General features: G+C 63.6%; 99 protein-coding genes and 1 tRNA gene. 61 read left to right on the forward strand and 39 right to left on the reverse strand.

All coding sequences use genetic code 11. The annotated features are described in order from the left end of the window. Positions 1-42: 42 nt before the first annotated feature. The 3 genes from VG566_RS04585 to uvrA form a co-directional block, all read right to left on the reverse strand. Positions 43-768, reverse strand: coding sequence for a hypothetical protein (locus VG566_RS04585; RefSeq protein WP_049419389.1), 726 nt, complete (start codon positions 766-768; stop codon positions 43-45). Between the two features lie 97 nt (positions 769-865). Next, on the reverse strand, positions 866-1,273 hold the full coding sequence (locus VG566_RS04590; RefSeq protein WP_197562173.1) for an acyl-CoA thioesterase: 408 nt from the start codon (positions 1,271-1,273) through the stop codon (positions 866-868). Then, complete coding sequence (gene uvrA, locus VG566_RS04595) at positions 1,273-4,266, reverse strand: excinuclease ABC subunit UvrA (RefSeq protein ID WP_241884127.1); 2,994 nt, start codon at positions 4,264-4,266, stop codon at positions 1,273-1,275. Before uvrA ends, VG566_RS04590 begins: the two co-directional genes overlap by 1 nt. Before the next feature lie 317 nt (positions 4,267-4,583). Between uvrA and rplU the strand changes: the two genes are divergently transcribed. The 3 genes from rplU to cgtA all read left to right on the forward strand — a co-directional run bounded on the left by rplU (position 4,584) and on the right by cgtA (position 6,420). Beyond that, positions 4,584-4,892: a 50S ribosomal protein L21 gene (gene rplU / locus VG566_RS04600; protein WP_005408557.1), complete on the forward strand. Its 309-nt coding sequence runs from the start codon at positions 4,584-4,586 to the stop codon at positions 4,890-4,892. An 18-nt stretch (positions 4,893-4,910) separates the two neighbouring features. Next, complete coding sequence (rpmA, locus tag VG566_RS04605) at positions 4,911-5,174, forward strand: 50S ribosomal protein L27 (RefSeq protein WP_005408558.1); 264 nt, start codon at positions 4,911-4,913, stop codon at positions 5,172-5,174. Positions 5,175-5,367: 193 nt separating this feature from the next. Beyond that, complete coding sequence (cgtA, locus tag VG566_RS04610) at positions 5,368-6,420, forward strand: Obg family GTPase CgtA (protein ID WP_014646373.1); 1,053 nt, start codon at positions 5,368-5,370, stop codon at positions 6,418-6,420. Between the two features lie 221 nt (positions 6,421-6,641). On the opposite strand, the gene rpsT is transcribed toward cgtA, so the two are convergent. Further along, positions 6,642-6,911, reverse strand: a complete 270-nt coding sequence (rpsT, locus tag VG566_RS04615) for a 30S ribosomal protein S20 (RefSeq protein ID WP_005408560.1) — start codon at positions 6,909-6,911, stop codon at positions 6,642-6,644. A gap of 117 nt (positions 6,912-7,028) precedes the next feature. Between rpsT and murJ the strand changes: the two genes are divergently transcribed. From murJ to VG566_RS04650, 7 genes are all read left to right on the forward strand, one after another. Beyond that, positions 7,029-8,633: a murein biosynthesis integral membrane protein MurJ gene (gene murJ / locus VG566_RS04620; RefSeq protein ID WP_241884182.1), complete on the forward strand. Its 1,605-nt coding sequence runs from the start codon at positions 7,029-7,031 to the stop codon at positions 8,631-8,633. Positions 8,634-8,708: 75 nt separating this feature from the next. Beyond that, positions 8,709-9,656, forward strand: coding sequence for a bifunctional riboflavin kinase/FAD synthetase (locus VG566_RS04625; protein WP_014646375.1), 948 nt, complete (start codon positions 8,709-8,711; stop codon positions 9,654-9,656). Beyond that, positions 9,653-12,484, forward strand: a complete 2,832-nt coding sequence (gene ileS / locus VG566_RS04630) for an isoleucine--tRNA ligase (protein WP_164109860.1) — start codon at positions 9,653-9,655, stop codon at positions 12,482-12,484. Before VG566_RS04625 ends, ileS begins: the two co-directional genes overlap by 4 nt. Further along, a complete protein-coding gene (gene lspA, locus VG566_RS04635; protein ID WP_032956391.1) occupies positions 12,484-13,008 on the forward strand; it encodes a signal peptidase II in 525 nt (174 codons plus the stop codon). Before ileS ends, lspA begins: the two co-directional genes overlap by 1 nt. Before the next feature lie 27 nt (positions 13,009-13,035). Next, on the forward strand, positions 13,036-13,986 hold the full coding sequence (gene ispH, locus VG566_RS04640) for a 4-hydroxy-3-methylbut-2-enyl diphosphate reductase (protein ID WP_005408565.1): 951 nt from the start codon (positions 13,036-13,038) through the stop codon (positions 13,984-13,986). Between the two features lie 198 nt (positions 13,987-14,184). After that, complete coding sequence (locus VG566_RS04645) at positions 14,185-16,068, forward strand: peptidase M61 (RefSeq protein WP_241884128.1); 1,884 nt, start codon at positions 14,185-14,187, stop codon at positions 16,066-16,068. Beyond that, positions 16,065-16,754: a lysoplasmalogenase gene (locus VG566_RS04650; protein ID WP_241884129.1), complete on the forward strand. Its 690-nt coding sequence runs from the start codon at positions 16,065-16,067 to the stop codon at positions 16,752-16,754. The genes VG566_RS04645 and VG566_RS04650 overlap by 4 nt, the downstream gene beginning before the upstream one ends. Positions 16,755-16,813: 59 nt before the next feature. On the opposite strand, the gene VG566_RS04655 is transcribed toward VG566_RS04650, so the two are convergent. The 5 genes from VG566_RS04655 to VG566_RS04675 are packed head-to-tail and all read right to left on the reverse strand — an operon-like array spanning position 16,814 to position 22,831. Further along, the gene (locus VG566_RS04655) at positions 16,814-17,521 is read right to left on the reverse strand and encodes a hypothetical protein (RefSeq protein WP_049441217.1); all 708 of its coding nucleotides are present in this window, start codon (positions 17,519-17,521) and stop codon (positions 16,814-16,816) included. Further along, on the reverse strand, positions 17,518-18,474 hold the full coding sequence (locus VG566_RS04660; protein WP_046429530.1) for a hypothetical protein: 957 nt from the start codon (positions 18,472-18,474) through the stop codon (positions 17,518-17,520). Before VG566_RS04660 ends, VG566_RS04655 begins: the two co-directional genes overlap by 4 nt. A gap of 45 nt (positions 18,475-18,519) precedes the next feature. Then, positions 18,520-21,318, reverse strand: a complete 2,799-nt coding sequence (locus VG566_RS04665; RefSeq protein ID WP_241884130.1) for a TonB-dependent receptor domain-containing protein — start codon at positions 21,316-21,318, stop codon at positions 18,520-18,522. A gap of 14 nt (positions 21,319-21,332) precedes the next feature. Beyond that, positions 21,333-22,301: a FecR family protein gene (locus VG566_RS04670; protein WP_049441225.1), complete on the reverse strand. Its 969-nt coding sequence runs from the start codon at positions 22,299-22,301 to the stop codon at positions 21,333-21,335. Continuing rightward, positions 22,298-22,831, reverse strand: coding sequence for an RNA polymerase sigma factor (locus VG566_RS04675; protein ID WP_075076110.1), 534 nt, complete (start codon positions 22,829-22,831; stop codon positions 22,298-22,300). The genes VG566_RS04670 and VG566_RS04675 overlap by 4 nt, the downstream gene beginning before the upstream one ends. A gap of 232 nt (positions 22,832-23,063) precedes the next feature. Between VG566_RS04675 and VG566_RS04680 the strand changes: the two genes are divergently transcribed. The 4 genes from VG566_RS04680 (at position 23,064) to VG566_RS04695 (ending at position 27,788) form a co-directional block, all read left to right on the forward strand. Further along, positions 23,064-25,937 carry an autotransporter outer membrane beta-barrel domain-containing protein gene (locus VG566_RS04680; protein ID WP_241884131.1) on the forward strand — a complete coding sequence of 958 codons (2,874 nt, stop codon included), beginning with the start codon at positions 23,064-23,066 and terminating at the stop codon, positions 25,935-25,937. A gap of 97 nt (positions 25,938-26,034) precedes the next feature. Then, positions 26,035-27,039: a 2-hydroxyacid dehydrogenase gene (locus tag VG566_RS04685; protein ID WP_241884132.1), complete on the forward strand. Its 1,005-nt coding sequence runs from the start codon at positions 26,035-26,037 to the stop codon at positions 27,037-27,039. Between the two features lie 50 nt (positions 27,040-27,089). Beyond that, positions 27,090-27,165, forward strand: a tRNA-Thr gene (locus tag VG566_RS04690). A 188-nt stretch (positions 27,166-27,353) separates the two neighbouring features. Next, entirely contained in the window at positions 27,354-27,788 is a 435-nt protein-coding gene (locus VG566_RS04695) for a hypothetical protein (protein WP_032956377.1), read from the forward strand. A gap of 118 nt (positions 27,789-27,906) precedes the next feature. On the opposite strand, the gene VG566_RS04700 is transcribed toward VG566_RS04695, so the two are convergent. Next, positions 27,907-28,242, reverse strand: a complete 336-nt coding sequence (locus VG566_RS04700; protein ID WP_164165408.1) for a hypothetical protein — start codon at positions 28,240-28,242, stop codon at positions 27,907-27,909. Between the two features lie 13 nt (positions 28,243-28,255). Next, positions 28,256-28,891 (reverse strand): GyrI-like domain-containing protein, encoded by a 636-nt coding sequence (locus tag VG566_RS04705; protein WP_241884133.1) that lies wholly within the window; start codon positions 28,889-28,891, stop codon positions 28,256-28,258. 355 nt (positions 28,892-29,246) lie between these two features. Here VG566_RS04705 and cyoA point away from each other — a divergent pair, with 355 nt between their 5' ends. From cyoA to cyoD, 4 genes are read left to right on the forward strand one after another with little or no spacing between them, the layout of a single operon-like run. After that, complete coding sequence (gene cyoA / locus VG566_RS04710; protein WP_241884134.1) at positions 29,247-30,287, forward strand: ubiquinol oxidase subunit II; 1,041 nt, start codon at positions 29,247-29,249, stop codon at positions 30,285-30,287. A 2-nt stretch (positions 30,288-30,289) separates the two neighbouring features. Beyond that, the gene (gene cyoB / locus VG566_RS04715) at positions 30,290-32,287 is read left to right on the forward strand and encodes a cytochrome o ubiquinol oxidase subunit I (protein ID WP_032956371.1); all 1,998 of its coding nucleotides are present in this window, start codon (positions 30,290-30,292) and stop codon (positions 32,285-32,287) included. After that, complete coding sequence (gene cyoC, locus VG566_RS04720; protein ID WP_014646393.1) at positions 32,284-32,922, forward strand: cytochrome o ubiquinol oxidase subunit III; 639 nt, start codon at positions 32,284-32,286, stop codon at positions 32,920-32,922. Before cyoB ends, cyoC begins: the two co-directional genes overlap by 4 nt. Then, the gene (gene cyoD, locus VG566_RS04725; protein WP_005415725.1) at positions 32,922-33,263 is read left to right on the forward strand and encodes a cytochrome o ubiquinol oxidase subunit IV; all 342 of its coding nucleotides are present in this window, start codon (positions 32,922-32,924) and stop codon (positions 33,261-33,263) included. Before cyoC ends, cyoD begins: the two co-directional genes overlap by 1 nt. A 220-nt stretch (positions 33,264-33,483) precedes the next feature. Here cyoD and VG566_RS04730 read toward each other — a convergent pair whose 3' ends face one another. Continuing rightward, entirely contained in the window at positions 33,484-35,541 is a 2,058-nt protein-coding gene (locus VG566_RS04730; RefSeq protein ID WP_241884135.1) for a bifunctional diguanylate cyclase/phosphodiesterase, read from the reverse strand. 149 nt (positions 35,542-35,690) lie between these two features. On the opposite strand from VG566_RS04730, the gene radA reads away from it, so the two are divergent. The 4 genes from radA (at position 35,691) to VG566_RS04750 (ending at position 41,972) form a co-directional block, all read left to right on the forward strand. Continuing rightward, a complete protein-coding gene (gene radA, locus VG566_RS04735; protein ID WP_014646395.1) occupies positions 35,691-37,067 on the forward strand; it encodes a DNA repair protein RadA in 1,377 nt (458 codons plus the stop codon). A gap of 133 nt (positions 37,068-37,200) precedes the next feature. Further along, positions 37,201-39,060, forward strand: coding sequence for an ATP-binding protein (locus VG566_RS04740; protein WP_014646396.1), 1,860 nt, complete (start codon positions 37,201-37,203; stop codon positions 39,058-39,060). Between the two features lie 48 nt (positions 39,061-39,108). Next, a complete protein-coding gene (locus VG566_RS04745; RefSeq protein ID WP_241884136.1) occupies positions 39,109-41,415 on the forward strand; it encodes a tetratricopeptide repeat protein in 2,307 nt (768 codons plus the stop codon). A gap of 92 nt (positions 41,416-41,507) precedes the next feature. Next, positions 41,508-41,972: a hypothetical protein gene (locus VG566_RS04750; protein ID WP_046429584.1), complete on the forward strand. Its 465-nt coding sequence runs from the start codon at positions 41,508-41,510 to the stop codon at positions 41,970-41,972. 99 nt (positions 41,973-42,071) lie between these two features. On the opposite strand, the gene VG566_RS04755 is transcribed toward VG566_RS04750, so the two are convergent. Further along, positions 42,072-42,866 (reverse strand): cytochrome C assembly family protein, encoded by a 795-nt coding sequence (locus tag VG566_RS04755; RefSeq protein ID WP_014646399.1) that lies wholly within the window; start codon positions 42,864-42,866, stop codon positions 42,072-42,074. Positions 42,867-42,988: 122 nt separating this feature from the next. Here VG566_RS04755 and ffh point away from each other — a divergent pair, with 122 nt between their 5' ends. From ffh to VG566_RS04805, 10 genes are all read left to right on the forward strand, one after another. Continuing rightward, the gene (gene ffh / locus VG566_RS04760) at positions 42,989-44,365 is read left to right on the forward strand and encodes a signal recognition particle protein (RefSeq protein WP_014036403.1); all 1,377 of its coding nucleotides are present in this window, start codon (positions 42,989-42,991) and stop codon (positions 44,363-44,365) included. A 148-nt stretch (positions 44,366-44,513) separates the two neighbouring features. Further along, positions 44,514-45,590 (forward strand): NAD(P)H-dependent flavin oxidoreductase, encoded by a 1,077-nt coding sequence (locus VG566_RS04765; protein ID WP_241884137.1) that lies wholly within the window; start codon positions 44,514-44,516, stop codon positions 45,588-45,590. Further along, positions 45,587-46,399, forward strand: coding sequence for an aminotransferase class IV family protein (locus tag VG566_RS04770; RefSeq protein WP_241884138.1), 813 nt, complete (start codon positions 45,587-45,589; stop codon positions 46,397-46,399). Before VG566_RS04765 ends, VG566_RS04770 begins: the two co-directional genes overlap by 4 nt. 98 nt (positions 46,400-46,497) lie before the next feature. Continuing rightward, on the forward strand, positions 46,498-46,758 hold the full coding sequence (gene rpsP, locus VG566_RS04775) for a 30S ribosomal protein S16 (RefSeq protein WP_005415733.1): 261 nt from the start codon (positions 46,498-46,500) through the stop codon (positions 46,756-46,758). A 44-nt stretch (positions 46,759-46,802) separates the two neighbouring features. After that, positions 46,803-47,315 carry a ribosome maturation factor RimM gene (rimM, locus tag VG566_RS04780; RefSeq protein ID WP_005408595.1) on the forward strand — a complete coding sequence of 171 codons (513 nt, stop codon included), beginning with the start codon at positions 46,803-46,805 and terminating at the stop codon, positions 47,313-47,315. A gap of 8 nt (positions 47,316-47,323) precedes the next feature. Beyond that, positions 47,324-48,082, forward strand: coding sequence for a tRNA (guanosine(37)-N1)-methyltransferase TrmD (gene trmD / locus VG566_RS04785; RefSeq protein ID WP_032956355.1), 759 nt, complete (start codon positions 47,324-47,326; stop codon positions 48,080-48,082). A gap of 154 nt (positions 48,083-48,236) precedes the next feature. Beyond that, positions 48,237-48,638, forward strand: a complete 402-nt coding sequence (gene rplS, locus VG566_RS04790) for a 50S ribosomal protein L19 (protein WP_005415736.1) — start codon at positions 48,237-48,239, stop codon at positions 48,636-48,638. Between the two features lie 82 nt (positions 48,639-48,720). Beyond that, positions 48,721-49,101 (forward strand): DUF6404 family protein, encoded by a 381-nt coding sequence (locus VG566_RS04795; protein WP_032956354.1) that lies wholly within the window; start codon positions 48,721-48,723, stop codon positions 49,099-49,101. 79 nt (positions 49,102-49,180) lie between these two features. Continuing rightward, positions 49,181-49,615, forward strand: coding sequence for a DUF1801 domain-containing protein (locus VG566_RS04800; protein ID WP_032956352.1), 435 nt, complete (start codon positions 49,181-49,183; stop codon positions 49,613-49,615). Positions 49,616-49,653: 38 nt separating this feature from the next. Next, positions 49,654-50,061, forward strand: coding sequence for a DUF1801 domain-containing protein (locus VG566_RS04805; RefSeq protein ID WP_241884139.1), 408 nt, complete (start codon positions 49,654-49,656; stop codon positions 50,059-50,061). Between the two features lie 117 nt (positions 50,062-50,178). Here the strand turns inward: VG566_RS04805 and VG566_RS04810 are convergent, their stop codons facing one another. Then, positions 50,179-51,639 (reverse strand): MATE family efflux transporter, encoded by a 1,461-nt coding sequence (locus tag VG566_RS04810; RefSeq protein ID WP_014646406.1) that lies wholly within the window; start codon positions 51,637-51,639, stop codon positions 50,179-50,181. 62 nt (positions 51,640-51,701) lie between these two features. On the opposite strand from VG566_RS04810, the gene VG566_RS04815 reads away from it, so the two are divergent. Next, complete coding sequence (locus tag VG566_RS04815) at positions 51,702-51,941, forward strand: hypothetical protein (protein ID WP_014646407.1); 240 nt, start codon at positions 51,702-51,704, stop codon at positions 51,939-51,941. 9 nt (positions 51,942-51,950) lie between these two features. Beyond that, positions 51,951-52,358 carry an RNA-binding S4 domain-containing protein gene (locus VG566_RS04820; protein ID WP_014646408.1) on the forward strand — a complete coding sequence of 136 codons (408 nt, stop codon included), beginning with the start codon at positions 51,951-51,953 and terminating at the stop codon, positions 52,356-52,358. Between the two features lie 38 nt (positions 52,359-52,396). Here the strand turns inward: VG566_RS04820 and VG566_RS04825 are convergent, their stop codons facing one another. The 3 genes from VG566_RS04825 to mutS form a co-directional block, all read right to left on the reverse strand. Further along, on the reverse strand, positions 52,397-52,999 hold the full coding sequence (locus VG566_RS04825; RefSeq protein ID WP_014646409.1) for a DUF937 domain-containing protein: 603 nt from the start codon (positions 52,997-52,999) through the stop codon (positions 52,397-52,399). A gap of 108 nt (positions 53,000-53,107) precedes the next feature. Further along, positions 53,108-54,619, reverse strand: a complete 1,512-nt coding sequence (locus VG566_RS04830; RefSeq protein WP_185741883.1) for a catalase — start codon at positions 54,617-54,619, stop codon at positions 53,108-53,110. Between the two features lie 321 nt (positions 54,620-54,940). Next, a complete protein-coding gene (gene mutS / locus VG566_RS04835) occupies positions 54,941-57,496 on the reverse strand; it encodes a DNA mismatch repair protein MutS (protein ID WP_049404381.1) in 2,556 nt (851 codons plus the stop codon). A gap of 202 nt (positions 57,497-57,698) precedes the next feature. On the opposite strand from mutS, the gene VG566_RS04840 reads away from it, so the two are divergent. The 4 genes from VG566_RS04840 to VG566_RS04855 all read left to right on the forward strand — a co-directional run bounded on the left by VG566_RS04840 (position 57,699) and on the right by VG566_RS04855 (position 62,403). Continuing rightward, positions 57,699-59,594 carry an integrase gene (locus VG566_RS04840; protein ID WP_049434008.1) on the forward strand — a complete coding sequence of 632 codons (1,896 nt, stop codon included), beginning with the start codon at positions 57,699-57,701 and terminating at the stop codon, positions 59,592-59,594. An 11-nt stretch (positions 59,595-59,605) separates the two neighbouring features. Next, positions 59,606-60,379, forward strand: a complete 774-nt coding sequence (locus VG566_RS04845; RefSeq protein ID WP_053442689.1) for a hypothetical protein — start codon at positions 59,606-59,608, stop codon at positions 60,377-60,379. Further along, entirely contained in the window at positions 60,376-60,984 is a 609-nt protein-coding gene (locus VG566_RS04850; RefSeq protein ID WP_146200789.1) for a hypothetical protein, read from the forward strand. The genes VG566_RS04845 and VG566_RS04850 overlap by 4 nt, the downstream gene beginning before the upstream one ends. 954 nt (positions 60,985-61,938) lie before the next feature. Beyond that, complete coding sequence (locus tag VG566_RS04855; protein ID WP_146200791.1) at positions 61,939-62,403, forward strand: hypothetical protein; 465 nt, start codon at positions 61,939-61,941, stop codon at positions 62,401-62,403. Here the strand turns inward: VG566_RS04855 and VG566_RS04860 are convergent. Both VG566_RS04860 and VG566_RS04865 read right to left on the reverse strand, forming a co-directional pair. Next, the gene (locus VG566_RS04860; protein ID WP_053442691.1) at positions 62,400-63,215 is read right to left on the reverse strand and encodes a hypothetical protein; all 816 of its coding nucleotides are present in this window, start codon (positions 63,213-63,215) and stop codon (positions 62,400-62,402) included. The genes VG566_RS04855 and VG566_RS04860 overlap by 4 nt on opposite strands. A gap of 80 nt (positions 63,216-63,295) precedes the next feature. Beyond that, positions 63,296-63,649: a helix-turn-helix domain-containing protein gene (locus tag VG566_RS04865; RefSeq protein WP_100049909.1), complete on the reverse strand. Its 354-nt coding sequence runs from the start codon at positions 63,647-63,649 to the stop codon at positions 63,296-63,298. Positions 63,650-63,796: 147 nt separating this feature from the next. Here VG566_RS04865 and VG566_RS04870 point away from each other — a divergent pair, with 147 nt between their 5' ends. The 3 genes from VG566_RS04870 to VG566_RS04880 are packed head-to-tail and all read left to right on the forward strand — an operon-like array spanning position 63,797 to position 65,559. Beyond that, the gene (locus VG566_RS04870; protein ID WP_053442692.1) at positions 63,797-64,660 is read left to right on the forward strand and encodes a hypothetical protein; all 864 of its coding nucleotides are present in this window, start codon (positions 63,797-63,799) and stop codon (positions 64,658-64,660) included. Next, positions 64,657-65,019 (forward strand): hypothetical protein, encoded by a 363-nt coding sequence (locus tag VG566_RS04875; protein ID WP_053442693.1) that lies wholly within the window; start codon positions 64,657-64,659, stop codon positions 65,017-65,019. The genes VG566_RS04870 and VG566_RS04875 overlap by 4 nt, the downstream gene beginning before the upstream one ends. A 45-nt stretch (positions 65,020-65,064) precedes the next feature. Beyond that, complete coding sequence (locus tag VG566_RS04880; RefSeq protein WP_234026130.1) at positions 65,065-65,559, forward strand: ABC transporter permease; 495 nt, start codon at positions 65,065-65,067, stop codon at positions 65,557-65,559. 84 nt (positions 65,560-65,643) lie between these two features. Here the strand turns inward: VG566_RS04880 and VG566_RS04885 are convergent, their stop codons facing one another. Next, positions 65,644-65,847: a hypothetical protein gene (locus VG566_RS04885; RefSeq protein ID WP_053442695.1), complete on the reverse strand. Its 204-nt coding sequence runs from the start codon at positions 65,845-65,847 to the stop codon at positions 65,644-65,646. Between the two features lie 173 nt (positions 65,848-66,020). After that, positions 66,021-66,386, reverse strand: coding sequence for a hypothetical protein (locus VG566_RS04890; RefSeq protein ID WP_053442696.1), 366 nt, complete (start codon positions 66,384-66,386; stop codon positions 66,021-66,023). A gap of 218 nt (positions 66,387-66,604) precedes the next feature. Here VG566_RS04890 and VG566_RS04895 point away from each other — a divergent pair, with 218 nt between their 5' ends. Beyond that, on the forward strand, positions 66,605-67,039 hold the full coding sequence (locus VG566_RS04895) for a BLUF domain-containing protein (RefSeq protein WP_005416069.1): 435 nt from the start codon (positions 66,605-66,607) through the stop codon (positions 67,037-67,039). Between the two features lie 439 nt (positions 67,040-67,478). On the opposite strand, the gene VG566_RS04900 is transcribed toward VG566_RS04895, so the two are convergent. Beyond that, a complete protein-coding gene (locus tag VG566_RS04900) occupies positions 67,479-67,778 on the reverse strand; it encodes a hypothetical protein (protein WP_065183090.1) in 300 nt (99 codons plus the stop codon). A 61-nt stretch (positions 67,779-67,839) separates the two neighbouring features. On the opposite strand from VG566_RS04900, the gene VG566_RS04905 reads away from it, so the two are divergent. Next, entirely contained in the window at positions 67,840-68,454 is a 615-nt protein-coding gene (locus tag VG566_RS04905; RefSeq protein WP_065183089.1) for a hypothetical protein, read from the forward strand. A 656-nt stretch (positions 68,455-69,110) separates the two neighbouring features. On the opposite strand, the gene hxsA is transcribed toward VG566_RS04905, so the two are convergent. From hxsA to VG566_RS04930, 5 genes are all read right to left on the reverse strand, one after another. Then, positions 69,111-69,773 carry a His-Xaa-Ser repeat protein HxsA gene (gene hxsA / locus VG566_RS04910; protein ID WP_143568717.1) on the reverse strand — a complete coding sequence of 221 codons (663 nt, stop codon included), beginning with the start codon at positions 69,771-69,773 and terminating at the stop codon, positions 69,111-69,113. 2 nt (positions 69,774-69,775) lie between these two features. After that, positions 69,776-70,945 carry a His-Xaa-Ser system radical SAM maturase HxsC gene (gene hxsC / locus VG566_RS04915; protein ID WP_109337148.1) on the reverse strand — a complete coding sequence of 390 codons (1,170 nt, stop codon included), beginning with the start codon at positions 70,943-70,945 and terminating at the stop codon, positions 69,776-69,778. Continuing rightward, positions 70,932-72,428: a His-Xaa-Ser system radical SAM maturase HxsB gene (gene hxsB / locus VG566_RS04920; RefSeq protein WP_423172607.1), complete on the reverse strand. Its 1,497-nt coding sequence runs from the start codon at positions 72,426-72,428 to the stop codon at positions 70,932-70,934. Before hxsB ends, hxsC begins: the two co-directional genes overlap by 14 nt. Beyond that, the gene (locus VG566_RS04925; protein ID WP_238582453.1) at positions 72,415-72,852 is read right to left on the reverse strand and encodes a hypothetical protein; all 438 of its coding nucleotides are present in this window, start codon (positions 72,850-72,852) and stop codon (positions 72,415-72,417) included. Before VG566_RS04925 ends, hxsB begins: the two co-directional genes overlap by 14 nt. Positions 72,853-73,321: 469 nt before the next feature. Then, entirely contained in the window at positions 73,322-73,768 is a 447-nt protein-coding gene (locus VG566_RS04930; protein WP_080112492.1) for a winged helix-turn-helix transcriptional regulator, read from the reverse strand. Positions 73,769-73,829: 61 nt separating this feature from the next. Here VG566_RS04930 and VG566_RS04935 point away from each other — a divergent pair, with 61 nt between their 5' ends. After that, on the forward strand, positions 73,830-74,777 hold the full coding sequence (locus VG566_RS04935; protein WP_053442702.1) for an aromatic alcohol reductase: 948 nt from the start codon (positions 73,830-73,832) through the stop codon (positions 74,775-74,777). 778 nt (positions 74,778-75,555) lie between these two features. Here the strand turns inward: VG566_RS04935 and VG566_RS04940 are convergent. Beyond that, positions 75,556-75,858, reverse strand: coding sequence for a winged helix-turn-helix transcriptional regulator (locus tag VG566_RS04940; protein ID WP_196769496.1), 303 nt, complete (start codon positions 75,856-75,858; stop codon positions 75,556-75,558). A 228-nt stretch (positions 75,859-76,086) separates the two neighbouring features. On the opposite strand from VG566_RS04940, the gene VG566_RS04945 reads away from it, so the two are divergent. The 4 genes from VG566_RS04945 to VG566_RS04960 all read left to right on the forward strand — a co-directional run bounded on the left by VG566_RS04945 (position 76,087) and on the right by VG566_RS04960 (position 81,859). After that, complete coding sequence (locus VG566_RS04945; protein WP_274600463.1) at positions 76,087-78,225, forward strand: methyl-accepting chemotaxis protein; 2,139 nt, start codon at positions 76,087-76,089, stop codon at positions 78,223-78,225. Positions 78,226-78,280: 55 nt separating this feature from the next. Next, on the forward strand, positions 78,281-79,858 hold the full coding sequence (locus tag VG566_RS04950; protein ID WP_423172606.1) for an EAL domain-containing protein: 1,578 nt from the start codon (positions 78,281-78,283) through the stop codon (positions 79,856-79,858). 80 nt (positions 79,859-79,938) lie between these two features. Beyond that, positions 79,939-80,709, forward strand: coding sequence for a GntR family transcriptional regulator (locus VG566_RS04955; RefSeq protein ID WP_099596490.1), 771 nt, complete (start codon positions 79,939-79,941; stop codon positions 80,707-80,709). 421 nt (positions 80,710-81,130) lie between these two features. Next, the gene (locus VG566_RS04960) at positions 81,131-81,859 is read left to right on the forward strand and encodes a response regulator transcription factor (protein WP_099596491.1); all 729 of its coding nucleotides are present in this window, start codon (positions 81,131-81,133) and stop codon (positions 81,857-81,859) included. A gap of 297 nt (positions 81,860-82,156) precedes the next feature. Here the strand turns inward: VG566_RS04960 and VG566_RS04965 are convergent, their stop codons facing one another. Continuing rightward, positions 82,157-82,525, reverse strand: coding sequence for an H-NS family nucleoid-associated regulatory protein (locus tag VG566_RS04965; RefSeq protein ID WP_019659229.1), 369 nt, complete (start codon positions 82,523-82,525; stop codon positions 82,157-82,159). A gap of 119 nt (positions 82,526-82,644) precedes the next feature. Then, positions 82,645-84,042 (reverse strand): site-specific integrase, encoded by a 1,398-nt coding sequence (locus VG566_RS04970; protein WP_019659228.1) that lies wholly within the window; start codon positions 84,040-84,042, stop codon positions 82,645-82,647. A 357-nt stretch (positions 84,043-84,399) separates the two neighbouring features. On the opposite strand from VG566_RS04970, the gene VG566_RS04975 reads away from it, so the two are divergent. From VG566_RS04975 to VG566_RS05010, 8 genes are all read left to right on the forward strand, one after another. Beyond that, positions 84,400-84,765: a DUF6624 domain-containing protein gene (locus VG566_RS04975; protein WP_019659227.1), complete on the forward strand. Its 366-nt coding sequence runs from the start codon at positions 84,400-84,402 to the stop codon at positions 84,763-84,765. Between the two features lie 420 nt (positions 84,766-85,185). After that, a complete protein-coding gene (locus VG566_RS04980; protein ID WP_143568718.1) occupies positions 85,186-85,506 on the forward strand; it encodes a type II toxin-antitoxin system RelE/ParE family toxin in 321 nt (106 codons plus the stop codon). Positions 85,507-86,062: 556 nt separating this feature from the next. Beyond that, entirely contained in the window at positions 86,063-88,945 is a 2,883-nt protein-coding gene (locus VG566_RS04985; RefSeq protein ID WP_109337153.1) for a M16 family metallopeptidase, read from the forward strand. Between the two features lie 170 nt (positions 88,946-89,115). After that, a complete protein-coding gene (locus VG566_RS04990; protein WP_053442705.1) occupies positions 89,116-90,759 on the forward strand; it encodes a DUF6119 family protein in 1,644 nt (547 codons plus the stop codon). A 65-nt stretch (positions 90,760-90,824) separates the two neighbouring features. Continuing rightward, positions 90,825-91,565, forward strand: a complete 741-nt coding sequence (locus VG566_RS04995; RefSeq protein ID WP_109337154.1) for a uracil-DNA glycosylase family protein — start codon at positions 90,825-90,827, stop codon at positions 91,563-91,565. Between the two features lie 218 nt (positions 91,566-91,783). Continuing rightward, entirely contained in the window at positions 91,784-92,155 is a 372-nt protein-coding gene (locus tag VG566_RS05000) for a TIR domain-containing protein (RefSeq protein WP_109337155.1), read from the forward strand. Between the two features lies 1 nt (position 92,156). Further along, positions 92,157-93,119, forward strand: coding sequence for a caspase family protein (locus VG566_RS05005; protein WP_258286968.1), 963 nt, complete (start codon positions 92,157-92,159; stop codon positions 93,117-93,119). 5 nt (positions 93,120-93,124) lie between these two features. After that, on the forward strand, positions 93,125-93,508 hold the full coding sequence (locus VG566_RS05010; RefSeq protein ID WP_219931140.1) for a hypothetical protein: 384 nt from the start codon (positions 93,125-93,127) through the stop codon (positions 93,506-93,508). 4 nt (positions 93,509-93,512) lie between these two features. Here the strand turns inward: VG566_RS05010 and VG566_RS05015 are convergent, their stop codons facing one another. Both VG566_RS05015 and VG566_RS05020 read right to left on the reverse strand, forming a co-directional pair. Then, positions 93,513-94,145 carry a hypothetical protein gene (locus tag VG566_RS05015; RefSeq protein ID WP_146200799.1) on the reverse strand — a complete coding sequence of 211 codons (633 nt, stop codon included), beginning with the start codon at positions 94,143-94,145 and terminating at the stop codon, positions 93,513-93,515. After that, entirely contained in the window at positions 94,142-94,366 is a 225-nt protein-coding gene (locus VG566_RS05020; protein ID WP_109337158.1) for a DUF2188 domain-containing protein, read from the reverse strand. Before VG566_RS05020 ends, VG566_RS05015 begins: the two co-directional genes overlap by 4 nt. 664 nt (positions 94,367-95,030) lie before the next feature. Between VG566_RS05020 and VG566_RS05025 the strand changes: the two genes are divergently transcribed. After that, complete coding sequence (locus tag VG566_RS05025) at positions 95,031-95,492, forward strand: hypothetical protein (protein WP_109337159.1); 462 nt, start codon at positions 95,031-95,033, stop codon at positions 95,490-95,492. Positions 95,493-95,572: 80 nt separating this feature from the next. Here VG566_RS05025 and VG566_RS05030 read toward each other — a convergent pair whose 3' ends face one another. The 4 genes from VG566_RS05030 to VG566_RS05045 all read right to left on the reverse strand — a co-directional run bounded on the left by VG566_RS05030 (position 95,573) and on the right by VG566_RS05045 (position 102,470). Next, on the reverse strand, positions 95,573-97,753 hold the full coding sequence (locus VG566_RS05030) for a DEAD/DEAH box helicase (RefSeq protein ID WP_109337160.1): 2,181 nt from the start codon (positions 97,751-97,753) through the stop codon (positions 95,573-95,575). Positions 97,754-97,755: 2 nt separating this feature from the next. Then, the gene (locus VG566_RS05035) at positions 97,756-99,054 is read right to left on the reverse strand and encodes an ATP-binding protein (RefSeq protein WP_019659221.1); all 1,299 of its coding nucleotides are present in this window, start codon (positions 99,052-99,054) and stop codon (positions 97,756-97,758) included. Continuing rightward, positions 99,051-102,014, reverse strand: a complete 2,964-nt coding sequence (locus VG566_RS05040; protein ID WP_019659220.1) for a TerB N-terminal domain-containing protein — start codon at positions 102,012-102,014, stop codon at positions 99,051-99,053. Before VG566_RS05040 ends, VG566_RS05035 begins: the two co-directional genes overlap by 4 nt. A gap of 189 nt (positions 102,015-102,203) precedes the next feature. After that, entirely contained in the window at positions 102,204-102,470 is a 267-nt protein-coding gene (locus VG566_RS05045; RefSeq protein WP_019659219.1) for a hypothetical protein, read from the reverse strand. A gap of 259 nt (positions 102,471-102,729) precedes the next feature. Between VG566_RS05045 and VG566_RS05050 the strand changes: the two genes are divergently transcribed. Together VG566_RS05050 and VG566_RS05055 are read left to right on the forward strand one after the other, a co-directional pair. Continuing rightward, complete coding sequence (locus VG566_RS05050; RefSeq protein WP_109337162.1) at positions 102,730-104,253, forward strand: MobA/MobL family protein; 1,524 nt, start codon at positions 102,730-102,732, stop codon at positions 104,251-104,253. 956 nt (positions 104,254-105,209) lie between these two features. After that, a complete protein-coding gene (locus VG566_RS05055) occupies positions 105,210-105,938 on the forward strand; it encodes a lysozyme inhibitor LprI family protein (RefSeq protein ID WP_146200801.1) in 729 nt (242 codons plus the stop codon). 31 nt (positions 105,939-105,969) lie between these two features. Here the strand turns inward: VG566_RS05055 and VG566_RS05060 are convergent, their stop codons facing one another. The 3 genes from VG566_RS05060 to VG566_RS05070 all read right to left on the reverse strand — a co-directional run bounded on the left by VG566_RS05060 (position 105,970) and on the right by VG566_RS05070 (position 108,422). Next, on the reverse strand, positions 105,970-106,452 hold the full coding sequence (locus VG566_RS05060; RefSeq protein ID WP_109337165.1) for a hypothetical protein: 483 nt from the start codon (positions 106,450-106,452) through the stop codon (positions 105,970-105,972). A gap of 20 nt (positions 106,453-106,472) precedes the next feature. Beyond that, complete coding sequence (locus VG566_RS05065; protein WP_109337166.1) at positions 106,473-107,261, reverse strand: NYN domain-containing protein; 789 nt, start codon at positions 107,259-107,261, stop codon at positions 106,473-106,475. A 768-nt stretch (positions 107,262-108,029) separates the two neighbouring features. Then, positions 108,030-108,422, reverse strand: a complete 393-nt coding sequence (locus tag VG566_RS05070) for a barstar family protein (protein WP_032958053.1) — start codon at positions 108,420-108,422, stop codon at positions 108,030-108,032. Positions 108,423-108,817: 395 nt separating this feature from the next. On the opposite strand from VG566_RS05070, the gene VG566_RS05075 reads away from it, so the two are divergent. Together VG566_RS05075 and VG566_RS05080 are read left to right on the forward strand one after the other, a co-directional pair. Further along, positions 108,818-109,027 carry a zf-TFIIB domain-containing protein gene (locus tag VG566_RS05075; RefSeq protein WP_134967408.1) on the forward strand — a complete coding sequence of 70 codons (210 nt, stop codon included), beginning with the start codon at positions 108,818-108,820 and terminating at the stop codon, positions 109,025-109,027. Between the two features lie 562 nt (positions 109,028-109,589). Further along, positions 109,590-111,812 (forward strand): methyl-accepting chemotaxis protein, encoded by a 2,223-nt coding sequence (locus VG566_RS05080; protein ID WP_241884141.1) that lies wholly within the window; start codon positions 109,590-109,592, stop codon positions 111,810-111,812. Positions 111,813-111,949 lie beyond the last annotated feature (137 nt).

A 111,949-nucleotide genomic window follows, 5' to 3' on the forward strand; every position in this document is an offset into this window, starting at 1 on the left:
GCACAGGAAATGCCGGCCAGCGCCCGGCACTACCGCAGGGCCTTACGACCAGTCGTACGAGAACAGCACGGTGCGGCTTTCCGGCTCGTACAGCATCACGATCGCATCGGCGCCTGTGGCGCACCAGTTGTAGCCGGCTACGCCGGCCACGGCGAAGAACTTGTTGCCGTTGCGGGTGATGATCACCGTTTCGGCATCGTCCGCAGCGTTTGGGTCATCGGCAGCGTCGGTGAAGCCCAGTTCGAAGGCCGCGGGAATCTCCGCGGTCTCGGTCCAGTTGCCGAAGCCTATCGGTCCGCCCAGCGTATCCAGGTAGTCGCGTTCGCTGGCCTCACCCTTGCCGTAGCGCGAGTAGCAGGCGAGACGACCGTGCGCGGCATGGTAATCGCGGGCCTTGGCGTAGCTGTCGCGCATCTGCGCGATGTGCTCCTGCGCATCCTTGTCCTGCACCGCCTCGCCGATGAAATAGCCCTCATTGCCGAGGAAGCGCATCTGGTTGCCGGCGGTCAGTTCGAAGGCGATCCAGTTGGTGCCGGTGAAATCGTTGTGGTGTTCTTCGGTGGTCTCGCCGATGCAGCCGTCGTACGGCTCGATCGGGCACAGCATCGTCGCCACCTGGCCGGCCAGTTCCGGCCGCAGCACGCCCAGGTCGATCTTCAGCAGCGGCAGCAGGTGCTGGCCGAGCCAGGCCTGGTCGGCGGGAAAGACGTCGGTGGGGAAGGGGACCATGCCGGGCAGCAGGTCGCGCAGTTCAGTCTGGTGGATCATGTCAGTCCATTGAATGGGATCGGTAGTGCCGGCCGCTGGCCGGCAACCTCATTGCAGCCAAAGCGTGCCGACCAAGGTCGGCACCTACCAGGGCGCGTCAAGTGGAGGCGCTGCGGATCGCCTCCGGCAGCGGCGCGCTCTTGCCGGTCTGCGTATCCATCCACACCACCACCACGTTGCCGTCCGAGTACAGCTTCGACGCGTCGTGCTGGTCGACGATGCGGTGGCCAATGGTCACGCTGCTGTTGCCCAGGCGCTCGACGAACAGCTCGACCAGTATGTCGTTGGGCCACACGATCGGCAGCCGGTAATTGACGTTGGTCGCGGCCACCACCGGTGCGATGCGGTCGGTCATCGATACGCCGTCCACGCCCAGCATCCAGCGCACGCGCGCTTCTTCCAGGTAGGAAATGTACTTGGCGTTGTTGACGTGGCGCATGCTGTCCATGTCACGCCAGCGCACGCTGATCGGGATGCGGGCCAGGATCTTGTGTTCGCTGCTCATCAGGCGTCCTTCTTCTTCGATGTGCTCTTGCTGGCCTTGCCGGTGCTCTTGGCGGCCGCGGCCTTCTTGGCAACCTTGGCCGGCTTCTCAGGCTTCACCTTGCGTGGCGGGCGGGCGTCGGGCTTGTTGGCCACGGCAGCCGGCTGTTCCGGGCGCGCGCTGGTGGACGGCAGCATGCGCGCCAGGAACTGGCCGGTATACGACTGCGGACAGGCCGCCACGTCTTCCGGCGTGCCGGTGACCAGGATGGTGCCACCGCGGTGGCCGCCTTCCGGGCCCAGGTCGACGATCCAGTCGGCGGTCTTGATCACGTCCAGGTTGTGCTCGATCACCACCACCGTGTTGCCTTCGTCGCGCAGCTTGTGCAGCACGCCCAGCAGCGCTTCGATGTCGTGGAAGTGCAGGCCGGTGGTCGGTTCGTCGAGGATGTACAGGGTGCGGCCGGTATCGCGGCGCGACAGTTCCTTGGACAGCTTCACGCGCTGTGCTTCACCACCGGACAGCGTGGTCGCGCTCTGGCCCAGTTTGATGTAGCTCAGGCCGACGTCGACCAGGGTTTCCAGCTTGCGTGCGATCGACGGCACCGGTTCGAACAGCTTCAGTGCATCCTCGACGGTCATTTCCAGCACGTCGTTGATGTTGAAGCCCTTGTACAGGATCTCCAGCGTCTCGCGGTTGTAGCGCTTGCCATGGCAGACGTCGCAGGGCACGTACACGTCCGGCAGGAAGTGCATCTCCACCTTGATCAGGCCGTCGCCCTGGCAGGCTTCGCAGCGGCCACCGCGCACGTTGAAGCTGAAACGGCCCGGCGAATAGCCACGCGCACGCGCTTCGGGCACCTGTGCGAACAGTTCGCGCAGGGGAGTGAACAGGCCGGTGTAGGTGGCCGGGTTCGAACGCGGGGTGCGGCCGATCGGCGACTGGTCGATGTCCACCACCTTGTCGAACAGGTCCAGGCCATCGATCTCCTTGTACGGGGCGATCGGGTGCGAGGAACCGTTGATCTCGTTGGCGGCCAGCGAGAACAGGGTGTCGTTGATCAGGGTGGACTTGCCGGAGCCGGATACACCGGTCACGCAGGTCAGCAGGCCCGACGGAATCGCCAGGTCCACGCCCTTGAGGTTGTTGCCGCTGGCCCCGCGCAGGTGCAGGGTCATCTTCGGGTTCGGCTTGTGCCGGCGCGCGGGGATCTTGATCGCGCGCTTGCCCGACAGGTACTGACCGGTCAGCGAGCGCGGTGCCTCCAGGATGTCCTGCAGGGTGCCCTGGCCGACGATCTCGCCGCCATGCACGCCCGCGCCCGGGCCGATGTCCAGCACGTAGTCGGCCAGGCGGATCGCATCCTCGTCATGCTCGACCACGATCACCGTGTTGCCGAGGTCGCGCAGGCGGGTGAGGGTGCCGAGCAGGCGCTCGTTGTCGCGCTGGTGCAGGCCGATCGACGGCTCGTCGAGCACGTACATCACGCCGACCAGGCCGGCGCCGATCTGGCTGGCCAGGCGGATGCGCTGTGCCTCGCCACCGGACAGGGTGTCGGCCTTGCGTTCCAGGGTCAGGTAATCCAGGCCCACATCGACCAGGAAGCCGAGGCGCTCACCGATTTCCTTGACGATCTTCGCGGCGATCTCGCCACGCCAGCCCGGCAGGCTCAGTTCGCTGAAGAACTTCAGCGCCTCGTCGATCGGCAGCACCACCAGCTCCGGCAGCGGGCGGTCGGCCACGAACACGTTGCGTGCCGCCTTGTTCAGGCGCGCGCCATGGCATTCCGGGCACGGCTGTTCGCTGATGTACTTGGACAGCTCTTCGCGCACCGCCGGCGATTCGGTTTCCTTGTAGCGGCGCTCGAGGTTGGGAATGATGCCCTCGAAGCGGTGCTTGCGCTGGGTGCGGCCACCGGCTTCGGTGAAGTAGGTGAAGGTGATCGCCTCATCGCCGCTGCCGTACAGCACGGCCTGCTGCACCTTGGCCGGCAGCGAGTTCCACGCCGCGTCGACGTCGAACCGGTAGTGCTTGGCCAGCGAGGCGATCAGCTGGAAGTAATAGGCGTTGCGACGGTCCCAGCCGCGCACCGCGCCGGCGGCCAGCGACAGCTCGGGATGCACCACCACGCGCGAAGGATCGAAGAATTCGGCCATGCCCAGGCCGTCGCAGCCGGGGCACGCGCCCATCGGTGCGTTGAACGAGAACAGGCGCGGTTCCAGCTCCGGCAGCGAGTAATCGCAGACCGGACAGGAGTACTTGGAGGAGAACAGCGTCGGCGAAGCGTCGGCACTGTCCAGGCTCTGCACCGAGGCCATGCCGTCGCCCAGCTTCAGCGCGGTCTCGAAGCTCTCGGCCAGGCGCTGCTTGATGTCCTCGCGCGGGCGGAAGCGGTCGATCACCGCCTCGATGGTGTGCTTCTGGCGCAGCGCCAGCGGCGGCACCGCATCGATTTCATGCAGCTCGCCGTCCACGCGCACGCGCACGAAACCCTGCGCGCGCAGTTGGTCGAACACCTGGGCATGCTCGCCCTTGCGGTCGCGGATGACCGGGGCCAGCAGCATGTAGCGCTGTTCCGGGTCCAGGGTCAGCACCTGGTCGACCATCTGGCTGACCGTCTGCGCCTCCAGCGGATAGCCGTGGTCCGGGCAGCGCGGGGTGCCGACGCGGGCGTACAGCAGGCGCAGGTAGTCGTAGATCTCGGTGATCGTGCCGACCGTCGAACGCGGGTTGTGCGAGGTCGACTTCTGCTCGATCGAGATCGCCGGGGACAGGCCCTCGATGTGGTCCAGGTCCGGCTTTTCCATCACGCTCAGGAACTGGCGCGCATAGGCCGACAGCGACTCGACATAGCGGCGCTGGCCTTCTGCATAGATGGTGTCGAACGCCAGCGAGGACTTGCCCGAGCCGGACAGGCCGGTGATCACGATCAGCTTGTCGCGGGGCAGGTCGAGGTCGAGGTTCTTCAGGTTGTGCGTCCGCGCGCCGCGGATGCGGATGAAATCCATCGCCATGGGGGATCCGGTTGTGGGGGCGTTGGCTGGGTGCCGGGCCAGCAGGGAACGGCAATCGGTCAGCCTACCGAGGTGACCAGATGGGGGCAATGGGCGACAATGCCAGCCCGATGTCTCATCTGGTGAGACAGGCCGTCAGGCAGGGGTCAGATCCCTTTTCACGGGGTGAAAAGGGATCTGACCCCGTTCCGGAGCCGTCCCCAGCGGCGTTCGGGGGTTGACTTGACCCGCGCCCGCTGATCTGCGTACAATTCCGCTCCTGTCCGCCCTCGATGGCGGCAGCTCAGACCACAATAACTACAGAGGAAGGCCTGGTCATGTACGCAGTACTGGTCACCGGCGGTAAGCAATACCGCGTGGCGCAGGGCGAAAAGCTCCGCATTGAAAAGCTCGAAGTCGAAGTCGGCAGCGAGATCAAGTTTGACAACATCCTGATGCTGGGTGACAGCGACGGCGTGAAGCTGGGCGATGCGCTGAAGGGCGCTGCCGTCACCGCCAAGGTCCTGTCCCAGGGTCGTGCTGACAAGGTCCGGATCATCAAGTTCCGTCGCCGCAAGCACCACATGAAGCGTCAGGGTCACCGTCAGTACTACACCGAAATCGAGATCACCGGCATCGCCGGCTAAGCATCAGGAGAAGCAGTCATGGCACATAAAAAGGGCGTAGGCTCCTCGCGCAACGGTCGCGACTCCAACCCGAAGTACCTGGGCGTCAAGATCTTCGGCGGCCAGGCCATCGAAGCCGGCAACATCATCGTGCGTCAGCGCGGCACCCAGTTCCACCCGGGCACCGGCGTTGGCCTGGGCCGTGACCACACCCTGTTCGCCCTCGTGGACGGCAAGGTGGAGTTCTCGGTCAAGGGCGCCAAGAAGCGTCGCACCGTCAGCATCGTCTCGGCCGACGCCTGATCCAGGCATCGCCGGCACCCGTGCCGCGGCATGGCCGTGCTGGATGAAGAGCACGCTGCATGGAGAGCCCCGCTTCGGCGGGGCTTTTCGTTAGAGTTGAAGCAAGACCGGCTGGGCCGGGTTGCCGGCCCGCGGCCGGCATGACATTCAAGGTGGCGGCCAACAGGTCGCGCCCATCGCAGGCATCGAAACAATGAAACTGGTAGACGAAGCAGAAATCGAAGTGTTCGCCGGCAACGGCGGCAACGGCTGCATTGGCTTCCGTCGCGAGAAGTTCATTCCGCTCGGCGGCCCGGACGGCGGCGACGGCGGTGCGGGCGGCAGCGTGTACATCCGCGCCGACGAAAACCTGAACACCCTGGTCGACTTCCGCCATGAGCGTATCTTCAAGGCGCAGCGCGGCGAGAACGGCATGGGCCGCCAGGCCTATGGCAAGGGCGGCGAAGATCTGACCATCACCGTGCCGGTCGGCACCGTGGTCATCAACGTTGCCACCGATGAAGTCATCGGCGACCTGACCCAGCACGGCGACCGCCTGCTGGTGGCCAAGGGCGGTCGCGGTGGCCTGGGCAACATGCACTTCAAGAGCTCGACCAACCGCTCGCCGCGCCAGGCGCTGCCGGGCGAGCCGGGCGAAGAGCGCACGCTGAAGCTGGAGCTGAAGCTGCTGGCCGATGTCGGCCTGCTGGGCTTCCCCAACGCCGGCAAGAGCACCCTGATCCGTGCCGTTTCGGCGGCAACGCCGAAGGTGGCCGATTACCCGTTCACCACGCTGTACCCGAACCTGGGTGTGGTGAAGGTGGAGAACCACCGCAGCTTCGTGATCGCCGACATTCCGGGCCTGATCGAAGGTGCTGCGGACGGCGCCGGCCTGGGTGCGCAGTTCCTGCGCCACCTGCAGCGCACCCGCCTGCTGCTGCACCTGGTGGACATCTCGCCGATGGAAGGCGGCGTGGAGGGCATTTCGCCGGTGGAGCAGGTGCGTGCGATTGAACGCGAGCTGGAGAAGCACGATCCGGAGCTGCTGAACAAGCCGCGCTGGCTGGTGCTGAACAAGGCTGACCTGATGTTCGAAGACGAGGCGCAGGCCGCGGCCGAGCAGATCGTCGCCGAGCTGGGCTGGAAGGAGCCGTGGTTCCTGGTTTCCGCGCTGGGCCGCGAAGGTACCTTCCCGATCATGAGCCGGATCATGGCCTTCTTCGATCGCCAGAAGGAAGACGAGCTGGAAGCCCGCAACGCGCAGTGAATGCCGTTGTGGTTCCATGCGGAAAACCCGGCTTCGGCCGGGTTTTTCATTTGGTAGTGCCGGCCGCTGGCCGGCAATCCCGGTGAACCGCAGACCAGCGGCCGGCACTACCGGTCGCGCGGGTCCCGTGGGATCGCCCGGACCGCAGGCAACAAAAAACCCGGCCGGGGCCGGGCTTTTGTCTGCTGCCCAACCCCGAGGGGCAGGGCGGCAACGCCGGATCAGGCGGCCTTGAGGGCCTTGATGCGGTCGTTCAGGCGGCTCTTGTGGCGAGCAGCCTTGTTCTTGTGGATCAGGCCACGCGCGCTGAAGCGATCCAGGATCGGCTGGGCAACGGCGAAGGCGGCTTCGGCGCCGGCGGCATCGTTGGCGTCCAGCGCCTTGATTACTTTCTTGACAGCGGTGCGCAGCATCGAGCGCTGAGCCACGTTGCGCGCGTTGCGCACGACGGTCTGCTTGGCGCGCTTCTTGGCGGACTTGATATTGGCCACGGTGGTGGTTTCCTGAAAAAATCGGTGTTATGGGAACAGCAAGCTAGCTAGTATGATGGCTCGAGAAATGCACGTCAAGTCGATTGTCAAGAGGGACGCTGAGTGAGTTCACCGAAGATGTTGCGGGGCCTGCTGTCGTTCAGCAGCATGACCATGGTCTCGCGGGTTCTCGGACTTGTCCGGGATCAGGTGATCACTACCACGTTCGGCACCAATGCGGTTACCGATGCGTTCTGGGTTGCCTTCAGGATACCCAATTTCCTGCGCCGGTTGTTCGCGGAGGGGTCCTTCTCCACCGCCTTCGTGCCGGTGTTCACCGAGGTGAAGGAGACCCGCAGCCACGCCGAACTGCGTGAGCTGATGTCCCGGACCGCCGGCACCCTGGGCGGGGTGCTGATGCTGGTCACCGCCCTGGCGCTGATCTTCGCGCCGCAGCTGGCGGTGGCATTCTCAAGTGGTGCTGACACCGACCCGGTCAAGCAGACCCTGCTGGTCGACCTGTTCCGCCTGACCTTCCCGTTCCTGCTGTTCGTGTCGCTGACCGCGCTGGCCGGCGGTGCGCTGAACAGCTTCCAGCGCTTCGCGATGCCGGCGCTGACCCCGGTCATCCTCAACCTGTGCATGATCGCCGGTGCGCTGTGGCTGGCGCCGCGGCTGGGCGGCACCCCGGAGAAGCAGATCCTGGCGCTGGGCTGGGCGGTGCTGGCGGCCGGCCTCCTGCAGTTGCTGTTCCAGCTGCCCTCGCTGAAGGGCATCAACCTGCTGACCCTGCCGCGCTGGGGCTGGAACCATCCGGGCGTGCGCAAGGTGCTGACGCTGATGGTGCCGACCCTGTTCGGTTCGTCGGTGGCGCAGATCAACCTGCTGCTGGATACCCTCATCGCGGCCAAGCTGACCGACGGCTCGCAGTCCTGGCTGTCGCTGGCCGATCGCTTCCTGGAGCTGCCGCTGGGTGTGTTCGGCGTGGCGCTGGGCACGGTGATCCTGCCGGCGCTGGCCCGCCACCATGTCAGCACCGACCGCGAGGGCTTCTCGCGCTCGCTGGACTGGGGCCTGCGCATGACCCTGCTGATCTCGGTGCCGGCGATGCTGGGCCTGGTGCTGCTGGCCGAGCCGCTGATCGCCACCCTGTTCCAGTACCGCCAGTTCACCGCGTTCGATACCCGCATGACCGCGCTGTCGGTGTATGGCCTTAGCTTCGGCCTGCCGGCGTTCGCCCTGCTCAAGGTGGTGTTGCCGGCCTTCTACGCCCGCCAGGACACCAAGACCCCGGTGCGCGCCGGTGTTGCCGCGCTGGTGGCCAACATGGTGTTCAACTTCGCCCTGCTGGCCGTGCTGTACCAGGTGATGGTGCCGGACGAGCTGAAGGCACAGGGCGTGATGGCGGCCATCGGCAAGCAGCCGGGCCTGCACCTGGCGCTGGGCATCGCCAGTGCGCTGTCCAGTTACCTGAACCTGGGCCTGCTCTGGTATTGGCTGGGCAAGACCGATGTCTATCAGCGGCGGCCGGGCTGGGGCGGCTATCTGGTGCGGCTGGGGGTGGCCTGCGTGGCCATGGTCGGCGTGCTGCTGGCCCTGCTGCACTGGGTCCCCGACTTCACCGGCATGGACAAATGGCACCGTATCGGTGGCCTGATGCTGCTGGTCGGCGGCGGCGGCGCGACCTACGTGGTGGCCATGCTGGCGATGGGCTTCCGCCCGCGCGACCTGCGCGGGCATTGATCGCGGTCCGTGGCGGCTATACTTCAGGGTTACACCATTGAAGCGGCGGCCCCGGTCGGGCCGGAACGAGAGTTGATGAGCAGGCTGTTCAGAAGCGTCGAGGGCGGGGAGCTGTTCCCCAACGGAAGCGTGGTCTGTATCGGTGCATTCGACGGCCTCCACTTGGGCCATCGTGCGCTGGTCCGCCACGCGGTTGCCCGCGCGCGCGCCTTGGGCGTGGCCGCAGTGGCCGTGGCATTTGAGCCGCTGCCGCGTGAATTCTTCGCCCAGGGCACGCCGCCGCCGCGGCTGACCCTGGCGCGCAGCAAGGTCGAGATCCTGCGCGAGCTCGGCGTCGATGCGATCGGCCTGCTGCGTTTCGACGCGGCGATGGCGGCGATGCCGGCCGAGACCTTCGTGCGCCGGTTGCTGGTGCACCGGCTGGGCGCCCGCGAAGTGTGGATCGGGCCGGAGTTCTGCTTCGGCAACCGCCGCCGCGGTGATCTGGCACTGCTGCAGGAGATGGGCGCCGAACTCGGCTTCACCGCGGGCGAGATCGAAGCGGTGGACCTGCACGGCGAGCGCATCTCCAGCACCCGCATCCGCCAGCTGCTGCAGGAGGGCGATTTCGCCCGCGCCAACGACCTGCTCGGCCGCCCCTACGCGATCAGCGGGCGAGTGGTGCGCGGGCGCCAGCTCGGCCGTACGCTGGGCTTCCCCACCGCCAACCTGCGCTTCCCGAAGACCCCGGCACTGTCGGGCATCTACGCGACCTGGGTGCACGGCGTGTTCGACCAGCCCTGGCCTTCGGTGTCCAGCTTCGGTACGCGGCCGACGGTGGAGGGCGTGGAGCCGCTGCTGGAAGCCCACCTGTTCGATTTCCAGGGCGACCTGTACGGCCGCCACATCGACGTGGAGTTCGTCGCCAAGCTGCGCGACGAAGAGAAATTCAATGATCTGGCGGCGCTGACCGACCAGATGCACCGCGACGCCGAACAGGCGCGCGCCATCCTTTCCGAACATAGATTGCGAGCCACTGCGTGAGCCAGGACTACAAGACCACCCTGAACCTGCCAGCCACCGAATTCCCGATGCGCGGCGACCTGCCCAAGCGCGAGCCGGGCATTCTGGCGCGGTGGGAAGAGCAGGGGCTCTACCAGCAGCTGCGCGACAACGCCGCCGGCCGCCCGCTGTTCGTGCTGCATGACGGCCCGCCATACGCCAACGGCCGCATCCACCTGGGCCACGCGGTCAACAAGATCCTGAAGGACATCATCGTCAAGTCGCGCTACCTGGCCGGCTTCGATGCGCCCTACGTGCCGGGCTGGGACTGCCATGGCCTGCCGATCGAGATCGCGGTCGAGAAGAAGTGGGGCAAGGTCGGCACCAAGCTTGACGCCGTCGAATTCCGCCAGAAGTGCCGCGAGTTCGCCGAAGAGCAGATCAACATCCAGCGCGTGGACTTCAAGCGCCTGGGCGTGACCGGTGACTGGGACAACCCGTACAAGACCCTGAGCTTCGATTTCGAAGCCAACGAGATCCGCGCGCTGGCCAAGGTCGTGGCCAACGGCCACCTGGTCCGCGGCGCCAAGCCGGTGTACTGGTGCTTCGACTGTGGCTCGGCGCTGGCCGAGGCCGAGATCGAGTACCAGGAAAAGGAATCGCCGGCGATCGACGTGGCCTACGCTGCACGCGATGCGCAGGCCATCGGCCAGGCGTTCGGTGTGAGCGTGCCGGCCGACGTCGAAGTGGCCGTACCGATCTGGACCACCACCCCGTGGACGCTGCCGGCCTCGCTGGCGGTGTCGCTGGGCGCGGAGATCAACTACGTGCTGGCCGAAGGCCCGGCCCACAAAGGCAAGCGCCGCTGGCTGGTGCTGGCCGCGGCCCTGGCCGAGCGCGCGCTGCAGCGCTATGGCGTGGACGAAGTGGTGCTGCACGGTGAAACCACCGGCGCTGCGCTGGAAAACCAGCTGCTGGCGCATCCGTTCTACCCGGAGCGCGAGATCCTGGTGCTCAATGGCGACCATGTCTCCGACGAGGACGGTACCGGTGCGGTGCACACCGCCCCCGGCCACGGCCAGGAAGACTTCGTGGTCAGCCAGAAGTACGGCCTGCTGGACAAGTACAACGCTGGCCAGGTCACTCCGATCGACGGCCGCGGCGTGTACCTGGAATCGACCCCGCCGGCCGGTGACGTGGTGCTGGCTGGCCAGCACCTGTGGAAGGCACAGGAGGCCATCGTCGGCGTGCTGCGCGACAACGGTTCGCTGCTGGCGTTCCATCCGATCCGCCACAGCTACCCGCACTGCTGGCGCCACAAGACGCCGGTGGTGTTCCGCGCCACCCCGCAGTGGTTCATCTCGATGGACAAGGCCAACCTGCGCAACGATGCGCTGGCCGCCATCGACACCGTCGGCTGGTTCCCGACCTGGGGCAAGGCGCGCATCCAGAGCATGGTCGACGGTCGTCCGGACTGGACCATCTCGCGCCAGCGCACCTGGGGCGTGCCGATCGCACTGTTCACCCACCGCCAGACCGGCGAGATCCATCCGCGTTCGGTGGAGCTGATGCAGCAGGTCGCCGACCGCGTCGAAGCCGAGGGCATCGACGTGTGGTATTCGCTGGACGCCGCCGAACTGCTCGGTGCCGACGCGGCCGACTACGAGAAGGTCACCGACATCCTCGACGTCTGGTTCGATTCGGGCGTGACCCATGAAGGCGTTCTCGCCGCGCGTGGCTTCGGCAAGCCGGCCGACCTGTACCTGGAAGGGTCCGACCAGCACCGCGGCTGGTTCCAGTCCTCGCTGCTGACCGGCGTGGCGATCGACAAGCGCGCCCCGTACAAGCAGTGCCTGACCCACGGCTTCACCGTGGACGAGCACGGCCGCAAGATGTCCAAGTCGCTGGGCAATGGTATCGAGCCGCAGGACATCATGAACAAGCTGGGCGCGGACATCCTGCGCCTGTGGATCGCCTCGGCCGACTACAGCAACGAGATGTCGCTGTCGCAGGAGATCCTCAAGCGCAACGCCGACGCCTACCGCCGCCTGCGCAACACCGCGCGCTTCCTGCTCGGCAACCTGGACGGTTTCGACCCGGCGCTGCACCTGCAGCCGCTCGAGCAGATGGTCGCGCTGGACCGCTGGATCGTGCATCGCGCGTGGGAGCTGCAGGAGAAGATCAAGGCAGCCTACGACGGCTACAACATGGCCGAGATCGTGCAGCTGCTGCTGAACTTCTGCAGCGTGGACCTGGGCTCGCTGTACCTGGACGTGACCAAGGACCGCCTGTACACGATGCCGACCGATTCGCACGGTCGCCGTTCGGCCCAGAGCGCGATGTACCACATCGCCGAAGCGTTCACCCGCTGGGTGGCGCCGATCCTGACCTTCACCGCCGACGAGCTGTGGGGCTACCTGCCGGGCGAACGCGCCGGCCACGTGCTGTTCACCACCTGGTATGACGGCCTGGCGCCGTTGCCGGCCGATGCCCAGCTCAATGCCGCCGACTTCGACCAGCTGCTGGCCGTGCGCGAGCAGGTGGCCAAGGTGCTCGAGCCGATGCGCGCCAACGGTGCGATCGGTGCGGCGCTGGAAGCGGAGATCACCATCGCCGCCAGCGAAGAACAGGCCGCGCGCTGGCAGCCGCTGGCCGATGAACTGCGTTTCCTGTTCATCAGTGGCGACGTGCAGGTGCGCCCGGCGACCACCGACGAGGTGTTCGTCAGCGCCCAGCCGACCACCAAGGCCAAGTGCGTGCGCTGCTGGCACCACCGCGCCGACGTCGGCAGCAACGCCGACCATCCCGAGCTGTGCGGCCGTTGCGTGAGCAACGTGACCGGCGCCGGCGAAGTGCGGAGCTGGTTCTGATGGCCGCGCCCCGTCCGCATCCGAACGCCCTGGTCTGGCTGCTGCTGTCGGTGGCCATCATCGGCCTGGACCAGTGGTCCAAGGCCTGGGTGCTGTCCAGCCTGCCGGAGTTCCAGCCGGTGGTGGTCATCGACGGCTTCTGGAACTGGTACCGCACCTACAACACCGGCGCGGCATTCAGTTTCCTGAGCGACGCCGGTGGCTGGCAGAAGTACTTCTTCACCGCGCTGGCGATCGCCATCAGCGGGCTGATGGCGTGGTGGCTGCGCGGCACCGCCCGCGGCAACTGGAAGGCCGCGGTGCCGTATGCGCTGATCATCGGTGGCGCCATCGGCAACGTGATCGACCGCCAGGTGCACGGCCACGTGGTCGACTTCATCCAGTGGTATGTGGGCAGCTACACTTGGCCCTCGTTCAACATCGCCGACTCGGCCATCGTGGTGGGTGCCGTCGGCATCGCGCTGTTTGGCCTGTTCGACGGCAAGTCCGCCAAAAAGGCGGATAATGCCAACCCGAAACCGTAAGCCGGCTGCCGCCGGGAGACTGAACTGATGGATGTGCTGCTCGCCAACCCGCGTGGTTTCTGTGCCGGTGTCGATCGTGCGATCGAGATCGTCAAGCGCGCGATCGAAACGCTGGGCGCGCCCATCTATGTCCGCCATGAAGTGGTGCACAACCGCTTCGTGGTCGACGACCTGAAGCAGCGCGGCGCGATCTTCGTCGAGGAACTCGACGAGGTTCCGGACAACAACACCGTGATCTTCAGCGCGCATGGCGTGTCCCAGGCCGTGCGTCAGGAAGCCGAGCGCCGTGGCCTGAAGGTGTTCGACGCCACCTGCCCGCTGGTGACCAAGGTCCACTTCGAGGTCGCGCGCCACTGCCGTGCCGGCCGTGACGTGGTGCTGATCGGCCACGCCGGTCACCCGGAAGTGGAGGGCACCATGGGCCAGTGGAACCGCGAAGCCGGGACCGGGCAGATCTACCTGGTCGAGGATGTCGAGCAGGTCGCGACGCTGCAGATCAACCAGCCGGAAAACTTCGCCTACACCACCCAGACCACGCTGTCGGTGGATGACACGCGCGGCATCATCGATGCGCTGCGCGAGCGTTTTCCGGCGATGCAGGGCCCGAAGAACGACGACATCTGCTACGCCACGCAGAACCGCCAGGATGCTGTGCGCGACCTGGCCAAGCGCTGCGACCTGGTGCTGGTGGTCGGTTCGCCGAACAGCTCCAACTCCAACCGTCTGAGCGAGCTGGCCCGCCGCGAAGGCGTGGAGTCGTACCTGATCGATGGTGCGCACGAGATCGACCCGGCATGGGTGGCAGGCAAGCAGCACATCGGCGTGACCGCCGGCGCCTCGGCGCCGCAGGTGCTGGTCGATGGCGTGCTGGCGCGCCTGGCCGAGCTGGGCGCCACCGGCGTGGGCGAGCTGGACGGCGAACCGGAATCGATGGTGTTCGCGCTGCCGAAGGAACTGCGCCTGCGCCTGGTCGACTGACCGCGGAAGGACGTTTGCAGGGTACGGCCCGCCACTACCCGGTGTGGGTGCGAACCGAAACTGATCTGGTGGGTGCGAACCTTGGTTCGCACGCCTTTGGCATGGCCGGGCGGGCGCACCGCCCATGACCTTTGGCCATGGGGCCGGCCATCGCACAGGCCTAGCATCGGAGGATTCCCCGTTGTTGGAAACTGCCTGATGAAGACCCGAGCCCTGGCGATGTCGTTGCTGTTTGCGCTGGTGGCCACGCCCGCGCTCGCACAGATTTCGCCGCCGGCCAACGCCGCAGCTCCCGGCCTGCTGCGCATCGATGTAGACGCGCGCGATCTGGCCCGGCGCATCTTCAAGGTGACCGCCACCGTGCCGGCCAAGCCCGGCCCGATGACCCTGCTGTACCCGCAGTGGATTCCCGGCAACCATTCGCCCACCGGCCCGATTGACAAGCTGGCCGGCCTGCGCGTGACCGCCAACGGCAAGCCCCTGGCCTGGCAGCGCGATCAGTACAACGTCTATGCGTTCAAGGTGAACGTGCCCGAGGGCGCCAGCGAGATCGTCGCCCACTTCGATTTCCTGTCCTCGCAGGGTGGCAGCCAGGGCCGGGTGGTGATGACCCCGGAAATGCTCAACCTGCAGTGGAACGCCAACTCGCTGTATCCGGCCGGCATCGACGCGCGCCAGCTGCAGGCGCAGGCCAGCGTGACCCTGCCCAAGGGCTGGTCGTTCGCCACTGCATTGGAGACCGCGCGCCGCGACGGTGACACCGTGGTGTTCAAGCCGATCTCGTATGACCATCTGGTCGATTCGCCCTTGTTCGCCGGCGAGCACTATCAGCGCATCGATCTCGATCCGGGCGCGAAGGTACCGGTGCACCTCAACGTGTTCGCCGACGACGCCAAATCGCTGAAGCCGAGCGAGGCGCAGATCACCCTGCATCGTGCGCTGGTGCAGCAGGCCGACAAGCTTTACGGCGCGCGGCACTACAACCACTATGAGTTCCTGCTGGCATTGACCGACCGCCTCGGTGGCATCGGCCTGGAGCATCACCGTTCCAGCGAGAACAGTGCCGACCCGGGCTACTTCACCGAGTGGGACAACAACGCGTGGATGCGCGATCTGCTGCCGCACGAGTACACCCATTCCTGGAATGGCAAGTACCGTCGCGGCGCCGATCTGGCCACCGCCAACTTCAACACGCCGATGGGCGATAGTCTGCTGTGGGTCTACGAAGGCCAGACCCAGTTCTGGGGCCAGGTGCTGGCGGCGCGTTCAGGGCTGTGGTCGACCGCGCAGGCGCGCGACATGCTGGCCAACGTGGCCGCGACCTATGACCGTGGTCGCCCGGGCCTGGCCTGGCGGCCGCTGCAGGACACCACCAATGACCCGACCATCGCGCAGCGCCGCACGCTGCCTTACCGCAACTATCAGATGAGCGAGGACTACTACTCCGGCGGCCAGATGCTGTGGCTGGAAGTGGAGGGCAAGCTGCGCGAACTGAGCGGCAACCGGCGCAGCCTGGATGACTTCGCGCGCGCCTTCTTCGGGGTTGGCAACGGTGACTGGGACGTCAACCCGTACACCTTCGATGACGTGGTTGCGACCTTGAACGGCATCGCGCCGTACGACTGGGCGACGTTCCTGCGCGGACGCCTGGACGGCCACGGTTCGTTGACCGGCGGCCTGGAACTGGCGGGCTGGAAGCTGGTCTACCGCGATACGCCGAACGATGCCTACAAGGCGCAGGAGAAGCGCGCCAAGGCCGCATTGCTGGCGTACTCGCTGGGTGCGACGGTGCTCGACAACGGTACGGTCGGCGACGTGATCTGGGACAGCCCGGCCTTCAACGCCGGCCTGGCGCCTGGCATGAAGGTGATTGCCGTTGGCGGACGCGAGTACAGCAGCCAGCGCTTGAAGGATGCGGTAGCTGCGGCGGGGAAGGACAAGGCGCCGATCGTGCTGCTGGTGAAGCAGTTCGACCGCATCGAAACGATGAACATCGCCTACCACGGTGGCCTGCAGTACCCGGTGCTGGAGCGTATCGCCGGCAAGCCTGACCGCCTTGCGGACCTGTGGAAGGCACGATGAAACCGCGCGCCCGCGATGGCGTGATCCTGTTGATGGCGATCCTCGCCATCCTCGGTGCGTTCCTGCACGGTGACGGGCGCTGGCTGCATTGGTTGGCCAAGCCGACCACCACGCTGCTGATCGCTGCCATCGCCTGGCGGGTGCGCGATCCCGCGCAGCCGTTCTACCGCCGCGCGGTGCTGGCCGGCATGCTGCTGTCGTGCGTGGGGGATATCGCGCTGATGTTGCCGATGGATGCGTTCGTGCCGGGGCTGGTCGCGTTCCTGCTGGCGCACCTCTGCTACATCGTCGCCTTCCGCGATGGCCTGCGTGCCGGGCGTGGCCTGCTCGCCGCCAGCGTCCTGCTCGGTGCGTTCGCTGTACTCAATGTACTTGGCCTGTGGCCGCACCTGCCCGCACCGATGCGCATTCCGGTGCTGGCATACGTGCTGGTGCTGGCCTCGATGGCGGTCCTGGCGCTCGCACGCCAGTGGCGGCGACCGCACACCGATGCAATGGAAGCCAGCAGCTCCCGCTGGGCGGCCGCCGGTGCGCTGCTGTTCGTCGCCAGCGACTCGCTGCTGGCCTGGGACCGCTTCGCCGGCGGCCTGCCACTGGCCAGCCTGCTGGTGCTGTCCACCTACTACGGCGCGCAGTACGCCATCGCCCGCTCCGTGAAACAGCAAAAAGGGGACGGAGGGGATTAAGTCGCAGACGGCACCAAGGCACAAACGACTTAATCCCCTCCGTCCCCTTTTCGCGTTGACTATCGGAGGGTCGCGTTGCCGGAACGGCCCTGTGCGTCGAAAGAGAGTCGTGCGGACTGGCGATCACCGGCGACCTCGTCCGGCAGCCAGACCAGAGTGCCGCCCTTGCGCACGATCACATAGACGTGGCCGACTTCACCGGGAGTGCCCATCAATGCGTTGCGCTGTGCCTGCAGTGCCTGGGCCACGCGCGGCACCGCCTCGAAATCGATGTTGGCCAGCGCCGTGCTGCTGCGGCGCAGGGTGATGGTGGGCGCGAAGCGCTGCGGATTGACCGGGTCGCCCTTGCGCCACTGGCCGCGTTCGAAGTGGTAGCTGTCCACGCGCGACGGCTGCTGCGGATCCACCAGGTCCAGATTGATCCGGCCATCGTCGTAGAAGTGGATGCTGTGGAATACCGTCAGCCGGTGCCCGGCCAGCGCAGGCATCTGTTCCAGTGCCTGGCGGGCGGCCAGCAGGTAGTCCGCATCGAACAACCGGTTGTTGCGTTCGGGCACCGGCGGCAACCGCGGCTCGGTCATCGGCGCGAGCGAAGCTGGCCTCTCGCGCGCTGGCGGCATGGCGATCGGCGCGCTTGCGCTGTTGGCCTGCACCGAATGGCCCAGTGTTTCGCCCAGCGTCTGCAGGGCTCCGCCTGCCACGGCGACGCCGGCCAGCACCAGCAACACCACGGAGAACACCAGCCGGGTCGAGGGCGGCTGCTTCATACACCCTCCAGGCGAACGTTGCGGCGATCTTCCGGGTCGTACAACAGCGTGACCCGCTCGCGCGGAAGATTGGCCAGCTCGATCAACGGGATGAAGCGGCGCACGCTCACCTGCTGCACGCCACCTTCGCGGTCGATGTACTCCAGCTGGAACTCCACCTGCGGCTGCTCGTTGAGATAGGTGCCGGTCTGGCGCAGCTTCAGCACCTTCGCATCCACGCCGATGCCGCGATACTTCAGCGCGTCACCGCGGGCATCGGCCTGCAGCAGCCGGCCGAGCAGGCGCAGGCCCAGCGCGTAGCCGCACAACACCAACGGGCACACCAGCAGCGGATGACCGAGCGACAGGAAGGTCCAGCCCAGCCCCTCACTCTGCAGCCGATAGGCGGCCACATAGGCACTGGCCACCGCCACGATGCCGATCGCTGCGCCGACACCACGACGCCAGAGGCTGGCGACATCCAGTTCGGGCTGCGCCCCCTCCAGCACCACGTTGGGGAACGCGCCCGGCATCCGGCTCAGGCGTACCTCGATACGCTGGCCGGCCACGAAACGCTGCAGTTGCGGCTTGCTGTCCACCACCAGCATCTGTTCGTTGATGGGCGTGCCGGACAGGTTCTGGAAGCCCAGCTGCAGCTTCCACTGCGCGAAGCCGCGCACGTGCACGCCAGTCTGCTCGGCCTGTTCGATCAACGCGTCGCGCGGCTCACCGCCGGCCAGGATGGTGCGCACCCGATGCAGCGCGCGCGGCGGGCCCAGCAGCAGGTAGTGCAGGAAGGCGAGCAGCAGGGCCAGCCACAGGATCACCGACAGCGCGAGCAGTAGCAGGGCCAGCCATGGCGCGCTGCGGTCGGCCAGTTGCACCGGCCACGACGTGCCGACATAGAGGATGCAGGGGAAGGGCAACGCGAAGAACAGCAGGAACGCGCCCCAGAACCAGAGATAGGCCTTCATGGGGTGGTGGGGAACCGATGGAACAGGGCGCGTAGGGTACTACGCTCAGCGGATCTGCAGGGTCAGCAGGAAGTAGCGGCCGAGCGGATCGTCGAGCCCCGGCATCTGGCCACCGTTGCCAACCATATAGTTCACCGGTTGCGTGTCGAGCACGTTGTGCACGTCCAGCGCGGCGACCACGCGCGGCCCCAGGCGTCGTGCGAGATGCAGGTTCCAGCGCAGCTGCCGGGGATTCATGCAGTGGTTCTGCTCGCGCTGTTCCTCCGGGCATTCCGCACCGGGCAGCCAGGCGCGCGTGCGCCCCACCTGGTTGCCGCGCAGGGCGATGTCCCAGTTGCTGTTCTGCCACTGCACGTTCAGCACGGCGGCCATCGTCGGCGTGACATGGCCGCGCAGGTCCACCGTTGCATCATGGCCACGTTCACGGCGCAGTTCCTGCTGCTTCAGCGCATCGAGCGAGAACAGCCACTGGCCGGTGCTGCCGGTATCGATGTGGTACTCCCCGCGCAGTACAAAGTTGCGCGAGGTGGTGCGGCCGATGTTGTCGAAGGACAGGCGCAGGTTGCTCAGGTGGCCGTCCTCGTCCAGCTCCCAGGTGCCGGGGTTCCACACCGCGTCGGCCGGTTGCAGGGCCAGGATCTCGTTGCGCAGTTCGACGATGTTGTGGGTGAGTGACAGCGAGAATGTATCGGTCGGCGTCCAGGTCGCGGCCAGGGAATGGCTGCGCGACCGCTCGGCCTTCAACGCATCGTTCTCCACCACGTCCACGGTGACGCTGCAGCGCCCGTTGCCGCTGCTCTGCGCGCAGTCGGGCAGGGCGCTGGAGGCCGGCAGCTCGATCGCACCGAAATAGCCCGGGGGGCGCCGCTGCTCGAACAGGCTGGGCGCACGGTAGCCGCGCCCGCTGGCAAGCAGGAAGGACCACCGGGGCGTGGGGCTCCAGCGCAGGCCAACACGGGGTGAAAAGGCCTGGTAGTCGCCATCGCGGTCCCAGCGTGCTGCCAGGTCCATGCGCAGCGTGTGCGCCAGGGGCAGGCCGAGTTCGGCGTAGGCGCCGCCACTGCGGCGCGCCAGGTGGCGCTGCTCCTGCGGCAGGCCCAGCGCCAGGTCACCCTGGCTCAGCAGGGCGTCGGGATGCGAGGTCCAGCGCTCCTGGCGCAGGTCGATGCCGGTGGCCAGCTGTGCAGCACCGCCGGCCAATGGCATCAGCTCCCGCTGCATGCCCCACCAGCCCTGCCACTGCTCGGTGCGCCCGCGATTGCGGATCGACGGGAACAACTGCTCGGCCGCGCCCGCCGGCAACGAGGTGAAGCCGGGCAGGAAATCCAGTGTCTCGGCGACCCGCAGCAGGGGCTCGGCGCGCACGGTGCCCGACGTGGACAGGCTGACATCGCTGCGTTGTGCGCTGATGCCGGCATCCCAGCTGCGCCGGCCCTGGTCGCGGCCAATGCCGAAGGTGACGTCGGCGTCGGTGGCACGTACATGCGGACGCACGTTGCCGGCTTCGCGCAGCACGCTGTTGAAGGTGAACCCGTACAGGCCGATGGCAACGGCGGTTGGACCAAGGTCGAAGCGTTGCCGGTTGTGGCTGGCCCGCGCCTCGGCGTAGGCATAGCGACCTTCGCCGCGCTCATGCCGGTAGCGCAGGTAGGTCGAGGCGGTATCCGAGGCCGGTTGCAGCGAGCGTGGTCGGGCGCTGTCGAACCAGCAGGCACCATCGCGCCGCGTCAATGGGCCTTCGCAGCGTTCTGCCGGCCAGTAGCGTCCATCGCGGAACGCGCCGATCAGGTACTGCGAGGTTTCCGCATGCCATTGGCGGCGATCACCGGCCACGTGGTCGATGCGGTGCAGGTCGATGCCGGCGAACCAGCGGTCCCCTCCGTCGCGCACGCCGCCGGTGGCCGCCTGCACGCGATACTGGCCAGCGTCGCCGCGCCCGCTCAGGCCGGTCTGCAGCATGGCTTCCGGGCCGTCAGCCTGGTCGCGCAGGATGATGTTGACCACGCCGGACATCGCGTCGGCGCCATAGATGGCCGAGGCGCCGCCACGTACCAGCTCGATGCGTTCGACGAAGCTGAGCGGAATTCCCCCAAGATCGGTGAGCCCACCCTGTTCCAGCGACACCATGGGATAGCGTGGCAGGCGACGGCCATTGACCAGGAACAGGGTCGCACGCGGGCCCATGCCGTCCAGGCTGGTGGTGGTGGCCGCACCCACCGGCAGGTACTGCGAATCGCCACTGCGCGAGGTGCTCATCGCCGGGTGGCCGTTCATGCCCGGCAAGTGCCGCAGCAGGTCGAACAGGCTGCCGTAGCCGCTGCGCAGGATGTCATCGCGGTCGATGATGGTGACCGGCAGCGTGGTCTGCACGGAGGTGCGCGGCAGCCGGCTGCCGGTGACATGGATCGGCGCCAGTTCCACCTGCGGCGGCGCGTCGGCGGATTTGTGTGGCGAAGGTGCTGCGGGCGTGGCGCGTGCCGCGACCGAAGGTCGCGATGGGAGCGCGGGGTGGGTACGGCGTACGACGAATCCGCCAGCGGGCGTACGCAGGATGTTCACCGGCATGCCCGCGACCAGTTCCTTCAGGGCCGCGGCCGCATCGCGGTGGCCATGAGTGCCGGCCGTGCGCAGGCCATCCAGCTCACGCGCATCGAACAGCAGGGCAATGCCGCTCTGTCGCGCCCATTGCTGCAGGGCCGGCGCCAGCGGGCCTGAGCCAACATCGACCTCCAGGGTGCCCGCTTGCTCGGCCGCAGCGGCAGACGGCAGCGCGGGGATGCCCAACGCGAGGCAGAACAGGGTGCGGAGCAGCAGCCCCCCCTGCAGCGCGCCCGGTACTGCCATCACCGCAGGCCTCCTCAGTACGTGCGGCGCAGTTCCAGCGCGCCATCCGGTCGCGTCTGGCCAGCCACCGACCAGCCCAGTTCCAGTGCCGACAGCAGTTCCTGCGCGTCGCCGGCACGGAAGGTGCCGCTTACCGCCAGGCTGGCGATCTCCGGATCGGCGATCACCAGCGGCGTGTGGCCGTAGCGGTTCATGCGTTCGACCACGATCGACAGCGGTGTGGCATCGAACACCAGCTGTCCCTGCAGCCAGCCTTCAGCTGCGGCATTGGACGACAGTGCCGGACCGGGCTGGATGCGGCCACTCGGCAGTACCTGCAGTTGCTGGCCGGGCGCCAGGGTGTGCTGGGTGCCCCCGCTGCTGACTTCCACCGCACCTTCCAGCAGTGCGACTTCGACCAGGCCATCATGCAGGCGTTCCACCTGGAAGGTGGTGCCGATGTCGCGGATGGTGCTGTCGCCGGCGCGCAGCTGCAGGGCCTTGCCCGACGGTGCGACCTGCAGCTGCAGGCGGCCACGTTCCAGCACCAGGTTGCGATGGCGCCAACCGAAACGGGCGTGCAGGGTGGTGCCCGCATCCAGCGTGGCCACGCTGCCATCGGCCAGCGTCTGCTGCCGGGGCTGGTGGGAGTCGTTGGCGTAGCGCAGCGGCGTGGGGTTGCCGTCGACGGCAATCATCCAGCCGATCCCGATGGCCAGGCAGACGCCTGCGGCAGCGGCCACTGCCGGCAGCCAGCGACGCGGCGCCGGCCGTGCCGCACGTGCCGCGGCGGTGCGCAGCCACGGGTCGGCGGCCAGTTCCTCGCCCTGCTGGAACAGGGTCTCGGCCTGGATCCAGGCAGTAACATGGGCCGGATCCTCGGCCAACCAGTCCTCGAACGTCTCGCGCTCGCCCGGCGTACAGTCCGGAGCCTCCAGCCGCGCCACCCAGGCGCTGGCGCGTTCGAACAGCTGCGTATCTTCCCTGGGCCTGGCGTGACTCATCCGTTGTCCCTGTCGTTGTGCAGCGGATCCGTTCCGAGTTCCTGGCGCAGGCCCTGCAGGGCGCGGGCGATGTGTTTTTCCACGGTCTTGGCAGTAATTCCACAGTGCCGCGCGATCTGCGTGTAGCTCATGCCGGTGATCCGGTTGAGCAGGTACACCTCGCGCGCGCGCTCGGGCAGCTTGAACAGGGCCTGCCGCAGCAGGGACAGCATCTGCCCGGACTCGGCCTGGCGCAATGGATCGGGCGACGTGCTGGAAGGCTCGTTGCCGCCATCATGTTCGGCGAGGGACAGATGCGGCCGCGACTGCGACGAACGGCCGCGGTCTGCCAGGCGGTTGCGGGCGATACGATACAGCAGCAGCCGCAGCTCGTCGGCACTGTGCGCGCGATAGCGGATCAGCCGCTCCATGCAGTCCTGCGCGATGTCCTCGGCATCCTCCGGCCCGACACCGCGCGTGCGCAGGAACGCACACAACGGCGCGCGTTCCTCCCGCACGAACGCAATGAACGCGTCCGCCGGCGCGGACAGGTCCGGCGCGCGATGGATCAGAGGAGAGGGGGCGGACAGGGCTGGCCTCGGACGTCGGTGGCGGGTACGTCTTCGAGTTTTACGCGACGATGACCGGATGGGGAAGAGTGTGCGTGGCCCACGAATCCATTGTGAATGCGTTCATGTTTCGAGGGGCGCTGCACTGGGGGAGGGCGCACCGTCCGGACGTTGAACTTTCGACCCGTGCGTTGCGGGTGGAGAGAGAGAACACATGAAGCATTCGAAGTTGAGCCTGGCCCTGGCAGCGTTGCTGGGCATCACCGCCATGGCGGCGGTTGATGACGTCATGGCAATGAATTATCACGTGCGGGACGATCGCGTCTTCCTCAGTGGCGGCGTAACCGTTGCCGATGTGGTGGCGCTGCCCGCGCTGCTGGCCAAGGCGCAGGCCGAAGGACGCCCGATCCACGAAGTCGTGCTGCGCACGTCCAACGGTGGCGCGCTGATCGCCGGCGAGTGGCTGCAGGCGGTGATCCGCACCCAGGGCCTGGACACGATCGTGTCCGGCCACTGCATTTCGTCCTGCTCGATCATGCAGTCCGGCGGCGTCAACCGTTATCTCGGCGGCGACCTGCCACTGGTCGATTCGGTGCAGATCCATGCCGCCAGCAGTGGTGGCAGGATCACCTACGCACCGTCGCCGCGCATGACCCAGATCTACACCGGCAACTATGGCGGCGGCATGGATGCCGGCCTGCTGCACAAGGCCATGTATGAGGTGGTGCGGCCCAATGGCCTGCTGGTGTTCCGCGACCCGGCGCGCACCACGGGTACCTCGGTCACCTTCGATCCGGATGGCAGCGGCAGCAAGCTGGAGTCCTTCCCTGGCCAGGACATCCGCGGCAACAACATCATCAACACGGCAGGCTATCGCGATCCGGGCGACACCCTGCGTGTCACCAGCAACGTCAGCGGCGACATCAATCCGGGCTACCTGCGCACCGCGCGCCAGTTGCAGGCCTTCGTCGACGACGATTTCGCGCGCTGGAACACCGACTGGGCCAGCACCTACATCAACTACGCGGTGAGCCTGTACAACGTCTCCACGCGGGGGCCGAACGGCATCGGCACGCAGTCGCTGCAGCAGCTGCTTGCCGACCCCGACCTCCAGGATGAGCTGCGCGGCCAGTTGCGGCTGGCCGATCTGGATGCGTCCACCCTGGCAAGTTCGGCGGGCGTGATCCGTGTCAGCAACGGCGCCACCTGGCGCACCGCCGAAACCACCGGCGCCGATTTCATGCTGGTCGACAACGGCACCATCGCGCTGGAGGGCGGCGCGCTGCGTACCCCCGAGCTGCGGGTGATGCCGGGCAGCGTGGTGGTTGGCCATGGCGATATCGCATCGGTCGGCACCGACAGTGATGCGTTGCTGGATGGCACCGGCCCGTCCTACCGCGAAGACGGCTTCAACCGACTGCGCGTGTTCGGCACGCTGATGCCGCGTGGCGGTGATCTGGTGACCCACGGCTACGTCAACATCATGCCCGGCGGGCAGGTGCTGTTCGATGTTACCGAGGCCGGGGGCACCGGCAGTGGCCGCCTGCGCGTCGGCAGCTTCTACGATGGCGGGGCCGAAGAGGGGGCGCTGGTGATCGCGCAGGGCGCACACCTGGCGTTGAACGTCGCCCAGGGCTTCTATGCCGGCGGCTACCGCCGCGATCTGGTGGAAGGGCCGATCTACCAGGGCGGTTTCCAGGATGCCGTGCGACTGGGCGACACCGGCTACAGCGCCAGCATCACCGCGGGCGAAGTATTCCGCCCGCGCCACAATTCGCTGCTCAGCTTCAACGTCAACCAGACGGCCGACGGGCTGTGGCTGACCGCCAACCCGGGCTTCGATCAGCTGGGCCTGTTTGCCAACGGCACCTCCGGCGATGGACTGGGGCGCGCGCTGGCAGCCGCATCGGATCGCCAGGACAGCGGCCTGAAGTCGCTGCTCGGCGCACTGCAGTTCACCGACCGCGATGTGATCGCACAGCAGGCCGGCGCCCTGCGCGGTGATGCACACGCCAGCCTGCGCCTGGCCGACAACGCACTGCTGGGCAGCATCGGCAACGTGGTGCAGCAGCACCAGGCAGCGATGCGCAGTGGCGGCGATGCCGATGGCCTGGCCTCGCAGGCGGCGCAGTCGGTCTCGGCGCAGCCGGGCATGCGCCATGGCAGCCTGTTCAACCAGCTGGCCATGCATCTGGTCGAGCCGGCCGGCGAGGCTGCTGGCGACAGCCGCGCGGCGGGTGGCAGCCGTAGCCTGTGGGCGCGCGGTTTTGCCAGCCATGGCCGCATCGATGCCGACGGTGGCGTGGCCGGCCTGAGCCATAACATCGGCGGCATCGTGGTCGGTGCCGACACGCGCGTGGCCGATGACCGCGTGACCCTCGGCGTCAGCGTGGCCGCCGCGGACATGTCGACCAAGGCCAGCGATGGCTCCGGTTTCAGTGGCGACGTGCGCGCGCTGGATGTGGGCGGCTACCTGGATGCGATCTATTCGCGTGGCTACCTGTCGGCGGCCGTGCGCTACACCGACCTGCGCCACGATACCCGCCGCAGCCTTTCGCCCATCGATGGCCTGCAACAGCCGCTGCGTGCCCGATACAGCAACGATGCGATCTCGGCGCGGGTCGAACACGCGTTCTCCTTCACCACCGGCAAGGGACTGGTGATCCAGCCGCTGCTGCCGGTGGTGGATTACGCGCGGACCTCGGCCACCCGCTTCAACGAAGGGCAGGGCGCTGGTGCGCTGGTGGGGCGCGGCGGCAGCCTGGAGAGCATCCGCGTGGGTGCCGGCCTGCAGCTGTTCAAGACCTTCGAGGGCAACAACGGCGAGCGCATCACCCCGCGTGCCCGCGTGGTCTGGCAGAAGGAGCTGGGCGATTCACAGGCGCGCTACAGCACCGGTTTTGCTGCGGCCCCGGACCTGGTGTTTGGCGCCAGCAGCCAGGCCGTGGGCGAGCAGGTACTGGCCTGGAACGTGGGCGTGACCAGTCGCGCCAGCGAGCGCCTGTCGATCATGGCCGACTACGTGGGTGAGCGCCGCGACGGGCAGATCCAGAACGGCGTGATGCTGGGCCTGGGCTACCGGTTCTAAGCGGTACCCGGCCCCGGCGATATGCGTATCGCCGGGGCCATCCCATCAGGGCAGGTGCTGCGGTATGGTCGGCAGGGAAATCCAGCCAGGCCCCGTCATGCAGATCGCCGTTTTCAGTGCCCGCCCCTACGATCGTCGTTTCCTGGACGAGGCCAACCAGCGCGATGCGGCCGGGCAGGGCTTTGCGTTCGTGTACTTCGATGCCGCGCTGGACGTGCATACCGCTGCGTTGGCAAAGGACTGCGCCGCCGTCTGCGTGTTCGTCAATGACCGCCTCGACGCGCCGGTACTGCACGCGCTGCATGCGCTGGGCGTACGCGCCGTACTGCTGCGCTGTGCCGGCTTCAACAATGTGGACCTGGCCGCCGCGAAAGCGCTGGACCTGTTCGTCGCACGGGTGCCGGCCTATTCCCCCGAAGCCGTGGCCGAGCACGCGCTGGCGCTGGTGATGACGCTCAACCGGCAGACCCATCGCGCCTACAACCGCGTGCGCGAGGGCAACTTCATGCTCGATGGCCTGCTCGGGCGCACCCTGCATGGGCGCACGGTCGGCATCGTCGGCACCGGCAAGATCGGCCTGGCCACCGCGCGCATCTTCAAGGGCATGGGCTGCACCGTGCTGGGGCACGACCCGTATCCATCGCCGGCCTTTGCCGGCGTGGGCGACAGGGTTGGTCTGTATGAACTGCTGGCGCGGGCCGACATCGTATCGCTGCATTGCCCGCTGACGCCCGATACCCAGCACCTGATCAACGACGCCTCGCTGGCGCGGATGAAGGCCGGCGCGATGCTGGTCAACACGTCACGCGGCGCGCTTGTGGACACCCACGCGGTGATCCGCGCGCTGAAGTCGCGGCGGCTCGGCCACCTGGCCATCGACGTCTACGAGCAGGAAAGCGCGCTGTTCTTCCAGGACCTGTCCGGCGAGATCATCGACGACGAGGCCTTCCAGCGCCTGATGACCTTCCCCAACGTGCTGGTGACCGGCCACCAGGGCTTCTTCACCGTGGAGGCGCTGCAGGAGATCTCGGCGATCACGTTGGGGAACCTGCGCGATTTTGCGGAGGGGCGGGTGTGTGCGAATCGGGTGGAGGTGAGCTGAGCGGGGTGGATTGACCGCCGGGGTGCCCAGCCCGTAAAATCGCGGGCTACGCCGGAATAGCTCAGTTGGTAGAGCGGCGCATTCGTAATGCGTAGGTCGCAGGTTCGACTCCTGTTTCCGGCACCAGTTGCAATGAAAAGCCCTGGCCTTTGGTCGGGGCTTTTTGTTTGGGCTGTGCTGGCGCCGGCCCAGGGCCCGCGCCAGCGTCCGATGGAACCGCGGGCATGTACCTGCTTGGTCGGGGTTAACATTGCCAAGGTGTATTGCTTGCGGCGCTGGACCGGGCAACACAGTTTCAATAAACGGGGGATCTCATGAAGAAGATCGTGGTGAGTCTGATTGCGTGCGTCGTTCTTGCCGGCTGTGCAACCCGCCAGATCAGCTCCGAACAGGCGCAACCGGTGCCCGCCGAGCGGGTTTTCGCCTTCAATGGGATCAGTGACACTGCTTCCGGACAGGTAATTGTTACGCGCGACGTTGGCGCGGTTGGTGGGGCGTGCCCGCTTGCACTGTATATCGACGGCACCCTGGCAGCCCATCTGCAGCGGGGAGAGTCTGTCTCGCTGTCTGTTCCCGCCGGGAATCGCATTGTCAGCGCAAGTTTCGCAGGCAAAGGTCTCTGTTCGTGGGGGGATGAATCGGCGCATAGGCGAGAGATTTCCCAAATGGTCACGGCGGGTGGCAGAACCAAGATCCGTCTCGCGTTGGCCCATGATGGCGTGATTCAGATCGGTCCGACCGCGTTCTAGGCGCGCTCCACGCAAGGCGAGCAGGTCCATCAACAGAACGCCCCGGCCCTCGCGGGGGCTTTCTGTTTTTGCCCAAGGAAAAGGGGGGGGCGGCAACGTAACCGATGGAAACACGCCTTCATTTACCTCCAGCGATCAACGGACCCCGTGCCAGCCACCACGCCAGCTGCCGGAGATAACCACCTGCAGCTCCCGCCAACGCGCCGATCAGCAGGGGTGCAAGCACCGTGGTCCCACGCGCGGCCCGCTCCCGCACCCAAGGCAGGACCGCCACCACCTGCGCAGTCAGCAACAGCATCAGCACGTCCAGCCCCAGCGCATCCACCACCGGCAACAACGGCAGCAGATCCGGATTGCAGGCCAGCACGATCACCAGCGCGGCACCCAGCACGGCCATCAGGCGGCGCCCGGCGGGCAGGGTGGTCCAGTGCAGCAGTCGGTTGATCAGGTGCATGGCATTCCTTGTCTCATATGCGGGAATCCTCATCAGGCCCGATCGGCCGCACCGGCTGCCGCAGCACGGTTTTCAACCGCGCCGCGTCGGTCCTGCGCGGGTCGCTCAGGTAGATCTCATGATGGGGGCCGGCGAAGGTGTAACCCAGTGCGGGCATCACTTCGTCATGCAGATGCGCCAGGACGGGGCCTTCGTCGTCGTAGGCGCCCACGTGCAAGGTCTGCAGGCTGGGGCCCTCGGCAAGGATTTCATGGCGGAGGCTGGGCGGCGCATCCCCCAGCTTCGTGCGCGCCTTGCTGATCGCGGCCTGCCACTGCGTAGGGCCGATGCCCTCGGGCGTGCGGATCATTACGGTCCAGGCCCACTCATCCTTGCGTCGCGCGATGAAGCTGGCCGGGTCCTCGGCGCTCCACAGCGCCTCCAGCGGTGGCACCACGTAGTCGCGCCCTTCGGCCTTCAGCGCGAACTTCAATGCATAGCTCACCGAATACAGCCACTGCACGGCCTGCAGGTAGGCGGGGGCCGTGTTCGGGTCGCCGCGACCATCGACCATCACGTAGGGCAGGGGCGGCACATCGACCGGTACGAACTTGCCGGCGGGCGGTTGATAGAGCGCCCGGTCGCGCTTCTTGAAGTCGATCTTGTCCATCGGGGGCTTCCTCCTGTGCAGAGCATCCCACGCCAGGCACCCGCCAGTACGCTGAACCGGTTCAGGTGACTTTGCCGAACGAGGGCGAATGGCCCCACGAGCGCGCGGGGCCGGCACGCAGTCCTGGGTCATGGGCCCGTCACACCTGCGCGGTGCGACAACGTGTCGCAGCCAGAATCGGGCCTTTCCTGCGCTCGATCAATGTCAATGCCTTTCTTAAATGGTGGGTGACGGCCTAAAATTGAAAGGCTGACTCGACCCCACCTCCCTGCCTGTCTTCCGGACCGGTGGGACCGGCTTTTGGCCGGAACAGGCAGGGACGGGGAACGGCATTCCCTCGCAATTGGATCGACCGATGATTCCGTTGAAAACCCTTGGGCGCTGGTTGCGCCCGGGCCTGCTGCTGTCGTTGCTGGTGATGCTCACCGGTTGCGATGCGGTGGCCATCCTCAGTCCGAAGGGCCAGATCGGCCAGGATGAGAAGACCCTGCTGATCACGGCCACCGTGCTCATGCTGCTGGTCGTCATCCCGGTCATCATCATGACCCTGACGTTCGCGTGGAAGTATCGCGCCTCCAACACCAAGGCCCGTTACGAGCCGAAGTGGTCCCACTCGACGGCGATCGAGGTGGTGGTGTGGTCCATTCCCTGCATGATCGTGCTGGTGCTGGCGGTCCTGACCTGGCGTTCGTCGCACGCACTGGACCCGTATCGTCCGCTGGATTCGGACGTCAAGCCGGTCACCATCGAGGCGATCTCGCTGGACTGGAAGTGGCTGTTCATCTATCCGGAAGAGAAGGTGGCGGTCGTCAACGAAATCAAGTTCCCGGTCAACACGCCGCTGAACTTCAAGATCACGTCCGATTCGGTGATGAATGCGTTCTTCATCCCGCACCTGGGCAGCATGATCTACTCGATGGCTGCGATGGAGACCAAGCTCCACCTGATCGCCAACGAGACCGGCGAATTCCCGGGCATGTCCTCGCACTACAGCGGCGCGGGCTTCGCCAAGATGCACTTCACCGCCTACTCGGTCACCGATGCCGAATACCGCCAGTGGCTGGACCAGGTCCGCGCCGGCGAGCAGACCCTGGACAAGGCCTCGTTCAAGGCGCTGGGTGAAGCACGCAACGCCGAGTGGTATCCGGTCACCTACTTCGGCAAGACCGAAGAAGGCCTGTTCGACTGGGTCATCGCCAAGCACATGGGCGACAGCAAGCATTACGGCATGAAGCACTCGCATGCCGGTGCCGCCGCTGCCGATGCCGCCACGCATGAAGCGCACGAGGGCCATGCCCCCAGTGACGCGCATGATTCCAAGGAATCGGGTGAAAACCTGGATGCCAACGAACACGAACACGCAGGCCATGCCGGCCACGCGGGTTCGGGAGAATGAACATGTTGGGAAAACTCTCTCTTGAGTCGATCCCCCACGATCCGATCGTCCTGACGACGTTGATCGGCGCGGTTCTTGGTGGCCTGGGCGTCGTCGCCCTGATCACCAAGTTCAAGCTGTGGGGCTATCTGTGGAAGGAGTGGTTCACCTCGGTGGATCACAAGAAGATCGGCGTGATGTACCTCATCGTCGCCTTCGTCATGCTGCTGCGCGGTTTCTCCGACGCCATCATGATGCGTACCCAGCAGGCCATCGCCGTCGGTGGCTCCGAGGGCTACCTGCCGCCGCACCACTACGACCAGATCTTCACCGCCCACGGCGTGATCATGATCTTCTTCGTGGCGATGCCGCTGATCACCGGCCTGATGAACCTGGCCGTGCCGCTGCAGATCGGTGCGCGCGACGTCGCGTTCCCGTTCGTCAACTCGCTCAGCTTCTGGCTGTTCGTGTCCGGTGCGGTGCTGATCATGCTGTCGCTGTGGATCGGTGAGTTCGCTGCCACCGGCTGGCTGGCATTCCCGCCACTGTCGGGCATCGAATACAGTCCAAGCGTCGGCATGGACTACTACATCTGGGGTCTACAGGTCGCAGGCCTGGGTACCACGCTCAGTGGTATCAACTTCTTCATCACCATCCTGAAGATGCGTACCCCCAGCATGAAGCTGATGCAGATGCCGGTGTTCACCTGGACCGCCCTGGTGACCAACGTGCTGATCGTCGCTGCCTTCCCGGTGCTGACCATCACCCTGGTGCTGCTGACCCTGGACCGTTACCTGGGTACGCACTTCTTCACCAATGACGGTGGCGGCAACGCCATGCTGTACATCAACCTGATCTGGATCTGGGGTCACCCGGAGGTGTACATCCTGGTCCTGCCGGCGTTCGGTGTGTTCTCCGAAGTCATCGCGACCTTCTCGCGCAAGGCGCTGTTCGGCTACAAGGGCATGGTCTACGCCACCGCCTGCATCGGCGTGCTGTCGTTCATCGTGTGGCTGCACCACTTCTTCACCATGGGCTCCGGTGCCAACGTCAATGCCTTCTTCGGCATCACGACGATGATCATCTCGATCCCGACCGGCGTGAAGATCTTCAACTGGCTGTTCACCATGTTCCGCGGCCGCGTGCACTTCACCACCCCGGTGCTGTGGACCATCGGCTTCATGGTCACCTTCGTCATCGGCGGCATGACCGGCGTGATGCTGGCGATCCCGGCCATCGACTTCGTGCTGCACAACAGCCTGTTCCTGATCGCCCACTTCCACAACGTCATCATCGGCGGCGTGGTGTTCGGCATGTTCGCCGGCATCACCTACTGGTGGCCGAAGATGTTCGGCTTCCGCCTCAATGAGTTCTGGGGCAAGTGCGCGTTCTGGTGCTGGTTCATCGGCTTCTACGTGACCTTCATGCCGATGTACGTGCTGGGCTTCATGGGCATGACCCGTCGCCTGCAGAGCACGGTCAACCCGGCCTATGAGCCGCTGCTGCTGATCGCCGCCGCAGGTGCCTTCATCGTTGGCGCCGGCATCCTGTGCCAGATCATCCAGGTGGCCGTCTCGATCCGCGACCGCAAGAAGACCGTCGACCTGACTGGCGACCCGTGGGATGCCCGTACGCTGGAGTGGGAAACCTCTTCGCCGCCGGCCTTCTACAACTTCGGCACGCTGCCGGAAGTCACCGAGCTGGACGATTTCTGGGAGCGCAAGCAGCGTGGTGAAGCCTGGCCGAAGCCGGCCAAGTACACCGACATCCACATGCCGCGCAACACCGGCACGGGCGTTGTCATCGGTGCCTTCAGCCTGGTGTTCGGCTTCGCGATGATCTGGCACATCTGGTGGCTGGCCATCGTCGGCTTCGTCGGCATGATCGCCACGTTCATCTACCGCACCTTCGACCAGGACGTGGACTACTGGGTCCCGGCCGCCGAGGTGGAACGCATCGAGAACGAACACCGCAAGCACCTGGAAGCCCAGGGCCTGGTGAAGTCGGAGCTGAAGGCATGAGCACCAATACCTCGACCCTGAGCCACGGGCACGCCGCGCACGCGGCGGCCCATGGCCATGACGACCACGAGCACCACGACACCGGCGGCAACACCGTCTTCGGTTTCTGGGTGTACCTGATGAGCGACTGCCTCATCTTCGCCTCGCTGTTCGCCACCTACGTGGTGCTGGCAGGCGGTACCGATGGTGGCCCGACCGCGAAGGACCTGTTCGAACTGCCGTTCGTGGCGTGGGAAACCGCGCTGCTGCTGACCTCGTCGCTGACCTTCGGCCTGGGCATGATCGCCATGCACCGCAAGCAGGTTGGCCAGATGTTCCTGTGGCTGGCGGTTACCTGGCTGCTGGGCTTCGGCTTCATGTGCATGGAAGTCTATGAGTTCCAGCACCTGATCCATCAGGGCTACGGTCCGGACCGCAGTGCCTTCCTGTCGGCGTTCTTCGCCCTGGTCGGCACCCACGGACTGCACGTCAGCGCCGGCCTGCTGTGGCTGCTGGTGATGTTCGTGCAGCTGAAGAAGTACGGCCTGACCCCGACCAACAAGACCCGCATGGCGTGCCTGAGCCTGTTCTGGCACTTCCTGGACCTGATCTGGATCGGCGTGTTCTCCGTCGTCTACCTCAATGGAGCGCTGTAATGGCACATGACAACCACGCACACGACCACGGCACCGGCGGCGAAAGCCACGGCAGCGTGAAGTCGTACCTGATCGGCTTCGTGCTGGCGGTGGTGCTGACCGTCATCCCGTTCTGGATGGTGATGTCGGGTGATTTCTCGCGCACCGTCAACGGTGTGGTGATCGCGGTCACCGCGGTGCTGCAGATGCTGGTCCACCTGGTGTTCTTCCTGCACCTGGACCGCTCTTCGGAAAGCCGCTGGAACGTCAACGCTGCGGCCTTCACCGTTGTGGTGATCGGCATCATCGTGATCGGCACCCTGTGGGTCATGCACAACATGAACGTGCACATGATGCACTGACGTCCTCGCGACGTTGCCACGCAGAAAGGCCGCCCTCGGGCGGCCTTTCTGTTTGCTGTGGTTGCGCGTTTCGTGCACCCACCAGGCTGGTAGTACCGGCCGCTGGCCGGCAATTACGCGAAGCCGGCCAGCGGCCGGCTCTACCAGGAGATCCACGCCATGCGTGGAAGGGGTCAGAGCCCTTGCCTGCGGCAAGGGATCCGACCCCGGACCTGGCGCCTCACCCCACCCGGCGCAGGAATTCCTCGGCGTCCATCGGTCGGCCCAGGTGGTAACCCTGCAACTGATCACACCCCAGTTCGCTCAGGTACTCGCGCTGCGCCTGCGTCTCCACGCCCTCGGCCACCACCTGCAGCTGCAGGGTGCGGCCCAGCGCGATGATCGACGAGACGATGGCGGCGTCCTCGTCATTGCGCTCCAGGTCGTGCACGAACGCACGGTCGATCTTCAGTTCGGTGGCCGGCATGCGCTTGAGGTACAGCAGGCTGGAATAGCCGGTGCCGAAATCATCGATGGCGATGTGCACGCCCATCGCGGTCAGGTCGTTGAGAATCGCGAGGCTGGCATCGACGTCCTTCATCGCCGTGGTCTCGGTGATCTCCAGGGTCAGCCGCGCCGGTTCGATCCGGTGCCGGTGCAGCACCTCGCGCACGCTGTCCAGCAGTGCCGGCGAGGCGAACTGCAGCGGCGAGAGGTTCACCGCCATTGTCCATTCCGTATGCCCGGCCTGGTGCCATGCCCGCAGCTGCGCACAGGCGCGGTCCAATACCCAGTCACCGATCGGCAGGATCAGGCCGCTGCGCTCGGCAATGGGGATGAACACGTCCGGCGCCAGCAGGCCCAGCTCCGGGTGCTGCCAGCGCAGCAGCGCTTCGGCCCCGGTGGCCGGTGCGCCGGCGGCAGGGAACTTGGGCTGGTAATGCAGGATCAGTTCGTCGCGGGCGATGGCCTTGCGCAGGTCCTGCAGCAGGCGCAGCTGGCGGTTGGCACTGAGCTGCATCGACGGGGTGAAGAAGGTGTAGCCGTTCCGCCCGGTTTCCTTGGTGTGGTACATCGCCGCATCGGCGTGGGCCATCAGCTCGCGCTCGTTGCCGGCGTCATCCGGGTACAGGGCAATGCCAAGGCTGGCGCTGACCTGCAGTTCGGCCGCATCCAGCAGGAACGGTTCGCCGGCCGCGGCGATGATGCGCTCGGCCACCACCACCGCATCGTCGGGAATGTCGATGGCCAGCACGATCACGAACTCATCGCCGCCGAGGCGGGCCAACGTATCCTGCGGTCGCAGCTGGCCGCCGATGCGCTGTGCCACCGCCACCAGCAGGCGGTCGCCGAGCTGGTGGCCGTACGCATCATTGACCGCCTTGAAGCCGTCCAGGTCGCAGAACATCACCGCCACTGCATGGTTGCGGCGCCGCGCCTTCTCGATGGCCTGCTCGATGCGGTCCTGCAGCAGCATGCGGTTGGGCAGCTGGGTCAACGGGTCGTGCAGCGCGGCCTGGATCAGCTTGTCGTTGGCGTGCGCCAGCGAATCGGCCAGCAGACCGGTGCGCACGCGCATCTGCCGGTCGAACAGCGAGGCGACCAGGGCGATGCCCAGCGTGGCCACGGTGGTGACGATCACCAGCACTGCCAGCCAGCGCGTGTCGATGCCGCCACTGCCGACGGCGCCACAGATGCTGCCTTCGGGGAAGCGCGCCGCCGCCATGCCGGTGTAATGCATGCCGACGATGGCCAGGCCCATCACCAGCGAAGCAAGCGCGCGCAGCAGCAGGGTGTTGCGCCGCTCGGCGCGCAGGCGGAAGGCGATCCACAGTGCGGCGCCGGCGGCACCGATGGCCACCGCGATGGAGGCGGCAAACCAGCCCGGGTGGTAGTCGATGCCGGGCTGCATGCGCATCGCCGCCATGCCCAGGTAGTGCATGGTGGCGATGCCCAGGCCCATCAGCACGGCCCCGGCCAGCAGCCGGCGCCACGGCAGGCTGGGCCGCGACACCAGCCACAGCGCATAGGCCGAGGCGCCGATCGAGACCGCCAGCGAGTACAGGGTGATGCCAAGGTCGTAACCCACCGGAATCGGCAGGTCGATGGCGAGCATGCCGATGAAGTGCATCGACCAGATGCCCAGGCCCATGGCCGCCGCGCCGCCGGCCAGCCACCAGCGGGCCACGCGACCCTCGGCCGTGGCCAGGCGCCCGGCCATGTCCAGCGCCGTGTACGAAGCAAGAATGGCCACAAGCAGGGAGATGATGACCAGGCTCTGACTGTAGCTGCCAGTCATGATGAATCCAGTGGGGGAGGGAGGGGCGCCCGCAAGGCGCACGCCCGCGACCCCTATCGGCGCAGGTGGGCAGGACTTGAGTGGTCGCAGCACCTGCGACCCGGCTCGGCTATCCTGCCACGCCTGTTCCCGTTGCTGGAAATCATCCGATGGCAAAAGCCCGCACCGCCTACGTCTGCAATGAATGCGGCGCCGAATTCAGCAAGTGGCAGGGCCAGTGCACCGAGTGCAACGCCTGGAACTCGCTGTCGGAAATCGTGCTGGAAAGCGCGGCGGCGGCCAAGGCGCCGGCTTCGCGCCGGGCCGGCTGGGCCGGCAAGATCGACCCGCCGAAGATCACCGCCCTGAAGGACGTGGAGCAGACCGAGCATCGCCGGGTATCCACCGGCATCGGCGAGTTCGACCGGGTGCTGGGCGGTGGCCTGGTCGAGGGCGCGGTGGTGCTGGTCGGTGGCGATCCGGGCATCGGCAAGTCGACCCTGCTGCTGCAGGCGGTGGCGAAGATGGCGGCCGAACTGCCGGTGCTGTACGTCACCGGCGAGGAATCGCTGGCGCAGGTCGCCGGCCGCGCGCACCGCCTGGAGCTGCCGCTGGACGGGGTCAACGCACTGGCCGAGACCGGGGTCGAATCGATCCTGCAGCATGCGTCCAAGGCCGGCCCGCGGCTGATCGTGGCCGACTCCGTGCAGACCCTGTGGACCGAGAGCCTGACCGCCGCGCCCGGTTCGGTCAGCCAGGTGCGCGAGAGCGCGGCGCGGCTGGTCCGGTTTGCCAAGGAAACCGGCACGGCCGTGTTCCTGGTCGGCCACGTGACCAAGGAGGGCGGCATCGCCGGCCCGCGCGTGCTCGAGCACATGGTCGACGCGGTGCTGTATTTCGAGGGCGAGAGCGGCAGCCGCTTCCGCCTGCTGCGCGCGTTCAAGAACCGCTTCGGTGCGGTCAACGAACTGGGCGTGTTCGCGATGGGCGACAAGGGCCTGAAGGAGGTCTCCAACCCATCGGCGATCTTCCTGTCCGGCGGCAGCACCCATCAGCCGGGCAGCTGCGTGATGGTCACCCGCGAGGGCACCCGGCCGCTGCTGGTGGAGGTGCAGGCGCTGGTCGATGCGTCGCCGCTGTCGAATCCGCGCCGTGTCGCGGTCGGCCTGGAGCAGAACCGCCTGGCCATGCTGCTGGCGGTACTGCATCGCCACGGTGGCGTGCTGGTCGGCGACCAGGACGTGTTCGTCAACGTGGTCGGTGGCATCCGCGTGCAGGAAACCGCCGCCGACCTGCCGGTGCTGCTGGCCGTATTGTCCTCGCTGCAGGATCGGCCGCTGGCGGAAAAGACGATTGCGTTCGGCGAGGTGGGCCTGTCCGGTGAGATCCGACCGGTGCCCAATGGCGAAGACCGCCTGCGCGAGGCCGCCACCCATGGCTTCAAGCGCGCCATCGTGCCCAAGGCCAATGCGCCCAAGGGCGGATCGGTGAAAGGCATGGAAGTGATCGCGGTGGAGCGCCTGTCCGAGGCCATCGACGCGGCGTGAGGCATGGGGGGCTGCTGCGGGGCCTGCCTCTACATACGTCATATACGGCAACGGTCAGGCTGGCTGTGCTAGTTTTTCCCGCTCGACGAAGGCGCCCTCTGGCGCCTTTCCGTGCCCAGGAGTAAACGATTACATGCAGGACACCGCGCTCACCGCCCCCAACGCCGAGATCCGTCGTGCCGGGGTCGATCTCAATGGACTGATGACGGTGCTGGGCAAGCACCTGTATTCCACCCCGGTGGTGGCGCTGCGCGAACTGGTGCAGAACGCGCACGACTCGATCATCCGCCGCCGCATCGAGCAGCCCGGCGTCCAGGTGCCTTCGCGCATTTCGGTGCAGGTCGATGCCGGTGCCGGCGTGCTGCGCATCACCGATACCGGTGCCGGCCTGACCCGCCAGGAGATCCACGACTACCTGGCCACCGTCGGCGTCGGCTATACCCGTGGCCTGCGCCAGGGCGGCGAGGATGATGAAGGCCTGATCGGCATGTTCGGCCTCGGCTTCCTGTCGGCCTTCGTGCTGGCGCGCCGGGTCAGCGTGCGTACCACCTCGTACCAGACGCCGGAGCTGGGCCATCTGTACGTGTCCAGCAATGCCGAGCAGTACACCGTCAGCGAAGTGCCGGCACGCGCGGTCGGCACCGAGGTGGAACTGGAGCTGCATCCGGACTTCCTGCCGCTGGCCAACGAGGCGCGCCTGCACGAGGTGCTGGGCCGCTACTGCGCGCTGCTGTCCGAACCGATCTTCATCGGTGCTGCGACCGAAGCGCTCAACCCCGAGCCGCCGCCGTGGCGGGGGCAGGGTGACGTGGCCGTGCACCCGGTGCAGGCACGCCGCCAGGCACTGCAGTTCGCCGCGCGCTTCGAGCACGATTTCGAGCCGATCGTCACCGTGCCGCTGCGTGCCGACGGCAACAGCGATGCCACCGGCCTGCTGTGGGTGCAGGATGGTGCCACCTATGGCACCAGCGACAACCGCAACCTGTCGGTGTTCGTGCGCGGCATGCTGCTGGATGACGATGCCCGTGACCTGCTGCCGCCGTGGGCTGGCTTCATCGGCGGGGTGATCGAATCCTCGCGGCTGACTCCCACCGCCAGCCGCGAAGACCTGCAGCGCGATGACCAGTACCGCGCTGTGCAACATGCCTTGCTGGAGGCGCTGATCGATGGTCTGGCCGACGTTGCGCGGCAGCAGCCGGAGGCGTGGCGACGCGTATTGAGCCGCCACAACGAGGCGCTGCTGGGCGCGGCGCTGTGCGATGACCGCCTGTTCGACCTGCTGATGGAGCATGTGCGCGTGCCGACCTCGCAGGGCGACCTGCCGGCCAGTGCCCTGCCGGCGCGCGGTGCCGTGCATGTCATCCTCGACAATGGCGGTGGCTTCGAAGAGATGCTGTTCCGCGCGATGGGGGTGCCGGTCGCGCATGGCCATCGTTACGCGGTGGTGCCGTTCCTGCGGCGCTGGGCCCAGGCCAAGGGCCTGCGCCTGGTTGAACTCGGCACCGAGCAGGGCAATCGCGCACTGTTCCGCAGCGATGACAGCCTCGACGACGCGCAGCTCGCATGGCTGCGCGAACAGCTGGGTGATGGCGAGCAGCTGCTGCCGGCGCGTTTCAGCCCGGAAGCACTGCCGGTGGTGGTGGTGCCCGACCGCGAGGCCGAACTGAAGCAGCGCCTGGAAGACGACGAGAACGACAAGCGCGTTTCGATGGCGGCGCTGCGCCTGGCGCGCCAGTTCACCGCACGCATCGAATCGCGCGCACCCTCGCGGCTGTACCTCAACCTCGACAACCCGGCGGTGCAGGCGCTGCTGCGCGCCCAGCGCGAGGGCCACCCGCAGGCCGAAGCGGCGGCGCGCCTGCTGCGCTCGCTGAAGATCATCGTCGCTGCGCAGGGCCGTCCCTTGGCCCGGGCAACGACCGCCACGCAGGGCCCGGATCTCAACGGCGCCTTTACCGATATCGCCGGTGCTCTGCAGCAGATGCTGCGCTGAGCACCGCGCCCTCTCATCCAGCCTTCGCTAGACAGGAGTACTTACCCCATGGACATCTGGAACTGGGTCGAAAAACTGCAGGGCGACCTGCGCCAGGCCGGCCAGGCGCAGAACGCGCACCTGCTGAACCGCCTCGCCGACGAGGTCAGTGAACTGCAGATCGACCGCGTCGATGCACTGCTGCCCGAAGCACGCGCACTGGGCAAGGCGCTCGACAACCCCTGGGTCGACGTCTACGTCGGCCACTGGGCGCTGCGCAACCGCGTCGGCAACCGTGTTGAAGGCGAGAGCGCACTTGGCGAAGCCGTTTCGCTGTTCGAGCGGGCACACCGCGAAGACACCCTGGAATGCCCGCAGTCGATCTGCGTGACCCAGGACCTGGCCGCCTGCTACGGCAACATCGATGGCCCGGGCTGGGTGCCCGAGCGCATCGAGGTGTGCGACGAGACCCTCGGCCGCATCGATCCCAGCTGGGCCTGCTTCCAGTGCCTGAGCTGCGAGAAGGCCGATGCGCTGCTCGACGATGGCCGTGGCCAGGAGGCGCTGGATTACCTGCAGGCGCAGGCCGACGCCGTGGAGGCCTGTGGCAAGGAAGTGTTCGACAGCTTCCCGGAGATGCAGATCAAGATCCTGCTCGCTGTCGGCCGCGCCGACGAGGCACTGGCGCTGATCGAGAAGCGCGAAGCTGAAGTGGCCGCCTCCGGGGAGTATGAGCCGGCCAACTGCACGGTGCCGCGCCGCTTGTCCAAGGCATGGGCGTTGGCCCAGCTGGGCCGCGACGAAGAAGCGCTGCAGCAGCTGGTGCCGTGGAGCGAGCTGACCCCGAACTACTGGCGGCTGTGGGCGAACACCGCCGCAGCGCTGTGCCAGCGTGACCCTGCGCGCAATACGTGGGACCTGGGCACGCGCTTCAACACGATCATCGAGCACTTCGCCCGGGTCGGATCGCATCGCCTGCTGATCGAAGTGGCAGCGCTGAGCCTGGAGCTTGCCCTGCAGCGTGGTGCGCGCTGGGTGGCGCTGCGCCAGCTGGAACTGGCCCGCACCCATCTGGCGCAGCTGCGCCAGGACCGGGGGGCGGCAGCGCTGGTGGCCGGCCTGGCGGCGCGCATCGATGCATTGCCGGATGTCGCACCGCTGCCGGTGCCGGCCGGCGAGCTGCTGGCATGGCTGGACGCGCAGGGCGAACAGAACCAGGCGCGCGACCCCGAGCGCGAGGCGCAGTGGTTGCTGCAGGCGCAGGCGCAGCTGCCCGATGACGAGGCCTTGGCCGAGATGGCCGCCTCGGCGCTGAGCGCCTGCGGCGCGCAGGCCGAGGCGCGAGCGCTGTTGTGGCGGTTCGTACGCAGCCATGCGCAGAACGATGGTCCCGCAGCCTACACGCTGATGCGCTGGCTGGCCGAGCAGGGGGACGACGACGGCCTGCGCCAGCTGGCCGAGGTCTACCGCAGCAGCGTGCCGGTGTTCGCGCACTGGTGCGACGTGCAGCGCGCACGCCGGGTGTCCGACTGGCCGGCGCTGGAGCAGGCGGCCCGATCGCTTCTGGAGCTGTCTCCGGGCTCGCACGGCGCGCGCGGCACGCTGGCGCGCATGTACATGGAAACCGGCCGCTTCAGCGAGGCCCAGGCCTGCTATGCGCAGTTGGTGGAGCTGCTGGACGAGCCGAACGCCGCGCATTGGGACCACATGAGTGCGGCCAGCGCGGCGCGCGACTGGGACGCGGTGCGCCGCTCGGCTGCGGCGATTGGCATGGAGTTGTCCAGCCACGAGGGCGTGGTCGAGGAACCGTGGGGCTGGGTGATCATCCGCAGCGAAGAGAACGGCGAGCCGATGGAGTACTACGCCCGTCGCAGCGGCCCGGTGACCGCGCGCATCGTCGAGAATGCGCCGTCCAACCGCGCCCAGCAGGTGGGCGACTGGGTGGTGTTCGATGCCGCACTGGTGCATCCGGCACCTGAGGAGGAGGAAGCGCGCGAGCATTTCATCCCGACCTATGCGCAGGTGCATGTGCTGGAGCGCGGCGGCTTCGCCCGCAGCTGGATGATCGATGGCGCGCACCCGGGCGAAGAGGCGTGGAATGCCTTCGTCGAGGCGGCCGAAGCACAGGGTTGGAAGGTGTGGTCGCACAGCCGCCCGGACTACACCGTCACCGACCCCGGTAGGGAGGAGGGCACGCTGCCCGGCCTGCTGTTCACCGTCGCCCAGCCGCAGGACCATGCGCCGCTGGCGCTGCACCGCTTCCTCCAGCAGCACACCGCGACGTGGCCGCATCCGCATTGCTGGCTGCGCCTGGCTGAAGCCTGTGACCAGGATCGCCAGCCGCACCTGGACGTGATCGAGCGTTACGGGCTGTAAGCCGGGTATCGGGTAGTGCCGGCCGCTGGCCGGCAGCACCGGGATATCCTGTAGTGCCGGCCAGCGGCCGGCACTACCTCAGGGACAGATACATGCGAAAGACAGGGATGTTCGTGATCGCCGGGCTGCTGCTGGCCCCCACCGTGCAGGCCGCACCGGCCTGCCAGGAACCCATGGCCGTTGCCCGTGCCTTCTTCGAAGCCACGACCGGCAATGGTGACCTGCTGGAGCCACCGCCCGCGCTGGTCAGCCCGGCGTTCGGCAAGGCACTGCGTGGCGAGCGTGCCTGCCAGCAGCGCGAAGAGGGCATCTGCACGATCGATTCCGACCCGTGGCTGGATGCGCAGGACGGCGACATTGAAACCCCGGTGCGTTATCGCTGGAAAGAGGCCTCGGCCACTGCCGGCCAGGTCGAGATGCGCTATGCGGTATGGAAGAAGGCCTACGTGACCCGTCTGCCGATGGTGCGCCAGGGCCAGGGCTGCTGGCAGGTCGATGACATCCTCACCAACAGCGGCCGTTCGGTGCGGAAGATCCTGGCGCAGCCGGTGCCCTGACCGGCGGCAGCATCCACGCAGGGTGCGGTCCAGTTGCCGGCCAGCGGCCGGCACTACCAGGTGATGTTGGGTGGGTGCCGACCGTTGGTCGGCACGCCTTTATCGCGAATGCCCGAACACCAGTTCGATCACGAACTGGCTGCCGAAGAACGCCAGCAGCAGCAACAGCATTGCCGCCAGCGTCCAGTGCACCGCCTTCATGCCGCGCCAGCCGTAGCGGCGACGGCCGATCATCAGCACGCCGAACACGATCCACGACAGCACGCTCAGCACGGTCTTGTGCACCAGCTTCTGCGCCAGCAGGTCATCGACGAACAGCACGCCGGTGACCAGGGTCAGGGTCAGCAGCGCGAAGCCGACCGTGATCACCCGGAACAGCAGCGATTCCAGGTCGGCCAGCGGTGGCAGCGCGCGCAGCCACGGGCGGAACTCGCGGCGGCGCAGGGCGCGTTCCTGCAGCCACAGCATGATCGCCAGCAGCGCGGCGATGCTCAGCGTGGCGTAGGCCAGCAGCGCCAGCCAGGCATGGCTGGCCAGGCGCCAGCCCAGCACCTTGCTCGGCTCGTGGCCGTAGCCGTGATAGGCCAGAAGCAGTACCGCGGCCAGTGGGAACACCACCACGCCCAGCGCCGACATGCGGCCGCGCGCGCCCACCAGCGAGGTCAGCCAGGCCATGCCCAGGCCGACCAGCGACAGCGCGGCGAAGAAGTGCATGTCCGGCCCGCCGTTGGTGCGCATCGCCACCATCACGTGGTAACCGCCATGCAGCAGCATCGCTGGCAGGGCCGGCCACAGCCAGGTGGGGGAGCCGGTGCTTTCATCGCGGCCGAGCGCGCGCACCAGCAGGGCACTGGCAGCCAGGTAGAGCAGGACGGCGATGAGAACGATTGTCATCGTTGCAGTTTCGCATACCCCTGTGATGCTGGCGACGGCCCGGTGGTCGCAGTCCGGGCGGACAGCCGGACCCGTTATACTGTCTGCCTTATTGTCCCCCGCTTTCAGACAGGTTGCGCCGCATGTTCGAGTCCTTGACCCAGCGCCTTTCCGGCACCATCGAGCGCCTGCGTGGCCGCGGCCGCCTGACCGAGGAGAACATCCGCGAGGCGACCCGCGAAGTACGCATCGCGCTGCTCGAAGCCGACGTCGCGCTGCCGGTGGTGCAGGCCCTGATCGAGCGCATCAAGGTGCGCGCGGTCGGCCAGGAAGTGCTGAAGTCGCTGACCCCGGGCCAGGCCCTGATCAAGGTCGTGCGCGACGAGCTGACCGCGGTGATGGGTGCCGAGGCCAGCGACCTGAACCTCAATGTGCCCGCTCCGGCCATCATCCTGATGGCGGGCCTGCAGGGCGCCGGCAAGACCACCACGGTGGGCAAGCTGGCCAAGCACCTGAAGGAAAAGCGCAAGAAGAAGGTGATGGTGGTTTCGGCCGACGTCTACCGCCCGGCCGCGATCGAGCAGTTGAAGACCCTGGCCGAGCAGGTCGGCGTGCTGTTCTTCCCGTCCAGCGCCGACCAGAAGCCGGAAGCCATCGTCCGCGCTGCCATCGACGATGCCCGCAAGTCGTTCGTCGACGTACTGCTGGTCGATACCGCCGGCCGCCTGGCCATCGACGAAGCGATGATGGCCGAGATCAAGGCCCTGCACGCTGCCGTGAACCCGGCCGAAACCCTGTTCGTGGTCGACGCCATGACCGGCCAGGACGCGGCCAACACCGCCAAGGCCTTCGGCGACGCGCTGCCGCTGACCGGCGTGGTGCTGACCAAGACCGACGGTGACGCCCGTGGCGGTGCCGCGCTGAGCGTGCGCTACATCACCGGCAAGCCGATCAAGTTCGTCGGTGTCAGCGAAAAGCCGGAAGGCCTGGACGTGTTCCATCCGGACCGCATCGCCAGCCGCATCCTCGACATGGGCGACGTGCTGTCGCTGGTCGAGCAGGTGGAGCAGCAGGTCGACAAGGACAAGGCCGCCAAGCTGGCCGAGAAGGTCGCGAAGGGGAAGAAGTTCGACCTGAACGACATGCGCGACCAGCTCGAGCAGATGCAGAACATGGGCGGCATCGGCGGCCTGATGGACAAGCTGCCGGGCCTGGGCAACATCCCCGACCACCTGAAGCAGCAGGTCAGCCAGGGCAAGGAAGTGCCGCGCATGATCGCCATCATCGGCTCGATGACCAAGAAGGAACGGCGCAACCCGAACCTGCTCAACGGCTCGCGCCGCGCGCGCATCGCCAAGGGTTCGGGCGTGACCCCGGCCGACGTCAACAAGCTGATGAAGCAGTACATGCAGATGGAAAAGATGATGAGCAAGATGGCCGGCGGCGGCATGAAGGGCATGCTGCGCAGCATGAAGGGCATGATGGGTGCCATGGGCGGCCGTGGCATGCCGTTCCGTTGATGACGGCCCCGTCCGCAGTGTGATGTAGCGCCCGAGCCCACGCTCGGGCGGCGGCGCGCAAGCGCCGCAGCAGGTGGTCGGGCAGCAGGCTCGACTCTTCCCCTGTCCCGCGCGCACCATGGGGGCCTGTCCGAAACGATGGGCCATCATGCAGAGTTCCGCTGTAACTTCCCGCGTCGAGGCGTTCTGCCAGCGCTTTGGCATTTCCGTTCCGATCCTGCTGGCACCGATGGCCGGTGCCTGCCCCGTACCGTTGTCCGCCGCGCTGGCCAATGCCGGCAGCATGGGGGCGATGGGCGCGGTGCTGTCGTCGTCGGCCGACATCGGTCGCTGGATGGAGGACTTCCGCGCGACCTCCACCGGCCCGGCGCAGGTGAACCTGTGGGTGCCGGACCCCGCACCGAGCCGTGATGTCGCTGCCGAGGCCGCCAGCCGCGCTTTCCTCGCGCAGTGGGGCCCGGACGTGCCGGCCAGCGCCGCCGACGCCACGCCTGCCGATTTCGAAGAACAGTTCGCTGCGTTGCTTGCGGCACGCCCGGCGGTGGCCTCGACCATCATGGGCGTTCTGCTGCCGCGCCACGTGCAGCAGCTGAAGGACGCCGGCATTGCCTGGATCGCCTGCGCGACCACCTTGTCCGAAGCGCGTGCCGCACAGGACGCCGGTGCCGACGCCGTGGTGGCGCAGGGCATGGAGGCCGGTGGCCATCGCGGTGCGTTTGATCCGGCAATGGCCGAACGCCAGCTGGTCGGGCTGTTCGCGCTGTTGCCGCGCCTGGCCGATCACCTGCAGATTCCGGTGATCGCTGCCGGTGGCATCGCCGATGGCCGTGGCATTGCTGCCGCACTCACCCTGGGGGCCAGCGCCGTCCAGATCGGCACCGCCTTCCTGCGCACGCCTGAGGCGGCGATCGCGTCGGCGTGGGCCGATGGGCTGGCCGCCAGCGAACCGGAAGATACCTGGCCGACGCGTGCGTTCAGCGGCCGCCTTGGCCGCGGCCTGGCGACCGCGTATGTGCGCGCCGCTGCTGCCGAAGGCGCCCCTGCGCCGCGCCCGTACCCGGTGCAGCGTGGCCTGACCGCGCCGATGCGCAAGCAGGCCGTGCAGGAAAATCGCCTGGCGGCGATGCAGGCCTGGGCCGGGCAGTCGGCGTGGATGGCGCCTGCACAGCCGGCCGCCGACGTGCTGCGCGGCATGTGGGAACAGGCGCAGGCGCTGCTGCGATGAGGGTCACCTGCAATGGTCAGCCGGCGCAGGTGGCGGACCTGCTGCCGGCGCTGGTGAACTACGGCCACTTCACCTCGCTGCAGGTGCGTGGTGGTGCAGTGCAGGGGCTGGACCTGCATCTGGCGCGGCTGTCGCAGGCCACGCGCGAACTGTTCGGCAGCGAACTGGACACGGTGCAGGTGCAGGCGTGGATGTCGCAGGCGCTGCGGCAGGCCGGCCTGGCCGATGCCTCGCTGCGGGTGACGGTGTACTCGCGCCGCTTCGATTTCCGCAATCCGCTGGCGACCGTGCCGGTGGACGTGCTGGTGGCAGTTTCAGCGCCGGTGGCCCTGGCCGCGCCCAAGCGCGTGCGCAGCGTGGCCTGGCAGCGCGAAATGCCGCAGATCAAGCATGTGGGCACATTTGGCCTGTTTGCCGCGCGTCGCGCGGCGATGGCGCATGGATTCGACGATGTGCTGTTCGTGACCGCCGATGGCGACGTGAGTGAAGGGAGCACCTGGAACCTGGCCGTGCACGATGGTGAACGGCTGCTCTGGCCGCAGGCGCCGGCCCTGCGCGGGACCGCCGAGGCGCTGTTGAAGCAGCATTGGCCGGGGGCGCAGGCGACGCAGCCGTTGCGGCTGGCGGACCTGGCCGGTGTGAAGAGCGCGTTTGCCTGCAACGCCAGCGGTCTTTGGGCGCTGGACGCCATTGACGGGCATGTCCTGCCAAGCTCGCAGACGCTGGCTGAACAGGGCAGGGCGGTGCTGGCGGCGGTGCCTTGGGACAGATTGGGGTCAGATCCCTTTTGCGGCGCAAAAGGGTTCTGACCCCGGGCGGGTTCCCCGGGGTTGGCTCGGCCGGGCTCTGCCGCTATAATCGCCCGCTTACCTCGCCATCCTGGCGACTGGGCAATAGGAAAAACACCATGGTCAAGATTCGACTGACCCGCGGCGGCGCCAAGAAGCGTCCGTTCTACCACATCATCGTCACCGACGTGCGCAGCGCGCGCGACGGCCGCAACATCGAGCGCGTTGGCTTCTACAACCCGGTTGCCCAGGGCGCCGAGAAGCGCATCGAGCTGGACCTGGCCCGCGTTGACCATTGGGTCAAGAACGGCGCCCAGCCGACCGACAAGGTCCGCAACCTGATCAAGGAAGCGACCAAGTCCCAGGCCGCTGCGGCCTGATCCTGACGGGCCACGCTTCGGCGTGGCCCTCTTGGTTGAAGCAGATGAAAGATATCGAGCGCCGCATCCTGCTGGGCAGGGTTGTCGGCGCTTTTGGTGTGCGCGGCGAAATCAAGCTCGAGTCCTGGACCGAGCCACGTTCCGCCATTTTCCGTTACCAGCCGTGGATCGTGCGCAGCCCGTCCGGCGTGGAAACCACGATTGAAGGTGTGCGTGGCCGCGACAGCGGCAAGCACCTGGTCGCCCGTTTCCCCGGCGTCGAGGACCGCGATACCGTCGAAGCGATGCGCGGCACCGAGATCTACGTGGCCCGCAGTGCATTGCCGCCGCCGAAGCCCGATGAGTACTACTGGGTGGACCTGGAAGGCCTGGACGTGAAGACCACCGAGGGCGTTGCCCTGGGCCAGGTCTCGCACCTGTTCAGCACCGGCGCCAACGACGTGGTAGTGGTCCGCGGTGACCGCGAGCGGATGATTCCGTTCGTACAGCCGGACTTCGTCAAGTCGGTCGACTTCGAGGCCAACCTGGTCGTGGTCGACTGGGATCCCGAGTTCTGAGCGTGAGCATGCGTTTCGACGTCATCACCCTGTTCCCCGAGTTCCTCGCCCAGTCCGCCGGACTGGGCGTGGTCGGGCGCGCGCAGGAGAAGGGGCTGTTCAGCCTGCACGGCTGGAACCCCCGTGATTACGCCGAAGGCAACTACCGCCGCGTGGACGACCGTCCGTTCGGTGGTGGCCCGGGCATGGTGATGCTGATCGAGCCGCTGCAGGCCTGCCTGCAGGCGATCCGCGAGGCCGATCCGACCCCGGCGCGGGTGATCTACCTCAGCCCGCAGGGGGCGCCGCTGACCCAGGCCAAGGTGCGGGAACTGGCGGCGCTGCCGCGCGTGGTCCTGCTCTGCGGCCGCTACGAGGGCATCGACGAGCGTTTCCTGGAGGCCAATGTCGACGAGGAGATCTCCCTCGGCGACTACGTGCTGTCCGGGGGTGAACTGGGCGCGGCGGTGATCATCGACGCCGTGGCCCGCCTGCAGGACGGTGCCCTGAACGACGCCGAATCGGCGGCGCAGGACAGCTTCGAGGGCGACCTCGGCCTGCTCGACTGCCCGCACTACAGCCAGCCGGCCCAGCACCCGCTGGGTGACGTGCCGGACGTGCTGCGCTCGGGCAACCACGCGGCCATCGCCTCCTGGCGCCGCCAGCAGTCGCTGCTCCGGACCGCCGAGCGGCGCCCGGACCTGCTGGATGAACAGGCACTGGGCAAGGCCGACCGCAAACTGCTGGAGCAGGGCCGCCAGGCCCGCAACCAGAAGGCCAGCCCCTAGCGCAGGGTCGGCTTTATCGGCTATCATGGCCAATTCCCGTCGGCCCTGGTCGGCGCGCGCAGTACCCAAAACAAACGTGCAGCACAGTCCGGTGACTGCATGAGCCTACGTTGTCGATACGACACGCCCACCCGAACAAGAATCGGTGTAACCCATGAGCAAGCTGAACAAGTCCATCGTCGCGGAATTCGAATCCGCCCAGATCACCCGTGAACTGCCGAAGTTCAGCCAGGGCGACACCGTTGTCGTCAACGTGAAGGTGAAGGAAGGCAGCCGCGAGCGCGTGCAGGCCTACGAAGGCGTCGTCATCGCCACCAAGAACGCCGGCCTGAACTCCTCGTTCACCGTGCGCAAGATCTCGCACGGCTACGGCGTCGAGCGCGTTTTCCAGACCCACAGCGCCATCATCGACTCGGTCGAAGTGAAGCGTCGTGGTAAGGTCCGCGCCGGCAAGCTGTACTACCTGCGTGGCCTGGAAGGCAAGGCCGCCCGCATCAAGGAAGACCTGGCTGCCGCTGCTGCCGCCAAGGCTGCCCGTCTGGCCGACAAGGCCTGATAAACAACTTCGGTTGTTGCCGCGACGGCCACCTTCGGGTGGCCGTTTGCGTTTCCGGCATCGCATCGGCCACGATCAGGTGATGAACGACATCAACCTTCGCTATCCGGCCGTGATCCAGTCGGCGTTGCGCTTCCTCGACGGCAAGGGATTGGCACGCGTGCAATCGGCGCCGTTGCTGCATCGCCTGCTGTGGCGCCTGGGCATCGCACTGCCGCCACCGATCCTGGCCGGCTTTGGCACCAACGCGTTGGTGCAGGGCCTGCTGTTCGGGCTGTTCTGGACCGCGCTGATGTGGCTGATGCTGTGGCAGGGCAGCGAACGTCCGCTGGTGCTGTTGCTGGTGGCCGGTCTGGTGGCCGGCGCGCTGTTCGGCCTTGTGATGGCGGCGCTGATGCGCTCGCTGCGCCGCCACCGCAAGCTGCCGGATTGGCGCCAGTTCCGGGCGCGGCAGGCGGACTGAGCCGATGGCGCACTGCGCCGTGACCGCTGGCTACGGGCCGCGCTAGGCTGCGGTTTCATCCCGATGGACGTGCCGTGCGATGCCTGCCAAGCGAACCGCACCTTCCACCGCGCCCACGCTGTTGTCCGGCGGCAACCCCCGGATCGCCAAGGGCGAGGGCGATGCTCCGGTGCAGGCATACATCGCCGCCATGCCGGACTGGAAACGCCCGGTCGGCGCACAGCTGGATGCGTTGATCGAACGGGCCGTACCCGGCGTGCACAAGGCGGTGAAGTGGAACTCGCCGATGTATGCGGTGGCGCCGGGCGAAGGCTGGTTTCTCAGCTTCCATTGCTTCACCCGCTACATCAAGGTGGCGTTCTTCCGTGGCGCGGTGCTGAAGCCGATGCCGCCCGAGCCGTCCAGGAGTGCCGATACGCGCTACCTGCATATCGCACAGGATGGCGCGCTGGATGAGGCACAGTTCCTCGACTGGGTGCGCCAGGCCGCTGCGTTGCCCGGCGAGCGCATGTAAGCCCACCGTTCTGATTCCTTTCCCGACGAGAACCGCTGATGGCCACGCACGCGCCGAACCCTGACGATGCCGTAACACCGGCGACCGAACTGATCGATGCACGCATCGCCGAACTGGGAGACTGGCGCGGCGAAACGCTGGCACGCGTGCGTGCATTGATCCATGAAGCGCTGCCGGACGTGCAGGAAGCCTGGAAGTGGCGGGGTACACCGGTGTGGGAGCACAACGGCATCCTGTGCACCGGCGAAACCTACAAGCAGGCAGTGAAACTGACCTTCGCCAACGGTGCGGCGCTGGCGGACCCGAAGGGCCTGTTCAACGCCAGCCTGGAGGGCAACACGCGGCGTGCGATCGACATCCATGAAGGTGCGATGCCGGATGCCGCTGCGTTCAAGGCGCTGCTGCGCGCAGCGGCGGCGTTCAATGCGGCGAAGAAGAAACGGTAGAGCCGGCCGCTGGCCGGCTGTTGCGCGATGCTGCTGGAGAGGTGTGAGGTTGCCGGCCAGCGGCCGGTACTACCTTGTCATTGGCCGGTCCATGAGGTTGCCGGCCGGCGGCCGGCACTACCGTGGTGGTGCGGCATCCGGGTCGGCCACCGGCGACGGCGGACAGGCCGGAATCTCCGACGGCGTCGCCAGTTCTTCGGCATGCGAGGGCTTGCCCATCATCTTCGCCTTGCGCCAGCCGCCCCAGCGGTAATACGCCAGCGACAGCAGCATCGACACCAGCGAGCTGACCGGGAAGCTCCACCAGATTGCATCGGCGCCCCAGTACGGCTGCAGCAGTTCGGCGAACGGCACGCGCACGCCCCACAGCGAGCCGGCCAGGATCAGCAGTGGCGGAATCACCGCGCCGGTGGAGCGCACCACGCCGGAGATCACGAAGCTGACGCCGAAGAACAGGAACGAGCCGATCACCACATGGTTGAGGTGGCGGGCGATGTCCAGCGCCTGGCTGGCCGGCGGCAGGAACAGCGCCAGCAGCTGGCGATCGAACACAACCAACGGCAGGATCAGCGCGCCGGTCAGCAGGAAGTTGAACAGCACGCCCTGGCGTGCGGTACCGCGCACGCGGTCCCAGCGCTGAGCGCCGACGTTCTGTGCGGCCATCGAGGAGCACGCCGCGCCGATCGCCATCGCCGGCATCTGCAGGTAGTTCCACAGCTGCAGGGACGCGCCGTAGCCCGCGGCGGTGTCGGTGCCGTACTGGTTGACCATGGTCATCAGCAGGATCACCGACAGCGAGATCAGCACCATCTGCAGGCCCATCGGCACGCCCTTGACCACCAGCGCCTTGAGGATGGTCATGTCGAGCTTGAACAGGCGCAGGTCGGCGCGGCCCAGCCACAGGGTGTGGCGCTTGTGCCGCATGTACAGCAGCAGGCCGGCCAGCGACAGCGTCTGCGCGACCAGCGTGGCCCAGGCCGAGCCGGCGATGCCCAGCGCGGGGAAGGGCCCCATGCCGAAGATCAGTACAGGGTTCAGCACGATGTCCAGTGCCACCGATACCATCAGGAAGCGGAACGGCGTGCGCGAATCACCGGCACCGCGCAGGGCGGCGGTGAGGAAGGCGAACGCGTACAGCGTCGGCATCGCCAGGAAGATGATCTGCAGGTAGGCCTCGGCCAATGGCAGCGAGGCGGCCGGCGTGCCCATCGCCGCCAGCAGCGGATGGGCCATGAACCAACCGGCGATGGCGATGATCACCGACAGGCCGATGAAGAAGGTGGCACTGGTGCCGACCACGCGCCGCGCCTGCGCGATGTCACGCGCGCCGATCGCCTGTCCGATCAGGATGGTCGAAGCCATGCCGAAGCCGAACACTGAGCCGATCAGGAAGAACATGATGTTGTTGGCGTTCGCGGTGGCGGTCAGTGCCGCCTCACCGAGGAAGCGCCCGACCCAGACCGCATTCACCGAACCGTTCAGCGACTGCGCGATGTTGCCTGCCAGGATCGGCAGGGAAAACAGCAGGAGATTGCGGCCGATCGGGCCGGAGGTCAGGTCAAGCGGCGCTTTGGCCATGGAGTGGTGATCGAATCCCGGGAGGCGCACACTAGCACCAAGCCGGTTTGCGGGATGTGGCAATGCATCAACGACTGCAGGTGAAGTGGAGCCTGGCGCTGGCCTTGATCAGCGTCGTACTGGCCGCATGTTCGACAGGTGACCGGCTGGGCGATACCCAGGTGCGGCCCACCGACCGGCCCGAGTGCCTGGTCGGCAGCCAGCGCCAGGATCTTTCTGCCGGCGTACCCACCCTGATCGGGGGCAGCGGCTGCCGCACCGACCCCGACAACCCGCGTCCCCTGAACAAGCGAACGGAGTAGTCCCTGCCGATGACCGAGCTTTCCCCGCTGCCGCCCAGTGTCCGCCTGGACATCTGGCTGTGGGCGGCCCGTTTCTTCAAGACCCGCAGCCTGGCCAAGCAGGCCATCGAGACCGGCAAGGTCAGCGTGGCTGGGCAGCGCCCGAAATCCTCACGCGCGGTGCGCGTCGGCGAGCAGCTGCAGGTGGATCGCGGCGAGGAGCATTTCGAGATCCAGGTGCTGGGGCTGAGCGATCAGCGCGGGCCGGCGCCGGCGGCGCAGCAGCTGTATGCCGAGAGTGAGGCCTCCAGGGCCCGCCGCGCCGAGCAGCGTGCGCTGCGCATCGCCGCACGCGATGGTTTCCAGCCGCCGGAGCACAAGCCGGACAAACGCGCACGGCGGTTGATCCGCGCGCTCGGCGATATCGACGCGTTGTAAGTTGCAGGGCGCCAGACCGGGTCCGGCGCCCCCTTGGCTCAGCGCTTGCCGCCCAGCAGGCTGCCGCCGATCTTCAGCAGATCGCCCACGCCGAGCTGGCCGTCACCGTCCTGGTCCAGCACGCTGCCAAGCAGGCCGCCGGCAAGACCACCCTGTTGCTGCACCTGCTGCTTTTCCTGGCCGAGGGCCTGGCTGAGCGAGCCGGCATCGGCCTGGCCACCACCGAGGCGCTGGGCGAGGAAGGCCATCACGATCGGTGCGAGGATCTGCAGCAGCTGGCTGGTACGGCCGCTGTCGAGCTGGGTGGCCTGGGCCAGGCCGGTTTCCACCTTCTGCTGGCTGCCGCCGAAGATGTGGCCGAGGATGCCGGCACCGTCGCTGGCGGCGCCACCGCCACCGCCGCCCAGTACCGAGCCGAGCACGCTGCCCAGGTCCAGGCCGCTGTGGTTGTTCTGCAGTGCACCGAGCAGCGCCTGTGCGCCCTGCGGCTGCGAGGCGTTGTTGCCCAGCGCGCCCATCAGCACCGGCAGCGCGGCACTGATCGCACCGGAGGCCTGGGTATCGCTGATGCCGAGCTGCTGCGATACCTGCTGCAGCGGGGCGCCCTGCAATTTGGCGAGAAGTTCGTCGGTCAGGCTCATCTGCGGAATCCTTGATTGGGGTTGGGCGTGCAGAAGGTACGACGCAGACCGTTAAAACGGCGACGCCGCCTCACGGGGAGGCGGCGTGGCGTTCACGGGGCAGGGCGATCAGAGCTCGATGTCTTCGGCACCCGGGGTCGCGGTGGGGAAGTCCGCTTCCGGCTGGGCCGGCTTGAACGGGTCCGTTGGCTGGCTGGCCAGCGCCTTCAGCGCCGCGGCAACACCAGCGCCATAGGCCGGGTCGGCCTTGCTGCAGTTGTCGATGTGGCGCTGCTTGATGAAGTCCGGCGCATCGCCCAGGGCACGGGCGGTGTTGGCGAACAGTCGCTCCTTCTGTGCCTGGTTGTAGCTGCGGAACAACGCACCGGGCTGGCTGAAGTAGTCGGCGTCGTCCTCACGGAAGTTCCAGAAGTCGGCGTCGCCCCGGATCTTCATCGGCGGTTCGCGGTACTGCGGCTGTTCCTGCCACTGGCCGTAGCTGTTGGGTTCGTAGTGCGGCAGGCCGCCGTAGTTGCCGTCCACGCGCATCGCACCGTCGCGGTGGTTGCTGTGCACCGGGCAGCGCGCCGCGTTCACCGGAATCTGGTGGTGGTTGACGCCCAGGCGGTAGCGCTGCGCATCGGAGTAGGCGAACAGGCGCGCCTGCAGCATCTTGTCCGGCGACGGGCCGATGCCCGGCACCAGGTTGCTCGGCGCGAACGCCGACTGCTCCACGTCCTGGTACCAGTTGACCGGGTTGCGGTTCAGTTCGAACTGGCCCACTTCGATCAGCGGGTAGTCGCTCTTCGGCCACACCTTGGTCAGGTCGAACGGATGGATGCGGTAGGTTTCCGCCTCCAGTTCCGGCATGACCTGGATGAACAGTTTCCACTTCGGGAAGTCGCCCTTCTCGATCGCGGCGAACAGGTCGCGGCCGTGGCTTTCGCGGTCATGGCCGACCAGGATCTGCGCCTGCGCGTCGGTCAGCGATTCGATGCCCTGCTGGCTGACGAAGTGGAACTTCACCCAGAAGCGCTCGCTGTCGGCGTTGGTGAAGCTGTAGGTGTGCGAGCCGAAACCGTGCATGTGGCGGAAGCTGCGCGGAATGCCGCGGTCGCTCATCACCACGGTCACCTGCAGCAGGGCTTCGGGCAGCAGCGTCCAGAAATCCCAGTTGTTGCGTGCGCTGCGCAGGTTGGTATGCGGGTCGCGCTTGACGGCCTTGTTGAGGTCGGCGAACTTGCGCGGGTCGCGCAGGAAGAACACCGGCGTGTTGTTGCCGACCAGGTCCCAATTGCCTTCTTCGGTGTAGAACTTCAGGGCGAAGCCGCGGATGTCACGCTCGGCGTCGGCGGCGCCACGCTCGCCGGCCACCGTGGTGAAGCGGGCGAACATCTCGGTCTGCTTGCCGACCTTCTCGAACAGCTTGGCGCGGGTGTACTTGCTGATGTCGTGAGTGACGGTGAAGGTGCCGAATGCGCCCGAGCCCTTGGCGTGCATGCGGCGCTCGGGAATGATCTCGCGGTTGAGGTTGGCCAGCTTTTCCAGCAGCCACACGTCTTCCATCAGCAGCGGGCCACGCGGGCCGGCGGTCTTGCTGTTCTGGTTGTCCACCACCGGTGCGCCGAAGGCCGTGGTCATCGGCGTGACCGGTTCATCGCCGTGCTTCTGCTTCGGGGTAGTGCTCAGCTCGCGCTGCTGCTGGGCGCCTTCCGCAGGCGACGGCGCGGTGTGATACGGACATTTCGGGCTGTTGTTATCGGACTGGCTCATGGCTGGCTCCTGCGGGTGAAGACGGGATGGAACATCTTCACTCGACTTTAGCTAGGGCCAGATGAAATGAATAATCGAATGATCCGTTCAGTTTGATAGTTTCTGTCAATTGAAACGAAGAATTAGATTTGCCGGATCTTTCGATAGGCCTCCCGCATGGCGGCGGGAAGCCAGGGGTGCGCGCTGCGGTTACAGCAGTGCTTTCAGTCGGTACAGCGCTTCCAGTGCCTGCTTCGGCGTCAGTTCGTCCGGATCGATGGCGGCCAGTGCTTCCTGTGCCTTGTTCGACGGCGCCGCGAACAGGCCGAACTGCTGCGGTGCATCCAATGCCTGCGGCGCCAGCTCGGCGGCATGGCTCTCACCGCCGCGCTGTTCCAGCTCGGCCAGTCGACGGCGCGCCTGCGCCACGGTGGCGCGCGGCAGGCCGGCCAGTGCGGCCACCTGCAGGCCGAAGCTGCGGTTGGCCGGGCCGTCCTTAACGGCGTGCATGAACACCAGCGCTTCACCGTGCTCGACGGCATCCAGGTGCACGTTGGCGATGCCGCTGCGGCCGCCCTCGTGCTGCTCGTCGGCCAGCGCGGTCAGCTCGAAGTAGTGGGTGGCGAACAGCGTGTAGCAGCGGTTCTGGTAGGCCAGGTGGCGGGCCACCGCGTCGGCCAGCGCCAGGCCGTCGTAGGTGGACGTGCCACGGCCGATCTCGTCCATCAGCACCAGCGAATGCGCGGTGGCGTGGTGCAGGATGTAGCTGGTCTCGGCCATCTCGACCATGAAGGTCGACTGCCCGCGGGCGAGGTCGTCACCGGCGCCGATGCGGGTCAGGATGCGGTCGATCGGGCCGATCAGCGCCCGGCTGGCCGGCACGAAGCTGCCGATGTGGGCCAGCAGCACGATCAGCGCGTTCTGCCGCATGTAGGTCGATTTACCACCCATGTTCGGACCGGTGATGACCAGCATGCGGCGGTCCGGATGCAGATCCAGATCGTTGGGTTCGAACGGCTGCTCGCGCACCGCCTCGACCACCGGATGGCGGCCACGCTCGATCTTCAGGCACGGTGCCGTTTCAAGTTCCGGCCGCGACCAGTCCAGCGCCTGCGCGCGTTCGGCGAAGGCGGCCAGCACGTCCAGTTCGCTCAGCGCAGCGGCGCACTGCTTCAGCGGTTCCAGCTGCGCGCCGAGGGTATCCAGCAGCTGCTCGTACAGGTACTTCTCGCGCGACAGCGAACGGTCGCGCGCGGACAGCACCTTGTCCTCGAATGCCTTCAGTTCTTCGGTGATGTAACGCTCGGCATTGGTCAGCGTCTGGCGGCGGGTGTAGTGCACCGGCGCGCGATCGGACTGGCCCTTGCTGATTTCGATGTAGTAGCCGTGCACGCGGTTGTAGCCCACCTTCAGGGTGGGAATGCCGCTGCTCTCGCGCTCGCGCAGTTCCAGGTCAACCAGGAACTGGTCGGCATGGGTGGACAGGCGGCGCAGCTCGTCCAGCTCTTCATCGAAGCCATCGGCCAGCACGCCGCCGTCGCTCAGCTTCAGTGGCGGCATTTCGGCGATGGCGCTGGCCAGCAGCTGTGCGCACGCGTCGTGCTCGCCCAAGGCGGCATGCAGTGCCTGCAGGCGCGGTGAATCCAGCGGCGCCAGCACTTCGCGCACCGCCGGCAGCAGGCCCAGGCCATCGCGCAGGGTGGAGAAATCACGCGGGCGCGCCGAACGCAGTGCGACGCGGGTCAGGATGCGTTCCAGGTCGCCGAGGCGGCGGAACTGTTCGCGGATGTCGGCATCGCTGCCGCGATCGATCAGGGTTTCCACCGCATGGTGGCGCTGTACCAGTACCTCGCGCAGGCGCAGCGGGCGGTGCAGCCACCGGCGCAGCAGGCGCCCGCCCATCGGCGTCACCGTGCTGTCGAGCACGCCCAGCAGGGTATTGCGGGTATCGCCGTCGACGCGCGTATCCAGTTCCAGGTGGCGGCGGGTGGCGGCGTTCATCGCGATCGCCTCGCCGGCGGTTTCCATCGCGATTGAGGTCAGGTGCGGCAGGCGCTGCTTCTGGGTTTCCTCGACATAACCGAGCAGGGCGCCGGCGGCGGCGGTGGCACGTGGCTTGTCATCGATACCGAAGCCGCTCAGATCGTGCAACTTGAAGAAGTTCAGCAGCTGGCGGCGGCCGCTGTCCGCGTCGAACAGCCACGGCGCACGGCGGCGCACGCCGGTGCGCTGGCGCAGGAAGTCGGGCCAGTTCTCCTCGTCGGGCACCAGCAGCTCGGCCGGTTCCAGTCGGGCCAGTTCGGCTTCCAGCGCGTCGTCGGTCTCGACTTCATTGACCAGGAAGCGGCCACCGGCCAGGTCGGCCCAGGCCAGGCCGTAGCCCTGCTTCGTGCGCGACAGCGCCATCAGCAGGGTGTCACGGCGCTCATCCAGCAGCGCTTCGTCGGTGACGGTGCCGGGGGTGACGATGCGCACCACCTTGCGTTCGACCAGGCCCTTGGCCAGCGCCGGGTCGCCGATCTGCTCGCAGATCGCCACCGACTCGCCCAGCGCCACCAACCTCGCCAGGTAGCCTTCATAGGCATGTACCGGCACGCCGGCCATCGGAATCGGCGCGCCGCCGGAGCTGCCACGCTGGGTCAGGGTGATGTCGAGCAGGCGCGCGGCCTTGCGCGCGTCGTCGTAGAACAGCTCGTAGAAGTCGCCCATGCGGAAGAACAGCAGCAGGTCCGGATACTCGGACTTGGCTGCGAAGAACTGCTTCATGAGGGGCGTGTGCTCTGCACTGGCCTTCGATGCAGACGGTTTCGCTTTTGAATCAGTGGTTTGCAAGAGAACTTCCTACGGTTTGTAGCGGTCGATCCCGGCAGCTGACGGCAAGTAACGGGGTTCTTCGTTGCGCCGCAGTTGCGGTGATCACTCAAAGAGGATCAAATCGATGTTGCGACGGACAGACGGCGGATCGACCATGGATACGGTTGTTGCGACGCAGGCAGAGGCCCCGCGTCGCCGAGGCACCAAGTTTAAGCTGAGCTACCGCCAAATCTGCGAACTGAGCGTGGCCAAAGGCCCGGTCGAAGGCAAGCAGGGAAGGGTGGTCATCGCCCCTCGACTGCCCGAAGACGCCGGGAAGCCTTACCGCGTCCTGGACGGCAATCAGGGCGCGCCAACGGGCTTTGGCTTCTACGTGGGCACCACCCGCACCACCTATGAAGTCGTGGTCCGTGGCCCAGCCGGGGTTCGTCGGTTCTCCTTGGGCAGCGTCACTGACATCGGCCCGGAGCAAGCCTACGAGCTGGCGCGACGGAAGTTGGCGGTCGTTCGAGAAACGGGCGAGCATCCTTCGAAGGAAGAGGCCCGAACCGAGCAGCTGGCGGAGCTGAAGGGGCTCACGCTGGCGGACTGCTTTGCGGCTTACGTTGAGGACCTGCAGAAGCGCGTTCGCAACAAGAAAGCTAAGCCCGCCAGCATCCGGGCCATCCAAGACAGCTTGGCGCGGTTTGCTCGTCCGGAAGTCGGGCTGGCGGACAAGCCGATCCTTCAGCTGTTGGACAAGGACATCCACCGTGCGTTCGACAGCTTACGGCGATCGTCCATGGTGCGCTCCAACCGGATCCCCACCCCGATGCGCCAAGCGCTGGCTGATCAGCCGGATTGGGCCGCGCTTTCCACGCAACAGCTCGAAGCGTTGGGCGTGACCGGGAAGTACATCCAGCGAGTCAAAGCGGCCGGTTTGGCGTCGACCGAGCACGCGTTCACAGACGCGAAGAGGGCGGTCGACCTGATGCTGAAGCGGGAACGCAAAGCGGCGGCTCAGCAGCAGCGGGAGCCGGTGCTGCGCTACAACCCGTTCCAGGTCATCCACGACGACGACATGTTGCGGGACTCGCAAGCGCTGCGCCGGCATTACGAGCGCGCGGAAGTGCGCAATCCGTTGGGGGACGAGACGCTGCCCACGGTACTGAAGGTGATCTTGGCGCGACGGGACGAGCAGGGTGGCTTGAACGCGACCGGCGCCGACTACTTGCTGCTGACCTTGCTCTGGGGCACCCGCCGCGGCGAGGCCGCTCCCCTGCGCTGGTTTGACCGGTGCTCCCCGGGCGAGCTGCGCCAGTCGGAGGTGTCCTGGGTCTGGTTGGCAGCACCGGATGAGGTCAACCCTTACACGAGGCGGGCAGGCTCTCAGGTCTACCTGTTTGACACCAAGAATGGCGAGGAGCGCTACCTGCCGGTGGCCTACTTTGCTGAAAAGATCTTGCAGCGGCGTTACGACGAGCGCGCGGACGAAACCAAGCTCAAGCAAGACCTGGCGGACGCAGAAGAAGTGTTGGACGCCGCTCGAGCTAGGCGTGCGCGCCGGGATCTGCTGGACCGGCTGGAAAAAGAGGTGGAGAGGGCACGCCGCTCGCGGGCCAAAACCATGTTCGTGTTCCCCGCCCGATCAGATCGCAGCACGACGGGGCACTACTCGGACAGCAAGAGCATCGTGGCAAACGTGCGCCGGGACGCGGGGTTGCTCGATCTGCGGGCAGAGGTGGACATTGGGCTGACCCTCCACGATCTGCGCCGGACGCTCGGCCGTTACGCCGCCCTCCTGTTCGGCGAAAGCCGAATCGTCTCCCAACTGCTCCACCACAGAACGTTGGGGCGAGGTGAGGATCGCATGGCTGCTGTCTCCGAACGCTACACCGAGCAGGAGTGGTCCAAGCTTCGAGAGGCCATGGGCCGGGTTGAAGAGCACATGGTGGCCACGAGTCCCCGTGTTTGGAATCGCTTGAAGGGGACGGATAAGCCTCGGCTGGACGAGTCCGGCGATGCCCCAGTCTCCATTTTCTCAGCAAGAAACCGACGCGACGCCCAGTAAGGAGCGACCCAATGGAATGCCAGCGTAAAGAAGAGGACTACCTGGAGCAGCGCTCTGCGGCACTGGATGCTGAGCTGACCAAAGCCGCCGCAGGCTTGCCGCCTCCGACGATCAGCACCAAAGCAGCGGCGCGTTACCTCGGGGTCCACTTCGACACGCTTGGCGAGTGGCGCCGCCGAACGCCTCCTGCAGGGCCGCCCTTCGTGAAAGGCGCCGGCCGCGCTGTTGGAGGGGCCAACGAGCACGTCCGTTACCCTTACACCGAACTCGTTGCTTGGCAGGCCTCACGCGTGGGCCGCAGCGTCAAAGAGCGTCGCTTGATCGACGAACTGGACGCAGCCCAGCAACGGGTCCGTGAGCTGGAAATCGAATTGGCCTTGCGGCAGGCGCGCGACGACGCAAGCCGGCTTCAGAAGAAGTTGGGGCGCATTGCCACGCTGGCCACGCTCGATGACATTGCCGTGGTTCCCCATGAGTGGGCGTTGGTGGATGGCCGGGTGGCCGGCCATGTCTTGGTGGTGAGCGACCAAGTGCTAAGCGATGCACTTGAACGGGGTGACGTGTGGGATGCCACGGTCGAAGTTGCCTTACAGGCGGCTTGGATCGACGGTGAGACGCGTGAGCCCTACCACTGTGCTTACGCAAACGTGCTTCAGACGGTGATACAAGAACTCCGCGAAGCCAAGGCTGCCCAGCAGGCAAGCGATTTGGAGGCGCGTTGGGCGCCGGGGACAGTGTCTGGCAATTCGGCGAGGCCTTTCGCCCGGCATACGGAGGCGTCATGACGGCTGGAACTGAACTGGATAAGGAGGTGATGGGCCTGCGCCCAGGACGGCGTCCAGCCCAGCCCAAGCCAATCGAACTGACCCAAGCAGAAGAGCTGGAGTTGGCTAAAGCGAAGGCCGGGCGAGTGGAGTGGGTCGGTCCTGGCGTCGCCGCGTACATCCTTGGGATTTCAAAGGAAGCTCTCAAGAAGCGTCGACTCCGTGGCGAAGGCGTTGTTCCCGAGCATCGGGCGGCAAGAAGTAACAAGCACGGAGTGCGTTACCGCTGGTCATCGGTTGTGCGCTGCGGTGGGGCGGAGCGCTTTCAGAGCGAAGTTCTTGCCGAGCGTTTGGAAGATGTCGTGAAGGTTTTGAAGAAGCTCGGGCTTGCCGGGTTGGAGCGCGACCTTCCATGGGCGTTCACTGAAGAGCAGCGCATCAGGGGGTTATCAGGCTTCTATCCCAAGCTTCCAGCGGCACCTCTTTCACTCAACGAGGCGCTACGCCGATCTTGGGTTAGCGTGGAAGATCGAGCGCCATTTCACGATTTGGTCGTTCAGTCGTTGTCCCAATGCCCTGCAACGGCTTTGCGGGCTGTTGATTGGAAAAGTTCAGTTGAGGGCTAATACGGCACCAACTTCGCCACTTGTCGCGTTTTGCGCTCGCGGAGTGGCCCCTGCCGAGAACTACGTCCTTTGCGAGCTGCATGAGGGACGTCACTGCTCTTGTCTGTCCAGACCAGCCATCACGCGTGGCTCGCGCTTGTCGATGAATAATTGGAGCTCGGGTCGCGAAGGGAGCTGCTCACTGTTTTACTTATGAGTTTTTAAATCCTGCCGGAGGTCTGAATGAATTTCCCAAGTCGTTCAACGGGCGTGCCGCCCGAGCGTAACAAGAAGTACGTGGTTGTCGACAGGCGGCGCTATCTCCCGGATGGCAGTATTAGCCCCTCGTCGCCAAGTAATCCATGGGCCGTGTATGAGGACACAATGCCACTCATAGAGCCCCCGCTGGCGGAGTTTGAATCGATGGCTGAGGCGCTTGCTCATGCCACGATGCTAGGGGCTACATCAGAGCCCAACTAAATTTGAGGGGACTGTAGCTTATTGGTCCGGTCCTTCGAGAGGTGAGCGTCGGCTGACAATTTGGCGGTATTCATCCCCCGACAACGGCACCCACGTAATGTCCTGATCTTTCCAAAGAGGAGCGCTAGTAGGGAGGCCTCTGCGCTCCATATTGGATTGCCAGAATTCGATGCAGCGGTTTGTTGCCTCGGTGGCCTGTTTCTCCGCATCCTCGGGCGGGACGCGTGCTAGGCACGCCAAATAGGCGTTGTTCCAGAAATCTTGAATTTTCATGATGTTGGCCTTCTTCTCTACTGGTGGGCCTTATTATCAGGTGGGGCAGGGTTGTCAATGGCTGCCGGGGTCTTCGTGAATCGCGCCTGCAATGTCCCTATGTCGACCGGGCGTTGTCGGGACAGATGTCCCGATAAAGCGCCACAGCGCCTAGTGAGCCCTACAGCTCCCCTTCGCCAACATTACGGTGTTCCAACCGGGAACGTCTTTGGTTGAGCGTCGATGAGCAAAGAGACGGACAATGATATGAGCGCTGAAGGGCATCGTAGCGCCAGAGATCCGCATTGGAGTCTGCCAATTCAGTGTGAAGAGGAAACCCGGGCTGTCATGGACGAGATGGACAATCTCATCAGCCGGCTGCCGTTGGAACTCAAAGTGCGCGCCCGAGCCTTGCCGTTCCCGCAGTTCCACCACGCGTGCGCCCATGGCGATATCGAGATGGTTGCCGCGATGTTGGAAGTCGGGGTAGATCCGGACGGCTACCCCTACACCTACGACGAGATGGACCAGCCTCCTCTGGTGTGGCTTGCATGGGCAAGCGATCTAGATAGCAAAACCAAGCAGGAAGTGGCCCTGATGCTTATCAAGGCCGGTGCGTGCATAGAGGAGGGCGAGCCTCGGCTCGAAGCACTGGCCTGTCAAGACGAGGAATTCGCCGATTTTCTGGAAACGTATTCCCCTGTCTAGAGGTTGGGGTGAGGGCCAAGGAGAGGCAGCTCAGGCGCCTCCGCTTCGGCCTGTAAGGGGCAACTGCGGCGAACATAGCGTGGACCGTCGGGTGTGATCCTCCCCAAGATCACGATGTCATCGTTGATGCGGTGAAACCGATCACTCGGATGTACGGCGCACGAAGCATCGCTATAAAGGTCGAGCGCAAATGCGGTGTGGCGGGCCACTGATCTCATCCAGGACGGCGCTACTGGTGAGTCTCCTATCGCGAACGCAGCTACGATGGACACCACTGCTGCGGCAAAAATGCGTGAGCAAAGCATCAAATAGTCAAAGTCGCTCCTCTTCGTTTTCCCCCAAGGGGAAGTTCCTGCAGCCCAAATGAGAATGCCTATGGCTGAAAGGCCGCTTGAAACCGTAATCACGAAGGCGATGATCGGCACGAAAGCGAAAGGCACAAGTAGGGCTACTGCAGTTGGAAAATGAGAAGGATCCTGTCCGGTGCCATCGTTGACTGCCAGGCGGCTGATCCCTGTTGCGGCGGCAAGCGCCATAACGCTCATTGCTGTGACAGCCAACTTGGCCAGTGGCAGCTGGAGCTTCGGATAGAGCCAGAGAAATGCTTCACGTAGGAACCCAACTGCAAAGAAGAAACTGGCCGCGTAAGTGATGACGTCGGTGGCCAAAGCCTTCGGAGCAAAGCGGAACAGAAGAAGGGCGATGCCCATGAGGGCCGCCCCACTGCAGTAAGCCCGAACGGTCAATGGTTGGATGAACCACCACAGTTTGAACCGTTGAAAGCGATCGCTGATCGTAGATGAAAACAACATCCCGTATCCCCCGTGTCCATACCGGGCGGATTATCACCTGTTGCCGTCGCAATCGCTGAGACCGGCTCGCTGGAAGGAGCCTATGAAGGTTCGAGGTCTGCCAAGAGGCGGTCAATGGCCTGCTTTCGCTTTCCAGGGGGGAGTGCGGTCAGCTCTTCCAGGGCTTGAGAAAGCTTGGCCTGCTGGGCCTCGCTTTGAACGCCCAGCGCCAAAATGGCGTCGGCCATCGCCGGCGTCGTCGCCAGCAGGTAGGCCGGCGGCACGTCCAGTGCCTGCGCAAGCTCAAACAGTGCTTCCAGGCTCACCGTCATCGACTCGCTTTCATAGCGACTGATGCGAGCCGATGCGGTGTCTTTGTCCAGGCCCATCCTGACCCCCACTTCGCGCTGGCTGAAGCCTCGAAGGATCCTGGCTTGGCGCAAGCGCGCGGCCACGATCGCTCGCGGAGTTGTCGGCGTAGTCACAGGCTGAACGGATGCAGTGCAAGCATGCACCGATCATGACGCAAGGCCTACGCCCCGGGTAGACTCTACGTGCCACGTAAGTATGTGGCAAGTCCATCCAAAGGAACGAGGGGCTGTATGAAGAACGGGGCAGTTCTGGCTGGCGCGCTCGCGCTGGCCGTATCGACGGGCGTCAGCGCCGAACCCACGACCGCATCGGGCCTGCTTCGGCAGATCGGTGGGGCCATTTCTGGGAAATCCGCGTCACAGGCCAAGGTGTCCCATCCCCTGTACGCCGAGCCGCTCGGCATCTACTGGGACCTGGACGAGGACACCCTTGAGGGTGCTCAGCACCTGCGCGAAGGGCTGTCCTCCACCGGGGCACAAGGGATCGACATGTGCGACATGGGCCTGTTGGCCATGGCCCATTCCGCCTACCAGTTGCGGCCTGACAAACGGCAGTGGTGCTTGCGGCAGGCGTGGGTGGCCGCAAAGAGGACGACCGGCAGCAAAGAGGCAGAGCCGCCTGCGGCGGTGATCGAGCAGCGCTTCGGGCCTGCTTTCGACGCCCGGCTGGAGCGGTTCAAAGGGATTCGGCGGTATGCCGTTCGCCCGAACTTCAAAGCGCTGGGTGGGGTCAGCTACAACGCGAATCGGGGCGTCATGGAAGTGTTCGTGCCGATGCCGCAGATCTCGGTTGCCGGCTTGAGTGTCACGGGAAAGAACTTCGTCCCCTGGATCCGCAAGACGCCCACCGGCGTGTCCAGCCCTCCGAACGCGGGGCGCTACCGGTTGCTGATTCGGATGGACCCCGCCGAAGCGGCCAATCTCGCGCGGCAAGGCCGCTCGTTCCAAGACGACCGCGTGGTCTTCTCGGTCAATCGGGTTTGGGTCGACGGCACCGAACCCAAGATGGACGTGACCGTCGAGAAGGTGAGCCTGGGCTATCGGAACGAAACGATCGAAGTGGACATCACCAAGAGCCGAGGAGAAGGTGCATGAAGCGTGGAATGGTGGTCGCCGCGGTAGCAGCTGTTGCCTTGATTGCTTGCGGTAAGGCGGAACAGGGACCGTCGGTAGAGCAGGTTGCAAAGGGGTACGAGCAGTATTTGAACGCGAACCTGGTGGCCGAGCTAGGGCAGCGCGTGGAAGTGCGTGGCTGGGATGACTTGAACGTCGACTGCAACCAGAGCGGGCCCGAGCGAACGACGTGCGTCACCGGCGGCACCCTCGATGTGATTGGTTTCCAGGGTGGACGCCAGCTGAAGGAAGAGCCTGCGCCCGTGCCAGCCCAGGCAGACCTGGTGTTTGAAAAGCAGGCCGGGCAGTGGGTGCTCATCGACGCACAAAAGAAGCCCTGATCGGTCCTTGTAACCCGCCCTCGTTCTCGCCCATTTGGAGGTTCCATGAATGCCCATGTCCGCTCTCACTCGACCGCGTCCCATATGCAGTGGGGCCTGCTCGCACCCGCAACGGTCCTCTTGGGCGGCGCTGGCCTGCTCGCCTTCGCAGGCGGTGCAGAAATTTCTGGAGAGCTGGGGCTTGCTTGGCAGGCTGTGGCGGCGTTCTCGGCTGGTGTTAGCGTGCTGGCGCTCCTCCTGCTGCTTTACGTGCTGAACTGGCGGGCGGCGCGCGTTCGGGCAGCCAGGGCGGTCAATCCCTTCTTGGAACCAAGGCGCGGGGGCTTTTGGAAGGGGGCACTGATGGGCACGCTGGTCGTGGTGGTCGTCCAGCTGGCGAGCATCGGTGTAGGGATCTTCTACCCTGGCCTGATCGAGGCGGAACGCAACTTCTTCGTGTCGGTCCCGCCCTTGGCGTTGGCCGCCCTCTACACCGTCTTTCCTATCGCGCCACTGGTGGGCGGGTTGATCGGGCGCGTGTGGCGCGCCACCAGCCTATAGGGCGGGCAGGGGGCTTCTGACAACCATAAAAGGGGGCCCCCCCCCTTTCAGCGGTTCGCGAAAGATGCCGGCGACGATGGCCGCTTACGCCCTTCGATGCTCGATCAAAGCCGTCCGGTAGTTCTCGCAGGCGTTCCTGAGGCCCGTTTTGGCTGCAGCGATCAACGCGTCGGTGCCCATCACGGAAGCTTCGTTCCGTTCGACGATCAAGATTGGTATGGCCTCGGTGGCCTGGCGCCAATCGTTAGCTAAGCGTGGTTCTTTCTTATTGCTGCGAACGTTGCCCATCGTTCCTGCCTCCATTGAAGATGGAAGCATCTAACCATGCGTCTGAAGCTTGGCAAGGTATACGGAGGAGTGGATCTGAAAATGTGTCAAGCCGTTTGCGATCTGAGGCTTAACTGCTACCGAAGTCTCACTATCCCGTAAAATGATTCATCTCCCACTGCTAGTTTCCTGCTTCAAGCCGGTCTGTCATCCACGTTGAGTGTCGCCATGATCTCCCCGGCAACCTCAACAGTTGCGCAGAGGAAGAAGACCGCATCCCTTTCCGCCGCCTGGGACAGGAAATGGTGGACGGTGATCAATGCGGCAGTCGTGTTCCTGACGAACACCTCGTGGCACTGCGAGAGCCGAACGTGCGCAAGCTGGGCTGCGAGCGCCTGCTTGGTTGCGTGGACTTCGGCAAGGTGATCGCTGTCAATTCGCCCGGGAAGACCCACTCCGCATCCGGTGTAGACACATTTGTCCTTGAACCTGGTTTTCCAGACGAATTGAGGCGAGTTTGGTTCAAAGGGCGGGGCGTGTAGGGGCTTGCTCTTGATCATGCAGTGGCGATGACTCTGGGCTGATCGCTTCCTGCGAGTTGCGCAAGAAGAGTCCGATGCCGTTCTTGACCGCTCAGCATTGAGCGGCGTCGGCGAGAATAGTTGCGCGAGCGTGAAGGTCCCGCGACTGACTGACCTCTCGCTTTCGCCTTTCCTTCCTGCACGCCCAGAGCACAAAGCGCGGCGTAGGCTGACGCCTTAACTCGAGGTTGTTAGGCATGCTCAATTGCTCGGTTGTCTTTGTAAGCTCAGCAGTAGAGGAGCTGACTGAAGTGCGGATTGCCGAGCTGATGGCAGCCGGCGCTGAGTTCAATGAGGCATGTGGTTCGCGCGCAGTTGTGTGCTTCGATGGAAGCCGATTTTTCACCTACCTAGAAGGGACTGCCAGCGCAGTAGGTGCGACGCTGGTCTATGTGGAGTCGCTGGACATCCACTCAGAGCTTGTGCAGCTCGCTAGAGGTGCTGTCCAAAAGCTTCGCTTCTCCGATCAGCCTCTGCTGTTCATGCGGGTGTCCACTCCCTGTTTGAAGACCTTGGTTCGAGCGGACTGGACCAACTTCTCACAGCGTTTGAAGGGCAGGTTTGAGCCCGTGACGGGCATGGAGCAGCTCGCCGAGCTCGTTGCCCGACACCGCGAGCCAGCCGAGGCCTAGTGCGCGCCGTGGGCACGTAGGAGGGCGCAACTGGGGTTCGTTTCAGGATGAGGGTTTGCTTTCAATGCGGGAGCGCTTGATGGCACCTGCGGCGAAGATCCCCGCGATAACGAGGGTGCGGTGCGGGATCTTGAGACGCGAACAAGGACGACAACGCCGCGATTGGGCGCATAACAGGGGGCGGCTTGTCGAGCCGGGTGGCCCTAGAGCCGGTTGGTGCAGGTTATTCTGCACAACCCAGCTTCGAGCATAGAAATGCACGCCTTCCAGGATTGGACGTTCAACGCCAATGGCAGAATCATTACCGCCAGAGTGGAGGTGGACGGAAGCGGAGGTGGAACCATCACTCGGTTTGAGACTCGTCCTGGTCCCGCTCAAATCGGCCTTTCGATCAAGGTCAACTCTCAGCAGGAGGCGGCCACCAAGCTGGAGCAGATCCTTACTGATCTATTGGGCGCTGGCTGGTAGGGCCTGGGTCCATCAGGGATATCTGTTCGGTGAGCATCCGAAGAGACTGCTGAAAGGCAGCGGTGAAGATCGGGCCATCGAGGCCGGCATGAGTGTCCGCCGCTTCCACCAACATCAGGTCCCAGATCCGGCGCAATGATGGCGGATCACTGTGGGTGGCGATGGTCGCGCCGAGTGCGTACTCCATCGCTTTGAGGTATCCCCGATGCGCTTCTAAGTCGACCTCGCATGCGTGCAGGCGTTCAGCAAGTTGCTCCAGGGTGTATGTCATAGCGGACTCGACTTGAGGATGAATACGAGAGATAGTCCATCTAGGTCATTAGGCAGACACAATGAGCATTCTCAACGTCTTGCTGAGCCCTAGCCAGCTCCTCGTTGCTGTTGACACCCTGGCAGAGGATGCCCGTACCGGCGCCCACTCCTCGGGCGCCAAAATGCTCCTGATTCCGCAGCACAATCTCGTGATGGCCGCACGCGGGTCTACGCAGTTTTTTCTTCGTGTCTACGAGCTGGCGCTTCAGGCGAGCTTCCGCGCAGATTTCACGATGGAACAGCTTTCTGCGGAGATGGGCTTGGTGCTGGACCAACTGTGGCCGAACTACGTAAGGGCAGCTGCCGAAGCGCGCCTACCGATTGACCATCTCGGGACTGAGCTGGTTCTTGGGGGCTGGTCGCCCAGGAATGGTCGGATGATGGCAACTGCGTACGCCAAGAACGACAGCACCAGACCTACCATTGTTCAGTGCCTTGATGGCGGCTTGGCCTCGCCGGGAGAACCCTTGGCCGGCAGGCCTGAGAGCTTTGCCCCAGCCGATGTCCTCGCAGCCGGCAAAATCCAGGCCACTTGGCTTAACGCGCGGGTAGGGCGGCAGGTGGCTGGTGGTCGGCTTCTGGCGACGTTGCTGCGCGATGGGCAGGCGGTGATGCAAGATCTAGGTGCGATCTAGATCTTCGGGCACCAGCCCCGCTAGCGCCAGGATCCTGTCCTTTCTCATCTGCTCTCCCCAGAGAACCCACGCTTGGTCTACGGTCAAAATCCCCGTCACCGCGCATGCGGGACAGGTGAGCTCCACCCCCCCCACAGCATCGGTAAGGCCTTGGCCACGCGACATACGCGATTCGTCCCCACACGAGCCACACTTGGCCTGTAGGGATTCCACTCGCTCGATCGTTCCATTCAGGCGCAGCAAAGGGCGAATCCGAAGGATCCGGAAAGCGGTCGAGGGTGTCATGTGTCATACCTGAGAGGGGCTAGACACAGGGGCGAAGGATTTCGCGCCAGAGAGGAGCCAGTTGGGTCAACCTTACACCATGAACCGTTAAGAGTTTCATTCCGGCCGAAGCTCTGCGCCCCAGAGGAAGGCTCTAGAGCCTGCTCACCGGATCGATGCGCGCGGATGCCATGAGAGTGTGCCCCCAAGCGAAGCGCTCCACCGTGTGCCTTTACGCCATGGCCTGGGTAATGCGCAATCCAATCCTGGTCTCGACCTCACGGGGTGTCAGGCAAGGCTCCCTGGGGAAGGGGGGGGGGGCTTCACGAACGCTGGTGTGTGGTCAGCTTTTGGCATTAGGCGGAAGCCACGGCATGGTGCCGGCGTGCTGATTAGAGCCGCACCCCGAGTGCGTCGAGCGTCGGAGTTGTCATCGTTCCTGTCGCTCGAATGCCGTGGGCCAATTGGAACATGCGCAGCGCCGATTGGGTTTCAGGGGTAAGCGCACCGTCGATGGCGCCCGGATCGTAGCCCTTGGAATAGAGCGCTGCTTGGACGCGCATGATGAGCAGCTTGAGCGCATCGGCGTCCCGTCCCTCCGTGACTGGCTTTTCGTAAGTGCCAGGTTCCAAGGTCAGGTTGTTCGTAGACCTCGAGTTTGCTCGGGTGGCTGGATCCAGATTCTGGGTCGGGTAGCTGTTCAAATGGCCGCCGCCACTCCCCGTGGTTCGGGAAGTTGCGGGCGCCGCCGGTTTCGCTGGCGTGGTGTAGCGGGTGGGCGGTGGGGTATAGGTCGCCGGTGGCGGGGTGTAGGAGCGATACGAGCTTCCCGACCCAGACGAATGGGAGCGATGGGAACTGTGTGATCGATGGGAGCTGTGGCTGCGGTGCCCTGCATACAGGTTGTGCCGGCCTGCATTCAACGAGGTGCTCAGGACGGTCGCGTATTTCCCGTCCAACTCGGAGAGCCTGGAAAGTTCGGACTGGCCCTTGGGCGGCTCCGTGCCCAGGGTTCCCAAGGTGGCGGCGCCGACGATCATCAGTGCGTTGGACATGATCAGGTTTCCAGGACAGGAGAGATGGACCGGCTGGTCCAAGCCGGTGTGACCCACGAGAAGAAGCCGCCGCACCGCTGTCGAACCGAGCAGGTTTCGCAGGCGGGTAGGTAGTCGTTCTTCCAAGGCGAAATGCTCTGCACGGCGTAGGGCCAAAGCGATCGGTCCAACGCGCACAAGGGCAGGTTGTAGAGCGAGACCGGGATTCCGCCCTCGGCCAGCAGCCCTACCGCTTCGGACAGGACGTCACCGTAGTCCGCTGGATCGGCCCAAAGCTCACGCTGATGCGCTTTGGCAAACCCGATGGGCTCGATGCCCATCAGTGCAACGTGTTCGACGAAGGGCAGGTTTCGCCAGATGTAGCGCGCCAGCTGTGCCAGCCGCTCGACCGTGGGCTTGACCAACACGACTCGGATCTCCACCCGCTGCTGGGCGGCTTCCAATGCGTAAAGCCCACGAAGGGTCTGAGCGAACGCACCCTCGCTTTGCACCACGTAGTCGTGCAGAGCATAGCGGTCCCCGTAGAGCGGAATGCCCCAGCTCAGGTTGGGATGGAGGCCCGCAAATTTCGCCTGCAGGCCGGGCTCAGGCAGTCGGCCGTTGGACAGGATGTGCAGGTGGGTGTTGGGCAGCACGTGCGCGCATTTGGCCACCACGTCGACCAACCCGTCACCCAGCAGGGTCGGTTCCCCGCCGCTGATTGCCAGCGAAGGTTCCTCCGGATCGATGAGGTCGATCAGGTCCAGGAGGTGCCTCACCCGCCAATCGTCTTGAACGTCTCGGGGCGGCTGAGAGCACATCAGGCAGTAACTGTTGCAGCGCTCGGTGGCGAACAGCACATTGCCGGTGTCTCCGCGCCGGTAGCGGATCGCCACTTTCTTCTGCAGGGGATTGAGCTCCAACACATCCCCTGGCTTGCAAACACCCGGCGGACCTTCCAAGTGAACGAGAGGAGCCTCACTGGGTGAGCGCAACCCGCTGGAGGGCAAGACTGCACCCCAAGGCAGGTTTAGCAGCTCATTGCTGGCGTGGTCCGCTGGGACGTCCCGCAGGTCCAGGGCCAAGCGCTCGAAGGGAAGTGCTGATTGGGCAAACTCTGCCAGCGACACGACCTTGAGCAGGCTGGCCTTCGCCGATGGCGCCAGCTCGGCTCTGGTTTCAAGCGGCAGCATGGATGGCTTCCTCGACCGATGGCTTCGGATTGGCCCAGGAACGCATCAACCCTTGGATGTTCCGGTCAGCCTTCTCGTATCGCTCCAGCAGGAAATCAAAGAGCCCCATGTTCCGCCGGCAGAAGTCGCTGCTGGGCCGATGGCCGATGGGATCCCCTTGGCGGGCGTAGTGCTCGATCGGATCAGCCCCGCACATCGGGACAAACGCGCAGTCGGAGCACGTGGGTAGAGCCTCGGCGACCCCGGCGTCCAGCAAGCGGGCCATGGCGGGCGAGGACAGCCATTGGCTGACCGGTTGGCTGACGTGGCCCAAGGCAAAGGCATCGTCCCCCATGGCGGCCAGCATGCGTGCCTCATCCGACGGATAGACCCGCCCATCGTGGTCATAAATGACGGCGCCCAACCCGGCTCCAGAAGGCGATCGGAGATCGACGTAGCCGTGCCCGAAGGACGTGAAGAGCTGGGAGAGGAGGAGAGACGCGTAGGACTCTTCCATGGCGTAACCGGCCAGGTTCACCGACAGCAAGTGATCGAAGGCGCGCCGGTAGAAGGCAAGGAAGTCTTCCGTGGGGTAGCCGGTGCGCCGGGCCGTCTTGGTGGCGAACCCGTAGGGGCTTAATGGTCGCAAGGAGATGTTGTGGAAACCCTGCTTCCGATATTCGTCGATGATGGCCTCAGGAACCTCGAGGCTCTGGCGGGTCAGCGTCGTCAGCGCCGAGACGCCATCGTCTCCGAGCCAACGGCGTGCGCGTTCAATCCCCTCCACAGTCCGCCGATAGCTGTCGCGGCCGGGCCGGGGGCGGTTGGCGTTGTGGAGCCATTCGGGACCGTCCAGCGAGGTGGAGAGCTTGAAGCGGTGCTCGGCCAGAAACGCCAGCTGGTCGTTGGTGAGGTCATGCAGGGTGGATGCCAGCACGAAGCGCATGGTGCGTCGGGCGCTCTGATTTCGCTCGACGATCCGCCGGGTGATGGCCTTCACTTGCTCAAAATTGAGCAGGGGCTCACCCCCTTGGAATTCGATCGTCAGTTCTTGGCTCGGCCATTCGAACAACCGTTCCACCGCCTGTCCGGCGTGCGCGCTTTCCATGTCGAACGCAGTGGCGCTCGTTTCCTGCCGCGACACTTGGCAATAGTTGCAGGTGTGGTGGCAACGCAGGGAAACCACGAAGATGTGGAGAGCAGGTCCACCCATCAGGTAGGACTTTCGGCTGCGGATTTGACTAAGCAGAGGCGCCAAGCTGCTTCGGTAGGTGCCGGCAACGGCCAGGTGCCGGGCTTCCAAATCCGCAAAGAGGGCGGACTCGGTCGGCAACTGGTGGGTCACCAGACGCTGAACGTCCTCCATCTTCATCAGGAGCCAGTCGCCTGCCATCGACGAGACGAAGGCCCGATCGTGATCCCACGGCAGACGCCGGAACCGTAGAGGCAACAGTTGGTAGTCCGATGGCGCGGCGAAAGCCTCAGCGAGCCTAAACCTCGACATGGGGCACCGCCGGCTGTGCCTGGTTCAGTGCTGCACGAAGCAGCTCCTGCTGAAGTCCGCTCGTCTCCGCTCGCACGGCCGCTCGCAGGCGTTCGTCAAGCAAATCTCGAGAAAACCGGGCCCAGATGTCCTCTGGCACCATACAGCCGTCCGGAGACCAAATGCCAACGATGAGGTTGGCGCCTTGGCAGCGCACCTCTATACCAAGCTGGCCGGTATAGCGATGCGCGGCCCGAGCCGCCACGTCGTCTGAATACAGTGCGCGATCAATAATGAATTGCGAGCGTTCCATTGCCCATCCCCCTTTGATGCACGAACTGTGCTCCTGACCGGGCGCTGTTGCAAGTTCGGCAGTCGGAAGTCCCACTTGCTGCAGATTCCCTGTCTCCACAAAGAGCAGCGGTAGCTTGGGGCCTTCTTTCAAGCGCTGGACGCCCGCAGCCTATGCTCCGGAATGAAGCCAAACAAGCTTCTTTGCAGAGGATGGGCGGCCATGAGAGACATTGTCTTTCGGTCTTAATGGCGCCGATCGTGGAAGCGCGATATGCGGGCTTGACCGAGCCGATAGTGCTTACTCGCAACTACTTGGGGCAGCGACCTGCTCCTTGATGCGCAGGCAGTGATCTTTCAACGTTGGATTGAGCGCAAGTGCCGGCATTGCCGTCGCATCAGCGTGGAGTGCGAGCAGCTGGCTTTATCGGGCGAATCTGACACCCAAGTGCGGAGCCTGGTCGATATTAATCAACAATCTCCATGCCAGCCCAGCTGAGCGAATAGCCCGGGGCAGGAATGCCGCAGCGGCACAAAAGAAGGCGCCGCGCTCGTGACAGATAATCAAGAGCTCTCCAGCAATCGTGCTGAAGCGATAACTGAGCTTAGTTAGGTCGTTCTGTTCAGGCCTCGTCGCGTGGCAGCTTTCTATCGAACCTTTCTCGTGCGGATCGAAAGCTGCTGACGTTCTCTACAATCCAAGTCCAAAGAGGGACCATTCGAACCAGGAGCTCATATCCAGAGTCGGAGAGTGCATATTCGACATGGGGCACCACTTCATCGAACTCGCGACGCACTACCAGCCCATCGCGCTCCAAATGGCGAAGCGTACGGGTCAGCATGCGTTGCGTGATTCCGTGCATCCGACGGCCGATCTCTGCATGTCGAAGCTGACCATAAACGCCTAGTGTATGAATGACACCTAGCGACCAACGGCTGCCTGCATGGGCAAGGACCTCTCGACGAAGCCCATCGTCATCATCTCGAAGTCCATCGCAGACCGTCTGGGAGTACTGAAGGATGTCTTCTCTACGGAGATTGTCTGACGGCAGTATCACGCGTGTGCCCATCTTTCGCGCCAGTTCACGGGCTGGCAGTATACCGCAAAGACAAGCTGAAGTGAGTGCAGTGATGAATAATGTGAATTATGACGTTAAGTCGAGAAATATTCTTGTATTGGGAGCGGGTGAGCTCGGTATGCCGGTGCTGCGCAGTCTGGCGCGTCGTGCGAAGGAAGTTGATGGAGCAAAAATAAGTGTCCTGCTTCGCGAAAGTGCCGTCAAATCGGGCAATCCGTCCAAGCAGAAGGATATTTCAGATATTCGTAATGCGGGTATCGAAATTGTGCTGGGGGATTTGGTGGATGACTCGATCGATGAGTTGGCTTCTCTCTTCTCCCGCTACGATACTGTGATCGGCTGTGCTGGCTACGCTGCGGGCATCAACACGCCTATGAAGCTTGCCAAGGCCGCGCTCCAGTCTGGCATTCCGCGCTACTTCCCATGGCAGTTCGGGGTGGACTTCGAGGCGATCGGTCGTGGTGGTCCGCAGGATATCTTCGATGCGCAGCTGGACGTTCGCGAGTTGCTGCGGTCGCAAGACAGGACCGATTGGGTCATCATCTCGACAGGTATGTTCATGAGCTACTTGTTTGAGCCCGAGTTTGGCGTGGTTGATCTCGAGAACAGTGAGGTCCACGCGCTGGGTAGTCTTGATAATGCTGTTACGCTAACAACACCCGATGATATTGGCCGCCTAACTGCGGAGATCGTGTTCTTTGATCCAACGATTCGTAATGAGATTGTCTTCTTGGCTGGCGACACCGTCACCTATGGTGAAGTTGCGGATAAATTGGAGGCTGGTCTTGGTCGATCCTTCAAGCGTTCCGTCTGGACGGTGCCTTTCCTCTTGGAAGAGCTGAAGAACGATCCCAAGAACATGATGCGCAAATACCGGGCTGCATTCGCCATCGGCCGCGGCATGTCTTGGTCGAAGGCCGGGACATTTAATGAGCGCGAAGGCATTCCGGTCACGGACGTGTCAGCGCTGATCGCCGCTGAGCTGGGAGGTGTTAAATAGCTTGCCTGGGCTAGTCGTCGTCCTCGCTGGGCAACTGGCGGTAGAGAGGTAGTCCTTGCTAGATCTGCGGCGAGTTACTTGAGGTGCTGATCGCAGCGTCTGTTTAGTAATGCCAAGTGGTTCCACAGATTAGGTGGGAGTCATGTGTGTCCCTGAGGTCCGCTACTTGCGCTGATTCAGGAGCCGCTCAGCGCCGGATAGCCCACCTGCGATGAGCGAGCGATGCCGCTTGGCGGTTGATTTTGATAGGCGGTCGGCCTGAAGTTCACTTCATGTTGCCTCCAACACCGAGGTATCACGCCAACGCGGCCGCCCTCCCGGGCGGACCGCGGCTTTGATGACACCAGGAGAGAGCTTGTGCGTACCGAGCTCCAGTTGGAGACGGAGCTAGATTCTCCGCCACGGGCATCGAGGAGGCCGTCAAGTAGCTGGGAGTGCCGAAGGGCTCGTTCTGCTACTACTTCGACAGCAAGGAAGCCTACGACCTTGTCCATCTGAGCGATCAGCCCAAGGGGGCTAGACTGCCCCAGCGGCACTCAAAGGCGCTCTGGTCGAGCCAGGCATCCATGAACTCTCCAGCAAGCACGCTCAGTCAATAGTTGAGCCCAGAGAGATCGCTCTGTTCAAACCTCTTCGCGTGACAGCTTGCTGGCGAACGGCTCTCGTACGAATCGAAGGCTGTTGAGGATTCTCTCCAATCCAAGTCCAAAGAGGAAATAATTGAGCCAAGATTTCGTCTCTCGGGTCAGCAAGTGCATATTCGACTCGGGGTGCCAGCTCATCTAAGTAGTGACGCACTTACCAGCCCATCGCGCTCCAAATGGCGAAACCTACGGGTCAGCATGCGTTGTGTAATCCCGTGCATCCGACGTCCGATCTCTGCAGGACGAAGCCAACCATTGAAGCCGAGTTGGTTATGCGTGTGTATCCCTGCCTCCGTCCGGGAATATCCATTCAATGGGAGATGGTCAGGGGCAATGTGGACCTCTCCCCTGACAGGAGGCGCCGCCTGCCTCGAGGGGGGCATGTCCTTGCCTTCGCTGGCAACTATGGACAAGTCATGGACAAACGAAAGATACATGTTCCTGCTGATTTCGATGGCGCGCAGCTGTAAACGGGCAGGACCGACTCTTTGGATACGCAGCGCCTGTCAAGAAAGGTGGTGAACGTCGCGCAATGTCGCTTATATGGTGGTCATTGCGAAAAGTCCAGGTGGGGTGCTACTCCGCTGTGGGAGGGCTAAGGTTGTGCCGGATGGGGCCGATCACTGGCCCGCTGACGTTGTCGGCCAGGAGCCAACTCCTCCCCCATGAAAGGTGTGAATGTGAAGAATTTCTTGATGCGGTTCAGGGTCGGTACCCGCTTGAGTGCCGCCTTCGCTATCTTGATCGCGGTTGCGATGTCCATCGTTGCGTCCGGTCTTTGGACGCTGTCCCGTGCTGAGCGAAGCATGGACTCGATAGTCAAAGAGAGCATGGAGCGCATTCGACTCTCCAAATCCATGGCAAGCGCGAACATGCAGATCAGTATCTCGTTGCGTGAACTGATCATGCTGCAGGACAAGGATGTCCAGGCATCCTTGATGCGAAAGATCGCCGAGCAGCGGAAGGTGTACGACGAGGCTCGTGATGCCCTCTACGCAACCCCTGCCGACGAGGAAGGGAAGAGGATTCGTGCCGTCATCACCGAAAAGCGACTCGCAGCGCGTCGGGTCAATGACTCAGTTGTCGAGGCGGCCTCGCAGGGTGACGTAGTTCAGGCTACTAAGCTTCTCGCAGAAGGAGATGTGCTCCTCAATGAGTGGCAAGCTGCCATCTTTGCCAACGCGGAGCTTCAGGAGCGCTTGGCGGACGCAAGCTATCGTGAGGCACAAGCCGCGAGCGCCAGCGGTCGCACGATGCTTATCACAGCCGGGCTTCTCGCGATCGTGCTCAGCATCGCGTTGGCAATTGCGATCACGCGCAGTTTGACCGTTCCTTTGGAGCAAGCCACAAGAACTGCCAATGCCATTGCATTGGGGGGCATCGAGAACTTAATCAAGGTGGAGGGACGAGACGAGACAGCAGCACTGTTGAGAAGCATGAGCGCGATGCAGGATCGCATCAAGGCTCTCATCGCTGATCAGGAGGAAATGGCCTCTGCTCAGGCCGAAGGGCGGACGTCCCATCGTATTGATAGCTCCCGTCATCCGGGTGCCTTTGGCCAGCTCGCAATTGACACCAACGCCATGGTTGAGCGCTCCAACATGCTGATCGAACAGATCGTCGACATCGCTCAGCATTACGCGATAGGGGACATGAGCGTACGGATGGAGGCTCTGCCCGGAGATCAGACCGCTATCACAGAAGCTATGGAGACCACACGAAGCAATTTGTTGGCGATCAACGAGGAGATTCGTCGTCTTGTTCAAGCCGCGGCATTGGGGGACTTTTCACAACGCGGAACTTCAGATGGCTTTAGTCACAGCTTCCGAGAGATGATCGATAACCTTAACCAGATGTTCGACGTCAGCGACCGAAGCCTTTCGAGTATCGCGAGTCTGCTGGGGGCGGTGGCTCAAGGCGATCTGACCTACCGTGTAGCCGGCCAGTTCAGTGGCGTTTTCGCCAAAATGCGTGATGCCGCGAACTCCTCCTCGGAGCAGCTTGGCAGCATCGTACGAGGCATCCAGGACGGAGCCGGAGTCATTCGGGTGTCCGCCGCGGAAGTGAGCAAGGGAAGCTCGGACCTGTCACGTCGCACGGAGCAGCAGGCGGCGAACCTGGAGGAGACGGCTGCGTCGATGGAGGAGTTGACTTCCACGGTGCGCCAGAACGCGGATCATGCCTTGCAGGCTAGCAAACTCGCTTCGGACGCTGGTGAACTTGCCCTTCAGGGGGGCCGCGCCGTTGATCGGGCAATGGAAAGGATGGAAAAGGTTGAGGGGTCGTCTCAGCGCATCGCAGACATCACCACGGTGATCGATGGGATTGCCTTCCAAACCAACATACTAGCGCTGAACGCGGCCGTGGAGGCTGCTAGGGCAGGGGACCAAGGTCGGGGGTTTGCAGTGGTTGCAAGCGAGGTCCGGACGCTGGCCCAGCGCAGCGCTGAGGCAGCGAAGGAGATCAAGCAACTCATTGATCGCTCGGTCCAGGATGTGGTCGACAGCTCGAACGAGGTCCGGCAGACGGGGGCCACCATCCATCAGGTCGTTGAGAGCGTCCAGCGCGTACGCGACATGATCACGGAGATATCCGCAGCCTCCCAAGAACAGACTGCGGGCATTGAACAGGTTAACCAGGCGGTGATGCAGATGGACGAGGTGACACAGCAGAATGCTGCATTGGTGGAAGAGGCCTCAGCAGCAGCCGGTGCCGTCGAAGACCAGGCCGATGGGCTTGCTCAGGCAGTCGCATTCTTTAAGGTAAATACTGAGTTCCGCCCCCGTTTGGTTCACGCCAGTTGAGTCCGATCCCGCCGGATAGCAATCTGTCCGGCGGGTCCTAACCCCGGAGTCAGGAATGCGCAAGTCATCCGCTAAGCGGCGATCTTTGCGATGGGCACTTCTCCGTTCAGCGCCTTTTCTTCTGGGGATAGCCGTGGTCGCGAGCACTCTGGCGGCGGCCCAGTTGGCAGTCACGCAGCGGGCTAAAGTTGAACTTGCCGACTATACGGTCGTTCTCTTGGAACACGCTCAAGATGTTGCCCGTGCCGGCGTTGATGGGTTGAACAAGGCGCTGTTGATAGATGCCGCGCCCTGTGGAGATGAGGACTTAGCCGAGCTGCGTCTCATAGCGTTTCACTCCCGCTACATTAAGGATGTTGGGAGATTGAGCAACGGGCGATTGATATGTACAGCAATATGGGGGCGCCTTCCTACGCCTGTAAAGCTTGTCGCTCCGAATCGCCTCGTTCGAGGCTATTCGTTCTGGCGGAGCGTGGCCGCCCCTGGCGATGGGCGCATCAAAGTGGACCTCGCGTCGTACGGAAACGCCATTGTGACCACGGCTCCAACGGCGTTTGAGCGAGTGGCAGTGCCCATGGAGGGGGGCGGAGCGTTGGTGGTCACGCGAGACGGCAGACACCGGTTTCAATCCTTTGGCGCAGTGCAGGAAATGTCGCTGGGCACGAACGGGGCGTTGACTCCATCTGCCGGGCACGTCGCCACACGCGCCTGCAGCAGTGAGTTCGATATCTGCGTCGTTGCCCAAGCCGCATCCGGCAGCCTATGGAACGAACCTTCTTGGACAGTTACGTCCATCCTTGCGCTGGCTCTGGCTGGAGGAGCAGGGTCAGGGGCTCTACTGAAGGTCTTCCAAGGGCGGCGGGAAGCTCTGGACCTAATGCTGACTCGCGCAATCAGGCACGGAGACATCGACTTGGTCTACCAACCACTGCGACGCTTGTCTGACCGTCAGATGATCGGTGTCGAGGTCTTGGCTCGTTGGCGGACACTGACTGGATCCGATGTTTCGCCCGACACCTTCGTACCCATGGCGGAACACCTGAAACTCGGCACTGAGCTGGCGAAGGTGGTGGTCGCGAAAAGCCTAGATGAGATTGGATGGCGCCTACGATGTGGGGACGGCTTCTACGCAAGCATCAACCTGTCTGCCCAGGACATTCTGAGCATCGGACTAAGACAGTTTCTGCTTGCGCAGACAAAGATTTATGGAGTTTCGGCATCCGCCATAGTCCTAGAGCTGACAGAGCGATCCACTGCCTCTCAGCAGCTGCTGATAGAGGCGCTGCGCGAGCTGAAGCAGGCGGGCTTCAGGGTGTACCTGGACGATTTTGGAACTGGCTACTCGAACTTCGCCTATCTGGCTGACCTTCCTCTCGCAGGGCTGAAGATGGACCGCCGGCTCACCAGAGCTGCAGGCACTCATTCTCCGGCGAGCCATGCCGTTGAAGCCATCTGCGCAATGGCTAAGGCGCTGAAGCTGCCGCTTGTAGCCGAAGGCGTTGAAACCGAGCAGCAGGCGATTGCAATGTGCCGGCTCGTTCCCGACGCCGTTGGTCAAGGCTGGCTCTTAGGAAAGCCATGCAAGGCCGGCGCATTGCCCGCAGGTGAGAAGTTTGAAGGGCGACATCTGTGAAAGTTGGGCCCAGGACAACACAGAGCGGCGCTCCTCAGAAGGCCAGCGCGCAATGGAAAGGAAAGAGTAACGAAGTGACAATGTCCGATCGACGCCAGCCCTACAAAGGCCAACCGAAGCCTCTCTATCATGCGCTCGCGCAGTCAATCACCATTGACATTGAGCGCGGGGCTCATCCAGTGGGGAGTACTTTGCCGTCCGAGAAGAATCTCATGTCAGTTCACGGCGTGAGCCGCCAAACCGTGCGCCGGGCGTTGGCATTGCTCAGGTTCCAAGGCTTGATCGCGTCTCGCCCAGGGGTTGGCTCGATGGTGCTTCCGGCGCCACAGGAGGTGGAGGCATTTCCCCCGATCATTTCTGTAGATGGCCTTCGCGAGCTTCTCCGAAGGACAGAGCTTCACCACGTATCTTTGGGCTTGATCACCGTCAATGAGCGCCTCTCGGACGTTCTGGAGTGCCGGCGTGGTATCCAGTTGTCTGAGGCTTGTTTTCTAAGAAGGCGGTCAGCTGCTTCACTGCCGGCGGGCGTTGTGCGAGTTTACCTCCATCCGGAGTATGCGGCGGCCCAGATCACCTCGCGGATAGCACGTGGGCCGATCTATCAGAATCTGGAGCGGATGTACGGCATAGCCGTGACGGAAGTTCGGCAGGACATGACGGCTACGGTTCTCGACAAGGAGACCGCCGATCTGCTTCAAGTGGCGCCAGGTGATCCCGCACTTCAAGTTGTTCGCTTCTACTACTCCACAGCCGGCAACCCTGTCGAAGTGGCTGTCAGTCACTACCCAAGCTCACGCTTTCGACAGAGCATTAGGTATCCGCTGCCCTCGGCAAGTTGGGAGGCAGGGTGAATCATGTTTGGCGTTTCGCTGCGGCCGCGGGGCGCGAGAGCGGCTCGGCCTGGAGGTCCATCCTAAGCCGCTGTCGCGATCCCTGACTACTTCGTCTGATGTCGATGAGCCGGCTCAAATCCTTCTCTCGCTGGCATCTGTCCGCGGATCCTCACGAGGGCGCGGTGGTGCCTGCAAGTACTGCTCTTTTCGGTCTGACGGCAGGGCAATTTGCGGCTTCATCCATAAGTGGATGGCGCTGCTTCGAGCAACTCGCAAAGGTGGGGGAAAATTCTCCATGCGACGTCTGGAGCACTCCCTGCATGTGCGGACATGCGGCGCAGGCTGACCGTCGTCATCGGCCAGTTGGCGACGCCCCGGCGTGGTGATAAGAAGGGCTCGCCGCCTCGACGGCTCTTGGACAAACATCAATAGTTGATCAATGACTCTTTCGAACTCTGTGTACTCGGTGTCGTCTCCTTATGGCGTGAGAAGGGTGCTGTTGGTTGAGGCTGACACTGAAAGCGCCGGCATACTTGAGGCTCAACTTCGAAAGGAGGGGTTCCTCGTAGCGGTTGCTGATGACGCAGAACATGCCTTGGACTTGTTCGCCCACTGGCGCCCTCACATAGTGCTTCTAGAGACGACGTCTTCCAGGATGGCTGCTGCCGACTTGCTCGCTATGATCCGCGGGAGGGCGAGCACACCTGTGATCATGATTTCTGCGATCGACGATGAGCGGGATAGGCTCGGTGCGCTTCATTGCGGCGCAGATGATTACATCGTCAAGCCATACAGTCCGCGGGAAGTCGTCGCTCGAGTTCATGTGGTGTTGCGTCGAGTTTCGCTTGGATGGGAGGGGGATAGCGTCCTCCAGCAGGGAAGGCTCATTGTAGATGGAGTGGCGGTGAGGGTGCTGGTGGAATCAGAGGCGTCTGGACCGCCGGCTGTCGTCGACTTGACCCCGGCCGAGTTCAACATCGTTTATGCGCTACTGCGGACCCCTTCTAAAGCATTCACGCGTGGAGAGTTGCTACAAGGGGGCGCTACCGTTGATTCGTCGAGTCGGGTTGTCGACACGCATGTCCACAACATTAGGAGGAAGCTTGAGCATCATGGCATCACCGGAGTGCTGGTGACGGTTAGAGGTGTGGGATACCGCTTCAAATGATGGCCGAACAGTCGCATGGCTAGTAGAGGTTCTTGTAGATATGAGTTCGCCTCTGAACGAGTGGGCCGGTCGTTGGCCTAAGCAATGCATGATGCTCAGCATGTTGCGCCAATGCCTCTTGGCCAGGCGGTCGGTTAGCCTGAGTGAAGAAGGTCCAGCGAAGACTTTGGAGCTGCTGTGCTAGAGGTGGATTCGCAATGACGCGAATCCACGGAATTTCGATTTCTGGCGAGGGCCACAAGATGGTGGTTGGTAAGCGTTACAGCGTGAAGTCACGTGGAATCATGACGTGCGGACTCATTTGATCAAGAAGTCGCTCGGCGACTTCCCGTTCTGAACCAAAGCAGCGAGCCACTTCGGTTGGCGCCCACGGCCGGACCAAGTCTCACCAGGGTTGGCCGGATTGCGGTACTTAGGGGCGACCTTGCTGCCGGCCGTCTTCTTCGGATTCCGGACTACTCGCTTGCCGGCCTTTTCCGTGGATGGACTTGAAAGCGCCCCATAGAGCTCCTCAATCGTGTAACCGTGGTCTTTAACATACTTGTTGATCTTGGCTCGCATGGCGGCAGCCTTGGGGCGAGTCAGTACTCTGGTTTGCTGTTTCTCTGCTTGAGCGATCAGCGTCTTGAGTTCTTTTGCCGAGAGGTGGCTGACATCGATTGTCATCTGTTCTATCCGAGGTGCAGAAGGGATAGCGTAGTTCGAAATCCGCCTCGATGCGAATGACGACAGCCTATGGCAACGGCACCGCGTCATTCCGCAGCGGCTTGGCCATTGGCAATAGCTTACGGGTAGAACTTTCCCGGGTCGCTCAGCTGTTTCGCGAACTGCCCCCTCTGGTAGGGCGGCAGCTCCACCGGCGGCGCGTAGCGGCTCAGAAGGTCGATTTGCTTCCTTCGGGCGAGTTCCGGCTTCTTATGGAAGTAGGCCTCATGCAGCACCGGCACTCTCTTGCTGATGCTGTGGCCCGTCAGCAAGGCAATGTCCTCGTCGGGAATTCCCTTGTGATGGAGCTCCGTGGCGATGGTGTGCCGAAAGGCGTGCAGCCCAATCCCCTTCCCGAAACCCAAGCTCTTCAGGTAGGTGCTGAACTGGTTGAGCGCCGCTTGGCTGTAGCGCTGGTTCGACTCACCCGTTTTGCGGTTCACGCCGGCGGTCAGGTGGGGGAACAATCGAGGATGGCCACACGCGCGGATATCCTCCACGAAGTCCAGAAAGCCCGCATCAAGCACTTGGGGAGGGATGGGGAGGGTTCGAATGGCAGACTTTCCTTTCAGGCGCTGACGGCTTCGGTTGCGGGTCTTGTGCGCCAAGTCGGGATCGACGGTCTTCTGGATCCGTATGCACCAGACGCCAGCCTCTTGCACTACGTCCGCTAGTTTCAGCTGAGCGATTTCGTTGATGCGCGCCCCTGTGCACAGGCCAAGGATTGGAAGCCACCAGCGGTGGGGGTACTTGCTAGCCCATGGGACATATGTCTCCAGGTCGAAGATGCGCTTGAGTTCTGCATCGTCAAAAAGGCGCTCGGGCTTGTTCGGATCCACGACCAAGTCTTTCTTGATTTCGTCGAAGGCGACCATCGGCGAGGCACCAATGGCCTTGGATTTCTCTAGCTTTTTGAAGAAGGTCGATAGGAAGCGCCGGTGTTTCTCGAGCGTGGCGGGGGCGGGCGGAGCAACGTTGAGTTGCTTTCCACGCGCGACCGCCTGGTCGTAGGTAAACCTTCGGTACTCGGGGTCGGACAGCAGACGGTCTGGGGCCCAGCGAATGAGGTCCCACAGCTTGTAGATGTGAGCGTGGTCGATGCGGGTGACTGGTATGTCCCCGCAGGTCATTAGAAGCAGCCGTAGGGTGCGAGAGGTCGCCTCGACGGTCTCTCTGGCCAGGCAGCTGTAGTCGCCGCGATTGCGGATGTAGTCGTCAATTTCTACGGAGAGCGAGCGCCCGGGTGTGCCCGCCGGCAGCGGCTCGGGATACCGGGTGCCGTTCTTCGTTGAGCGTGCGCGGCGGGTGCGCTCATAGGCGGCATTGAGAATCTCTTGGGCCTGGATCGCGGCCTCTCGGCTGGTGACGACCAGCTTTCCGATCCGAAACCTGCCGATGCGGATGTCGGACATCTCCAGCGAGCCGTTGGGGTCGTCCAGGTAGATTTGGAGGGGGCTTGGTGGGGGAGTCAACGGCATTGCGGGCTTCCATCGTTTCGATGGAGGTACAGATAAACCAGCTTCAGCAATCGTCAATGGAAATGGGTCGTTCGCGTACCGACCGTAGGCATCTATTGTGAGCGCCCATTACTGCTTCTTCAGGAAAAGAAAATTACGCAGGAACTGGATGAATTTAATGTATTAAAATCAAAGACTTGACTGGATAAAAATTATGTCGAATCGCAGTCATTACGGTACTGTTTAATTTCTACAAGCTAACAACTCCCTCTGAGATGCTAGTTTAGTTCTGTACGGCTGCTAAACGGTGCGGCCAGTTGATGGCTGAGAGATCACTTGGGAGGTGGAGCTGTGGCGCAACGACTCGGTCCATTGTTAGTGATCGCGATCCTCTTCGCGCCGCTGGGAGTCAGCGGTGGGACGCCCACTGACCCCGAGCTGCGCGGTGAGCTCCTGCGGATGAAGAATGCCGATCAGGCGGTGCGGGACCTCCCGCTGACCACCGAGGGCGAGGAGAGGGTGCTCAGTGCCGTCGATGCGGTGCACACCGCTCGGCTGAAGGCGATCGTTGCGGCCCATGGCTGGCCGACCGTGGCGCAGGTGGGCCAGGACGGGGCGGACGCGGCTTGGTTGCTTGCCCAGCATGCCGACAAGGACCCGGCGTTCCAGCGCTCTGTTGCGGAAGCCATGGAGCCCTTGGTAGCCACGGGGCGGGTCAGAGCGTTCAGTTACGTCTATCTGTGATGCATACACGATCCTGGGCGGCACCATTGGATGTTGGCTCCACGATGCGCGAGTGGCATACCTGACAATGCTGCCAGTTCCATCGCCCGCATGATCTCTTATCGGTTCCGATAGCGGCCAGATAGAACTAATGGGCAAGTTGACCCGTGTTTGTGGTCTGATAGCCTAGAGTCGCAATGCGTGCTTGAACAAGGAACTCATTTTTGGAGGGCGTGATATGAAAGAAAGTGATCAGGATTGGCTGGCGCGGGTTGCTGAAGTGCGGGAACGACTACGTGATGGAACGGAGCCTGTGATCCTATTGGAAGAGTATGAAGAGCTCCGGGCTGCGAGGAAGAAGAAGCGAGAGCTGGGAAGGCAGATTGGTGCCCCCCCGAAGCCCCTCTATTAGGTGGCCTAAATCCTTCTGGCTTTAACTGAATGATTCATGATTTCGCCTATGGAGTGGGTGTGAAAATTTATCAGGTCAGGATTACTGCGAGTGCCCAGGGGCAGCTGGATGCATGGGAGTTTGAGCATTCCCAAAAATTTGATTGGTCCGCAGCTGACGCTTACATCGATGATTTCGTCGAGGATGCTCGCACGCTATCGGACAACCCCCTGCGTGGGACGCTTGTGACGGTTGGGGGAAATGTTTTTCGACAAATTACTGGTTCGAGGACTCTGTGCCGCATCTCATATGATGTGGATGAAGATTGTGCGTATGTGGATGTTCTTGATTTTCGCCGTGCCAGTAAGTAGAAAGTATCAGTCAGTTTGAGGGTCTATTGCTGGAGTGATCTTAAGGCTGGCATTTGTCTCGTACGGATCGCCGTAGTTCCAGTCCCGGCATGTACGGATTGGTCTGATTCCTGCTTGCCCACCATTCGGTGCGAATCCATCCTTCCAGTGTTCCCTGACAGAAGCAGCGACCCCCTTAATGACCTCGAGGCAGAATGCCGCGTCAAATTGGGTCTGAGATTCAATAGCATGCACAATTCTCCAGCGCTATGGAACGCAGGGGCGTTGTGCAGACCCGGGGCGTTGGGAACCGCGCGCGGTTGAAGCCCCTGGGACGCTTGACGAGCGTCGCGCTCGAATGGGCCTGGCGCCCATGGCGGAGTATCAAGCGATGGTCTCCAGGCATTGCGAGCAGTTTGGGCGTTAAGATCGGATCAGCAGCTGCGGCGCTGCACGGGAACAGGCTGGGGTGAGGCCGGTTCTCCGGCATGGGGAGTTGAGAGCCCCGAGCAGTTCCGGTGCCCCGTCGCGGTGTTGCAGGGCGTGCGGGTCGGCAACTACGTAGCGAGGGAGATGCATGGGGGCTTTCGTGGGTCGCGCGAAGAGGTGGCTTGGGACGGCGCTCGCACTTGGCGCTTTCAGCCTGCCCGTGGGGGCGAGCAACCCGGAAGCGGCGTCGCACGCCTCGGCTGCAGCTCCGCAAGCGGTGGACATCCCCTTCGAGCGCTTCACGCTGCCCAATGGGCTGCGTGTCATTGTGCACACCGACCGGAAGGCGCCCATCGTGGCGGTCCACCTGTGGTATCAGGTGGGCTCCGGAGATGAGCCTGCCGGCCGCACCGGTTTTGCGCACCTCTTCGAGCATTTGATGTTCCGCGGCACCGAGCATTACCGCGACGCCTACTACGGGCCGCTGCAACGCGTCGGCGCCACCGACGTCAATGCCACGGTTACGCCGGAGCGCACCAACTACATGCAGGTGGTTCCATCCACGGCGCTGGACCTGGCGCTCTGGATGGAGTCCGATCGCATGGGTCATCTGCTGGGTGCCATCGATCAGAAGGCGCTGGATACCGAACGGGGCATTGTAGAGAACGAGAAGCTGCAGCGGCGTGGCGTGCCTTACGGACTCGTATGGGAGCAGCTCTCCCGGTCAAGCTACCCGCCGGGGCACCCGTACCATCATTCGACCTTCGGATCCGCACGCGATCTGCAGGCGGCCACGCTTGCCGACGTCCAGGATTGGTTCCGGACCTGGTACGGCCCAAACAACGCGGTGCTGGTGCTGTCAGGCGATGTTGGCGTTGAAGAGGCCAGGAAGAAGGTTGAGTCCTACTTCGGGCACATCCCATCTGCGCCCGACGTAGCCAGGTCTTCCGTGGACGTCGCCAACCGGGCTTCCACCACCCGGGAAACCTTGTCCGATCAGGTCCCTCAAGCGCGTGTTCACCGGACATGGAACATCGCAGCTCGTGGGACGCCGGACTTTGATCAGCTGCGGGTGTTGGCTTACATCCTGGGAGGAGGCAATGCCTCCCGGCTGGGCAAGCGCCTGGTGCACTCCGATCAACTTGCCACTGACGTGACGGCAGAGGCAGGGGGGCAGCTCGGATCTCGACTCATGATCGTCGCCAACGTGCGCGATGGTGTCGACCCGTCGGCCGTGGAAACCGCCATCGAGGTGGAGCTTCAGCGTCTGCTGAAGGATGGTCCCACCCTCGATGAGGTGCAACGTGCGCGGGCCGCGATGCGGGCCGAGTTCGTGAAGAGCATCGAGCGTAACGGTGGGATGGACGGCAAGGCAGAAGTGCTCGCCGCCTGTGAGGCATTTGAAGGCGATGCAGGCTGTTACCGGAGGTCCGCCGACGTGGTGGCATCGGCCACGCCCGACCAGCTGGTCCGCGTCGCTCGCCGCTGGCTGGGGCAGGGGGATCACATCCTGACGGTCATTCCGGGCGCCCGCGCTGCGTTCGCTGAGGAGGCCGAGCCGGCTGACGCGGTGTCCCACGCGCAAAGCCCAGGCAAAACCCATCGCGCTGCGGCACCGGGCGTGGATCGCAGCGCAGGGCCACCGTTTCCTGAAAGCTATCCGGAGTTGAGATTCCCTGCGATCGAGCGGGCGGCGCTGTCGAACGGCACCCACGTGATCCTGGCTCGACGGGAGGACGTCCCGCTTGTTCGCATGTCGTATCAATTCCCGGTGGATCCCGCGGCAACTGCGGGTCTGGCAGACATGGCGTTCAGCATGCTGGCGGAGGGGGCAGGGGATTACGATGCCTTGACGTTCGCGGCGCGCGCTGAATCGCTGGGGGCGGAGCTGGGTTCAAGTGTCGACGTGGGCAGCGGCGCGGTGACCCTGGTCGGTCTCAGAGACACGCTTGACGATTCGGTTGCGCTGTACGCGGACATGCTGCGCCGACCGCGCTTTGAGCCGGCAGCGATGGATCGCATGCGTGCCGCCAAGGTGGGGGCGCTTCGGGAGGAGGCGGCTAACCCACAGCGCTTGGCCACGAGCCTGTTTCCTGCGCTGCTGTACGGGCTCGATCATCCGTACGCCCAGGCCTTCAATGCACCGGGCACAGTGGCCTCCGTTGAGGCTTTGCGCCGCGATGACCTGGTGGAGTTCCACCGTGCCTGGATCCGGCCGGAGCGGGGCACGCTTGTCGTGGTCGGGGATACGACGCTCCACGAACTGATCCCGGTCCTTGAGAGGCATCTGGGCGACTGGCGCGGGTCGGGTGGGATCCCTGAGGTGCGCATCGACGACCGCCTGCCCGCGCAGGCGAGGCCACGGGTGTATCTGGTCGACAGCCCTGGCGCCCTGCAGGCTACCCTGGTGGCCGGGCAACTGGTCGCGCCGAGTTCAGACCCCCGGACGTTGGCCTTCGAGGTCGCCAATTCCGTCCTGGGAGGATCGCCAAGCGCGCGCCTCAACATGAATCTGCGAGAGGCCAAGGGCTGGTCCTACGGCGTGATCTCCAGTGCTGCCAATGCCCCGATAGCGCGACCCTGGCGAGTGGTGGCGCCGGTGCAGTCCGACCGCGTGGCGGAGGCCATGGCGGAGATTCACCGCGAGATTGCGGAGTACGCGTCCGGACCGGCGCCTGCCAGGCAGGACGAGGTTGCACGCTTCCGGGAGAGCCAGGTGCGGCGTCTGGCGGGTGGTTTCGAGACGCGGGAGGCCGTCGCGTCGGAGATCGCAGACATCGTGCGGTTCGACCGGCCAGAGGATTGGACCACACAGCGCAGCAGCGCCCTCCGACAACTCGATCTCAACGAGGTCCGGGCCGCTGCCGCCGCGCTGGACGCCAGCAAGTTGACTTGGGTCGTGGTGGGTGACTTGTCCCGTGTCGAGGCACCCGTGCGTGCCATGGGGCTGGGCGAGGTGATCGTGATTGATTCGCAAGGCGCGCCGCTGCAACCCGGGAAAGCCCGGTCGGGCGGGAGTGGAGTGAACTAGGCTCGGCAATCGGGTCTAGATTGCTTTCAAAGACCTCAGGTAAGAAGATTTGTGTGCAATGCGTCTTAGGCGTTCCGGCAGGCGAATGGGCAGCTCTGAGGAATCAGTGGCATAGGACGCCCGGCCGGGGTGGTAGCACCACAGTTGAATTGTTTGTCCAAGGGAGGGGTATGAACAATTACTCGGTCTACTTGCTGCGTGAGGACATCAAGACGGACTACGACGCGATCGCCGTCCAAGTTGCTGGCATTCCCGTAGTCGATGGTGCGTCGCACTACGGGACACTGTTCGTGAAGCCGACGGCACCACGGGAGCCGAAGTGGTCTCCCTTGTTTACGCCCTTTGTGGATAAGAAAAAGCTTGGAAATGTCCAGTCCTCCGCAGCCGTCCTCATCGTTCCTGTGGACAAGCGCCTTTTCGCCGTTACGTTTGGCCAAGGAAGGCATCTACTAAAGCCCGAGGCTTTTGAGGAGCGGTTTGGGCTGCTCGTAACACTGAACTCCGTGCGGCAGGATGCTCTACGTAGTGTGGATAAGCGCGCCTTCGTGGATGACCAGAACAGCCGTGTGCAAACCAGTCAGGCATCTGCTGCCTTGGAATTCGGCATCGATATCGAGCGCGACCTTATTCGGGGCATCGTTGGCTATCCCGATGCGCCTGAGATGGGGCGCCGGTTGTCCGGATCGGATGCCCTCAACTTCACCAGCAAAGCGGATATACCGGAGCTGAGAAGGCAGCTGCGCCGCTATCTTCGGGCCTACTCTTCCACCGATTACAAGGAGAAGTTTCCTTGGGTTGATCAGGTTCGCCAGCTAAGGCCCAAGGGTCAACGTGCAGTCGAGCTAGATGCCCTGATGGTGGAGAAGCTAAAGATCGCTTGGAAGCAAGGTGGGCGGGTAGAGGGTTGTTGGCTTGCTATTCCGGATGTGGTGGACTGGGCCCGCATCGCAGGCTTCAAGTTCACCCGCAAGAAGAACGAAGGCATGTCTTCGGATCTCCACCTGCCTGGCCTCGTACAAGCATATCCGGATGCAGAGCCGAACATTGAGTTCTTGCGATCCCGGCAGGCATTCGCAGTGGATGAGGAGCAGTGGACCATAGAGGACTGGCAAGTCTACCGCTGCATCCACTGTGAGCTGGAGGATGGTGGGAAATCTTACGTGCTCTCCGCAGGGAACTGGTTTGAGGTCCATGATGATTTTGCCGCAAGCATCGAAGAATTCTATGCGAACATCGCCAAGTTCCCTTTAGAGCTACCGATCTACAACCACGACGATGAGGCGGCTTACAACCAGGCCCTTGTGGACGAGAGCAATGGGGCGTGGTGTTTGATGGATCGCAAGCTTCTCAACGTGGGCGGTGTGCACGACAAAGTTGAGTTCTGCGATGTCTATGGGGCTAAGACTCTCTTGCACATAAAGCACTACGGCAGTTCCAGCGTGCTCGGTCACCTGTTCAATCAGGGATTGGTGTCAGCCGAGCTGCTTAAGTCAGACAAGAGCTTCGTGCAACTCGCCAACGAGAAGATCGATCCGGCTCATGCGCTTGATCTTCCCGTTGACGTCCCGCGTGATGTCAAGGATTACAAGGTGGTGTTCGGTGTGATAAGCCAGTCTGAAGCGCCAGGACTACATCTGCCATTTTTCGCCAAGGTTGTGCTCAAGTCTGTATGCGCGCGCATCCTCGAGCGTGGCTTTGGAGAGGTCATGCTTGCCAAGATCTCTGTCGATCAAGACAAAGTTAAGGTGAAGAAACTGCCGCCAGGTAAGAAGCCAGCGAAGCGCGGGCAAAGGATGGCACGGGGCGGCCACTGAGTCGTTTCAGCTGACAGTGTTGTCCTGTTCGGGTCTATTCGGAGTGCATTGTTGGAGGAGTGAGTATGACCAAGGGAAATCAAGCTGTGCGGAAGTCTGCCATCCCACCTGAAACGGATCTGGAGGGCCATCCATGGCCCAATGAAGTTCGTTTCACCCCGTATTGGGGTGACCTCTACTGGGGCGGGACGGAGGGGCGGCGGGTGCTCTTGCTTGGCGAGTCGCACTATCGGAGGGAGGGGACGAGCGATTCGCTAGAAGTGACCCGTCCTTTCACTCAAGACCATTTCCGAGAGATGGCCTTGCCGGTCCGGAACGGCCGTGACGGACCCTTCTTCAAGGCGCTCGATCTGATCCTCACCGGGCGGCAGGACTACCAACTCCAAGACGCCGCCGAGGCTTGGAGACGCGTGGCATTCCTGAACCTATCGCAGGCGTTCGCAGGTTCCCAAGCAAATCACCGGCCGCGAAATCAGGCGCTGCGCGACGGCGGGCACGTGTTGGTTCGAGACATCCTGCCGCTGCTTCGGCCGGATGTGGTGCTGGTGCTTGGCCGCACCGCTTGGCGGCTCTTTAGTCACGGCAAGGTGTCGCCGGACTTAGAGCCCTTCATCGCCCGACTGGTCAACCGAGGGGAGGGCGAGCGTAAGCGGCGTTACATCGAATCCCGAGAAGTCTGGTCCTTGGACTACGCGGGAGGATCCGCCCTGATGACGTGGGTCTACCATCCATCGTGGAACGTAGATACGTGGCAGGATCGGGCTGCTGCGCTCCGTCATCTCTTGAAGGTGACCTTTCGGAGTTGAGGGAGGCCGTAAGTTTTCAGTATCAAGCGCGAAGAAGCATTTGGTGCTTTCTGGTGGTGCTATGTGGCTGAATGTATTGGGAAAATATTCTGATGGCGCATGAGTAAGATTTTCCGCTATGCTCGCAGGGCGTCAGCCACGTCGGAGATTGACGCCGGCTGCTTGCAGGTGTTTGACCGCATTTAGCATCTCTAACCCGTATGACAAGGAAGATCATCATGGCAGATAAAAAGACCATCTTCGTAGCATTCGCCATTGAAGATGAGAGGCAGCGAGACTTTTTGAAGGGTCAGTCTCTAAATACAAAGTCCCCCTTTGAATACATCGATATGTCTGTACGTGAGGCATATGACAGTGACTGGAAAGAAAAGGTTCGTGTTCGTATTCTTCGCTCTGACGGAGTCATCGCTTTGGCGAGCAAGAATTCGCCCGCGTCATCTGGCCAGAAGTGGGAGATCGAATGTGCTTTAAAGGAGGGGAAGCCGGTTCGGGGCATTTTTGCCTATAAGGATGATAGGACCGCTTTGCCGGGCGTCAAGACGGTTGAGTGGACCTGGGAAAATATCGTCGCTTTTATCGACTCCCTCTGATATGGCCACTTCTCGAAAAGCACTCGTTGTGGGGATTGACCACTATGACCATATCGGTTCCTTGGAGGGATGCGTCAACGATGCTCGTGCTGTAGCGGCAATGCTGGAGCGGAACGAGGATCGCACTGTTAACTTTGGCGTCAAGTTGCTGGTTGTGTCCTCAGATAAAGCCAGCATGTCGCGCTCAAGTCTTAAAGAGGCAGTTCGTGAACTGTTCTCGGAAGACAATGATGTGGCCTTGCTCTATTTTGCGGGCCATGGCTACGTGGAGGCGACAGGAGGTTACTTGTGTGCTTCCGACTGTCAGACTGGTGACGATGGGTTGCCGCTTGCTGAGATCATGTCGTTAGCTAACAAGAGCAAGGCTCGGAACCGAGTGATTATTCTTGATTCCTGCCATAGCGGCGCCCTTGGTGCTCACCCGCTTAACGAGGATGTGGCTGAGGTGGCGGACGGCGTAACCATTTTAACTGCGTCGACTAAAGAGCAATACGCGGCGGAGGTCGACGGTGGTGGTGTATTCACGGGGCTAATGATCGACGCATTGAGTGGCGCTGCCGCGAATCTTATGGGTGAGGTTACCCCAGGTAGCGTATATGCACACATCGATCAGTCGCTGGGAGACTGGGGGCAACGGCCTGTTTTTAAGACAAACGTAAAAAAGTTCGTTTCTTTGCGGAAAGTCAAAGCTCCGCTAGAGCTGGATGTCCTTCAGCGAATAGCAGAGCTTTTCCCTATCGCCGGCTTTGAATTTCCGCTTGATCCTAGCTACGAGCCCGAAGGGCCCTGCCCGAATCCTGCTAACAATGCAATTTTTGCCATTCTTCAGAAGTTTAGCCGCGTCGGTCTAGCTGTGCCGGTTGGAGCGCCTCACCCTTATCATGCGGCCATGGAAGGTAAGACAATGAAGCTCACGCCTCTGGGTGAGCACTACAGGCGATTGGCTGCTAAGGGTCTTATTTAATGGGGATGTCTGAATTCGAGGATTTGTTGGATGCGTATTTAGCGTCTACTGGACTTGATCGCCTTGGATTTGATTCTCAGTCGCTCAAGGATTTCGTCATGCAAAACACGGTTCCGAAGGTGATGGTCGCTGAAAAGATGAGAGATCTCAGGGAAGATCTGGCGGCGATCGAGCATGAGCGTTGGGCGCACTGGCAATCGTATATGCACTCAAAATGTCACAAGCACGAAGGTATGCCTGGGGCGCTTGTCATTCCGGCGGCGCTTGTGGGTAAGTGGGAGCGTCAAGCGGGCTTGTCGTTCTCTGAGCTGAATGAATATGAGCGAGAAAGCGATCGTGAGCAGGTTGACCGCTACCTCCCGCTAATAGTGAGTCGTCTTAGTGCTTAGTTGACTAAGACGGCCTCCCAAGGCTCACCCACTCGTTCATAGCCGATAGTACTTTAGTGCTTGGATAGGCTTTAATGTCCTCTTGGGACGCGCCTCGATCGATTTCACGATTCCAATACCACTCTTGAAACGCGATGTAGTTTCCTTGAATGCGACTGGCACCCATAGGCGTGCCAGTCGTCTTTCCGGAAAGCCAGTTCACCACAATGCGAACAACCTTAACGAAGTCGCCCCCATGGTATTGGATGTCCCATCCAGAAATGTCGGATAAGCTCTTCTGATAGTCGTATTGTGTGTCTTCGAGCACTAGAACTTTCTTGTCGCGCAATGGCGAACGGCCAAAAAGTGCGCAGGCGTGGTCAATGCCGAGCTCAAAAGGCATGTTTAGCCGGGAGTATTCGCCAGCCTTCAGCGCTTTGCATCGACTTAGGTCATGTATTCCATACATCGAGCCTCGAATCAGTCCCACTACGCGATGCAGTCGATTGGCGGAGTTGTCGGAATTTTCTGGCGCAATCCGGGGGTGAAGGCCTGAGTCTGTGACACAAAAGGCAATGGCCTGAAGGAGCGGAGCGTAGTCCTCATCAAACGGGCAGTTAATGAAGACTGAAAGCTCAAATGGCGGCGACGACGTCATCTTTTGGACGGATAGCGATTAGTTCCATATGAGTTTCTCTCCCTAATGCGTCCATCACGTCCATGGATATACAGCTCTGTGCGTTGGTTGCGAGCTATGGTTGTCGCGGCGGCAATCGCCTCCTCTTGGGAGGCGTGCGTGCTAGACGCCTTTGATGCGCCGGCCTTTCGGACACTCCATCCGTCCTCTGAAGGGACAACGTGCTGGCCTTTTCTAGACATGATGACTCTCGGTCTGCAAGTCTCTCGGAATGGAGCTCCTGCCAAGTCTGGAGGGTAGCATTTAAGTGGTGGCGTGGTCAATTCGGCCCCTTGCTGGTCTGGAGCAAGCGCTCAACACCTTGGGCGCGGAGCTGTGGCGCAACAAGTCTGTCCATTGTTAGTGATTGCGATCCTCTTCGCGCCGCTGGCGGCCAGCGCTAGGACTCTCACCGCCCCAGAGCTGCGCGGCGATCCCTCAAGGCGAAGGATGTCATTAGGGGGGGGGCGAGACCTTCCGGTAGCCGCTGAGGGTCGGGACAGAGTGCTCAGCACCACTGACGCGATGCACACCACTGATGCGATGAAAAATGCGCGCGTGCGGACGCTCGAACTGCTAGGTAAGTGCAGCGATGGGCGTGGCATTGGGCTGCGGTGCCCTAGAGGAGACGCAGCCTTTTCAGCGTCCGGTCCCTAGGGTCATCCTCCAAGCTACTAAATTTTCTCCGTTACCCGCCGCTCTGTTAGAAGTGGGCATCGACTTCCAATGACGATAAAGGCTCCTTGCAGCCGCAGATTGCGGACGCTGGCGGCTGGCATAGTTGCGGCCAAGCATTGCTCGGATCGAGCTCTGACTCGGACCATCGTGTGCCCGTAGTCCACCCAAACTGTATGAATGAGACGAACTATGGAAAATTGGCTAGCACAAGGGCTCGCTGTTTTTGTCATCTCGAGCATCGTTACGTCACTGGCGAAATGGGCCTATGCCAAGGCCGGTTTTTGGAATGAGAAGTTAGGACTTGCTATGAACAGGGCCGAGCTGAGGAAGGTCCAACACCTAGCTTTGGATAAGTCGAATCTCGTGCAATTCTTGCTGACCCAGCTTCTGTGGTGCTTCTGCTTCCTGGCAATTGCTGCGATGGTTGCGCCATTGGCCTATGCGACCGGCGGGCTTCACTGGTTGGGTGTGACCGTCACAATTGGGGCGCTTGCGATCTACGGTTGCGTGATCTTTCCGTTAGGCATGATTGTTCGCATTCGCAAGGGTGATTCGTATATTCAGCGCCAGATAGCGCGGATTGAGCGTGGCGAAAAATTCTTTGAGACAAGAAGGTCGAGTCGTAGGTCATCAGATGACTCCACAACCTAGTCTCTGAGCCGGCCTAACAACGGAAGGGCGCGTGCGGGGCGAGTAGGCGCCAATGCGGAAGCTTCGCTAGAACTGGAACACTATCCGAACCTGAGAGCGAGCCAATCGGTAGCCCCTTCCAAGTCTAGCTTCATTGACGCGTAGGAGCGTCTCAAAAGGCGTGGAGGGAGGAGGCCGTCCCACTTCTGCGTGACCAGGTTGTTCGCAGAGTGAAGAAGCGCCTCTGGCGATGGCAATGGCATCTTTGCAACCCGCCCGAGCACCTTGATCACATCATCGAGACTCCTTGCTCCCATGGAAATTTCCACGCCCAGCCTACCTGCCTGAGAAGTGAATCCCTGAGCGTTCAAAAGGCAGGCGATGGCTTCATTTGCGGAGTCTCCCAGCCACGTCAGCAGCAAGGCGTCGCTGCCCTGGTCGAGAAGAATCTTCCCGTCGAGCCCCAATTGACGGTAGGCGTTCTGCGCCTCCTGCAGGAAGCGAGCGGCAGTTGGGTCCAGGAAGTCTGGTTTGATCTCTTGCTGATACAGCCCGCGCATCTTCTGGCGAACCTGCGTGTGGACCTGACCGCCCGTTCCATTGAAAAGAGGCGGGGTCCCGCCCTTCGCAGCGGTCACGTAGATCGTCTTTTGGGCTTCGTCGATCTGCTCTACTAGCCAAGTGCGACCGCCAAATAGAATTCGTTGGCCGACGGTCACCAGTTGGGATACGGGGAGCGTGCCCAGTGCCTTGCCGGCGGCCACGATCCGGAACTCTTCGTCGACGCTGAAAGCGGCGTAGAAGGTGTAGTGGTTGACCAACTTGTCGCCGACCGGGCCGTGGAGCAGCAAGCCGGAGCCGTCTTGAATCAGGACCTGTTCTTGGCCAAGGTGGCGAAGCAACTCTGCGAACGCGTCTTGGGACAGCCCGTGGAACGGTCCCTGATCTGCGCAGAGCAGCTGATAGGCTTGGGCTGCCTTGAGTCCGCCGTACTGGGCAATGGAGGAGAGCAACTGCTGAACCAGCGTCGATAGGTGTAGCCCGTTGACCGAAGGCGGTTCAAACCACCTCTCCAGCAGTAGCAGTACGCAAGCAGTGGACTGAACTGTGTCCAGTCGAAGCCTTGTTTTCAACGTCGACTCAGCATCGATTGCATCCTCGATAACGTAGCCTCGCAACACCGCTGGCTCTCCAGGGCGGCGTCCGGAGCGACCAAGGCGCTGGCGAAGGCTGGCCACGGAAGGTGGTGGGCCAATTTGCGCGATGCTTTTCACCGCTCCGATATCGATGCCTAGTTCCAGGGTGTTCGTGCAAATTGCGCTTGCTGGACGACCCCTTTGCTTCAGAGCCGCTTCCGTGTCCGTGCGTATCTCTTTGGACAGACTCCCATGGTGTGGCCAGAACTCTCTCGGCCGGCCGTCCCGTTCGCTCAGCAGGTTGAGGAGGTGGGTGTAGCGTTCAACCTCCCTTCGGCTATTGGGGAAGATCAGGTTGTTCGTCCCTGAAAGGACCCGGTAGAGGTGCTCGGCCAGTGCAGCGGGAGCCGCCGGATTCTCGTCGGACCCGGCGTCAGGTGCGGGTTGTTCGTAGCCCTTGATGATCAGTTGGAGATCATTTCCGGTTGATGAGGCGTTGACCAGCGCGGGGGCAGCCCCAACACCCGGGCGTAGGAAAGCCCCAGCGCTCGAAAAGTCACCCAAGGTTGCCGACAGGCCCAGGCGGGGAGTCTGCCGCCGTAACAGCACGTCGATCCGGTGCATCAACGATTGGAGCTGCTTCCCGCGCTCGCTTCCAATGAACGCATGGAGTTCGTCCACGACAACGTAGAGGAGCTTGGAGAACGCGGCGCCTACGGAGGTTCCGCGGTTGCAGAGCATCGCCTCCAAGGACTCCGGCGTGATCAGGAGCACGCCACGGGGGTGCTTAAAGAACCGCTGCTTGGTGGAGCCCGATACGTCCCCGTGCCAAGGCCACACGGGGACTTCAAGGTCCTCGCAAAGCCGCTGCAGCCGTTCAAACTGGTCGTTGATGAGCGCCTTTAGAGGGCTGATGTAGACAATCAGGCCCTCCTCGTCGGTGTTCAGAAGGTGCGTGAGCGCAGGAAGAAAAGCGGCCTCGGTTTTTCCCGAGGCGGTGCTGGCGGCGATGATCACGTCCCGGTCGGCGCTCAGGACGAGAGGAATCGCCAATTCCTGGACCTCACGCAGCGCCTCCCATTGTTCGGTCCAGAGGTAGCGCTGGATTCGAGGGTGCAGCGATTGGAAGGCGCTGGAGGCAGTCATCGTTAGAGCCTGAACGACGCCAGCTCGTCGTCCTCTTGCACGACCAATTCGCCGTCGCCCCCGTGGTCAGCTGCCACCTCGACCGATCCGATCAGGTCCTGCCAGTCCACGCCCGGGTTCTGCTCCAAGACGGCCAAGAGGTTGATAAAGGCGGTGATCGTTGTGCGCGGGGTGCGGAAGAAGTTATCGCCGATTCGATTGGCGCAATGGGTCATGAACTGGTGAATGGCTTCATCGGGCAAGAGATACTTGCCCGCGTCGCCGGCAGCGTAGACATGGCGAATCTTGGTGAGCAGGACGTAGAAGTCTTCGGCTGTCAGGCTCGACAGTCGAACGACAGGGCCGCTGAAATCCACCAACCCGTTGGTGGCAAAGGTATTCTGGGCCAGGCGGCTCTGAAGAGCTTCATAGCTGTAGACGCCGCGGCGGGTATCCATCAGGAAATCCGGGGTGCCGCCCAGAACAAAACCAAGGCCAACCGCAGTGCCCTGCAGGGAGTCGTTGAGCATGCGCAGGAGCTGTTCGTAGTTTGCATTCCGAGCCTGGGCGTTGGCCAACTTGTAGAGGTTGACCAGTTCGTCCAGGCACACCAGCAGGCCGCTATAGCCCGCCAGCCGAACAAAGCGGCCCATGAGCTTGAGCTGGTCGTAGACCGATGCGTCGTCCACGATGGTTCGGACGCCCAGCGCTGCACGCGCGTCCGTCCGGGTGGCAAATTCGCCACGCAACCAACGAATGGCATCGGACTTGAGCTGCTCGTTGCCTTGTTCGAAACCTCTCCAATAAGCGGCGATCACGTCGGCAAAGTCATAGCCGTTCACCAGTTCGCTCAGCTGCTCGAGCTTCGCGCGAATGACCTGCTCGGTGGATACGCCTTGCGACTTGGATTCGGCCACTGCGGTCGAAATGAACTTCTCTACCACCCCGGGCAGGGCGCCTCCGTCGGGCTTGGTCCGAGTGGCCAAGTTCCGCATGAGCTCCGCGTAGAGCGACCGGGCCTGCCCCCCTGAAGCATGCAACCGCCTGTCGGGATTCAGATCCGCGCTGGCCACGACGAGCTTCCGCTCCATTGCAATGGCGCGAACGAGGTTCAAGAAAAAGGTCTTGCCTGCGCCGTACTCACCCACCACCAGGCGGAAGGACGAGCCGCCATCGGCGAGCCGATCGATGTCACTGACCAGGGTTTGCACTTCACGGGCGCGCCCGACCTGGATCAAATGCTGACCGGCGCGTGGAACGACGCCGGCGCGCAGCGACTGGATCACCGCGTCGCGGTCCCTGGAACGGATTGGGCTGCTCATTGCTCGATCTTCTCAATGAATTCGGGGTTGATCTCCAACGGGTCGTCGCCGTCGGAAAATGGAATGTCGTAAGCGTCGAACGACGCATCGTTGATTTGTTCAAGCGCGCCGTCGAGCATCAGCTCCATGTCTGCCGCGCCATCTTCCAGTTCTGCACGGGTCCAGACGGGGCGCGACAGCATTAGCCTCAGCAATGCGCTGTGTGCCTGATCAAGCCCGAGCAACTGACCAGCACTCTCCACCTCGGCACTCACCGCTTCCGCCGGCGCAAGATCAGGGGGAGTCGCTTCCTCGTCGGTGAAAATGTTGGCGAGCAATGCGGAGACTTGGGCTGTGTCCCGCTGAAGAGCAGCGATCCGGTCGGGATCGAGTTGGAATGCGCCAGACGCAGCCTTGGGCAATGCGCTGGGGGCTTTGGGCGGGCGTGGGGCATGGACGTCGCTGAACACACGAGCGGGATCCACGCCCAACGCTTTGTAGACGCGCTCCAAGAACCGGACCTCCTCTGGGGAGACCATCCCGTCGACTTGGGCGAGCGTGGCCATGGACCCGGCGATGGCGTCCTTTATGTCCCCGCTGAGCGGATCCAGCTTCTTGCGCAGCGTAGGCAAGGAAAGCGGTGCCATCGCCAAGAGATCAAGGTGCGCGCGCAGACGCCGTCGGTCACCCTCGCTCAGATGCGTCCAGCTTTCGATTTCGCGTGAAAGGTGCTCAAGTTCGTGGGTGCTGAACGTGCCATCAGACTGAGCGACCGTCGAGGCGAGTTGCAGGGTCAACTGGGCCGTTTGATAGGCCTGAGCGTCGGTTCGATGGGTTTGGTCGGGAAGCAGGGGGAAGAGAACGATAGGGTCGTTCTCGCCAGGCACCCGCGCGCCTTCGAGCACATTGGGTTCCATGCCGACCTTGGACTGCTCTAGTGCTCGTGCGAGTTCCCGAATTTTGTCCTTGCCCAGGGTGGTTCCGACTGCCCCAAGCCTTTCCAATAGGTCGGTCAGCTTGATCGACAAATTGGCGGTTTGAACATCCGAAGCGACTTCGGCCAATGCGGTCCGCGTGGCCAGCGGCCAGATCTCTGACGGAAGCAGCAAGGTGCCCTCAATGGATTGGCGGGCCTCGGGGTTCTTGCCCACGAGCCGGCTGAAGGCTCCGAGGTCCTCCGTGCACTGAGAAACAAGTTCCTGCAGCGCCTTTAGGGGCGCTCGCAATGCGGTGACATCGGGAATGTCACCGAAAGTCTTGGTGCCGGCATCAGTCCGGTCCAAGGCCGGGTTAAAGGGGCGGCGTGTGAACTTCAGCTTGGTGCGGTTTTTTGGCAGCACCATTCCAGGGCCGAACGTCTCTTGATACCGCAGAGCGAAAAGGCGATCGAACTCTTCCGCACAACGCGTTGCGGCGGTTCGCAGCGGAATCTCTGGATTGAGCCGCACCCAGGCCGTGGCCAGCGCGGCGGGCACGGGGACTCGATCCAAGGAGCATTGCCCCAGGGCCAAGCGGATGTAGAAAGGCAGTTCGTAAGTTCGTTCGAACGCGGGAAGCGGCGCGTTGTAAAGCTGTTCGCCTGCTTCGGTCAGAGCCATCCAGTCGAGCAGGCTGTTGACATGACCGTGGACATTCGGAAGCACGGCGGCATAAGCAGACGACAAACGGCGGAGCATCGCCTTGATAGCGGGCCAGTCTTGCTTGGAATCCGGATCGTTCCCCGAATCCAGCAAGATGCGACGCTCCAATCCAAACAGGAACAATCGAACATACTGGATTGCGCAGCCGGGATCGGTACGGTCCGAAGCGAGCCACTTCAGATAGGCGTGGCGTTCAGCGGGTTCAAAATCTGCGTAGCCTCCCCAGTAGCGCGTCGTGGACCGGTAATCCCCGTATCGCCCAACGGCAAGAACGCCATTGACCAAGCTGGGCTCGTTCTCACGCGTGCCAGGGGTGGTCAGCCGCGGACCTGTGTAGAACAGGCCGCCCCGGATAACAATGCCCGCGATCTCGATCTCGTCCTGGGCGCCGAGCCAGCGGGTCTTGTCCCAGCCCTCGGGGGGGCGGGGTACCGTGAATTGCTTTGCCGGCGTTCCGGCGTCGATGGCCACCCGCCGGAGCTCATCGGGCAGGGAGGGAGGCGAAGCCCGCGATGGAAGCGGGGGCGGCGGCGTCATTGCACCTGCGTCGCGGGTTCCGTTCGTGTGGGGAGGGTTAGTCTGCTCCGCGGCTCTTGAGTCCGAGTGCGCTCGCCCATCTATGGTGCCCGTCAAGGTTTCTCCCGAGGCTGTGTCCGCGTTTGTGGCGAACTGGATCAGCGGCTCGACCAGCTCATCTTGCGAAGTCGCGGCCAAGCGCTGGGTCACGGCAAGTTTCGCCGCAGCGAGGTTGCCCGGGCGCGCGCGCTCAATGCGTTCCTCGTCAGGTTGGTAGGGGTAGGGGGTAGAAGGGTTTGCGGAGCCCACGGCCGTCAGCACCCGTGCGGCGGACTCGATGGCAAGGCGCATGCTCACCGCGGCTTTGGCCTCTTCCAAATTGCCAGGACGGGGCGGCGAAAGAGTCTCCGGGGGCGCTTTGCTCGGGGCCTGCGCCGCAGGCAGCGCCGAGCGCCCCTCAGAGCCGAGCGGGCGCGCATCTTCTGGCACCGCAGCGCCGACCGATCCCGAGGACGTGCCCGATTCAATATTCGCGGGTCTCGCCGGTTGGGCAGCTTCTGCGCGGGGCTGTCTCTGTGCCGCCTGCCCAGATGGAAGAGCGGATGCCTTGATCAACTCCGCCAAGGTCGGCTCTGGAGCGGGGACCGGCTTGGCGGGAGAGGGTGTCTTTTTCGGGCGCATCGCCTGCCACTTGGCCCAGAGCCAAACGGCGGCGGCCACCGCAAGGACGATCCCCAAACCGATCCAGACTTCCTTTGGCACCAATGCTATGACGACCAGGATTGCGACGATCCAGCCGCCTGCGGTTTGCTTCCTTCTCGCCATGTGGCCCCCTGCCTTTGGCGCTTCCTTTTGGGGCATTGTAGCTCGCCAACCCCACGTGAGACGCGCATAGCCAGGACGGGGCGAGGCTCTGGGATGGCCAGGATTCGCCCATTCAGTATTGGCGTCCAGGGCACTGGCGTGCCTGCCCCAAGCCTTGACGTTGATGGCCGTACGAGTGAGCTGGGATGATCAGTGGGGTGGTGAGAGCCGTGTTTCGTTCACCGCAAGCATGTGCCGCTGCAGGGCTGCGACGATCTCGTTGTCTGGCAGGTTCTGGGCCCCGGCCAGGAAAACGAGTTCGGCCACTTGTCGTCTGCGCTTGGCGTCGTCGCGGCGCTTGATGGCCTTCTCCCGGGCATCCTGCCGCTGATGCGCCAGAAGCTCCCTGGCTTGAAGCTGGGCCAGCCGATGGGTGGCCCGTTGGATCTGATCGCGGTAGTGATTGGTGGATGACATGATCTTCTCCTAGTGAAGTCTCCCTCAGTGAAGCAATGATTTCTCATCCGTCAACCTATTTATGGCGCATCGCTTTCGCACTTGATGCAATTCAGAAAATCAGAAAAGAAAGATGCAAATGCAAAGAGCGAAAAGCGCACTTAGGCATCACAAGTGATGCGTGCGCAATGGGCTTCGCCCCTTGAACCCCAAGCCGCTTTGCGACTTGCCAACTGCAAATTCAAAGGCATAAAGAGCTCAAAGAACTGGAGCTCTCTGCATGGCGATCTACCACACCCGTGTCAAAACCTTCTCCCGTGCCAAAGGCCATTCGGCCGTTGCCGCCGCTGCCTACCGCGCGGGCTTGTTCCTCATAGATGAGCGCACGGGAGCGCGGCACGACTACTCTCGCAGGGGCGGAGTGGTCGAGAGCCGCTGGGTGGTGCCTTTGAAGGCGCCAGACTGGTCGCTCGACGCGGCCAGGCTCTGGCAAGCAGCCGAGGCGGCAGAGAAGCGAAAAGACGCGACCGTGGCCCGAGAGTTTGAGATCGCACTACCGCATGAGCTAAACGGGCCGCAGCGCTCGGCCCTGACGGCGGACATCGCCCGGGCCCTGGTTGATCGCTACGGCTTTGCAGCCCAAGCGAGCATCCATTCGCCGGGCAGCAACGATGGACTGAATTGGCACGTGCACATCCTCGCCACCACGCGCCGCTTGGATGCCGAAGGGCTTGCGGACAAGACGCGCGAGCTGGACGGTGGCCCCTCGGGGCGCAGCGAAGTGGAGTGGCTCCGGGCGATGGTGGCCCAGCTGACAAACCAGCACTTGGCCGCTGCCGAGATCCCAGTGTCCGTCGATCATCGAAGTTTGGAAGCGCAAGCGGAGGACGCGCTCGAGCGCGGCGACATCGTCGAAGCTGCGGTTCTCGGGCGGCGCCCAACGATCCACTTGGGCCAGCAGGCCTCAGCGCTCGAACGGCGGGGAGTGGAGACCGATGTCGGGAAGGTTCTGGCCAACATCGTTGCGGACAACCAGGGTGCTGTGCATCAGGCAGCGATACGGTTTGAGAGGGCAGCGACGGATACAGGCCGTGCCCACGGACATGCATCGATGCCGCCGAACCGTGTCGAGCTGGGGCCGAAATCGGGTGGAAGCTACATCGAGGACGTAAAGGGATTCGGTCGGCGAGGAGTTCTGGCCATTCGCACTCTTCCAGATGCACCCGAACCATCGCTGCGATCCCTGATGGAGAGCGCGTGGGGACTTTGGCGTGACGTGGCGGCGGCCGGTCTCGAGGGCGCGCTTCGGTCCACGCGCCTGCTTCTAGGTCGTCTGGACCTGGCCGTTAGCAACGGGAGCGTGGCGACAAGGGTGCGCAAGGATATCCACCGAGCGCTAAGGGGATTGGCCGCAGTGAGGCGACGAGCGATGGAGTGGCTGCGACGGGTGGAGGCAGAACGACGGGCTGCATCGCTTCTGACGCGCGCGGAGCGGTCATTGGAGGACTTCATCGAACAGCAGCCCCGGCCGACAGGCGCTGCACTGGTGGCCTGGGCCCGGCGTCGCGGACGTCGCTTGGCCGCAATCGAGCAGCGTTTGGATGCCCTGAGAAAAGCTCGTACAAAGATCGAGGACGGTCAGGAAGAGGCCTGTGCGAATCAGCTGTCAGCCGCAGTGGCAGAGTTGGAAGCCGGCAGCAGGGTAGCCCTGGATCAGTTGGAGGATCCGCTTCACGAAACGGGAGACCCCGCAAAGCTGACTGTATCCATGCCGCAGGCCACGCCTCGGCCGGGGCTTCACTGACAGCAATGAAGAGCCCCCGCTGTGGCGGGGGTTTGGGAAGTTCAATGAAGCGTTGGCCGTTTGGTCGTTGGCGGCTTGGCCGAGGGCTTGATTCCCCGCCGATCAGCGAGCAGTTGGTCCAACGGAGCCAGATCCTCTTTTACCTCGACGCGTTCCTTAGTTGTAGGAGCGGGCCGTGGCGGAAGATGAGACCTGTCATGACTGAGGTCGACTGGGTTTCCGCCTGCGCGCTGGCGCAAGACCTCGGCGGCGACCTCCAAGGCCACTCGAACATCTTCTGAGCGCTCCTGCCGTGTACGCTGAGCCGCTCGTTCGATGGTGCCGCTTAAAACCAGCGCGGCGATTCGGGTTTGTGGATCAGTCATGGTTCCTCCGTCGTTGGTGTGTGCCCGTCGTCGGTCAACTGAGCTTCAATGGGTTGGATCGGGCTTTTTCCTGAAGACCTGCCCAGGACGTGCTCCGCGAGGTCCAGAGCGGCTTGGATGTTTCCCAAGCTCTCTTCGCGAGTGCGATGGACGGTGGGATTGAAGCTGCCGCTCAGAAGTAGCGCGGCGATTTGGGTTCGTGGATCTAGCAATGTGCGTCCTCGGTTGGTGTGTGCTCGTAGCCAAACAGTTAAGTGAAAATTAGCAAGGGCACTCAGCAGGGAATTGCGCACACAATTGCTACTTAGTCGAAAAGAACTTGCTGGCGGGGAAGCGGCCCCTGGAAAGTCACCTGAAGTCGCGCAGTCGGCCCCACAAGCGGGGCTGACTCCGCCGGCGTTGGATGACGGTGGCCCCAAGTTAGCTCTCTAAAGAAATTCGCAACGGGGTCGATAGCCGCATAAGAGGGCGTTGCCCAACTTTTGCGACGAGGACAGGATGTCAATGAAAAAAATGGTTCTAAGCAGTGCGTTCTTGCTTCCTGCACTCGTAGGGTGCGGGAAGGCCGGAGCGCCGGAGTGCGGCGATGAGATGACCCTGGACCTGGTTCGCAGCATCATCCAGCGGGAGCTCGGGGCGGCAAGTGCTGCTGCCAACTTGAGCCCAGAGCAGCTTCGCAGTGTTCTTCCCATCTCTTTGGCTCATCCGACGAGCTTTGATGAGAAGATCAGCCGCTACAGTTGCGAAGCTGACCTGGCCGCGCCATTCAACAACCCTGGGCAGGACGTTTACAAGCTACGGCTTGAATACACCTCTCAGGCGGTCAATGGACAACACTTGGCCGAGGTCCAGGTGCTTCCTGGAGATCTTATTGGCATAGGAGCGGCTATCAGCTCCAATGTTCGGAGCCAAACACAAGCCGTTGCTCCCTCGGCTGAAGCTCCCCCGGCTGAGGCTCCAGTTGAAGAGTCACAGGCAGTGGAGGTTGATCCTGCTTATGATTCAGCGATGTCGACGAAGGCGGACGATTACCAAGGGCCTAACTCGGACGAGTTGCTGGTCGATGCCGCGTCGACTGGGCCCAGCTTCGATTGTGGGAACGCGTCGTCGGCAGTAGAGCAAATGATCTGCGCCGATCGGGATCTGGCCCGGTTGGACAAGCAAACCGCAGAGGCGTTTGGTGTCGTCCGGGCCCGTTCGATGGATCCGGGCCAGGTTACGGCGAGTCAAGGACGGTGGCGCAGGACAGTACGGGATATATGTGCCGACGAAGCCTGTATAGAGCAGGCCTACCAGACGCGGCTGGCTGAGTTGAACTGACCCCTGGGACACCGTTTCGAGCCATTCCTGCTCAGGGCAGGGGCCGGAGCCTTCCATTCACGACCAGATCAAGAACGCCCCGGGCGACATCGGTTGCGGCCGATATCCACTCGTTGTCATCGCCCGGAAACGCCTCTTCAAGTGGATCTTCCTTCCCTCCGTGAAAGAGGTTGTTACGAACCCTGCGGGCGGCTTGCATCAGCGCCCTCGGGTCTGACGCGCTCAGGGCTTCGGCCCGGAAGGAGGTGATGTTGTGGCCTCCGTGCACGATCACCGCCTGGACCATGGGACGATCCCGGTTCCCGCCCAGGATCTTCTGCTTGGTCGAGTCAGACACCGCCAACGTGAGTCGCTCTGGTTGCATCACTTCGAGTGCAGCGTCGACGGCTTGCCAATTCACCTTGGCGGATCCGTTTGAGTAAGCGCCGGTGAACCCGGGAACTTGTTTCAATGCGAACTCAAGGGCACCGAACGCTCGGAGCAGGCGAAAGGCACGGAGTGCGGAGGTGGGCATGTTGGACCTGTTTTGTTGGGCTATTTGGCATCGCCGGCAGGCGTGGGCGCCAGCCCAACCGACCAGTTGCCGCCGGGTTCCTGCTGCGGCGAGAGCAGGTCGTAGGTCTTCACCATGTTCAGCAGCCCAGAGTGGCCGTATGCATTCGGGGTAAACGATGGGTTGGTTCGTCGCAAGTATTGCCCCAGTGCGCCCAGCCCCACTTTTCCCTCGGAGGTCTCGCCTGCAAGCAAGGCCACCGCATCCACCAGGAACCGAGGCCGACGTTTGGGGAGGGGGCGCACGTCGATGGAAATGGGCTCCACTTTGCCGGAGCCTGTGCCCGCTGATTCGTTGAGACCAGTGGTCTCACGTGGTCCAGTGGTCGAAACGCTCTCCCAGAGAAAGAACTGGTCACATGCGTTGCGCAGTGCGAGTGGTGTCTTGGCCTCGCCAACAATGCAAACGGTTGCGCCGCGCTCGCGGAGTTTTCGGCAGAGATAGGCAAAGTCGGAGTCGCTGGTGACCAGGCAGAACGTATCCGCCCTGCCATCGAACATAGCCTCTTGTGCGTCCAAAGCCAGTGCGATGTCAGAAGTGTTCTTCCCTGCAGCGTACTGATACTGCAGGCAAGGTGTGAACGCCTGTTGGACCATCACCTCTTGCCACCGATTGGCAAGGGTGGCGTGGTTCCCGTAGCCTCGACGCAGCACGACTCTGCCGAACTGGGCACCCATCAACAGCGCATGGTCAACGATGTCAGGACTTACGTTGTCGCAGTCCACCAAGACAGCCACTTTGCAGTCTTGGGGGGCACTTCCGTTTGCCATATCGCATTCCTTGTTGTTGGTCCTCCAAGATCGGCTTTCGTCTCATCAGCCTGGACTGCGGTGGAGTTAGGCAAGTCCACAGCGGATCTTACACTCAGCTCTTCCTAGGATTGGTTCGTTTTCCTTGCGTGACGTGAAGAAACCAACAGCCTGACGGTGGCATCCATGGGCCCTTTGCCCCCTGTGTCCGAGCCACGATAGAGCTCCCTTTCGGCGAAAAGTCCTCACTCTTGAAGAGTTTTCCTGGCGGTTGTGCTGATGCGCGGGTGGCGATTGGCGCGTCTTTGTGAAACAGGAGCGTTCTGCTAGTGCGAGTGGCTTTTGGACGCTGATACTACTGAGCTTGGCGCCGCTCGGCCCAGAGGCCCGGATGGGCCACGGGCGCCCTGACCAAAGGGCAAGGGATCATTCGATGCCGGTGCCGAGCATAGGGAGGGCATCGCGCTAGTTGAGCGCGCCGTATGGACTCAGCACGGCCAATTCAATCAGTGTTGCGACGATGTTGCGTCGGAGCACGGATCTCGGAGGTGATGCCGGAGATCCTTGCTGCACAAGGCTCTTGGTGGCTAATATCTTCTTTTAGTCGTTCTGCTTCATGAGCGGGGTGTGCTCGGCGGACTTTTCTTTGGACATGGGGCTCGTGAATCCGGGGCGTCCGTTCGCGCCGGAGGGCAGCGGCAACGGAGCGGGTACAGGGCCGTCCATGGTAACTGCTGGGGCACAGGGCTGCGGCTACCGGTGGCAGGCGGGTACCGCACAGCAACGGGGTCAGGCCGGGACCAGGGTGATCTGCCGGTGGCTGGCGAAGATATCCATCACGATCTCGAAGTAGGTTGGGCCCTCGCCCCGTTGCAGGGCGTCCAGCTGGCGCGCAATGGTCCGCGTGTTGAAGGTGCCCGGGGCTTCCAGCTTGGACTGCAGCCACTGGCATGTGCTAGTTCGTCCCAGTGCGGCGCGGCTGTGCTCGATATCACTCCAGATCACCGTTGCCCGCTCATGGCCGGCCAACGCGCCATGGACGCCATGCAGCAGATCATCCAGGGCGTCCAGGCTTGGCCCGAGCTGCCAGTCCTCGCCGGCCATGAACACGCGGTTGATCTCCGCGTACAGGCTGGGGATGTCGTGAATGGCACAGCCTTCGATCTGCAGGATGAGCGTCATACGTCGACTGTAGCGTTGTTCCCTGTGCGTTGGACATGGCTGAGCGCCGGATGCTTTGGGGACCCATGCTGGGGTTTGGCAAACTTCTTTGCTGAGTCAAGTGCTCGGCACTCCCGTCGTGGCGCGCGCCGGTTTGCAGGGAAGAAAACGACGTGACCCATCGCCAATAGCAGGGCCATCAGCTGGTAGAGAGTTCGCCCGAAGTCTTCTTCTTCATTGATTGGTGCCATCGGCAGCAGGACCCCTCGGGCGCGTTCAACTTCCACTGTCAGTGATGACTGGCTGGGTGATGGAAATAGATTCTCCTCCTGTATCATCGGCAAGAAAGGTCTGGAAAATTGTTTCTGGGATGGTCAGTAACGTTGTATCTGCGTCTCCGGTGCGGTGGGGGTAGTTTGATCTGTCCCCGTTGTGAGCAGGGTGAGGTGTTGAAAGCTCAAGTAAAGGAGCGCGGCGTTCAGATATTTGTCTGCGACGAGTGCGATGCCGTGTGGTTCTCCTTCGCTGCTATAGGGGTCTCTCCGTTCAGAGACCTTGAGCGGTATCTTGAGGAAATTTCCGTCGCGCGGTCCTGGGAGTCAATTTCCGTGGACAGGCATGAGTAGAAAGTACGCAGTTTCCATGCACTCCTCGACCGTATTGCCTCAGCGCAGCGCGTGGGTCAGTGCAGCATGGGGTGACCTTCCCGTCTCCCACTTCCAGAGCGACGAAAATCTCAATGACTGCAGTTTTATTGACTTGAAGGTCAATAAGTGGGAGATCAGTGGCAGTCGATTGCAATGGGGTCTGGACCCCTTCATCAGGGCTGAAATACTCAAGGCTCGGGGCCCTGCGATGGCAGATGCCAGATTGCAGCCCTGACGGTAGTCGCGAAGCAGCGCGTTGTTCCTCTGGACGGAAGGGTGCCGGGATCGATGGGCTTCATCCTCCCCCTCCGTCCATCAAGTGACGGTTTCTGCGGTCACGACTCGCAAGCGCTGCGTGATGACTGCGATTGATGTGCTCGTGCATTGATATGCCCGGCAGGAATAACCACCTCCATTAAGTGTTTCCTTCACGCCTGTCTGCACAGTTCCATAGATTTGGATCGATACAATAATATCGACCCATAAAGTTTCCCTGTGCTGCGCCGCCATCGATCGTACGGCCATGATCAAGGGAATTGAGATGCTCGCCTTACGCAACCTCCGAGTGGGATCCCGGCTGGGTGCCGGGTTTGGATTGCTGCTGCTGTTCATCGTGGCCATCGTTGGCCTGGCGCTGTACGGAAATCACCTGAAGTCCGCCCAGTTCGAGAAAGTGGTGGACGTCAACATGGTGAAGATGCGGCTGTTGAACGACATGCTGGATACCAACAACGCGGTGTTGATGCACCGCCGCCTGATGGTGATCAAGCGCGGCGAGGATTTTGACAGGGATTATCAGAAGGCGCAGGAGCTGTCGCGGACCTACGACGGTATCTGGGCCAGGTACATCAGGATTCCGCGCGACGCGACCGGCGATACCCTGGTGGCGAAAATCGACGCGGCACGCAAGGCCACCGACGCCTCCACCCGGCATCTTCACGAGCGCATGAAGGCCGGGGATTTCGACGGCGCGGCCAAGGAACTGCTTGCCGAGCAGGGGCTGGCAACCGCGTGGAACGAAGCGATCTCGACCCTGCTGCGGCATCAGGAGACACTGGCCGAGCGCAGCCGCGAGGAATACCGTTCAACCGAATCCTGGACCGGCACGCTGTCGATCGTGTTCGGCGTGTTGAGCCTGGTACTGGGCTCGCTGGCCGCGTGGGCCATCACCCGCAGCCTGACCCGCCCGCTGGAAGGCGCGGTGAAGCTGGCCGACGGCATCGCCAATGGGCGGCTGGACAACAGCATTGACGCCTCCGGCAACGATGAGGTCACGCAGCTGCTCAGGTCGATGCAGCGCATGCAGGCGCAGTTGCAGTCGGTGATGGCGGCGCAGGGCGAGTTGGCGCGCCAGCACGATGCGGGCAGCCTCAGCTATCGCATGGACGAGAGTGCCTTCCCTGGTGACTACGGGCGCATGGTGCACGAGACCAACGCGCTGGTCGGCTCACACGTGCAGGTACAGAACCGGCTGATCGAAGTGATGAAGCATTACGCCCGTGGCGACCTGTCGGTGGACATGGATCCGCTGCCGGGCGAGAAGGCGGCGATCACCCAGGCAATGGACGAGACCAAGGCCAGCCTGTCGGCGATCAACAGCGAGATCCGCCGGCTGGCGACGGCCGCGGCGGCGGGCGACTTCAGCCTGCGCGGCGATGAAGATCGCTTCGCCTACGATTTCCGCGACATGGTGGCCGGGCTCAATCGCCTGATGCAGACCACCGACGAGAACCTGGTGCAGGTGTCGACCCTGCTGCAGGCGATCTCGCGCGGTGACCTCACTGTGCGCATGCAGGGTGACTTCCACGGCGTGTTCGCCCGCATGCGCGATGACTGCAATGCGACCGTCGATCAGCTCAAGCAGATCGTCGGCCGCATCCAGGCCAGTGCGTCCAGCATCAACCTGGCGGCAGGCGAAATCGCCTCGGGCAACACCGATCTGTCGCGGCGCACCGAGCAGCAGGCGGCGAACCTGGAAGAGACGGCGGCGTCGATGGAGGAGCTGACCTCCACCGTGAAGCAGAACGCCGAGCACGCCCGCCAGGCCAACCAGCTCGCCATCGGTGCGCACGGTGTCGCCTCGCAGGGCGGCGAGGTGGTCGGCCAGGTGGTCACCACGATGTCGGCCATCGAGGCCTCGTCGAAGAAGATCGCCGAGATCATCTCGGTCATCGATGGCATTGCCTTCCAGACCAACATCCTGGCGTTGAACGCGGCGGTGGAAGCCGCGCGTGCCGGCGAGCAGGGCAGGGGCTTTGCGGTGGTGGCCAGTGAGGTGCGCACGCTGGCACAGCGCTCGGCCGGTGCGGCCAAGGAGATCAAGGGCCTGATCGAGGATTCGGTTGGCAAGGTCGCCGATGGATCGGCGCTGGTCCGACAGGCAGGCACCACGATGGGCGAGATCGTTGCTTCCGTGCAGCGCGTGACCGACATCATGGCCGATATCTCTGCTGCCTCGCAGGAGCAGAGTTCGGGCATCGAACAGGTGAACCAGGCGGTGGTGCAGATGGACGAGACCACGCAGCAGAATGCGGCACTGGTGGAAGAGGCCAGTGCTGCGGCGCGTTCCATGGAGGAGCAGGCGAACCTGCTGGCCGAGGCGGTTTCGGTGTTCCGCACCGGCGCGGTAACGGCGGCTGCAGCCGTGCGTCCGGCCCTGGCTGCGGTGGCCGCGAAGGTCACCCCGGTGCGCAGGGCGGCAACGCTGTCGCCGCGCATCGAGCCGACACTGGCGGCCAATGCCGGGGGGTGGGAAGAGTTCTAGCAGAGGGCAATGCCGGCAAGGAGACGGCGCCCATCACGCTGGCTGATCGTGATGGGCGCGGATTTTCTTCCTGAACGCGCGATGGCCGACGAGGCCGCGGACACGCGCATTTCACTTCCGGTTGCCAGCAGCGGGAG

It is taken from the genome of Stenotrophomonas sp. CASM114 (assembly GCF_049384325.1).
In the GTDB taxonomy this organism is placed as follows: Bacteria; Pseudomonadota; Gammaproteobacteria; order Xanthomonadales; family Xanthomonadaceae; genus Stenotrophomonas; species Stenotrophomonas muris.

What these genes read in the sequence shown, in the direction of transcription:
- VG566_RS04830 (WP_185741883.1), bottom strand. Translation starts at nt 54,619, where the DNA reads ATGACCACGGCCTTCGGCGCACCGGTGGTGGACAACCAGAACAGCAAG.
- VG566_RS04765 (WP_241884137.1), top strand. Translation starts at nt 44,514, where the DNA reads ATGCAGAGTTCCGCTGTAACTTCCCGCGTCGAGGCGTTCTGCCAGCGC.
- VG566_RS04860 (WP_053442691.1), bottom strand. Translation starts at nt 63,215, where the DNA reads ATGTTGTTTTCATCTACGATCAGCGATCGCTTTCAACGGTTCAAACTG.
- VG566_RS05010 (WP_219931140.1), top strand. Translation starts at nt 93,125, where the DNA reads ATGTCTGAATTCGAGGATTTGTTGGATGCGTATTTAGCGTCTACTGGA.
- rplS (WP_005415736.1), top strand. Translation starts at nt 48,237, where the DNA reads ATGAGCAAGCTGAACAAGTCCATCGTCGCGGAATTCGAATCCGCCCAG.
- VG566_RS05065 (WP_109337166.1), bottom strand. Translation starts at nt 107,261, where the DNA reads ATGGCAAACGGAAGTGCCCCCCAAGACTGCAAAGTGGCTGTCTTGGTG.
- VG566_RS04900 (WP_065183090.1), bottom strand. Translation starts at nt 67,778, where the DNA reads ATGACATACACCCTGGAGCAACTTGCTGAACGCCTGCACGCATGCGAG.
- VG566_RS05005 (WP_258286968.1), top strand. Translation starts at nt 92,157, where the DNA reads ATGGCCACTTCTCGAAAAGCACTCGTTGTGGGGATTGACCACTATGAC.
- VG566_RS04850 (WP_146200789.1), top strand. Translation starts at nt 60,376, where the DNA reads ATGACGGCTGGAACTGAACTGGATAAGGAGGTGATGGGCCTGCGCCCA.
- mutS (WP_049404381.1), bottom strand. Translation starts at nt 57,496, where the DNA reads ATGAAGCAGTTCTTCGCAGCCAAGTCCGAGTATCCGGACCTGCTGCTG.
- lspA (WP_032956391.1), top strand. Translation starts at nt 12,484, where the DNA reads ATGGCCGCGCCCCGTCCGCATCCGAACGCCCTGGTCTGGCTGCTGCTG.
- VG566_RS04705 (WP_241884133.1), bottom strand. Translation starts at nt 28,891, where the DNA reads ATGGACAAGATCGACTTCAAGAAGCGCGACCGGGCGCTCTATCAACCG.
- VG566_RS04685 (WP_241884132.1), top strand. Translation starts at nt 26,035, where the DNA reads ATGCAGATCGCCGTTTTCAGTGCCCGCCCCTACGATCGTCGTTTCCTG.
- hxsB (WP_423172607.1), bottom strand. Translation starts at nt 72,428, where the DNA reads ATGTCGAGGTTTAGGCTCGCTGAGGCTTTCGCCGCGCCATCGGACTAC.
- VG566_RS04645 (WP_241884128.1), top strand. Translation starts at nt 14,185, where the DNA reads ATGAAGACCCGAGCCCTGGCGATGTCGTTGCTGTTTGCGCTGGTGGCC.
- hxsA (WP_143568717.1), bottom strand. Translation starts at nt 69,773, where the DNA reads ATGTCCAACGCACTGATGATCGTCGGCGCCGCCACCTTGGGAACCCTG.
- VG566_RS04655 (WP_049441217.1), bottom strand. Translation starts at nt 17,521, where the DNA reads ATGAAGCAGCCGCCCTCGACCCGGCTGGTGTTCTCCGTGGTGTTGCTG.
- rplU (WP_005408557.1), top strand. Translation starts at nt 4,584, where the DNA reads ATGTACGCAGTACTGGTCACCGGCGGTAAGCAATACCGCGTGGCGCAG.
- VG566_RS04970 (WP_019659228.1), bottom strand. Translation starts at nt 84,042, where the DNA reads ATGCCGTTGACTCCCCCACCAAGCCCCCTCCAAATCTACCTGGACGAC.
- VG566_RS04945 (WP_274600463.1), top strand. Translation starts at nt 76,087, where the DNA reads ATGAAAGGTGTGAATGTGAAGAATTTCTTGATGCGGTTCAGGGTCGGT.
- VG566_RS04885 (WP_053442695.1), bottom strand. Translation starts at nt 65,847, where the DNA reads ATGGGCAACGTTCGCAGCAATAAGAAAGAACCACGCTTAGCTAACGAT.
- VG566_RS04650 (WP_241884129.1), top strand. Translation starts at nt 16,065, where the DNA reads ATGAAACCGCGCGCCCGCGATGGCGTGATCCTGTTGATGGCGATCCTC.
- VG566_RS05025 (WP_109337159.1), top strand. Translation starts at nt 95,031, where the DNA reads ATGGAAAATTGGCTAGCACAAGGGCTCGCTGTTTTTGTCATCTCGAGC.
- VG566_RS04895 (WP_005416069.1), top strand. Translation starts at nt 66,605, where the DNA reads ATGCTCAATTGCTCGGTTGTCTTTGTAAGCTCAGCAGTAGAGGAGCTG.
- VG566_RS05035 (WP_019659221.1), bottom strand. Translation starts at nt 99,054, where the DNA reads ATGAGCAGCCCAATCCGTTCCAGGGACCGCGACGCGGTGATCCAGTCG.
- VG566_RS04950 (WP_423172606.1), top strand. Translation starts at nt 78,281, where the DNA reads ATGCGCAAGTCATCCGCTAAGCGGCGATCTTTGCGATGGGCACTTCTC.
- VG566_RS04855 (WP_146200791.1), top strand. Translation starts at nt 61,939, where the DNA reads ATGAGCAAAGAGACGGACAATGATATGAGCGCTGAAGGGCATCGTAGC.
- VG566_RS04840 (WP_049434008.1), top strand. Translation starts at nt 57,699, where the DNA reads ATGGATACGGTTGTTGCGACGCAGGCAGAGGCCCCGCGTCGCCGAGGC.
- radA (WP_014646395.1), top strand. Translation starts at nt 35,691, where the DNA reads ATGGCAAAAGCCCGCACCGCCTACGTCTGCAATGAATGCGGCGCCGAA.
- VG566_RS04700 (WP_164165408.1), bottom strand. Translation starts at nt 28,242, where the DNA reads ATGCACCTGATCAACCGACTGCTGCACTGGACCACCCTGCCCGCCGGG.
- VG566_RS04930 (WP_080112492.1), bottom strand. Translation starts at nt 73,768, where the DNA reads ATGGGCACACGCGTGATACTGCCGTCAGACAATCTCCGTAGAGAAGAC.
- VG566_RS04695 (WP_032956377.1), top strand. Translation starts at nt 27,354, where the DNA reads ATGAAGAAGATCGTGGTGAGTCTGATTGCGTGCGTCGTTCTTGCCGGC.
- VG566_RS04800 (WP_032956352.1), top strand. Translation starts at nt 49,181, where the DNA reads ATGCCTGCCAAGCGAACCGCACCTTCCACCGCGCCCACGCTGTTGTCC.
- VG566_RS04890 (WP_053442696.1), bottom strand. Translation starts at nt 66,386, where the DNA reads ATGATCAAGAGCAAGCCCCTACACGCCCCGCCCTTTGAACCAAACTCG.
- uvrA (WP_241884127.1), bottom strand. Translation starts at nt 4,266, where the DNA reads ATGGCGATGGATTTCATCCGCATCCGCGGCGCGCGGACGCACAACCTG.
- rpsP (WP_005415733.1), top strand. Translation starts at nt 46,498, where the DNA reads ATGGTCAAGATTCGACTGACCCGCGGCGGCGCCAAGAAGCGTCCGTTC.
- VG566_RS04795 (WP_032956354.1), top strand. Translation starts at nt 48,721, where the DNA reads ATGAACGACATCAACCTTCGCTATCCGGCCGTGATCCAGTCGGCGTTG.
- VG566_RS05030 (WP_109337160.1), bottom strand. Translation starts at nt 97,753, where the DNA reads ATGACTGCCTCCAGCGCCTTCCAATCGCTGCACCCTCGAATCCAGCGC.
- VG566_RS05055 (WP_146200801.1), top strand. Translation starts at nt 105,210, where the DNA reads ATGACCCTGGACCTGGTTCGCAGCATCATCCAGCGGGAGCTCGGGGCG.
- VG566_RS04665 (WP_241884130.1), bottom strand. Translation starts at nt 21,318, where the DNA reads ATGGCAGTACCGGGCGCGCTGCAGGGGGGGCTGCTGCTCCGCACCCTG.
- VG566_RS05060 (WP_109337165.1), bottom strand. Translation starts at nt 106,452, where the DNA reads ATGCCCACCTCCGCACTCCGTGCCTTTCGCCTGCTCCGAGCGTTCGGT.
- cyoD (WP_005415725.1), top strand. Translation starts at nt 32,922, where the DNA reads ATGGCACATGACAACCACGCACACGACCACGGCACCGGCGGCGAAAGC.
- VG566_RS04985 (WP_109337153.1), top strand. Translation starts at nt 86,063, where the DNA reads ATGGGGGCTTTCGTGGGTCGCGCGAAGAGGTGGCTTGGGACGGCGCTC.
- VG566_RS04825 (WP_014646409.1), bottom strand. Translation starts at nt 52,999, where the DNA reads ATGAGCCTGACCGACGAACTTCTCGCCAAATTGCAGGGCGCCCCGCTG.
- VG566_RS04905 (WP_065183089.1), top strand. Translation starts at nt 67,840, where the DNA reads ATGAGCATTCTCAACGTCTTGCTGAGCCCTAGCCAGCTCCTCGTTGCT.
- cyoC (WP_014646393.1), top strand. Translation starts at nt 32,284, where the DNA reads ATGAGCACCAATACCTCGACCCTGAGCCACGGGCACGCCGCGCACGCG.
- VG566_RS05080 (WP_241884141.1), top strand. Translation starts at nt 109,590, where the DNA reads ATGCTCGCCTTACGCAACCTCCGAGTGGGATCCCGGCTGGGTGCCGGG.
- VG566_RS04880 (WP_234026130.1), top strand. Translation starts at nt 65,065, where the DNA reads ATGAATGCCCATGTCCGCTCTCACTCGACCGCGTCCCATATGCAGTGG.
- VG566_RS04805 (WP_241884139.1), top strand. Translation starts at nt 49,654, where the DNA reads ATGGCCACGCACGCGCCGAACCCTGACGATGCCGTAACACCGGCGACC.
- VG566_RS04845 (WP_053442689.1), top strand. Translation starts at nt 59,606, where the DNA reads ATGGAATGCCAGCGTAAAGAAGAGGACTACCTGGAGCAGCGCTCTGCG.
- VG566_RS04990 (WP_053442705.1), top strand. Translation starts at nt 89,116, where the DNA reads ATGAACAATTACTCGGTCTACTTGCTGCGTGAGGACATCAAGACGGAC.
- VG566_RS04750 (WP_046429584.1), top strand. Translation starts at nt 41,508, where the DNA reads ATGCGAAAGACAGGGATGTTCGTGATCGCCGGGCTGCTGCTGGCCCCC.
- VG566_RS04745 (WP_241884136.1), top strand. Translation starts at nt 39,109, where the DNA reads ATGGACATCTGGAACTGGGTCGAAAAACTGCAGGGCGACCTGCGCCAG.
- VG566_RS04815 (WP_014646407.1), top strand. Translation starts at nt 51,702, where the DNA reads ATGCATCAACGACTGCAGGTGAAGTGGAGCCTGGCGCTGGCCTTGATC.
- VG566_RS05070 (WP_032958053.1), bottom strand. Translation starts at nt 108,422, where the DNA reads ATGACGCTCATCCTGCAGATCGAAGGCTGTGCCATTCACGACATCCCC.
- VG566_RS04680 (WP_241884131.1), top strand. Translation starts at nt 23,064, where the DNA reads ATGAAGCATTCGAAGTTGAGCCTGGCCCTGGCAGCGTTGCTGGGCATC.
- rpmA (WP_005408558.1), top strand. Translation starts at nt 4,911, where the DNA reads ATGGCACATAAAAAGGGCGTAGGCTCCTCGCGCAACGGTCGCGACTCC.
- VG566_RS04870 (WP_053442692.1), top strand. Translation starts at nt 63,797, where the DNA reads ATGAAGAACGGGGCAGTTCTGGCTGGCGCGCTCGCGCTGGCCGTATCG.
- VG566_RS04820 (WP_014646408.1), top strand. Translation starts at nt 51,951, where the DNA reads ATGACCGAGCTTTCCCCGCTGCCGCCCAGTGTCCGCCTGGACATCTGG.
- VG566_RS04625 (WP_014646375.1), top strand. Translation starts at nt 8,709, where the DNA reads ATGAGCAGGCTGTTCAGAAGCGTCGAGGGCGGGGAGCTGTTCCCCAAC.
- VG566_RS04660 (WP_046429530.1), bottom strand. Translation starts at nt 18,474, where the DNA reads ATGAAGGCCTATCTCTGGTTCTGGGGCGCGTTCCTGCTGTTCTTCGCG.
- VG566_RS04590 (WP_197562173.1), bottom strand. Translation starts at nt 1,273, where the DNA reads ATGAGCAGCGAACACAAGATCCTGGCCCGCATCCCGATCAGCGTGCGC.
- VG566_RS04670 (WP_049441225.1), bottom strand. Translation starts at nt 22,301, where the DNA reads ATGAGTCACGCCAGGCCCAGGGAAGATACGCAGCTGTTCGAACGCGCC.
- VG566_RS05050 (WP_109337162.1), top strand. Translation starts at nt 102,730, where the DNA reads ATGGCGATCTACCACACCCGTGTCAAAACCTTCTCCCGTGCCAAAGGC.
- hxsC (WP_109337148.1), bottom strand. Translation starts at nt 70,945, where the DNA reads ATGCTGCCGCTTGAAACCAGAGCCGAGCTGGCGCCATCGGCGAAGGCC.
- VG566_RS04940 (WP_196769496.1), bottom strand. Translation starts at nt 75,858, where the DNA reads ATGTATCTTTCGTTTGTCCATGACTTGTCCATAGTTGCCAGCGAAGGC.
- VG566_RS04980 (WP_143568718.1), top strand. Translation starts at nt 85,186, where the DNA reads ATGATTCATGATTTCGCCTATGGAGTGGGTGTGAAAATTTATCAGGTC.
- VG566_RS04875 (WP_053442693.1), top strand. Translation starts at nt 64,657, where the DNA reads ATGAAGCGTGGAATGGTGGTCGCCGCGGTAGCAGCTGTTGCCTTGATT.
- VG566_RS04770 (WP_241884138.1), top strand. Translation starts at nt 45,587, where the DNA reads ATGAGGGTCACCTGCAATGGTCAGCCGGCGCAGGTGGCGGACCTGCTG.
- VG566_RS05000 (WP_109337155.1), top strand. Translation starts at nt 91,784, where the DNA reads ATGGCAGATAAAAAGACCATCTTCGTAGCATTCGCCATTGAAGATGAG.
- VG566_RS05020 (WP_109337158.1), bottom strand. Translation starts at nt 94,366, where the DNA reads ATGTCTAGAAAAGGCCAGCACGTTGTCCCTTCAGAGGACGGATGGAGT.
- VG566_RS04585 (WP_049419389.1), bottom strand. Translation starts at nt 768, where the DNA reads ATGATCCACCAGACTGAACTGCGCGACCTGCTGCCCGGCATGGTCCCC.
- VG566_RS04755 (WP_014646399.1), bottom strand. Translation starts at nt 42,866, where the DNA reads ATGACAATCGTTCTCATCGCCGTCCTGCTCTACCTGGCTGCCAGTGCC.
- rimM (WP_005408595.1), top strand. Translation starts at nt 46,803, where the DNA reads ATGAAAGATATCGAGCGCCGCATCCTGCTGGGCAGGGTTGTCGGCGCT.
- murJ (WP_241884182.1), top strand. Translation starts at nt 7,029, where the DNA reads ATGTTGCGGGGCCTGCTGTCGTTCAGCAGCATGACCATGGTCTCGCGG.
- VG566_RS04740 (WP_014646396.1), top strand. Translation starts at nt 37,201, where the DNA reads ATGCAGGACACCGCGCTCACCGCCCCCAACGCCGAGATCCGTCGTGCC.
- VG566_RS05015 (WP_146200799.1), bottom strand. Translation starts at nt 94,145, where the DNA reads ATGACGTCGTCGCCGCCATTTGAGCTTTCAGTCTTCATTAACTGCCCG.
- VG566_RS04995 (WP_109337154.1), top strand. Translation starts at nt 90,825, where the DNA reads ATGACCAAGGGAAATCAAGCTGTGCGGAAGTCTGCCATCCCACCTGAA.
- VG566_RS04810 (WP_014646406.1), bottom strand. Translation starts at nt 51,639, where the DNA reads ATGGCCAAAGCGCCGCTTGACCTGACCTCCGGCCCGATCGGCCGCAAT.
- VG566_RS04935 (WP_053442702.1), top strand. Translation starts at nt 73,830, where the DNA reads ATGAATAATGTGAATTATGACGTTAAGTCGAGAAATATTCTTGTATTG.
- VG566_RS04730 (WP_241884135.1), bottom strand. Translation starts at nt 35,541, where the DNA reads ATGACTGGCAGCTACAGTCAGAGCCTGGTCATCATCTCCCTGCTTGTG.
- VG566_RS05045 (WP_019659219.1), bottom strand. Translation starts at nt 102,470, where the DNA reads ATGTCATCCACCAATCACTACCGCGATCAGATCCAACGGGCCACCCAT.
- ffh (WP_014036403.1), top strand. Translation starts at nt 42,989, where the DNA reads ATGTTCGAGTCCTTGACCCAGCGCCTTTCCGGCACCATCGAGCGCCTG.
- trmD (WP_032956355.1), top strand. Translation starts at nt 47,324, where the DNA reads ATGCGTTTCGACGTCATCACCCTGTTCCCCGAGTTCCTCGCCCAGTCC.
- cyoB (WP_032956371.1), top strand. Translation starts at nt 30,290, where the DNA reads ATGTTGGGAAAACTCTCTCTTGAGTCGATCCCCCACGATCCGATCGTC.
- VG566_RS04955 (WP_099596490.1), top strand. Translation starts at nt 79,939, where the DNA reads ATGTCCGATCGACGCCAGCCCTACAAAGGCCAACCGAAGCCTCTCTAT.
- VG566_RS04960 (WP_099596491.1), top strand. Translation starts at nt 81,131, where the DNA reads ATGACTCTTTCGAACTCTGTGTACTCGGTGTCGTCTCCTTATGGCGTG.
- VG566_RS04965 (WP_019659229.1), bottom strand. Translation starts at nt 82,525, where the DNA reads ATGACAATCGATGTCAGCCACCTCTCGGCAAAAGAACTCAAGACGCTG.
- VG566_RS05040 (WP_019659220.1), bottom strand. Translation starts at nt 102,014, where the DNA reads ATGGCGAGAAGGAAGCAAACCGCAGGCGGCTGGATCGTCGCAATCCTG.
- ispH (WP_005408565.1), top strand. Translation starts at nt 13,036, where the DNA reads ATGGATGTGCTGCTCGCCAACCCGCGTGGTTTCTGTGCCGGTGTCGAT.
- cgtA (WP_014646373.1), top strand. Translation starts at nt 5,368, where the DNA reads ATGAAACTGGTAGACGAAGCAGAAATCGAAGTGTTCGCCGGCAACGGC.
- cyoA (WP_241884134.1), top strand. Translation starts at nt 29,247, where the DNA reads ATGATTCCGTTGAAAACCCTTGGGCGCTGGTTGCGCCCGGGCCTGCTG.